The sequence below is a fragment of the Leifsonia sp. YAF41 genome (assembly GCF_052113185.1).
Classification (GTDB): Bacteria; Actinomycetota; Actinomycetes; order Actinomycetales; family Microbacteriaceae; genus Cryobacterium.
The window spans coordinates 115344-210302 of sequence record NZ_JBFRCS010000005.1; the positions used below are offsets into that span (position 1 = coordinate 115344).

The 94959-nt window shown below is 65.9% G+C and carries 89 protein-coding genes, 1 tRNA gene and 1 other RNA gene (1 of these 91 cut by a window edge); 41 read left to right on the plus strand and 50 right to left on the minus strand.

The features are described from left to right. The 5 genes from AB4Y63_RS06460 to AB4Y63_RS06480 form a co-directional block, all read right to left on the minus strand. A protein-coding gene (locus tag AB4Y63_RS06460; RefSeq protein ID WP_441790225.1) for an aspartate-semialdehyde dehydrogenase crosses the window boundary here: on the minus strand, nt 1-260 show its 5' portion. Its footprint begins 886 nt before the window's first position; the window shows 260 of its 1146 coding nt (coding positions 1-260); the start codon lies at nt 258-260; its stop codon lies off the left edge, out of view. 132 nt (nt 261-392) lie between these two features. After that, complete coding sequence (locus AB4Y63_RS06465) at nt 393-1709, minus strand: aspartate kinase (RefSeq protein ID WP_441790226.1); 1317 nt, start codon at nt 1707-1709, stop codon at nt 393-395. A gap of 224 nt (nt 1710-1933) precedes the next feature. Beyond that, entirely contained in the window at nt 1934-2533 is a 600-nt protein-coding gene (recR, locus tag AB4Y63_RS06470; protein ID WP_441790227.1) for a recombination mediator RecR, read from the minus strand. 3 nt (nt 2534-2536) lie between these two features. Continuing rightward, the gene (locus tag AB4Y63_RS06475) at nt 2537-5044 is read right to left on the minus strand and encodes a DNA polymerase III subunit gamma and tau (protein ID WP_441790228.1); all 2508 of its coding nucleotides are present in this window, start codon (nt 5042-5044) and stop codon (nt 2537-2539) included. 200 nt (nt 5045-5244) lie between these two features. Further along, the gene (locus tag AB4Y63_RS06480) at nt 5245-6729 is read right to left on the minus strand and encodes a phytoene desaturase family protein (RefSeq protein ID WP_441790229.1); all 1485 of its coding nucleotides are present in this window, start codon (nt 6727-6729) and stop codon (nt 5245-5247) included. Nucleotides 6730-6991: 262 nt separating this feature from the next. On the opposite strand from AB4Y63_RS06480, the gene AB4Y63_RS06485 reads away from it, so the two are divergent. Further along, on the plus strand, nt 6992-7636 hold the full coding sequence (locus AB4Y63_RS06485; protein ID WP_441790230.1) for a hypothetical protein: 645 nt from the start codon (nt 6992-6994) through the stop codon (nt 7634-7636). A 141-nt stretch (nt 7637-7777) separates the two neighbouring features. Here the strand turns inward: AB4Y63_RS06485 and AB4Y63_RS06490 are convergent, their stop codons facing one another. The 3 genes from AB4Y63_RS06490 to ffs all read right to left on the minus strand — a co-directional run bounded on the left by AB4Y63_RS06490 (nt 7778) and on the right by ffs (nt 11359). Next, a complete protein-coding gene (locus tag AB4Y63_RS06490; RefSeq protein ID WP_441790231.1) occupies nt 7778-8899 on the minus strand; it encodes an acetate/propionate family kinase in 1122 nt (373 codons plus the stop codon). Continuing rightward, entirely contained in the window at nt 8896-11004 is a 2109-nt protein-coding gene (gene pta, locus AB4Y63_RS06495; protein ID WP_441790232.1) for a phosphate acetyltransferase, read from the minus strand. Before pta ends, AB4Y63_RS06490 begins: the two co-directional genes overlap by 4 nt. A gap of 258 nt (nt 11005-11262) precedes the next feature. Then, nucleotides 11263-11359, minus strand: an RNA gene (ffs, locus tag AB4Y63_RS06500) — signal recognition particle sRNA small type. Between the two features lie 201 nt (nt 11360-11560). Here ffs and AB4Y63_RS06505 point away from each other — a divergent pair. After that, nucleotides 11561-11648: transfer RNA gene (locus AB4Y63_RS06505), tRNA-Ser, on the plus strand. 390 nt (nt 11649-12038) lie between these two features. Here the strand turns inward: AB4Y63_RS06505 and AB4Y63_RS06510 are convergent. After that, nucleotides 12039-12302 carry a putative acetyltransferase gene (locus AB4Y63_RS06510; RefSeq protein ID WP_441790233.1) on the minus strand — a complete coding sequence of 88 codons (264 nt, stop codon included), beginning with the start codon at nt 12300-12302 and terminating at the stop codon, nt 12039-12041. A 144-nt stretch (nt 12303-12446) separates the two neighbouring features. Here AB4Y63_RS06510 and AB4Y63_RS06515 point away from each other — a divergent pair, with 144 nt between their 5' ends. Continuing rightward, nucleotides 12447-12980: a hypothetical protein gene (locus tag AB4Y63_RS06515; RefSeq protein ID WP_441790234.1), complete on the plus strand. Its 534-nt coding sequence runs from the start codon at nt 12447-12449 to the stop codon at nt 12978-12980. A gap of 48 nt (nt 12981-13028) precedes the next feature. Here the strand turns inward: AB4Y63_RS06515 and AB4Y63_RS06520 are convergent, their stop codons facing one another. From AB4Y63_RS06520 to AB4Y63_RS06570, 11 genes are all read right to left on the minus strand, one after another. Beyond that, nucleotides 13029-13406: a cupin domain-containing protein gene (locus AB4Y63_RS06520; RefSeq protein WP_441790235.1), complete on the minus strand. Its 378-nt coding sequence runs from the start codon at nt 13404-13406 to the stop codon at nt 13029-13031. 16 nt (nt 13407-13422) lie between these two features. Next, nucleotides 13423-14796 (minus strand): NAD(P)/FAD-dependent oxidoreductase, encoded by a 1374-nt coding sequence (locus tag AB4Y63_RS06525; RefSeq protein ID WP_441790236.1) that lies wholly within the window; start codon nt 14794-14796, stop codon nt 13423-13425. A gap of 58 nt (nt 14797-14854) precedes the next feature. Further along, nucleotides 14855-15886, minus strand: a complete 1032-nt coding sequence (locus AB4Y63_RS06530) for an ABC transporter ATP-binding protein (RefSeq protein ID WP_441790237.1) — start codon at nt 15884-15886, stop codon at nt 14855-14857. Continuing rightward, nucleotides 15876-16673 carry an ABC transporter permease gene (locus AB4Y63_RS06535; RefSeq protein WP_441790312.1) on the minus strand — a complete coding sequence of 266 codons (798 nt, stop codon included), beginning with the start codon at nt 16671-16673 and terminating at the stop codon, nt 15876-15878. The genes AB4Y63_RS06530 and AB4Y63_RS06535 overlap by 11 nt, the downstream gene beginning before the upstream one ends. After that, on the minus strand, nt 16673-17512 hold the full coding sequence (locus tag AB4Y63_RS06540; protein WP_441790238.1) for an ABC transporter permease: 840 nt from the start codon (nt 17510-17512) through the stop codon (nt 16673-16675). Before AB4Y63_RS06540 ends, AB4Y63_RS06535 begins: the two co-directional genes overlap by 1 nt. Before the next feature lie 61 nt (nt 17513-17573). Then, a complete protein-coding gene (locus AB4Y63_RS06545) occupies nt 17574-18698 on the minus strand; it encodes a polyamine ABC transporter substrate-binding protein (protein ID WP_441790239.1) in 1125 nt (374 codons plus the stop codon). Nucleotides 18699-18775: 77 nt separating this feature from the next. Beyond that, nucleotides 18776-19375, minus strand: coding sequence for a helix-turn-helix domain-containing protein (locus tag AB4Y63_RS06550; protein WP_441790240.1), 600 nt, complete (start codon nt 19373-19375; stop codon nt 18776-18778). 178 nt (nt 19376-19553) lie between these two features. Further along, nucleotides 19554-21464 carry a helicase HerA-like domain-containing protein gene (locus AB4Y63_RS06555; protein WP_441790241.1) on the minus strand — a complete coding sequence of 637 codons (1911 nt, stop codon included), beginning with the start codon at nt 21462-21464 and terminating at the stop codon, nt 19554-19556. A 54-nt stretch (nt 21465-21518) separates the two neighbouring features. Beyond that, entirely contained in the window at nt 21519-22793 is a 1275-nt protein-coding gene (locus AB4Y63_RS06560; RefSeq protein WP_441790242.1) for a saccharopine dehydrogenase family protein, read from the minus strand. 105 nt (nt 22794-22898) lie between these two features. Continuing rightward, nucleotides 22899-23642: a phosphatase PAP2 family protein gene (locus tag AB4Y63_RS06565; protein WP_441790243.1), complete on the minus strand. Its 744-nt coding sequence runs from the start codon at nt 23640-23642 to the stop codon at nt 22899-22901. A gap of 28 nt (nt 23643-23670) precedes the next feature. Next, the gene (locus AB4Y63_RS06570; RefSeq protein WP_441790244.1) at nt 23671-24906 is read right to left on the minus strand and encodes a multidrug effflux MFS transporter; all 1236 of its coding nucleotides are present in this window, start codon (nt 24904-24906) and stop codon (nt 23671-23673) included. A 359-nt stretch (nt 24907-25265) separates the two neighbouring features. On the opposite strand from AB4Y63_RS06570, the gene AB4Y63_RS06575 reads away from it, so the two are divergent. Continuing rightward, on the plus strand, nt 25266-26249 hold the full coding sequence (locus AB4Y63_RS06575; RefSeq protein ID WP_441790245.1) for an acetylxylan esterase: 984 nt from the start codon (nt 25266-25268) through the stop codon (nt 26247-26249). Here the strand turns inward: AB4Y63_RS06575 and AB4Y63_RS06580 are convergent, their stop codons facing one another. Next, nucleotides 26250-27431, minus strand: a complete 1182-nt coding sequence (locus AB4Y63_RS06580; protein ID WP_441790246.1) for an ROK family transcriptional regulator — start codon at nt 27429-27431, stop codon at nt 26250-26252. A 128-nt stretch (nt 27432-27559) separates the two neighbouring features. Here AB4Y63_RS06580 and xylA point away from each other — a divergent pair, with 128 nt between their 5' ends. After that, on the plus strand, nt 27560-28753 hold the full coding sequence (xylA, locus tag AB4Y63_RS06585; RefSeq protein WP_441790247.1) for a xylose isomerase: 1194 nt from the start codon (nt 27560-27562) through the stop codon (nt 28751-28753). 142 nt (nt 28754-28895) lie between these two features. Next, nucleotides 28896-30413: a xylulokinase gene (locus AB4Y63_RS06590; RefSeq protein ID WP_441790248.1), complete on the plus strand. Its 1518-nt coding sequence runs from the start codon at nt 28896-28898 to the stop codon at nt 30411-30413. 161 nt (nt 30414-30574) lie between these two features. Here the strand turns inward: AB4Y63_RS06590 and AB4Y63_RS06595 are convergent, their stop codons facing one another. Further along, nucleotides 30575-31669 carry a glycerate kinase gene (locus tag AB4Y63_RS06595; RefSeq protein ID WP_441790249.1) on the minus strand — a complete coding sequence of 365 codons (1095 nt, stop codon included), beginning with the start codon at nt 31667-31669 and terminating at the stop codon, nt 30575-30577. A 235-nt stretch (nt 31670-31904) separates the two neighbouring features. On the opposite strand from AB4Y63_RS06595, the gene AB4Y63_RS06600 reads away from it, so the two are divergent. The 4 genes from AB4Y63_RS06600 to AB4Y63_RS06615 all read left to right on the plus strand — a co-directional run bounded on the left by AB4Y63_RS06600 (nt 31905) and on the right by AB4Y63_RS06615 (nt 36250). Further along, nucleotides 31905-32819, plus strand: a complete 915-nt coding sequence (locus tag AB4Y63_RS06600) for a DsbA family protein (RefSeq protein WP_441790250.1) — start codon at nt 31905-31907, stop codon at nt 32817-32819. 245 nt (nt 32820-33064) lie between these two features. Next, entirely contained in the window at nt 33065-33985 is a 921-nt protein-coding gene (locus AB4Y63_RS06605) for a hypothetical protein (protein WP_441790251.1), read from the plus strand. A gap of 110 nt (nt 33986-34095) precedes the next feature. Beyond that, on the plus strand, nt 34096-34986 hold the full coding sequence (locus AB4Y63_RS06610; RefSeq protein WP_441790313.1) for an ABC transporter ATP-binding protein: 891 nt from the start codon (nt 34096-34098) through the stop codon (nt 34984-34986). A 1-nt stretch (nt 34987) separates the two neighbouring features. Then, complete coding sequence (locus tag AB4Y63_RS06615; protein ID WP_441790252.1) at nt 34988-36250, plus strand: ABC transporter permease; 1263 nt, start codon at nt 34988-34990, stop codon at nt 36248-36250. 6 nt (nt 36251-36256) lie between these two features. Here AB4Y63_RS06615 and AB4Y63_RS06620 read toward each other — a convergent pair whose 3' ends face one another. The 4 genes from AB4Y63_RS06620 to AB4Y63_RS06635 all read right to left on the minus strand — a co-directional run bounded on the left by AB4Y63_RS06620 (nt 36257) and on the right by AB4Y63_RS06635 (nt 40435). After that, the gene (locus AB4Y63_RS06620; RefSeq protein ID WP_441790253.1) at nt 36257-37546 is read right to left on the minus strand and encodes an ABC transporter permease; all 1290 of its coding nucleotides are present in this window, start codon (nt 37544-37546) and stop codon (nt 36257-36259) included. Beyond that, nucleotides 37543-38280 (minus strand): ABC transporter ATP-binding protein, encoded by a 738-nt coding sequence (locus AB4Y63_RS06625; RefSeq protein WP_441790254.1) that lies wholly within the window; start codon nt 38278-38280, stop codon nt 37543-37545. The genes AB4Y63_RS06620 and AB4Y63_RS06625 overlap by 4 nt, the downstream gene beginning before the upstream one ends. A 161-nt stretch (nt 38281-38441) precedes the next feature. After that, nucleotides 38442-39755, minus strand: a complete 1314-nt coding sequence (locus tag AB4Y63_RS06630; RefSeq protein ID WP_441790255.1) for an ion channel protein — start codon at nt 39753-39755, stop codon at nt 38442-38444. Then, nucleotides 39752-40435, minus strand: coding sequence for a potassium channel family protein (locus AB4Y63_RS06635; RefSeq protein ID WP_441790256.1), 684 nt, complete (start codon nt 40433-40435; stop codon nt 39752-39754). Before AB4Y63_RS06635 ends, AB4Y63_RS06630 begins: the two co-directional genes overlap by 4 nt. 162 nt (nt 40436-40597) lie before the next feature. Between AB4Y63_RS06635 and AB4Y63_RS06640 the strand changes: the two genes are divergently transcribed. From AB4Y63_RS06640 to AB4Y63_RS06655, 4 genes are all read left to right on the plus strand, one after another. Next, complete coding sequence (locus AB4Y63_RS06640) at nt 40598-41065, plus strand: Lrp/AsnC family transcriptional regulator (RefSeq protein ID WP_441790257.1); 468 nt, start codon at nt 40598-40600, stop codon at nt 41063-41065. Between the two features lie 109 nt (nt 41066-41174). After that, nucleotides 41175-42296, plus strand: a complete 1122-nt coding sequence (gene pdhA / locus AB4Y63_RS06645; protein WP_441790258.1) for a pyruvate dehydrogenase (acetyl-transferring) E1 component subunit alpha — start codon at nt 41175-41177, stop codon at nt 42294-42296. Then, complete coding sequence (locus AB4Y63_RS06650) at nt 42293-43384, plus strand: alpha-ketoacid dehydrogenase subunit beta (protein ID WP_441790259.1); 1092 nt, start codon at nt 42293-42295, stop codon at nt 43382-43384. Before pdhA ends, AB4Y63_RS06650 begins: the two co-directional genes overlap by 4 nt. Before the next feature lie 5 nt (nt 43385-43389). Continuing rightward, nucleotides 43390-44901, plus strand: coding sequence for a dihydrolipoamide acetyltransferase family protein (locus tag AB4Y63_RS06655; protein WP_441790260.1), 1512 nt, complete (start codon nt 43390-43392; stop codon nt 44899-44901). Between the two features lie 303 nt (nt 44902-45204). On the opposite strand, the gene AB4Y63_RS06660 is transcribed toward AB4Y63_RS06655, so the two are convergent. The 6 genes from AB4Y63_RS06660 to paaA all read right to left on the minus strand — a co-directional run bounded on the left by AB4Y63_RS06660 (nt 45205) and on the right by paaA (nt 50053). Then, nucleotides 45205-45984 carry an enoyl-CoA hydratase/isomerase family protein gene (locus tag AB4Y63_RS06660; RefSeq protein WP_441790261.1) on the minus strand — a complete coding sequence of 260 codons (780 nt, stop codon included), beginning with the start codon at nt 45982-45984 and terminating at the stop codon, nt 45205-45207. Between the two features lie 44 nt (nt 45985-46028). Further along, nucleotides 46029-47183 (minus strand): 1,2-phenylacetyl-CoA epoxidase subunit PaaE, encoded by a 1155-nt coding sequence (paaE, locus tag AB4Y63_RS06665; RefSeq protein WP_441790314.1) that lies wholly within the window; start codon nt 47181-47183, stop codon nt 46029-46031. Nucleotides 47184-47248: 65 nt separating this feature from the next. Further along, a complete protein-coding gene (gene paaD / locus AB4Y63_RS06670) occupies nt 47249-47845 on the minus strand; it encodes a 1,2-phenylacetyl-CoA epoxidase subunit PaaD (RefSeq protein ID WP_441790262.1) in 597 nt (198 codons plus the stop codon). Next, nucleotides 47839-48693: a 1,2-phenylacetyl-CoA epoxidase subunit PaaC gene (gene paaC, locus AB4Y63_RS06675; protein ID WP_441790263.1), complete on the minus strand. Its 855-nt coding sequence runs from the start codon at nt 48691-48693 to the stop codon at nt 47839-47841. The genes paaD and paaC overlap by 7 nt, the downstream gene beginning before the upstream one ends. Then, on the minus strand, nt 48690-48998 hold the full coding sequence (gene paaB / locus AB4Y63_RS06680; RefSeq protein ID WP_441790264.1) for a 1,2-phenylacetyl-CoA epoxidase subunit PaaB: 309 nt from the start codon (nt 48996-48998) through the stop codon (nt 48690-48692). The genes paaC and paaB overlap by 4 nt, the downstream gene beginning before the upstream one ends. After that, nucleotides 48995-50053 carry a 1,2-phenylacetyl-CoA epoxidase subunit PaaA gene (paaA, locus tag AB4Y63_RS06685; protein WP_441790315.1) on the minus strand — a complete coding sequence of 353 codons (1059 nt, stop codon included), beginning with the start codon at nt 50051-50053 and terminating at the stop codon, nt 48995-48997. The genes paaB and paaA overlap by 4 nt, the downstream gene beginning before the upstream one ends. A gap of 84 nt (nt 50054-50137) precedes the next feature. On the opposite strand from paaA, the gene AB4Y63_RS06690 reads away from it, so the two are divergent. Next, nucleotides 50138-50836: a TetR/AcrR family transcriptional regulator gene (locus AB4Y63_RS06690; RefSeq protein WP_441790265.1), complete on the plus strand. Its 699-nt coding sequence runs from the start codon at nt 50138-50140 to the stop codon at nt 50834-50836. Between the two features lie 275 nt (nt 50837-51111). Beyond that, nucleotides 51112-51666, plus strand: coding sequence for an isochorismatase family protein (locus AB4Y63_RS06695; protein WP_441790266.1), 555 nt, complete (start codon nt 51112-51114; stop codon nt 51664-51666). A gap of 35 nt (nt 51667-51701) precedes the next feature. Here AB4Y63_RS06695 and AB4Y63_RS06700 read toward each other — a convergent pair whose 3' ends face one another. Beyond that, nucleotides 51702-52124, minus strand: a complete 423-nt coding sequence (locus AB4Y63_RS06700; RefSeq protein ID WP_441790267.1) for a YkvA family protein — start codon at nt 52122-52124, stop codon at nt 51702-51704. 238 nt (nt 52125-52362) lie between these two features. Between AB4Y63_RS06700 and AB4Y63_RS06705 the strand changes: the two genes are divergently transcribed. From AB4Y63_RS06705 to AB4Y63_RS06715, 3 genes are all read left to right on the plus strand, one after another. After that, nucleotides 52363-53223, plus strand: a complete 861-nt coding sequence (locus tag AB4Y63_RS06705) for a hypothetical protein (RefSeq protein WP_441790268.1) — start codon at nt 52363-52365, stop codon at nt 53221-53223. A gap of 3 nt (nt 53224-53226) precedes the next feature. Beyond that, nucleotides 53227-53589, plus strand: a complete 363-nt coding sequence (locus AB4Y63_RS06710) for a GntR family transcriptional regulator (RefSeq protein ID WP_441790269.1) — start codon at nt 53227-53229, stop codon at nt 53587-53589. Between the two features lie 71 nt (nt 53590-53660). Further along, nucleotides 53661-54179 (plus strand): hypothetical protein, encoded by a 519-nt coding sequence (locus AB4Y63_RS06715; RefSeq protein ID WP_441790270.1) that lies wholly within the window; start codon nt 53661-53663, stop codon nt 54177-54179. Nucleotides 54180-54239: 60 nt separating this feature from the next. Here the strand turns inward: AB4Y63_RS06715 and AB4Y63_RS06720 are convergent, their stop codons facing one another. Continuing rightward, nucleotides 54240-55046, minus strand: coding sequence for a GNAT family N-acetyltransferase (locus AB4Y63_RS06720; RefSeq protein ID WP_441790271.1), 807 nt, complete (start codon nt 55044-55046; stop codon nt 54240-54242). Nucleotides 55047-55137: 91 nt separating this feature from the next. Between AB4Y63_RS06720 and AB4Y63_RS06725 the strand changes: the two genes are divergently transcribed. Continuing rightward, nucleotides 55138-55482: a PadR family transcriptional regulator gene (locus AB4Y63_RS06725; protein WP_441790272.1), complete on the plus strand. Its 345-nt coding sequence runs from the start codon at nt 55138-55140 to the stop codon at nt 55480-55482. Next, the gene (locus AB4Y63_RS06730) at nt 55479-55892 is read left to right on the plus strand and encodes a hypothetical protein (protein ID WP_441790273.1); all 414 of its coding nucleotides are present in this window, start codon (nt 55479-55481) and stop codon (nt 55890-55892) included. The genes AB4Y63_RS06725 and AB4Y63_RS06730 overlap by 4 nt, the downstream gene beginning before the upstream one ends. Nucleotides 55893-56047: 155 nt before the next feature. Here the strand turns inward: AB4Y63_RS06730 and paaZ are convergent, their stop codons facing one another. From paaZ to AB4Y63_RS06750, 4 genes are all read right to left on the minus strand, one after another. After that, nucleotides 56048-58171 carry a phenylacetic acid degradation bifunctional protein PaaZ gene (gene paaZ, locus AB4Y63_RS06735; RefSeq protein WP_441790274.1) on the minus strand — a complete coding sequence of 708 codons (2124 nt, stop codon included), beginning with the start codon at nt 58169-58171 and terminating at the stop codon, nt 56048-56050. Between the two features lie 99 nt (nt 58172-58270). Further along, on the minus strand, nt 58271-59080 hold the full coding sequence (locus AB4Y63_RS06740) for a 3-hydroxyacyl-CoA dehydrogenase family protein (protein WP_441790316.1): 810 nt from the start codon (nt 59078-59080) through the stop codon (nt 58271-58273). Between the two features lie 125 nt (nt 59081-59205). Beyond that, nucleotides 59206-59952, minus strand: a complete 747-nt coding sequence (locus AB4Y63_RS06745) for an enoyl-CoA hydratase/isomerase family protein (protein WP_441790275.1) — start codon at nt 59950-59952, stop codon at nt 59206-59208. Further along, on the minus strand, nt 59952-61136 hold the full coding sequence (locus AB4Y63_RS06750; protein WP_441790276.1) for an acetyl-CoA C-acyltransferase: 1185 nt from the start codon (nt 61134-61136) through the stop codon (nt 59952-59954). Before AB4Y63_RS06750 ends, AB4Y63_RS06745 begins: the two co-directional genes overlap by 1 nt. A gap of 290 nt (nt 61137-61426) precedes the next feature. Here AB4Y63_RS06750 and AB4Y63_RS06755 point away from each other — a divergent pair, with 290 nt between their 5' ends. After that, complete coding sequence (locus AB4Y63_RS06755) at nt 61427-62368, plus strand: ABC transporter ATP-binding protein (RefSeq protein WP_441790277.1); 942 nt, start codon at nt 61427-61429, stop codon at nt 62366-62368. Next, complete coding sequence (locus AB4Y63_RS06760) at nt 62365-64002, plus strand: ABC transporter permease (protein WP_441790278.1); 1638 nt, start codon at nt 62365-62367, stop codon at nt 64000-64002. The genes AB4Y63_RS06755 and AB4Y63_RS06760 overlap by 4 nt, the downstream gene beginning before the upstream one ends. Before the next feature lie 193 nt (nt 64003-64195). Here AB4Y63_RS06760 and AB4Y63_RS06765 read toward each other — a convergent pair whose 3' ends face one another. After that, nucleotides 64196-64900, minus strand: a complete 705-nt coding sequence (locus tag AB4Y63_RS06765; protein WP_441790279.1) for an NUDIX hydrolase — start codon at nt 64898-64900, stop codon at nt 64196-64198. 128 nt (nt 64901-65028) lie between these two features. Between AB4Y63_RS06765 and AB4Y63_RS06770 the strand changes: the two genes are divergently transcribed. Beyond that, on the plus strand, nt 65029-65844 hold the full coding sequence (locus tag AB4Y63_RS06770) for an MBL fold metallo-hydrolase (protein ID WP_441790280.1): 816 nt from the start codon (nt 65029-65031) through the stop codon (nt 65842-65844). Nucleotides 65845-66186: 342 nt separating this feature from the next. Next, the gene (locus AB4Y63_RS06775) at nt 66187-66582 is read left to right on the plus strand and encodes a DUF805 domain-containing protein (RefSeq protein ID WP_441790281.1); all 396 of its coding nucleotides are present in this window, start codon (nt 66187-66189) and stop codon (nt 66580-66582) included. A 9-nt stretch (nt 66583-66591) separates the two neighbouring features. Here AB4Y63_RS06775 and AB4Y63_RS06780 read toward each other — a convergent pair whose 3' ends face one another. Beyond that, complete coding sequence (locus AB4Y63_RS06780; protein WP_441790282.1) at nt 66592-66963, minus strand: DoxX family protein; 372 nt, start codon at nt 66961-66963, stop codon at nt 66592-66594. 144 nt (nt 66964-67107) lie between these two features. Here AB4Y63_RS06780 and AB4Y63_RS06785 point away from each other — a divergent pair, with 144 nt between their 5' ends. The 9 genes from AB4Y63_RS06785 (at nt 67108) to paaK (ending at nt 78645) form a co-directional block, all read left to right on the plus strand. Next, nucleotides 67108-67836, plus strand: coding sequence for a TetR/AcrR family transcriptional regulator (locus AB4Y63_RS06785; RefSeq protein WP_441790283.1), 729 nt, complete (start codon nt 67108-67110; stop codon nt 67834-67836). 194 nt (nt 67837-68030) lie between these two features. Further along, a complete protein-coding gene (locus AB4Y63_RS06790; RefSeq protein ID WP_441790284.1) occupies nt 68031-69362 on the plus strand; it encodes a M20/M25/M40 family metallo-hydrolase in 1332 nt (443 codons plus the stop codon). Nucleotides 69363-69464: 102 nt separating this feature from the next. Beyond that, complete coding sequence (locus AB4Y63_RS06795) at nt 69465-72152, plus strand: ABC transporter substrate-binding protein (RefSeq protein WP_441790285.1); 2688 nt, start codon at nt 69465-69467, stop codon at nt 72150-72152. Nucleotides 72153-72158: 6 nt separating this feature from the next. Beyond that, the gene (locus AB4Y63_RS06800) at nt 72159-73148 is read left to right on the plus strand and encodes an ABC transporter permease (protein ID WP_441790286.1); all 990 of its coding nucleotides are present in this window, start codon (nt 72159-72161) and stop codon (nt 73146-73148) included. Then, complete coding sequence (locus AB4Y63_RS06805; RefSeq protein ID WP_441790287.1) at nt 73145-73999, plus strand: ABC transporter permease; 855 nt, start codon at nt 73145-73147, stop codon at nt 73997-73999. The genes AB4Y63_RS06800 and AB4Y63_RS06805 overlap by 4 nt, the downstream gene beginning before the upstream one ends. Next, entirely contained in the window at nt 73996-75579 is a 1584-nt protein-coding gene (locus tag AB4Y63_RS06810; RefSeq protein WP_441790288.1) for an ATP-binding cassette domain-containing protein, read from the plus strand. Before AB4Y63_RS06805 ends, AB4Y63_RS06810 begins: the two co-directional genes overlap by 4 nt. Before the next feature lie 51 nt (nt 75580-75630). After that, nucleotides 75631-76719, plus strand: coding sequence for a peptidase C39 family protein (locus AB4Y63_RS06815; protein WP_441790289.1), 1089 nt, complete (start codon nt 75631-75633; stop codon nt 76717-76719). A 128-nt stretch (nt 76720-76847) separates the two neighbouring features. After that, entirely contained in the window at nt 76848-77282 is a 435-nt protein-coding gene (gene paaI, locus AB4Y63_RS06820) for a hydroxyphenylacetyl-CoA thioesterase PaaI (RefSeq protein ID WP_441790290.1), read from the plus strand. Between the two features lie 43 nt (nt 77283-77325). Beyond that, nucleotides 77326-78645 carry a phenylacetate--CoA ligase PaaK gene (gene paaK / locus AB4Y63_RS06825; RefSeq protein ID WP_441790291.1) on the plus strand — a complete coding sequence of 440 codons (1320 nt, stop codon included), beginning with the start codon at nt 77326-77328 and terminating at the stop codon, nt 78643-78645. Nucleotides 78646-78738: 93 nt separating this feature from the next. Here paaK and rarD read toward each other — a convergent pair whose 3' ends face one another. From rarD to AB4Y63_RS06860, 7 genes are all read right to left on the minus strand, one after another. After that, nucleotides 78739-79677 (minus strand): EamA family transporter RarD, encoded by a 939-nt coding sequence (gene rarD / locus AB4Y63_RS06830; protein WP_441790292.1) that lies wholly within the window; start codon nt 79675-79677, stop codon nt 78739-78741. Nucleotides 79678-79729: 52 nt separating this feature from the next. After that, the gene (locus AB4Y63_RS06835) at nt 79730-80131 is read right to left on the minus strand and encodes a DUF6855 family protein (protein ID WP_441790293.1); all 402 of its coding nucleotides are present in this window, start codon (nt 80129-80131) and stop codon (nt 79730-79732) included. An 82-nt stretch (nt 80132-80213) separates the two neighbouring features. Then, the gene (locus AB4Y63_RS06840) at nt 80214-80822 is read right to left on the minus strand and encodes a hypothetical protein (protein ID WP_441790294.1); all 609 of its coding nucleotides are present in this window, start codon (nt 80820-80822) and stop codon (nt 80214-80216) included. Nucleotides 80823-80906: 84 nt separating this feature from the next. Then, nucleotides 80907-82394 (minus strand): SDR family oxidoreductase, encoded by a 1488-nt coding sequence (locus AB4Y63_RS06845; protein WP_441790295.1) that lies wholly within the window; start codon nt 82392-82394, stop codon nt 80907-80909. Nucleotides 82395-82485: 91 nt separating this feature from the next. After that, nucleotides 82486-83772: an ATP-binding protein gene (locus tag AB4Y63_RS06850; protein WP_441790296.1), complete on the minus strand. Its 1287-nt coding sequence runs from the start codon at nt 83770-83772 to the stop codon at nt 82486-82488. 304 nt (nt 83773-84076) lie between these two features. Continuing rightward, entirely contained in the window at nt 84077-84352 is a 276-nt protein-coding gene (locus AB4Y63_RS06855) for a hypothetical protein (RefSeq protein WP_441790297.1), read from the minus strand. A gap of 87 nt (nt 84353-84439) precedes the next feature. Continuing rightward, on the minus strand, nt 84440-86401 hold the full coding sequence (locus AB4Y63_RS06860; RefSeq protein WP_441790298.1) for an alkyl/aryl-sulfatase: 1962 nt from the start codon (nt 86399-86401) through the stop codon (nt 84440-84442). Between the two features lie 164 nt (nt 86402-86565). Here AB4Y63_RS06860 and AB4Y63_RS06865 point away from each other — a divergent pair, with 164 nt between their 5' ends. After that, nucleotides 86566-86937 carry a zf-TFIIB domain-containing protein gene (locus AB4Y63_RS06865; RefSeq protein ID WP_441790299.1) on the plus strand — a complete coding sequence of 124 codons (372 nt, stop codon included), beginning with the start codon at nt 86566-86568 and terminating at the stop codon, nt 86935-86937. Between the two features lie 265 nt (nt 86938-87202). Here the strand turns inward: AB4Y63_RS06865 and AB4Y63_RS06870 are convergent, their stop codons facing one another. Beyond that, nucleotides 87203-87502: a DUF1905 domain-containing protein gene (locus tag AB4Y63_RS06870; protein ID WP_441790300.1), complete on the minus strand. Its 300-nt coding sequence runs from the start codon at nt 87500-87502 to the stop codon at nt 87203-87205. A gap of 30 nt (nt 87503-87532) precedes the next feature. Further along, nucleotides 87533-88168: a TetR/AcrR family transcriptional regulator gene (locus AB4Y63_RS06875; RefSeq protein WP_441790301.1), complete on the minus strand. Its 636-nt coding sequence runs from the start codon at nt 88166-88168 to the stop codon at nt 87533-87535. Between the two features lie 94 nt (nt 88169-88262). Between AB4Y63_RS06875 and AB4Y63_RS06880 the strand changes: the two genes are divergently transcribed. Next, on the plus strand, nt 88263-89297 hold the full coding sequence (locus AB4Y63_RS06880; protein ID WP_441790302.1) for an agmatine deiminase family protein: 1035 nt from the start codon (nt 88263-88265) through the stop codon (nt 89295-89297). 2 nt (nt 89298-89299) lie between these two features. Further along, entirely contained in the window at nt 89300-91024 is a 1725-nt protein-coding gene (locus AB4Y63_RS06885) for an amidase (RefSeq protein ID WP_441790303.1), read from the plus strand. Nucleotides 91025-91106: 82 nt separating this feature from the next. Here the strand turns inward: AB4Y63_RS06885 and AB4Y63_RS06890 are convergent, their stop codons facing one another. Continuing rightward, nucleotides 91107-91253, minus strand: coding sequence for a hypothetical protein (locus AB4Y63_RS06890; protein ID WP_441790304.1), 147 nt, complete (start codon nt 91251-91253; stop codon nt 91107-91109). Between the two features lie 110 nt (nt 91254-91363). Here AB4Y63_RS06890 and AB4Y63_RS06895 point away from each other — a divergent pair, with 110 nt between their 5' ends. The 4 genes from AB4Y63_RS06895 to AB4Y63_RS06910 all read left to right on the plus strand — a co-directional run bounded on the left by AB4Y63_RS06895 (nt 91364) and on the right by AB4Y63_RS06910 (nt 94647). Continuing rightward, nucleotides 91364-91990, plus strand: a complete 627-nt coding sequence (locus AB4Y63_RS06895; RefSeq protein ID WP_441790305.1) for a hypothetical protein — start codon at nt 91364-91366, stop codon at nt 91988-91990. Nucleotides 91991-92137: 147 nt separating this feature from the next. Beyond that, nucleotides 92138-92779, plus strand: a complete 642-nt coding sequence (locus tag AB4Y63_RS06900; protein ID WP_441790306.1) for a copper resistance CopC family protein — start codon at nt 92138-92140, stop codon at nt 92777-92779. A 45-nt stretch (nt 92780-92824) separates the two neighbouring features. After that, nucleotides 92825-93421, plus strand: a complete 597-nt coding sequence (locus AB4Y63_RS06905; RefSeq protein ID WP_441790307.1) for a copper chaperone PCu(A)C — start codon at nt 92825-92827, stop codon at nt 93419-93421. Continuing rightward, the gene (locus tag AB4Y63_RS06910; RefSeq protein ID WP_441790308.1) at nt 93421-94647 is read left to right on the plus strand and encodes a Dyp-type peroxidase; all 1227 of its coding nucleotides are present in this window, start codon (nt 93421-93423) and stop codon (nt 94645-94647) included. The genes AB4Y63_RS06905 and AB4Y63_RS06910 overlap by 1 nt, the downstream gene beginning before the upstream one ends. The last annotated feature ends 312 nt before the right edge of the window (nt 94648-94959 follow it).

Sequence of the window (94959 nt, forward strand, 5' to 3'; positions counted from 1 at the left end):
GTCGCCGAGTCTTCGACGACGATCTCCCCGTCTTTCCAGGGCAGAACCTTGCCGGCGGAGCGAGCCGAGGCGAAGTAACGGATGCTGGCAACGGGGAAGTCGCGCTCTTCGAGCAGGCGGCGCACGACGGCTCCGACCTGTCCGGTGGCTCCGACGACGCCGATGTTGATTCCTGCGGTGCTGGTCACTGGTACTTCCTTACTGTCGAAACTGTCGTTCTCGGTAGTTCTCGTCGCTTCCGCGTTGGTAACTCCGGTCATTCTTGCAAAACCACCCGAATTCGGCCTGAGTCAGGCACTTGAGGGAGGCATTACCGGAGTTAGCAACACAACCCGAAGGTGACGGGTGTGAGCTGCTGTGGCGAGGCGGCGCGGGCTGTAGGGCGACGCAGCCTAGCGGCCGGTGCCGCCGTGAACCTGCGCCTCGGACTCGGCGTCGAGGCCGAACGAGGTGTGCACGATGCGGAGCGCGGTGTTGACGCTGTCGGCCCGGACGACGACCGAGATGCGGATCTCACTGGTGGAGATCATCTCAATGTTGATTCCGGCCTCGGAGAGCGCTTCGAAGAGCTTGGCCGAGACACCCGAGTTGGTGCGCATACCGGCGCCGACGAGCGCGAGCTTGCCGATCTGGTCGTCATACTGCAGCGACTCGAAGCCGGCTTCGTCTTTCTCGGCTTCCAGCGCCTGCATGACGCGGTGGCCGTCGTTCATCGGAACGGTGAACGAGATGTCGGTGCGACCGGTCACGGCCGACGACACGTTCTGCACGATCATGTCGACGTTTGCGTTCGTCTTAGCGACGATCTTGAAAATCTGTGCGGCCTTGCCCGGGATGTCGGGCACGCCGACAATCGTGATCTTGGCTTCGCTGAGGTCGGCGGCAACGCCGGCAATCATCGGGTTTTCCACGACAGTCTCTTTTCTCTCTGACACGGCTTCGTCGTTGCTCGTGATCCCCCGGTCGGTGGCGCTGTCCGGGTTGTAAACGATGGTGCCTTCGTTGTTGTTGAACGACGAACGCACGTGCAGCGTCACGTTGTGACGTCTGGCATATTCCACGGCGCGAATATACAGAACCTTGGCTCCGTTGGCCGCGAGTTCGAGCATCTCTTCGCTCGTGATGCGGTCGATCTTGCGGGCCAGGGGAACGACGCGGGGGTCGGAGGTATACACGCCGTCGACATCCGTGTAGATCTCACAGATGTCGGCGTCGAGCGCCGCGGCCAGGGCGACGGCTGTGGTGTCTGAGCCACCGCGACCGAGCGTGGTGATGTCTTTGGTGTCGCGGTTGAAGCCCTGGAACCCGGCGACGATGACGATGGCGCCCTCGTCGAGGGCCTCGCGCAGGCGCACCGGAGTGACATCGACGATGCGGGCTGAGCCGTGCTGGGCGTCGGTGATCATGCCGGCCTGGCTGCCGGTGAAGGAGCGGGCGTCGTGTCCGAGGCTCTTGATCGCCATCGCAAGAAGCGCCATCGAGATGCGCTCTCCGGCGGTCAGGAGCATGTCCAGCTCGCGCGGAGCAGGAATCGGGGTGACCTCGTGCGCGAGGTCAAGCAGCTCATCAGTCGTGTCGCCCATGGCGCTCACGGCGACGACCACATCGTGGCCGGCCTTTCGGGTCTCGACGATCCGCTTCGCGACGCGCCGAATGCCCTCAGCATCGGAGACGGACGACCCGCCGAACTTTTGCACGATCAAACTCACGTGGCACTCCTGGGGTTGGGATGTCCGAGCACGGCTCGGACTTCCATCCTAAGTGCTGGCATATTCCGTCGAAGCCATGTGACGAAGGCCGCGCTGCCGGGCCCGGAACGCGTTGCATGAGCTGCGCGAGTGGGACAAAACGGGCGGACGCCCGACCTCCTCGGTCGGGCATCCGCCTGCACAGTTCGGGACATCGATCACGCCCGCCGCCGCAAGCGTCTCAGCTAGGCGCCGACGACCCGTCGGCCTTCGAACGCTCGACCCAGCGTCACTTCGTCGGCATACTCGAGGTCTCCGCCGACGGGCAGGCCAGAGGCCAGTCGGGTGACCCGAATCTCCAGCGTGTTGAGCAGCCGCGACAAGTAGGTCGCCGTGGCCTCGCCCTCCAGATTGGGGTCCGTCGCGATGATGACCTCTTGAACCGTGCTGTCGGCCAGTCGCTGCATCAGCTGACGGATGCTGAGATCGTCGGGTCCGATCCCGTCGATCGGACTGATCGCCCCGCCGAGCACATGGTAGAGACCACGGAACTCACGGGTGCGCTCGATCGCCACAACATCTTTGGCTTCTTCGACGACGCAGATCAGCGCCGGGTTGCGACGCGGGTCACGGCAGATGCTGCAGGTCTGCTGCTCTGACACGTTGCCGCAGATGTCGCAGAAGCGCACTTTCTCTCGCACTTCGAGCAGCACGTTCGCGAGGCGTGTCACATCAAAAGTCTGCGTCTGCAGGATATGGAACGCGATGCGCTGTGCTGACTTCGGACCGATGCCGGGCAACCGGCCCAGCTCGTCGATCAGTTCTTGAACAATGCCTTCATACATGCGTTAATCGCCTCTCGGTCGGGGTGCCGAGTTGTGCGGCTGCTCTTCAAGGAAGGTGGCGCCGAGAATCTCGCGGACCACCGATTCGCCGTAGCGCTGCTTCTCGCCGAAGGCCGGTGCGTTGCCCTGGGCGGAGGCGGCGGGGCGCTTGATCGGGACCGACGGGGCGACCGAGGCGACCGACGGGCGCTGCGATTCGGCGGCAGCTGCGACGGGGGTGGATGCCGTCGGCGCCGAAACCGACGAGGCGGGATCACCCTGCGGCCGGGCAACCGGCGGGATCGACGTCGGCGGGATCGACGTCGGTACGGACGTCGGCGCGCTCATCTCGTCGGGAGCGACGAAACGGTCGGTCGGTGGCTCGGTCTCCGGCGGGACGTCGTCGTCGAAGGGCGGCGGTTCGTCGTCGAAGGGCGGTTCGTCGGCCGATGGACCGTCCGACGGAGCGCCGGCCGGCCGGGCTGTCGAAGTGGTCGGAGCGGCAGAAGCGGCAGACGCCCCGGCGGCCGAATCCTCGACGGTCGCAGTGGTTGCCGATGCATCGGCGGCACCGGGAATCGCCACTGTTGCCCAGCCGCTGCCCGAGGAAACCGTGCGGCCGGCGGGCGCGGTTGTCGCTGCCGCCGAGTCACCGGTAGGCGGAGTGGGCGAAGCGGCCGTGGCCGTCGTGGCCTTTGCTGCAGCCGGAACAGATGTTGCCGGCACCCGCGGCGCCACGGCATCCGTCGCCCCACTCGTGCGCGTGGGCGGCACGGCGCCTGCGCCGGTGTCGGCGCGCGCGATGAACTTCACCCGGAGTCCGAGCACCTCGATAATCGCAGCGCGCAGGTAGTCGCTCACCCCGGTGTTCGTGGGCTGCTGCTGCTTGAAGCTCGTCACGTCGCTCTCGCTGGGGAACGACAAGACGAGGATGTCGTCACCGCGCAGCTCGAGCACGCTCGCCGTGAGAATGATCAGCCAGGCGCTCAGCTTGGCCGTCTTGACCTCGTCGAGAATCTCGGGCCAGGCATCCTTGATCTGCGCGACGGTGACCGGTCCGGTCGGCAGTACGCGTGCCGGGGCGGGTGCGGGCGGCGCAGGGGGTGCGGACTCGGCCGGAGCAGATTCCACCGACACGGCGGGAGCCGCCGTCGTCGCCGCGACCGGGCTCGACGAAGCTGCGGGTACCGGCACGGTCGTCGCCGGCGCCGCACCGGGTGTCGCCGCCACGGGAGCGGCGGTAACCGGAGCCGAGGCGGCGGGAGTCGAGGCTGCGGGAGCGGCAACGGGCGCGGGTGCTGCCGAAGGAGCAGCGACCGGTCGCGCGGGCACGGTCTGCCCACTGGGCGCCGCACTCTCGCCGCCGTCGACCCCGATGCGTCGTTCGAGCCGCTCAACACGGGCCAGCGCGCCCCGGTTCGAGTCGTCGCTGGCCGGGATGAGCGTGCGCGCAACCATCAGCTCGAGGTGCAGGCGCGGCGAGGTGGCCCCGCTCATCTCGCTGAGCGCAGCGTTCAGGATATCGGCGGTGCGTGACAGCTCGGCCGGGCCGAACTTCGACGCTTGCACGGCCATCCGGTCAAGTTCGTCTTGCGGCACTCCGCGCAGCACAGCCGCGGCGGCGGTCGCCGACGTTGCGGCAACAATGATGAGGTCGCGCATCCGCTCAAGCAGATCTTCGACAAAGCGGCGCGGGTCTTGACCGGTCTGAATCACCCGGTCGACGGCGTCGAACGCCGCAGACGAGTCACGTGCGCCGATCGCGTCGACGGCATCGTCAAGCAGAGAGGCGTGGGTGTAGCCGAGTAGGGCGACGGCGCGCTCGTACTCGACCGAGTTGTCGTCGGAGCCGGCCATCAACTGGTCGAGCAGCGACAGCGTGTCACGCGGCGACCCGCCCCCGGCCCGCACAACGAGGGGAAGAACGCCGGGAGCGACCTTCATTCCCTCGCTCTCGCAGAGCCCTTGCACATACTCCAGCATTGGTGCCGGCGGCACCAGCCGGAACGGATAGTGGTGGGTTCGCGAACGGATGGTGCCGATCACCTTGTCGGGCTCGGTCGTCGCGAAAATGAACTTGACGTGCTCCGGCGGCTCTTCGACGATCTTGAGCAGGGCGTTGAAGCCCTGCGGGGTGACCATGTGCGCCTCGTCGAGGATGAAGATTTTGTAGCGGTCACGGGCCGGAGCGAAAATTGCGCGCTCACGGATGTCGCGGGCGTCGTCGACACCGTTGTGGCTGGCCGCGTCGATCTCGACCACGTCGAGCGATCCGCTGCCGTCGCGGGACAACTCAACGCAGCTCGGGCAGACGCCGCACGGAGTGTCGGTCGGCCCTTCAGCGCAGTTCAGGCAGCGGGCCAAGATGCGGGCGGATGTCGTCTTGCCACACCCCCGCGGGCCGCTGAACAGGTAGGCATGATTGACCCGGTTGGTGCGCAGTGCCGTCATCAGCGGATCGGTCACCTGCGACTGCCCGATCATCTCGGAAAATGTCTCTGGCCGGTAACGGCGATACAGGGCTGTAACCACGATTCAATCGTAGTCGGAGCCGCTGACAGAGCGCCCCGAACGGCACCGGTGACTCACCGCTCCCAAACTCACGGTGCACCACTCGCGCATCCGTCTCCCTCCCCGCGCCACTCCCCACCATTCGATGGAGATTTTTCGGGATGTCGCCGCAGAAGGGCCGCAACGACCGCGCCTCCGGCGCACTCTCCGTCGAATTGTCGCTACGGCGCGAGCGACGGCATCGGAAGCCCGAACACCTCGGCGAGCGCGAGCCGCGCCGCGTGGAATCCGCCCATACCGTGCACGCCCGGACCGGGCGGGGTCGCGGCCGAGCAGAGGTAGAGGCCGGGGGCGGCCCGCCACGGTTTCGTCGACAGCACCGGACGCGCCAATAGCTGCAGGAAGCTTGCGGCGCCGGTGGCGATATCACCGCCGATGAAGTTGGCGTCGTGACGCTCCAGCTCGGTCGCCGGTGTCGCCTGAGAGGCCAGGATGACGTCGCGAAAGCCCGGAGCGAAGCGCTCGATCTGCGCGGTGATCGGCTCGGTCATGTCCCGGTCCGACCCAGCCGGAACGTGGGTGTACGCCCACAGGGTGTGCTTCCCGGCGGGCGCCCGCGTCGCGTCGAACAGGCTCGGCTGCGACACGAGCACGTACGGCGAGCGTGCGTATTTGCCCTTCGCAACGGCAGTTTCGGCGGCCGCGACCTCGGCGCGTAGTCCCCCGACGTGCACGGTTCCCGCCTGGCGCAGGTCCGCGTTCGTCCAGGGCACGGGCGCGTTCAGCGCGAAGTCGACTTTCGACGCGGCGTTGCCGTTCCGGAACCGCCGCAGCGCGCGCCGATACCCCGGTGCGAGCCGCTCCCCTGCGAGGTGCTCCAATTGCCGTGCCGAGGTGTCGAAGAGTATGGCACGCGCCGCGGGCAGTTCGGCGAGCGAGCCGATGCGACGGCCGGTCTCGATGACGCCGCCGTGGGCCGTGAAATCTGATGCCATCGCATCCGTGATCGCCTGTGAACCGCCCACGGGAACCGACCAGCCGACGCTGTGTGCCAGGGTCGCCAAGAGCATGCCGGAGGCGCCTGCCCCGAGCGTCGAAAGTGGGCCGATCGAATGCGCGTACACCCCGGCGAGCATGGCCGGGGCGACCTCTTCCCGAAAGCGCAGCCCGGCGAGGGGCGAACCCTGCTCGAGCGCGCGCAGGCCGTAGGCTGCCGCGGTGAACGGATGCCGCGGTACCGGCAGCATCGGCGAGGTCACGAACTCGGCGACCCGTTGGCCCTTGTCGACCAGTGGCTTCAGCAGGCTCAACCAGGCCGCGCCGTCGCGCCCCAGCCCATCGGCGGTGCGTGCCAGGTCGCGCCAGGCGATGCCGGCCCGGCCGCCGTCGACGGCGTGCCCATATGAGATGTCGGGCATGACGAACGACACCCGCTCGCTCAGGCCGAATTGTTGAAAGAACGGCGACGCGAACGCCATGGCATGCACAGCGGAACCCCAGTCGTGCCGAAATCCCGGCTCGGTCAGTTCAAGTGTGCGCGCGCCGCCACCGATGGTGTCTTCGGCTTCGAAGACGCGCACCGAGAGGCCGGCTCGCGCAAGCACGACGGCGGCGGCCAGCCCGTTGGGGCCACTGCCGACGATCGCGACGTCAAGTTCGGTCGCGCTGTGCCGCGTGCGCTGATTGTGCTGCGTGCGCTGTCTCACGTGCGCCTCCCTCTCGCCAGCATAGGTCGCTGTCCTCGCTCTGAGCCTCTCCTTCACTAAACGGTTCTTTCTCCTCTATCTCCGCATCCTCCCCCGCCGCCCTATGCATCGCCCCTCCGCACGCCTCACTCCGTACAAAAGGGAGGAGATTCTGCGACACCCCGTCTCACGCAGGCAGAAAAGCTCGGCGCGTCGCAGAATCTCCTCCTTTGCGTCATTCGCGGCGGTCACCGCGCACGCCCGAGTCACCTGTCTGACCGCGTTGCGCCGCGCCGGAGTCTGGGCCGGTCTCGATCAATCTCTGCACCTGCAGCTGCCCCCGAACTCACATAGCGCGCTACGACCGGCTCATGATCACGCCGGCCGTTTGATCCGATATCACTGGGCGCCCGCGAAGTTCGGCTCGGCAGGAGAGAAGTCCTGGCTTGTCAATCCAATGGAGGCTGCGTGGCAGGCGATCCACTGCCTCGATGAAGAGCACGCGATCGCATGCCTCGAATCGGCAGTTCATGAGAATTACCTGACCGAACAGCAGGTGCGCCGCATCGGCGCACATGCTCCGCGACACCTGCAACAAGGCATCCGGGAGATGGAATTCACATCGGACTCCGGGCAGGAGACGATTGCGCGCCGTAGATTGCGACGCGTCGGATTTCAGGTCGTAGCCCAGGAGAGGATTCGGGGGCTGCATTACCGCGAAGATCTCGTGGTCGACGACTGCGTCGCGCTCGAGACCGACGGCAAGAAGTGGCACGGACCCGACCGTTTCGAGCCAGATCGGCATCGCGACATCGTCTTCGCCGGGTTCGGTCGGGTGTCACTCAGACTCACTCAGCGATTGATTCTTCGCGAGTGGCCCTCGACGCTCGCCGCAATCGAGCGCACGGTCAGAGACGCACAGCGATGAAACTTCGCGACCTGCACAACGTAAAGAAGGAGAATCTGCACCACGCCGTCTCAACCCGCCAGAGAAGCTCGGCGAGTCGCCGAATCTCCTCCTTTGCGTGCGCAGACCAATCACGTCAGACGGCGGCCGAAGTCAGCAGCCTCAGACGATCGACGCCACCTGCCGCGCGATCTCCAACTCCTCATTCGTCGGAATCACCATCACCGTCACCGGTGCGCCCGCCGGCGAAATCACCCGGGCCGCCCGCGATGCCAGCTCGTTGCGATCGTTGTCGACCAGGATGCCGAGGTGTTCGAGGCCCGCCAACGCGCGGCGTCGCAGCAGCGCATTGTTCTCGCCGATGCCCGCCGTGAACACGAGCGCGTCGAGCCCACCCAGTTGCGCAAAGTAGGCGCCGATGTAGTGACGGATGCGATGGCGCCAGACCTGCAACGCCAGCTCGGCCGTCTCGTTGCCGTTGATCGCCGCATCCTGAACATCGCGCATATCGCCCATGCCGGTCAGCCCGAGCAGCCCGCTTCGCCGGTTGAGCAGTTCGTCGAGCTCGGTCACGCTCATCCCGGCGGCCCGGTTGAGGTGCACGAGCACGGCCGGGTCGATATCGCCCGAACGCGTTCCCATCACCAGGCCCTGCAGCGGGGTCATCCCCATGGAGGTGTCGATCGAGCGCCCGCCGTCGACCGCCGTGACCGAGGCACCGTTGCCGAGATGCAGCACGATCGTGCGGGTGTCGGCGAGCGGCTTGCCGAGCAGCAGCGCGGCCTGCTCCGACACGTACTTGTGTGAGGTGCCGTGAAATCCGTAGCGCCGCACCTTGTACTCGCGGGCGATGTCGGCGTCGATCGCGTAGGTATACGCCGCGGGCGACATGGTCTGATGAAACGCGGTGTCGAAGACCGCAACGTGCGGAACGTCGGGCAGCGCACGACGGGCCGCCCGAATCCCGAGCAGGTTCGCCGGGTTGTGCAGTGGAGCCAGCCGGGCGAGCGCGTCGATCTCGCGCTCGACCTCATCGTCGATGAGGGTCGGGCCGTCGAACTCGCTGCCGCCGTGCACGACTCGGTGGCCGACGGCGATCAGGTCGTCGACGTCACCGAGCTTGGCGAGCACGACCCGCATGCCGTCTGCATGGTTGGTGATGAAGGATCCGGGCTCGCCGATGCGCTCGATGAGGCCGGTGACCACCGCCTTCTCCGTCGCCAGGTCGACGAGCTGGTACTTGATCGACGACGAACCCGAGTTGACGACGAAGACGCTGCTCATGCGCTGATCCCTGCCTGAATCGCCGTGATCGCCACGGTGTTCACGATGTCTTGCACGAGTGCGCCGCGCGACAGATCGTTGATGGGCTTGCGGAGACCCTGCAAGACCGGTCCGATCGCCACCGCTCCGGCCGAACGCTGCACTGCCTTATAGGTGTTGTTACCGGTGTTGAGGTCGGGGAAGATGAACACCGTCGCCCGGCCGGCCACGGAGGATGTCGGCATCTTCGTGGCGGCCACGACGGCATCCGTCGCCGCGTCGTACTGAATCGGGCCCTCGACCATCAGCTCGGGGCGGCGCTCGCGCACGAGCGCCGTCGCCTCGCGCACCTTCTCAACGTCGACCCCGGTGCCGGACTCACCGGTCGAATAGGAGAGCATTGCCACGCGCGGCTCGATCCCGAATTGCACAGCGGTCTCGGTCGAGGAGATGGCGATGTCGGCCAGCTGCGCGGCGTCGGGATCGGGAATGACCGCGCAGTCCCCATAAACGAGCACGCGGTCTTCGAGTGCCATCAAGAACACGCTCGACACCACCATCACGCCCGGCTTGGTCTTGATGATCTCGAACGACGGACGGATGGTGTGGGCTGTGGTGTGCACCGCGCCGGAGACCATGCCGTCGGCCAGGCCGAGGTGCACCATCATCGTTCCGAAATAGGAGACATCCGTCACCTGCTCCCGCGCCTGCTCGAGCGTGACGCCCTTGTGCGCGCGCAGCTTCGCGTATTCCTCGGCGAATCGCATCACGAGCACCGGGTCGTGGGGCGAGAGCACTTCGGCTTTCGAGATGTCCAGACCGAGCTCGATCGCGCGCGAACGCACCTCGAAGGTCTCGCCGAGAATGGTCAGATCGGCGACCTCGCGGGCCAGCAGAGTGTGGGCGGCCCGCAAAATGCGGTCGTCACCGCCCTCCGGCAACACAATGCGCTTACGGTTCGACCGGGCGCGCTCCAGCAGCCCGAACTCGAACATCAGCGGCGTGACCACATCGGTGCGGGCCAGGTGCAGCTGGTCGAGCAGAGCGGATGCGTCGACGTGCTTTTCGAACAAGGCCAGCGCCGCGTCGTACTTGCGTTGGGAGTCCGCGGCGAGCTTGCCGCGCGTGCGGGTGATCGCCACGATCGTGTCGTAGGTGCCGAGTTCGGTGCGGATGATCGGCAGTGTTTGCGGCAGACCGTCGAGCAGTCGCTCGATCGGTTCGGGCAGCTCGAAGCCGCCGTTCAGCACGATTCCGGCGATCGACGGGAAGGTGCCGGAGGTCTGCGCCATCATCGCGGCCAGGAGCACCTCGGTGCGGTCACCGGCCACGACGAGCACCGCGCCCTGAATCAAACGGGGAAGCACGTTGACCATGCTCATGCCGGCGACGACCACGCCGAGCGCCTCCCGTGCCAGAAGTTCGGGGTCGCCCTTGATCAGCACTCCCGCGGTCGCCGTCATGATCGATTCCATGCTCGGTGCGATCAGGTAGGGGTCTTCGGGAATCACCCAGACCGGCACATTCGGCTTGGCAGAGAGGATCGCGGCGCGCACGGTGTCGAGCTCGTCGGCATCCGCCCGGTTGGCGATGATGGCCAGCAGCGTGGCGTGCGCGAGACGCAACTCGACCAAGGCGAGTTCGGCGATGTCATGCATCTCGCCGGGGTTGCGCGGGTCGGCCTGGCCGAGGCGTTCACCGGAGATCTGGCTGGAGCGCCCACCGAGCACGAGAAGCACTGGAGCGCCGAGGTTGGCGGCGATGCGAGCGTTGAAACTCAGCTCGGTGGGGCTGCCGACATCCGTGTAGTCGGAGCCGACGATGACCACGGCGTCGCATTTCGCTTCGACGGCTTTGTAACGTTCGACGATGCGTGAGAGGGCGGCATCCGCGTCTTCGTGCACTTCGTCGTAGGTGACACCAATGCACTCGTCGTACTCGAGGTCGACGCCGTCATGCCCGATGAGCAGGTCGACCACGTAGTCGCGTTCGGCCGTGGAACGGGCGATCGGACGAAAAACACCGACCCGCTTCACCTGGTGAGAGAGCGTGTCGAGAGTGCCGAGCGCAATCGTTGATTTGCCGGTGTGTCCCTCAACGGACGTGATGTAGATGCTTCGTGCCACAGGTCTACGTTAGCCCGCCCTGTCGGCGGGAACCCTGGGGAATCACATGGAGCTCACAGGTTGCGGTGGGCCCCGATGTAGTACCGCCGTGAGCCTGCGCATCAGACGCGTGCGACGTTGACCGTGTCACGTAAAGGAGGAGATTCCGCGCCACGCCGAGTCAACCCGCCAAAACATCACGGCGAGTCTCAGAATCTCCTACGAAACGGATGCGGCGGTGTCGGCGGCTGGGTCTGGTCCGGGCCGGGGCCGGGCAAAAATAAAGACTCCTCGCGCACCTGCCAGAGCCCGGTTACCCTTGCTACGTTTCCGTCCTGGGGGAGTTGGCCTGGATGGCACCACGCGAGGAGCCAGCACTCAGTTTAGGTGAGGATTCGCCTCCTCCAAAATCACAGCGCTCAGATCCTGTTCCGACTCTCAGCGAATTCCGCTGTGGACTGCCTCAATCGGGGCGATCTGACGGCCCGCCGGGCCGCTGTGTGGGGCAGGCGGCCACGAGGTGCTCCGGAAACAGGTAGGATTCTTGAGGTCGTTCTCTTCGGGGTGCGGCTTGACAGGAGAATTCGCCTAGTGGCCTATGGCGCACGCTTGGAAAGCGTGTTGGGTGAAAGCCCTCGGGGGTTCGAATCCCCCATTCTCCGCCAACGAGTAAACGCCCGGCCGAAGGTCGGGCGTTTACTCGTTAATAAAGAATTGTGATTCGAGGAGCGAGGGCGAAGCCCGAGCGACGGGGTCCCCCATTCTCCGCCAACGTTGAAACGCCCGGCCGAAGGTCGGGCGTTTCGCATATCCACGGGTTGGGTGAAAGCACTAAGCCCACAGCCGGGGTTCGAATCCCCCATTCTCCGCCAACGAGTAAACGCCCGGCCGAAGGTCGGGCGTTTACTCGTTAATAAAGAATTGTGATTCGAGGAGGAGCGAGGGCGAAGCCCGAGCGACGGGGTCCCCCATTCTCCGCAGCTGGAGCCGCCTTACTCAGCCAGCCATCCAGCCGTCCGCCAGCCCTCGTCGCAGACCTCGCCGACCGGCCGCCATCATTCCCCGTCCGCCGACATCCGCCGCGGCGCCCGCCGTGGCGGCGGAGGCGGCACTTCCTTGGCCGCAACGATGTCGATGAGGTCAACTGTCACCAGGCCGCGCTTGGTGTCGATGGTGCATTGGGTCTCGGTGCGGGCGTGAAGCACACCGAGCGCATCGGTGAATCCACCGGGAATGCGGCTGCGCACAACGAGACGCGTGCCGATCGGCACGGTCGCAACGACATCCGCCGGCCCACTGGTCGTCGGCCCGTTACTCATAGGGCCAGAGCCTACCGGTGAAGCAGCGCCCCCCACTCGGGGCGGAATAGCGCGTGAACATGCATTCGTATGAAATTTGGTGCATACTCGGTGAGAACTGTCGGGGGGCATGGAGTGACGCGAATTGGGGATAATCCCGAAATCGTGGTTTCACTGCGCCCGCACGGGCATCTCTTCAGGCAGAGCGCTGTCGCCGTTTTCCTGCTTATTACGCCGGTTCTTGCGGTGATCTTTTGGCTCACTATTCCGAATGGCACCTGGCTGGCCGTCGTGGTCGTCGTGCTCGTGCTGATGCTTCTCTTCGGGCTTGCGATGATCGCCTTCTACCGCACAACCATCTGGGTGAGCCGGTCACACATCGCCGAACGCGGCTTCTTCGGCCGGATGACCACCATCCCCGCCGACGCGATCGACGGCATCATGATGCTCGACCTCTACCAATCGGGCACACTCGACACCCACCCGCAGCTGTTCGTCACCGGAGTCGACGGCCGTGTTTTGGTGCGGATGCGCGGCCAGTACTGGTCGCGCGACGACATGGAAACTGTCGCGGACATTCTCGAGGTTCCGATCGTGCACATTCCCGACCCGGTGACCCTGCGGGAACTCAACGCCTCGCGCCCCGAGCTTCTGTACTGGTTCGAACGCCGCTTTCCTCGACGCTTGCTCGACATCTAGCGCGACGAACTGAGTCGGCTTTCTGGGCGAGGATTGCGCCCGGGGAGCCTATGGCGCGTTGACGACCATGTACGTTTTTCGCATCTGCTCGTGCACGTGCCAGACGCCCTTCCACCCGACAGGGGTGACGAAAAGGTCACCTGCCCGCAGCTCATTGCTCTCGCCGGACTCGTTGACGACGGTGGCCCGGCCGGTGAGGATCTGGCAGACCTCGTGGTAGCCGACGCGAGTGGCAGTGAATGTGCCCGGCGTCGCCTCCCAGATGCCCGCCTCGGTGCCGCCCTCGGGCGCGGTCCAGGTGACCAGGGTTGATTCGAGCTGCCCGGGAGTGACAGCCGTTGGCTTCAGCCTTGCCTCGCCTAAACCGACGTTCACCGCGTCGGCGAGCAGGATGTGTGCCACAGTCGCAGGGGTTGTTTCGTTCATATTCTCTTCGCTCATATCAGTGCCCGCGTCCTGACACCGCATCAGCGATTGTGGCCAACGGCGATGTCGTCCGGCGCCGGGTGAGTTCGGCGTGGTCGGCCATTGAATAGGCCGTGTAAAGCGCCTTCACCGCCAGCCAGCGCAGCGGTTCCGGCTCCCAGTTGCGCACGCGGTGGTTCACCCAGGGAAGCTCGGTCAGGTTGCTTGAGTTGCCGAGGATGAGGTCGGTCAGGGTGCGACCGGCGAGGTTGGTGGTGGAGACCCCCGTGCCCACATAGCCGCCGGCCCACGCCAAGCCGGTTTCGGGGTCGAGGCCGACGGTCGCCGACCAGTCTCGCGGCACCCCGAGCACACCCGACCAGACGTGGTCGATGGCCGCGCCGGTCGTCGCCGGAAAGAACCGGTTCATCACACTGCGCAAGAGCTCGACGGTGCTTTCATGGGTGAGGCCGTCTGCGTCGGTCTTCGAGCCGAAACGGTATGGCACCCCGCGCCCACCGATAGCGATGCGGTCGTCGTTCGTGCGCTGCGCATAGACATAGGCATGCGCGAAGTCGCCGAGCACTTCGCGACCTTCCCAGCCGATCGAATCCCAGATGGCGGGGCTCAATGGTTCGGTTACGATGAGCGAGGAGTTCATCGGCAACCAGGCGCGGTGCAGGCCTTTGAGCCCTGCGGTGAACCCTTCCGTCGCGCGCACAACGAAGTCCGCCTCGACCGTGCCGCGGTCAGTCACCGCACGGTGCGGCAGGATCTCGCTCACCCGGGTGTCTTCATAAATCTCGACGCCGAGTGCCTCGACGGCCCGGGCGAGCCCGGATGCGAGCTTGGCCGGCTGGATGCGTGCGCAATGCGGATGGAACAGTGCCCCCGTCGTGCCGACGACGTTGATACGGTTTGCGGCGTCGCGCGCCGAGAGGAGCTCGACGTCCGTCATCGACCAGGTCTGCTCGGCGCGGACGGCGGCTTCCAGTCGGCTCTGCTGGGGTGCGTCGTAGGCGACGATGTACTCGCCGCCCTTGACGATGTCCGCGTCGATGCCTTCGAGGGCGGCCACGCGGATCACCTCGTCGACGGTTTCGTTCATCCGCAACTGGAAGTTCTCAGCCGCCTGACGGCCGTGCGTCTTCACATATTGACCCCGACCTCCAGTCACCGAGTTGGCGAGCCAGCCGCCATTGCGACCCGAGGCGCCGTATCCGGCGAAGCGTTGTTCAAGCACGACCACGCGCAACTGCGGGGCCGCCTTCTTCAGGTAGTACGCCGTCCACAAACCGGTGTAGCCGGCCCCGACGATGCATACGTCGGCGCGCAGGGACCCGGGCAGTGGCGCTCGAGGGGCGTCCCGCCCGATCTGGTTCCACCAAAAGGAAACGTCGCCGTTGATCATCGCCGGGCTGGCTGGTGTTGGAGTGAAGATGAGACCTTCTCCTTGATTGAGGGTGAATTTATGCTGCGTTTGCGTCGGCGAGAACGACGGCGTTCCGGGGGTGCCAACTCAGTAGCGCGGCTTCGCCGGGTCGGGCGGTCGTCGACAGTTCGCCGGCATCCCTGACCACCCCGGTCGTCCCGTCGGGCAGGCCGATCTCGTGCTTCCAGCCCGAACCGAGGTAGACGCTCTGGAGCAGGCGCACCTCGACCCGGGCATGCTCGGTGGGAACGGCCGCGAGGTTCGGATGCAGCTCGAGCTTCTCCGGACGCACGACGGTTGCCGTGCGCTCCCCGCCCACGCCGCGCAGGATCGTCGATTCGCCGATGAACCCGGCCACGAACAGCGACTGCGGCCGCTCGTAGAGCTCTGATGCTGTTCCGACCTGTTCGATCCGGCCGCCGTTGAAGATGGCGATCCGGTCAGAGAGCGTCAGTGCCTCCTCCTGGTCGTGCGTCACGAAGACAAACGTGCGTCCGACTTCGCGGTGGATGCGGCGGAGTTCGAGCTGCAGACGCTCCCGCAACTGCTTGTCGAGCGCGCCGAGCGGCTCGTCAAGCAGGAGCGCCTTCGGGTCGAAGACGAGGGCACGGGCCAGGGCAACCCGCTGCTGCTGTCCGCCGGATAGCTGCGCCGGGTATCGATCCGCATAGGACTCGAGCCCCGCGGTCTGCAGGGAGGCGGCGACGAGGCGACGCTGTTCGGTTTTGTCCACCGCGCGTCGCTTCAACGGATAGGCCACGTTCTCAGCCACCGTCATGTGCGGGAAGAGTGCGTAGTGCTGGAACACGACGCCCAGGCCGCGCTTGTGTGCGGGCACGTCGTCGATGCGCTTGCCGTCGATCTCGACCGACCCGGACGTAATGTCGGTGAATCCGGCGATGAGGTTCAGCGTGGTCGTCTTGCCCGACCCCGACGGACCGAGGAACGTCATGAACTCGCCCGGTTCGATGGTCAGGCTGACGTTGTCGACGGCGACCGACTTCGGGTAGCGCTTGGTGAGGCCGGTGAGCCGGATCTGCGTGCCACGGCCGGTGTTATCACTTGACATTCTTTTTCCTTCCGATCGCGAGGAGGCCGATCAGGACGATGGCTGTTGTGAGTATGAGGATCATCGTGGCCGCGGCCGCGAGAGTGGGATCAGTGTCACGCGTCACGCTCTGGTACATGAGCACCGGCAGCGTCTGCAGGTACGGGCTCTTGATGAAGAGGGACGCCATGACTTCGTCAAACGACGTCACGAACGCAAACAGGGCGCCGGAGATGATTCCGGGCATGATAAGCGGCAGCGTGACCTTGAAGAAGGTGGTCAGCGGACCCGCACCCAGGCTTGACGACGCCAGCTCCAGTCGCGTGTCAAAGCCACGCAGGCTGGCGCTGACCGAGATGATCACGAACGGCAGTGCAATAACGGTGTGTGCAACGACGAATCCGAGCAGTGTTCCAAGCAGCTGCAGCCTGAGGAAGATCGCATAGATCCCGATGGCGGTGATGATTCCCGGCACCACCATCGGTGCGAGCAGTCCGAGCGTAATGACGCCGGCCGCACGGCGTCCGCGCATCTTGCTCAGCCCGATTGCCGCCATCGTGCCGGAGACGGTTGCCACGACGACGACCAGCAGTGCGATGAGGAACGAATTGCCGAGTGCCGCAATCCAGGCCTGGTTGGTGAAGAAGGACTCGTACCAGCGCATCGAGTAGCCGGACGGCGGGAAAACCAGCGACGCTTTATCGGTGAAACTCAGCGGGATGACAATGAGCGTCGGGGCGACCAGCCAGACCGCGATGAGGCCGGCAAAGACCCAGAGAAGCGTCAAGGTGACGGGGTGTGGCTTCATCACAGGCTCAACACATCCTTTCCGGTCGTGCGCTTGCTTGCCCGTGTGATCAGCGCGAGCACACCGAGAAGCAGAAGCGTGAGTAGAAGGAGAACTGCGCCGAGCGCGCCGCCCCTGCCCCAGGCAAGGAGACCGCTCACCTGCGCGAAGATGCTCTGAGAGATCATGCTCTCCGAAGGAGAGCCAAGCAGTGCCGGGGTGATGTAGAAGCCCAGCGACTGAATGAACACCATGAGTGCGCCGGCAAGGACACCGGGCAAGGACAACGGAACGAACACGGTGAAGAACGCCGTGATCGGCCGCGCACCCAGGCTGCGCGCGGCATCCGACAGTCGACTGTCGATGCCGCTCATCACGGCGTAGAGCGGGAGCACCATGAACGGCAGCAGCACCTGCACCATGCCGATCAGCACACCCGTCGGCGTGCGGATGAGTTCGAACGGGCCGAGCCCGAGGACGCCGAGGAACTGGTTCACGAGGCCGTTGTCCTGCAGCAGGATGACCCACGCGAACGACCGGATCATGAGCGAGGTCCAGAACGGGATGAGCGCGATGACAATGAGCGCCGCGCGGCCACGGGGACCCGCGACCACCATGAGGTAGGCGTACGGATAGGCGAGCGCCAGGCAGATGACCGTGGTCAGGAAGGCGATTCCGAAGGTACGGAGGATGATCGTGACGTTGCTTTCGCTGCCGAACACCCATACGTAGTTCGAAAGGTCCAATGACGGATCACTGACACTCAGCCACAGACTCTGAGCGAGAGGGTAAGCGAATACCCCGATCAGGACTGCCAGGGCAGGGAGAAGCAGGGCCAGCGTGCGGATGGGGGTACGCACCGGTTTTTCACCGATGCGACCCCCCACCCCAACTAGCCCGACGGTGCGGGAGGTGGTCATATTAACCGTGCAGCCACTTCGTCCAGATTTCGAGCTGCGATGGGTAGTTCTTCCCCCACCAGGCGGTGTCGGGCAGAATCATGTTCGCGGAGATGTCCGGGTCCGTGACCAGGTATGTCTTGGCCAGGGCGTCCAGCTCGGGCTTCGCGTCCACGTTCACCGGCGAGTACGAGGTCAGTTCGGACAGCTTCGCCTGCTGCTCGGCGCCCAGGTAGTAGTTGAGGTACGCGAAGGCTGCCTCGGGGTTCTTGGCGTTCTTGGGCACCGACAACGCATCCATAACGACAAAAGCCTGGTTGAAGATGGGCTTGTACGGAGCACCGTTGACGGCCGCTCCGTAGCCGCGCCCGGCCCAGACCAGAGCCATGTCGGCCTCGCCGGCCTCGATCATCTGCTGGGACTGTGCGCCAGAGGTCCAGAAGATCAGGTTGTCCCGGATCGAGTCGAGCTTGGCGTAGGCCCGATCGGTGTCGAGCGGGTAGAGGTCATCTGCGGGCACTCCTTCGGCAAGCAGGGCGCCCTCAAGCAGGCCGGGAGCGACATCATCGAAGCCGGCCACGGCTCGGGAACCCGGGAACTTCTTGGTGTCGAAGAAGTCGGTCCAGCCGGTCGGGGCGGTCGCGTACTTCTCGGTGTTGTACATGATGACAAAGCCGTACTGCATGGCCGGCACGTAGCAGTCACCGACGAGACCTTCTGGCACCTTCGAGGTGTCGACGATCGAGGTGTCGAGATCCATCAACAGGCCGTCTTCGCCGCACTGTGTCGCCGCCCAGATGGCGTCCGTGTCAACGATGTCCCAGGTGACGTTGTTGTTGTCGACCTGGGCTTTGATCTTGGCGTACTCGGTCGGGCCGTCACTGAGCATGGTCGCGCCGGATGCCTTCGCGAACGGCTCGGAGGCAGCGGCCACCTGCCCGTCCTGGTAGACGCCGCCGTACGACGAGAGCGTGAGCGTGATGCCCGCGAGAGCACCCTCCTTCACAGTTCCCGCGTTGGCCGGCCCGCTACCCAGGTCGACACTGACCGGGCCAGGGGTGACGGCACTGCATCCGATCAACGACACGGCGACGGCGCCGAACACAGCACCGAGAACGATGCGGCGCAGGGAGTTGTTCTTTTTCATTGCTACCTTTCGGAGAGAGAAAATCGCGCGCCGAAGAGCACTCGATTCAAGGGGAAAACTCGATGGGAAAGAGAAAATCAGACGGTCGGCGGGCTGGTGACCCACATCACCTCGGCGACGCCGTCGCCGACGTTCACAACACGGTGAGGCACGGAGCTCAGGTACTCGATGCTGTCGTCCTTATGCATCAGGAGCACGTCCTCGCCAAGCGAGAGCTCGACGCTTCCCTGAATCACGATGAAGATCTCCTGCGACTTCCCGTGAGCGTAGAGGTCGTCTCCGGTCGATCCGCCCGGTTCGAAGATGCCGTTGTAAATTTCGAGATTGCGCATCGGAGGCTGCGCAATGACGTACTTCGTCGATCCCGAGCCGGAGGGGTACGCGGGACGGTCGGCGGCACGAACGACGCCACGGGCGTGCCCACTCTGGGTGCCGAGCAGGTCAGCGACGGAAACGCCGAGCGCCTCGGCGATCTTGCGGAGAGAGGCGATACTGGCGCTTGCCCGGTTATTCTCAAGCTGACTGAGGAAACTCGGGCTCACACCGGCGCTCGACGCCAGGCCGCGGAGGGTCAATCCGCGCAACTCGCGGTACTCGGCAATTCGCCGGCCCACCCGCGCTTCGTCGTCGCTCAACGTGACTCCTTCGTCCTCCTCGAACGCTGTGTTTGATCTCATCAAACACTTTGTTCACTAACTCTCATGAAGATAGCCGTCGGGCTGCGCCGGCGCAAGACCCAATTTCTGGCGCGCAATGGCCTCGCGCTGTGTGACGTTGGTCCGCCGCCGAGGCCGACGCCAGTGATGATCTTGTGCGGAGCGTCCCTCTGGCCTGCCCACTACTGAGCTGCGACGGCTAACGGCGGCGGCGAGTTCCGAAGATCCCGGCGACGACTCCGGTCAGAATCGTCTTGGTCATCTGCGAACCGAGCACCTCCTCGAGCACAGTCTTTTGCGCCTTCGAACTCGTCCGCGTGCTCGTTCGTGCCGACCCCTGGGTCTCTTTGAGCAGACGGTCGTATTCGGCCTGAGCCTTCTTGTCGGCCTTGGCCTGCTGCTGGGCGGCGGCGGCTTGCTGCTTCTCGAGTTCGGCCGCGGCTTGGGCCGCATCGAGGCTCTGTTGTGCGGCGACCGCTGTCGCATGGGCAGCCTCGAGTTTGCGGGCGAGCATCTCCCGCGCCGAGTCGCGATCGATCGCCGCGCCATACGTCGCGAGCAGCGGGGATGCAGCAACCGTCGCCGCGATCGACGCGGCCGGCGTCGGCGACATCGAACCTTGCGGTGCCCGCAACCGGGTCCAGGCGACCGGGCTCGGCGCGCCCTTCTCGTTCATGACCGTCACGATGGCTTCACCGGTGCCGAGATTCGTCAGCACCTCTTCGAGGTCGTAGCCGGAATTCGGGTAGGTCGACACCGTCGCCCGCAACGCCTTCGCGTCATCCGGGGTGAACGCGCGCAACTGGTGCTGCACTCGGGAGCCGAGTTGGGCGAGCACCTCGCTCGGCACATCCTTCGGCGTCTGGGTGACGAAGAAGATACCGACACCCTTTGAACGGATGAGCCGCACGGTTTGCGTGATCTGCGCCAAGAAATCCTTCGACGCGTCCTTGAAGAGCAGGTGCGCCTCGTCGAAGAAGAAGACCAGTTTGGGCTTGTCCTGGTCGCCGACCTCGGGCAAATCGTTGAACAGGTCGGCAAGCAGCCACATCAGGAACGTGGAGAACAGCGCCGGTTTGTCCTGCACCCCCGGGACCTCGAGCAGACTGACCATTCCGCGCCCGTCGGCCGTGACTTTCAAAAACTCGGCCGTGTCGATCTCCGGCTCACCGAAGAAGACATCGGCGCCCTGGTCGGCAAAGGTGATCAGCTCCCGCAGGATGACGCCGACGGTGGCGCTCGACAGCCCGCCGAGCCCGACGAGCTCCCCCTTGCCCTCGTCGCTGATCAGAAAACTGAGCACCGCCCGCAGATCGGTGAGGTCGAGGAGCGGGAGCCCCGCCGCATCCGCGTAGTGAAAGACGAGCCCCAGACTCGACTCCTGGGTGGGGTTCAGCCCGAGCACTTTCGACAAGAGCAGCGGACCGAAACCGGCGACCGTCGCGCGAATCGGGATGCCGGCGCCGATACCGCCGAGCGAGAAGTATTCGGTCGGGCTCGCGACGCCCGCCCAATTCTGGCCGATGCCCGAGGTGCGGGCGAGAAGTTTGTCGTTCGGCTCGCCGGCCGTGGCGATGCCCGACAGATCGCCCTTGATGTCGGCGGCGAACACCGCGACGCCGTGGGCCGAGAACTGCTCGGCGAGCACCTGCAGGGTCTTGGTCTTGCCGGTTCCGGTCGCCCCAGCGACGAGGCCGTGCCGGTTCGTCATCGCCAGCGGGATGCGGATGGGCACGTCGGGCAGCGCCTCGCCGTTGACAAGGGCGCCCATTTCGAGGGCCGGAGCGTCGAAGGCGTAGCCGGCCCGGATGGCCGTGACGTGTGCGTCGTTGAGGGGAACGGGCGCTGTGTGTGCGGCGGCGGGCGCAGGTTCGGCAGCGGGTGGAACTGCCGGTTTCGCGAGTACGGCGCCCTCCCCCGCGGTGTGCTCGGCAGTGGCGACCGCGGCAGCCTGCTCGCCGGCGGCCATCGATTGGGCCGCCGCTGCGGCATCCCGAGCTCGCTTCACCGCGGCCTCGGCCTCGGCTTGCGCTTTCACCGCGGCGGCGAGCGCTGCTTCGGCTTCGGCTTGGGCGGCAGCCACCGGATCCACAGCGTCATTCGGGGTCATGGGCCAAATCCTAGACCCGCGGATGACTGCACGGGCCGGTCAATTTTCGCCTGGTCACGCAAGGCGATCCTGCAGTCCCCAGTCCTGGCCGTAGCCGCCATCGGCCACCGCGCGCTTCATCAGGTCAAGGAACGGCTTGGCGTCGAACGCCTCCGGGCCGAGCACTCCAATGCCGGTCCAAACTTGGGTTGCCAGCAACTCGAGGGCGATCACCGGGTTGAGGGCGGTCTGCCAGACGACGCACTGGGCGTCGTATTCGGCCATCGTCCACTCGTTGTCGGCCAGGTGATAGAGGTAGACCTCGCGCGGCTTTCCGTCGATTCCAGCGCCCGTCACCCAGACTCCGGCGCAGGTGGTGCCGGTCATTCGCGGGCCGATCGTGGCCGGGTCGGGCAGGGCGGCCGCGACGACATCGCGGGGTGCCACCTCGACCGGCCCGGCGGCGCTCCGCACCCGCACGGGGCTGACGCTATCGAGCCCGAGCAGGTGCAGCGTCTTCAGCACACCGATGAACTCGTTGCCAAGCCCGTATTTGAAGGTGACCCGTTTCGCATCCAGCCAGCGCGGCATCAGCAGCACCTCTTCATGCTCGACGTTGACGCACTCGACCGCCCCGATTCCGCCCGGAAAGTCGAACATCTCCGGCTCGCTGAACGGTTCGGTCGTGAACCAGCCCTTGTCCTTCTCGAAAATCACCGGCGGGTTCAGGCATTCCTCGATGGTCGTCCAGATGCTGAATGACGGGGCGAAGATCTCGTCGCCATTCTCATCGCGCACGACGAGGTTGGCGCCGTCGCGGGTGCCCAGCTCGTCGATCTCGCTGAAGAGGTGGTCGGCGGCGTAGCGCGCGAAGACATCCGAGAGTCCGGGCTCGACGCCCATCCCAACGAGGGCGAGCCGGCCGGCCGTCTCCCAGTCTCCGGCCTGGGCGAATTGGTCGTCGCCGAGTTTGACGCCGGTCAGGCTGTGCGGATGCGTCGGGTGCGGCTCCGAGAGACTCATCGCCATGTCGAGGTAGTCGGCTCCGGCGGCGAGAGCCCCGGCAAAGATCGACGGCACGAACTTGGGTTCCACCGCGTTCATCACGTGGGTGATGCCGTGCTCGCGTGCCAGCGCCGCCACCTTCTCCGAGTCGCCGGCATCGATCTGCACTGCAACGAATCGGTTGGCGATCTCCTCGCCGTGACGAGCACGAATGGAAGCGACGGTGCGTTCGGCCCTGGTCAGGTCATAGTCGCTGACGACGATGAGTTCGTAGAACCACCGACGTGCGCTGATCTTTGCGATGGCGTCGCCGACACCGCCGGCACCCACGAGAAGAATCTTCATGGCCCGACGCTATCGCGGGGCAACCGCCCCGGCCAGCCCCCGGTGAGCGCTCGCGTGGAGGGGCGGTGCCCAGCGGTCAGCGCGAAGTTGTCCGTGCGAAGCGCTCTACCGGGATTCGGGCGTGCCCGGTTGACGTTTGCCTGCGAGAGCCGACTCGGCCTGAACCTTGGGGCCGAGCGCCGCCCAGAGCACCAGCGCGACACCGACTCCGAGCAGCACTCCTCCCACGGTGTCGCTCAGCCAGTGCGCACCGAGATAGTTTCGGCTCAACATCATGAGGGCCGTGTACACGGCACCGGCGACAGCTACCCACACCCGGGGAAAGACGATGAAAAGCACGGCGGCCATGACCGCTGCGTTCGCCGCGTGCCCCGACGGGTAGGAGCCGAAGTCAGAATGCACGAGGATCTCTTCGGGGCGGGCCCGGCCGAAGAGGTGTTTGAGCACTTGTACGAGTCCGGCGCCGAGCACCGTGGCGATCAGGTAGTAACTCGCGGTCCACGGGCGTTTTGCCAGCAGGAACGCCACGGCGATCGAAATCGGCACGATGAACGTGGCGATGAGACCGCCGCCGACCGCGTTGAAGACAAGCGAAACGTTGATCCAGAACGTCGTGCGCAGCGCGAGGAGCGTGTTCATCCAGGCCGCGTCGACGGCCAGCGGCTGACCCTGGTTTCCGGTCGTGATGTATGCGCCGAGGACGACCGCGAGCACCAGCAACACGATCCCGGCGCCGAGTGCCCAGACCCGGGTCATCCGTTTCACTGTGCCTGGCGCCGCCGACCCCGCCGGCCCCGTCGAACCGAGTTCGTCGCGCGCGTACTGTCCGTCGTGCGCATGTTCTTGCATGCCTCCATGCTAGGTGCGCCCCGACGAGTCAGTGCGTGAGCGCCGGCACCGTGACCGGGCGCACGACGGCCCAGAGCACGACAATGCCCACCACCGATGTGGCGATCATCACAACGCCCATCGACGCGGCGCTGCCGACCCCGATCAACCCGACAACCGGCGAGATCAAGCCGGCGATTCCGAAGTTCGCGGCCCCGAGCAGAGACGCCGCGGTTCCGGCCTCGTGACCGTGCGCGTTGAGGGCGAGCACTTGGGTGCACGGAAAGGTGAAGCCGCAGGCGGTGATGAAGAACCAGAGCGGAATCAGCGTTCCCCAGAGGCCGGCCCCGGCCAGGTCCAACACGACGATGGCCGTCGCCGTGATCCCGAGGGTGGCGGTCGCCATCACCAGAATCCACTGCGGTCCGACGTTCAGCCGGTGCATCAGATAGGAGCTGGTCTGCACGCCCACGATGACACCGAGCGAGTTGATCGCGAAGAGGAGTCCGTATTGCTGCGGGGTGAACAGATAGACCTGTTGGAACAAGAACGGGGATGCCGCGAGATAGGAGAACAGACCGGTGAAGGTCATTGCGCCCACGATCGCCACCCCGACAAAGACCTTGTCGGAGAGCACCGCCCGATAGCGCTGCCCGAGTGTGCTGTGCCCGGCCACATGCCGTTCGGCGATGGGAAGGGTCTCGACGATCCACAGGGCGACAGCGAGAATCACGACGGCGCCGTAGGCCGCGAGCACCCAGAAGATGCCGCGCCAGTTCATCACCAGGAGCAGCTGTGAGCCGAGCACCGGCGCGATCACCGGCGCGAGTCCGCTGATCAGCGCCAGTCGCGAGAGCATCTTGACCAGCGGCTTGCCGCCGAACAGGTCACGCACCATCGCCATCGCGACGACTCCGCCGGCCGCGGCACCGAAGCCCTGCAACACGCGGAACAGGCTCAGCCAGAGAATGTCCTGCGACATCGCGGCACCCACACAGGCCAGCACGTGAAACCCCGTTGCGAGCAGCAGCGGCAGCCGGCGGCCGACCTTGTCGCTCCACGGACCGACGACAAGTTGCCCGAAGCCGAAGCCGAGCATGGTTCCGGTCAAGGTCAGCTGGATGGCGGCGGCCGAGACACCGAGATCGGCCTCGAGAGTCGGAAAGGCCGGAAGGTAGAGGTCGACGGTGAACGGGCCGAGCGCGGTGAGCGCCCCCAGAACGATGATGTAGATGATCCGCTGGCCGCGCGACAGAGCGTCGCCCGGGTGGTGAATGATGCTCACGTGGCTGTGTCCTTGAGGTGGTGGGTGAACAGGGGCTCTGCTCCACGCGTCACTCAGGTCATGCAGCGGGAGGCGAATCTGGCCGGCTCCGCGCCGGCCGCCAGATCTGCACTACTTCGTCATCGAATCGATTCGATTGTGGCTGCGCTGAGTCTATCTGAAGGCTGCGAACGCGCAGCCCACCGACTCGGATTGGCCTCGGCGCGTCGGCTGAGCAGCACGGCGAACGCGTGGTGCTAGCCTCACTTCTCACGAGCGCTGCAGTCCAGAGCGGGGACGCGGCCGGCCAGCGCGGACTCCTGGACGGCGCGGCTTCGACACCCACGCCCCGCCCCTTCCCCGCGAAAGTCGGTTCCACCATGCACGTTGATCTCTCCGCTCCACTCCTGCCCGATTACCGCAGCAGCCAGGTTGATCCACCGGATTTCGACCAGTTCTGGTCGGACACCCTCACCGAATCCCGCAGCCGCGCGGGCGACGTGAGCGTGGTTGCCGTCGACAGCCCGCTGACCAGCATTGACGTCTTCGACGTGACCTTCTCCGGGTTCGAGGGGCAGCCAATCCGGGCGTGGTTGCGCGTGCCGGCCGGGGCGAATGCGCCGCTTCCCGCCATCGTCGAATTCATCGGCTACGGCGGAGGTCGCGGCCACGCGCTCGAGGACCTGCTCTGGGCATCCGCCGGCTTCGTCAGTTTTCACATGGACACCCGTGGCCAGGGCTCGGGGTGGAGCATCGGGGACACCCCCGATCCGGCCGGGGCGGGCCCACAGTCTCCCGGCGTGATGACCCGCGGGATCGAAACCAAAGAGACCTATTACTATCGCCGCGTGTTCGCTGATGCGGTGCGAGCGATCGAGACGGTGCGCGGTTTTGAGATCGTTGACGCCTCCCGAGTCGCGGTCTTTGGTCGCAGCCAAGGCGGCGGGATCAGCCTCGCCGTGAGCGGACTCGTCCCCGATCTCGCCGCCGTCGCCCCCTGCGTCCCGTTCCTCTGCGACTTCCCCCGGGCGACCGTTGTGACGGATGCCTACCCCTACAAAGAGATCGGCTCCTATCTGGCGGTGCACCGCGACAAAGTCGAGAGCGCACACGGCGTTCTGGCTTACTTCGACGGCGTCAATTTCGCCAAGCGCGCCAGCGCCCCTGCCCTGTTCTCGGCGAGCATGATGGACGACGTCTGCCCTCCGTCGACCATTTATGGCGCCTACAACGTCTACGGCGGCGACAAGGAGATCTCGCTCTGGCAGTACAACGGGCACGAGGGCGGAGGAATCCTCGATGAAGAACGCGCGCTCGCCTTCTTCACCGCGGCCTTCAATCGGGTGGAGTCAGCGACCGCCTGATCACGTCGTCGGGGTCGCGGTGAGCGGGTCGGCGAGGAGCGCCTGGAAGGCCGCTTCCGCTGCTCCGACCATCAGTCGGTCTTCGCCCAGGGCCGCAACACGAATCTCGATGCCCTCGAAGGCCGCGGGAATAGCCTGTGCCGCGACGGCGGCGTGAAGCGCATCGCTGTCGCTCAGCGCAATCGTCGCGAGAAAACCTCCGAGCACGACGAGTGAAGGATTGAGCACGTTGATCGCGTTGCAGAGCGCCGTGGCGAGGATGCGCCGTTGCCGGGCGAGCTCCTCCGTCACTTCCACCGTGTCGGAGTCCCGGAGCGCTCGTTCGAGCGCCGGCTCGTCGGCAGCGCTCAGCCCGACGACGTCAAGCAGTCGCGACCGGCTGACCTCATCTTCGAGAACCCCCTCGCCGTGCCGGCGGCTGTCCGCCGCGGAGATGCCGGGCCGATTCTGACCGAACTCGCCCGCATATCCGCCGGCTCCACCGACGGGGCGGCCGTTCACGATCAGGCCCCCGCCGATTCCACTCGCGCCACCGTTGAGGTAGACGACATCATCACAGCCACGACCGGCACCGAACAGGTGCTCGGCCAGCACGCCGAGGCTCGCGTCGTTGCCGACGACCGTCGGCAGTCCCGTCGCCGCCCCGACCAACGTGCCGATGGGCGCGTCAGACCAGTGAAGGTGCGGCGCCCAGCGCACAAGTCCGTCAGAGGCCCGAACCAATCCGGGGATCGCCAGCCCGCAAGCGACAAGCCGGGAATCGCGGAGCTCCGCCCGGGTCCACCGAACGATTGTGGCGGCAACGAGGCTCGCCGTCTCGTCAGGGCTGATGATGTGGTCGACGTCAATGCGCTCGCGGATGATCACACGTCCGCCGAGACCGACCGCGGCAATCGTCACCGCATCGACTTCGGGGTTGACGGCGATCACGGCGATGCGCTCATCAGCGGCGACGACCGGCGACGGCCGACCGACGCGATTGGTGGGATCTGGGGCCAACTCTGTGACAAGCCCGAGCTCGACAAGCTCGGCGACGAGCGTGGCGATCGTCGATCGATTCAGACCGGTCGTCTGAGTCAGCTGGGCCCTCGAGAGACGAGCGTGCTGGTGAACCAGCCGGAGCACTTTCGAGAGGTTTCGGCGATGCACGCCATCGAACGCCGCTCCGGTATCTACCACCATCCCACCATAGGACGTCAGGCGAACGATCCGACCGTGTCACGCACCCGAGCCCTAGCGCCAACACCCTCACCCCTGTAATATGTTCTAACGCGCAACAAATCACCAATGAAGCTGAAGGACGCACCCTCATGGCCTTGACACCCACCCCCGCTGACAAGTTCTCCTTTGGTCTGTGGACCATCGGCTACAACGGAACCGACCCGTTCGGCGGCCCGACCCGCCCCAACCTTGACGTGGTCGAGGCCGTCACCCGCCTCGCCGAGCTCGGCGCGTACGGGCTCACCTTCCACGACGACGACCTCTTCGCGTTCGGTTCCGCCGATGCAGCTCGTCAGAAGCAGATCGACCGCCTCAAGCAGGTGCTCGCCGACACCGGCGTCATCGTGCCGATGATCACCACGAACCTCTTCAGCGCTCCCGTCTTCAAAGACGGCGGCTTCACCTCCAACGATCGTGCCGTGCGCCGGTTCGCCCTCCGCAAGGTGCTGCGCAACCTCGACCTGGCCGCTGAGCTCGGCGCGAAGACCTTCGTGATGTGGGGCGGCCGCGAGGGCGCGGAGTACGACGCTGCCAAGGACATCCGTTCGGCCCTCGGCCGCTACCGCGAAGCCGTGAACCTGCTCGGTGACTATGTGACCGACAAGGGCTACGACATCCGCTTCGCAATCGAGCCGAAGCCGAACGAGCCGCGCGGCGACATCCTGTTGCCGACGCTCGGCCACGCCATCGCGTTCATCAACACGCTGGATCGCCCCGAGCTCGTCGGCGTGAACCCCGAGGTCGGGCACGAGCAGATGGCCGGGCTCAACTTCACCGCCGGAATCGCCCAGGCACTGGATGCCGGCAAGTTGTTCCACATCGACCTGAACGGTCAGCGCGGCGTCAAGTACGACCAGGATCTGGTCTTCGGCCACGGCGACCTGCAGAACGCGTTCTCACTCGTCGACCTGCTTGAGAACGGTGGCCCGAACGGTGGGCGGGCCTACGACGGACCGCGCCACTTCGACTACAAGCCGTCCCGCACCGAAGACATCACCGGCGTCTGGGACTCCGCTGCGGCGAACATGCGCACCTACCTGCTGCTCAAGGAGCGCGCTGCGGCCTTCCGAGCCGACCCCGAGGTGCAGGAGGCGCTGGCTGCCTCGCGCGTTCCCGAGCTCGCGCTGCCCACCCTGGCTGCCGGTGAAAGCTACGACGACCTGCTCGCCGACCGTTCGGCCTACGAGGACTTCGACACGCAGGAGTACCTGGGCGGCAAGGGATTCGGTTTCGTGCGCCTGCAGCAGTTGGCGCTGGAGCACTTGATGGGCGCGCGGGGCTAGTTTTCGTGGGGACCCAATTCAGGAACGGAGGTGTGTCGGCCCGGGTTTCACCGCTCTCGGGGGCCGACACGCCTCTCTGTTCCTGAATGAGGTCCCGTTTTCTCCGCTTTCTCTGTTCCCCCTTCACCTCCTAGGAGCCCCCATGCCACGTGTCGCCGGAGTCGATTCCTCGACGCAGAGCTGCAAGATTGTGATTCGCGACGCCGAGACCGGCGCGCTGGTGCGCACGGGGCGCGCGGCGCATCCCGACGGGACCGAGGTCGATCCGGCCGCCTGGTGGGGCGCGCTGCACACCGCAATTGCGGATGCCGGCGGTCTCGACGATGTGTCGGCCATCGCGGTCGCCGCGCAGCAGCACGGCATGGTCGTGCTCGACGAGGACGGCCGTGTCATTCGCCCGGCTTTGCTCTGGAATGACACGCGCAGCGCACCGGCCGCCGCCGATCTGATCGCCGAGGTCGGCGCCGGCGAACTCGCCCGACGCACCGGTTCGGTGCCCGTGGCGTCGTTCACCATCACGAAACTGCGCTGGCTGCGAGATGCCGAACCCGAGAATGCGGCGCGGGTGGCCGCGGTGGCGCTCCCCCACGACTGGCTGACCTGGCGCCTGCGTGGCTTCGGCCCGGCCGGCGAGAGCGAGCTCGGCCCGGTGCTCGAGGAGCTGACGACGGATCGCTCCGACGCGAGCGGCACCGGCTACTGGTCGCCGGTCACCGGCGACTATGACCTCGAGTTGCTCGAAGCTGCGCTTGGACATCGTGCGATTCTGCCGCGCGTGCTCGCCCCCGGGAGGTCGCCGGGGGTCACCGCTCGGCAGCCTGCGGTTCACATCAGCGGAGATCCTTCCCCAACGACCCAGACTTCGGGCCATTCGGTGCCGTCTGACGCAGAATCTCCGCAGTTCGGCACCGGCTCCCGTGGTGCTGACATCCCCGCCGGGATCGTGATCGGTGCCGGTGCCGGTGACAACGCCGGCGCAGCCCTCGGCCTCGGGGCCAGCACCGGCGACGTCATCGTCTCGATCGGCACGAGCGGAACGGTGTTCGCCGTGACCGGGCAGCCGGCAACGGATGCGACGGGCACCGTCGCCGGGTTCGCCGACGCGGGCGGCGCGTACCTCCCCCTGGTGGCCACCTTGAACGCCGCCCGGGTGCTCGATTCCATTGCCGCGCTACTCGCAGCGGACTTTGACGAGTTCGGAACCCTGGCCCTGGCCGCCGAACCCGGAGCCGGGGGGCTTGTGCTTCAGCCCTATTTCGAGGGCGAACGCACGCCCAACCTGCCCGACGCCACGGCATCCGTGTTCGGAATGACCCTCGCCTCAACGACCCGGCCGAACCTTGCGCGGGCCGCCATCGAAGGACTGCTCTGCGGGCTGGCCGACGGACTCGATGCCGTGCGCGCGCAGGGGGTGAGCGCCGACCGGCTCTTGCTCATCGGCGGTGCCGCACAGAATCCAGCGGTGCAGGCGATCGCCGCGCAGGTCTTCGCCGTGCCGGTGCAGGTGCCGACGCCCGGTGAATACGTGGCCGATGGGGCTGCGGTGCAGGCGGCCTGGGCGCTGACGGGCACCCGCCCCACCTGGCCGCTCGCTCTCGTCGCGGCGCCGGCGCCCGATCACCGGCCGGTCATTCGCGAGCAGTACGCCGCGCGGCGCTGACCGCCGCCACCCGCGCCCCGTTTCATCCGTTTCACCCGTTTCATCCGTTTCATCCGTTTCATCCGCGTCACGTGTGGCTAACTCCGGTAATCCCGGAAGCCTCCGGTTCGGGCCCGCGGAATTCCGCGCCAGTTTCGGCACTGCCTCCCGGATTGCAGGAGTTAGCCACCACAAGAGCGAGCGAGGGCGGCACCAGCCTCGTGCAAATAGCGCAGCGGGTCGGCGAGCGCCGCCGAACTGCTTCCGGCGAGGTCGGTCAGCGACACCGCCGCCGCGAACTCCGCCGTCTCGGCCTCGATACCGCCGGCGACCAGCATCGCCGGCACTCCCGCGGCCGCCGCCTGCTCGAGCAGGTATGACGGCACCTTGCCCGCGGCCGATTGTGCGTCGAAACGCCCTTCACCGGTGATGAGAACGGATGCCCCGGCGAGCGCCGCCGGAACACCGAGCGCCTCCCCGACAGCCACGGCCCCCGGGGCGAGTGTGGCGCCCCAGGCCAGCAGGCCGAACGCGGTTCCACCGGCCGCGCCGGCGCCCGCACGTGACGGGTCGACTCGGATCAGCCGCGCCAACCGCGTGAGGTTCGATTCGAGTCCAGCGACCTGCGCGGCGGTCGCACCCTTTTGCGGACCGAACACCGCGGCGGCGCCGTTCACGCCGAGCAACGGATTCGAGACGTCGCAGAGAATCTGCGCTCCGCCGGCGGGAAGCGCGCGCAGTCGCGTCAGGTCGGCTTTGGCGAGGGTTCCCAGACCGCGGTTGCCGAGCCGGATCGGCCGATTCGTCGCGTCCACGAACAGCGCCCCGAGCGCCGCCAGCGCGCCGGCTCCGCCGTCGGTCGAGGCACTGCCGCCGAGCGCGAGCAGCAGCCGCACGACGCCCTCATCGAGCGCCGCGGCAATGGCCTGGCCGAACCCGAGCGTGTGCGCGTCGAGCGGGCGCAACGGGTCGAGCAATGTGAGCCCGCTTGTGTTCGCCAGCTCGACGACTCCGGTGCCGTCCGGCAGGAGCAGCCAACTGCTCGCGACAGAGTGATTGTCTGGCCCCTGCACCTCGACGGGAATCCGTCGTGCGCCCGGCACCGCGGTTTCGAACGCATCGAGTGTGCCCTCGCCGCCGTCGGCCATCGGTAGCAACTGCAGCCGGTCATCCGGCCGCACGGAAGCCCAGCCGTCGGCGATCGCCCGCGCGGCCTCCCCCGCTCGTGCCGTTCCCTTGAACGAGTCGGGCGCAATCACCACGGTCAGCACAGCCATGGCCCCAGCATGCCAGGTACGCGCCGGTGGCGGTCGAGCAGGCGCCACGCAGATGCGCGCGGATGCCGCGACGCCGAACGGATTCTGCGCCCGCGCCCGCGCCTGTACTTCCGCTCGACAAGCACCCAGCATCCGCCCGTCTCACGGCTGGCACACAGCTAACCCTTGAGCGGCTCAAAGAATCGGCGCTTAATGTCGAGGCGGCAACCCTGGCGCGACGAAACGGTGAAATGCGATGAAGAGCTCGATCTACGGCGACCCCGTTCCCCCGAAGAAGGACCGCCGCGAGCAGGCCAGGGAGAAAGCCCGACTGCAACTGGCCGCGGCGCAGAAGCGCGAGCGGCGGGTGAAGTGGGCCTGGCGCGCAGGAATCGGCATCGGCCTGCTCGCCATCGTGACGATCATCGCGCTCGTGATTGCAGGCAGTGCGCGCACCACCGGCACCGGCCCGCTCAACATGGCCAGCGACGGCATCCTGCTCACCGGAGACGGCACCACCGTCACCGCAGTGACAACACCGGCGCTCGCGGCCGATGCCAAGCCCGTCGCCACCGATCTGGCCAACTATCCCAACACCGTCAACATCGTCACCTACGTCGACTATCTCTGCCCGTTCTGCGGAGAATTCGAAACCGCGAACTCGGCCCAGATCACCGGCTGGGTCACGGCCGGCAACGCCACCCTCGAAGTGCACCCCCTGTCGATCCTCGACAGCGCGTCGAAGGGCACCAAGTACTCGACCCGCTCGGCCAACGCCGCGGCCTGTGTCGCCAACTACGATCCGAACAGTTTTCTCGCGGTGAACAGCGCCCTCTTCGCGAATCAGCCGAAAGAGAACACCGAGGGGCTGACCAACGCGCAACTGACATCCCTGGTGACGGATGCCGGGGCCAGCGACCCGAAGATCGCCAGCTGCATCGCCGACGAAGAGTTCTCGCCCTGGGTGGCCGCGGCGACGAATCGCGCGCTGGCCGGCCCGCTGCCGAACGCGAACATCCCGAAGGTGAACGGAACCCCGACCGTGCTCGTCAATGGAAAGGCCTACACGGGCGCATTCGGCGACGCCGCCGCGTTCCAGGCCTTCGTGACGCAGCAGGCCGCCGCCGGAGCCGAGTCAACGGCCACCCCCACCCCGACGCCGACGCCGTAGCCAGAGGCAAAAGCCGCAGCCGCCAGTCAGAATCCGCCCACCGAATTCCGGACCACAAAGATGTCAGCACACACCGCCCAGAATGCACACCCGTCACCAAGAACCGCACACATCGTGCGGCATGCGCTGACCGTTGCGGCTTGCGCTGACGCCGACGGCTGGGGTGACGGATGCCGCCGGACCCGCGACACCCCGCAAAGCCCGACTCAGCCCTCTCGTCAATGGTGCCGATAGGGTCGACCCTGATGAGACGCGCCAATTCGTTCCCCCGTCGCCTGTGGGCTGCTGCCCTGATCCTCGCGATCGGGGTGGGTGGCGGAGCGTTGAGCCTGGGCGCCGTGGCCGAACCGGCCCACGCCGCATTGCCAGCGGCGGCCACAATGCCCCCGCCGCCCGACCCGGCCGACTTCGACCCCGGTCTCATCATCAGCGACTACGACTTCTTCAACCCCGACTCGATGACCGAGGCCGGCATTCAAGCCTTTCTCGAGGCGCAGAACTGCCGCCCGAAAGACGACTCCCCCTGCCTTGCCGACTACCGCCAGACCACGGTCTCCCAGCCCAGCGAAGGCCCGGGTCACTGCACCAACTACGTCGGGGCCCGCAATGAGAAGGCCAGCCGCATCATCGCGAAGGTGGCCTCGGCCTGCACGATCAGTCCGCGGGTGCTGCTCGTGCTGCTGCAGAAGGAGCAGTCGCTGCTCACCCGGCCGAGCGAATCCGGCTACCTGCGTGCCGCCGGCTACGGCTGCCCCGACACGGCCGACTGCGACACCAAGTATTTCGGCTTCTTCAACCAGGTCTACAACGCCGCCTGGCAGTTTCGGCAGTACAGCCAGGAGCCAGAGCGCACCTACAAGATCGGCACCGTCGACGTCGGATTCAACCCGAACGCCGAGTGCGGGTCGAAGCCGGTCACGATTGCAAACCAGGCCACGGCCAACCTCTACAACTACACGCCATACCAGCCGAACCGGTCGGCGTTGAAGAGCGCGAAGAGTGAGGGCGACGGATGCTCCGCCTGGGGCAATCTCAATTTCTGGACGTTCTACACAACCTGGTTCGGCCCCTCGACCGACGGCCCGTACCCGGCCTTCCTCGGCAACTGCCTGAGCCTGCCAGGCGGCCAGCCGTGCGTCCCGCCCAGCCTGTTGCCGCGCATCTGAGTTCCCTCTCAGCCTGACGTCCCATCGTTCACGATCGCTGCATTCCGGCGTAGCGTGACAGCGTGAGCACGCTGGACCCGGGGCCGCTGGTAACGGTCGCGAACTTTCGAATGGACTTCGGCAAGACCACGGTCATCCGCGATCTGTCGTTCACGATTGAGCGCGGTGAGACGTTCGGTTTCTTGGGCAGCAACGGCTCGGGCAAGACCACGACGATTCGGGCGTTGCTGGGCATCTACCAGCCGACCGCGGGCATCCTGCACATCGACGGCCGGCCGTTCACGCCCGAAACCAGCGGGCGGCTGGGCTATCTGCCCGAAGAGCGCGGACTCTATAAGAAGGAGTCGGTGATCGATGTGATGGTCTACTTCGGTCTGCTCAAAGGTCTCGGCCGCGAGCAAGCACGCCGGTGGTCGATCGACTATCTCGACCGGGTCGGTTTGGCCGACAAGGAGCGCACCCGCCTCGACAAACTCTCGAGCGGCCAGCAGCAGAAAGTGCAGCTCGGCGTCACGGTGATGAATGAACCGGAGCTGCTCATTCTTGACGAACCGACGAAAGGGTTCGACCCGGTCAACCGGCGGCTGCTGATGGACATCATCGAAGACCAGAAACGGGCCGGCTCCACGGTGATGATGGTCACCCACCAGATGGAAGAGGTCGAACGCCTCTGCGACCGGGTGATCCTGCTCAAAGACGGGGTGTCTCGCGCCTATGGCACCGTCGCCGACGTGCAAGACGAGTTCGGGGGTACCGTCATCCAGATCGATCACGACGGGGTGATCCCCGAGGATGCCGCCTACCGCTGCATCCAAGACGCGCACGGGCACGCCGAGCTTGAGCTCAGCCCCGATGCGGATGCCGCGGCGGTGCTCGCGAGACTCGTCGCCTCAGGCATCGGCATCAGCCGGTTCACTCCGACTCGTCGTTCTCTCGAGGACATCTTCATCGAGGTCTACGGCCCAGACGCCGATCGCGAATCTGACCGAGCGGAGGCGTGACATGGCCAGGCACAATCTCGGCACCGTCGTGCGATTCGAGTTCGTCCGCACGGTCACGAAGCGCAGGTTCTGGGTGGCGACACTGTTCGTCCCGGTTGTTCTCATCGTCGTGTTCTCCCTGGTCTTCGTCTCGAACAACTCCCGCACTCAGTCGGAAGCCGCGCAGAAGAACGCGCACTTCTCGTTCGAATACACCGATGCGTCGGGCGTGGTGCTCCCCTCCGTTGTCGACGCGGCCGGCGGAACTCTCGCGCCGAGCACCGAGGCCGGCGTGGCGGCGGTGAAAGCGGGAACAATCGACGCCTTCTTCGCCTATCCGGCCGAGCCGGCCACCCAGAAGATCCAAGTGTTCGGCGCCGACATCGGGGTGTTCAACAACGGCGAGTATGCCTCGGTGGCCCAATCGATCCTGCAGACCAGTGCGGCCGAACGCCTGGGCTCGCCTGAGCTGACGAGCATCGCGGCCGGCAACCTCACGACGAACACCATCACGTATTCGAACGGGACCGTGTCCGGAGGCTTCAACGGGGTATTTCCTCCGCTGATCTTCCTGGCCATCTTCTACGCGGTCATTCTGCTGCTCGGCAACCAGATGCTGAGCGCGACGCTGGAGGAGAAGGAGAACCGGGTCACCGAGATGATTCTGACCACGATCAACCCAACGAGTCTGATCCTCGGCAAAATCGTGTCGCTGCTGTTCATCGGAATTGTTCAGATGCTGGTCTTCGCCCTGCCCTTTGTGCTCGGCTACGTCTTCTTTCGCACTCAGCTCAACATCCCGAATCTCGACCTCGCCGCACTCACCTTCGACCCGCAACAGATGATCGTCGGCACGCTCATTCTGCTCGGCGGTTTCGCCCTGTTCACCGGCACCCTGGTGGCACTCGGCGCCGCCATGCCGACGGTGAAGGATGCCGGCCCGATCTACGGCGCACTGATGGTGCTGATCTTCGTGCCGTTCTACACGATCTCGCTGATCATCAGCGACCCGACCGCGCTCATCGTGCAGATCTTCTCCTTCTTTCCGTACTCAGCGCCGGTGACGGCGCTGCTGCGGAATGCCTTCGGCACGCTTCCGCTCTGGCAGGCGATCATCATCATCGCCGAGCTCTGGATTCTGGCCGCCCTGGTGCTGCGCCTAGCGGTTCGGCTGTTTCGCTACGGATCGATCGAGTACTCCCGCAAGATCTCGATTCGGGAGGTGATGCAGTCCGCGAGGCGTCCGGTGAAGCAACGCGAACTGCCGCCGGTCGCTCACGGCTGAGCGTGCCTATTCGTAGCGGAGCGCATCGATCGGATTCTGCCGGGCCGCCCGGCGGGCCGGCAGCGTGCCGGCGAGAAAGGCGATCAGCATCACGACGAGGATGATGATCGCGATCGACCCGGGTGCGAACTGCATCAGGTGCAAGCCGGGCAGGCCGGACAACACGGTGTTGGCGAGCGCGTCGCTGACGACGGAGCCGAGAATGATTGCGACAAGCGCGCCGATCGCGCTGCCGAGAAAACCGATGAACACCGCTTCCATGCTGAACAGGGCGTACACCTTGCCGCCGCTCATACCCATGGCCTTCATCAGCCCGATCTCCCGGGTTCTCTCCTGCACACTCATCAGCAGAGTGTTGATGATGCCGAATCCAGCGGCGATCAGCGCGATCACCGCGAAGGCGTTGAGCACACCGATGATGCCGTTGATGACGGTTTCGAACGACCCGATCTGATCGGCGACGGTGAGCGCGGTGAACCCTTGATCGGCGAGATCATTCTTGATCGTGTCGACCTCGGCGGTCGTCGAACCCGAAGCAATGCGCGCGGTCGCGACCTGATAGCCGAGTGGGAGTCCGGCGGGCCGGCCGGTCGCCTGGATCCGGCTCAGTTCAGTGGTCAGCTGCTGGTTCAGGCCGACGCCGCTGCCGAGCAGCGTCTCGTTCTGCACCCCGACCACCGTCGCCGGCACTTCGTGTGCCGTGCCTTGATAGTCGTTCACGCCGATCGTGACCGCCTCGCCGATCGCCGCTTCGGCACTCGCGAAGCCGAGATTCTCCAGATAGGAGGTGGGCAGCATCACCTCGTTCTCGGTCGAGTTCTCGCTCAGTTGCCCGCCGGCGGCGAGGTCGGCTTTCGTCAGTGTCGCCCCCGGATTGACGGTGATCACGTACTTGCCGTTGTCGGCGAATTCGATGAAGGTCGGCGTCACCCTTGTGATCGGGTTCACGTCGCTGAGGCCGGGTGTCGCTTCGATCACGGTGAGGTCTTCGGCGCTGATCGGGGTGATGGTCACACCGGGCGGGCCGCCGTTGACGGTGGCCTGGTTCGGGTCGTATTTCGCGGGTCCGTCGCTTGCGGACGTCGACGCATCCGTGGTCTTCGTGATCGTCAGCACGTCGGCGGCGCCGATCGCTTCGACCTGCGCGTTGATGTAGTTCGAGATGCCTGTGCCGATCGCGCTGGTGATCGTCAGCGTGAATGCGCCGATGAAGATGGCCACCACGGTGAGCCCGGTGCGTAATTTGCTGCGAAAGCTGTTGCCGATCGCGGTGCGCACCAGGTCGAGCGGATTCATGATTCGGAACCCGGCTGGTCGCTCGACGTGTCGCGCGGGTGCAACAGGCGTTCCTGCGTCGGGTCTTCCACGCCGTCGCGCAGAAACAGTTGCCGGTCGCAGCGCTCCGCCAGCTCGACATCGTGGGTGACGATGACGAGGGTGATCCCGTTCTCCCTGTTGAGGTCGAACAGGATGTCCTCGACCAGTTTTCCCGTGGCCGTGTCGAGGTTGCCGGTCGGCTCATCGGCGAAGATCACCTTCGGGTTGTTCACGAGGGCCCGCGCGATCACCACCCGCTGCTTCTGACCGCCCGAGAGGTTGATCGCCTTGTTCTTGGCCTTGTCGGCGAGTTCCAGCTGTTCCAGCGCCGCCATTCCGCGAGCCTTCCGCTCCGTCGGGCCGACCCCGGCGATCTTGAGCGGCAGGATCACGTTGTCGAGCACCGTCGCATTCGGGGTGAGGAAGAACTGCTGAAACACGAACCCGAAGTCTTCATTGCGCAGCCGGTTCACCGCCGCAGTCTTGAGTTGTCGCGCATCCGTGCCTTCGACCAGCAGCACCCCACTGTCGGGGTTGTCGAGCAACGCGAGCAGATGCATCAGCGTGGACTTGCCCGACCCGCTCTTGCCGACGATCGCGATCGACTCCCCGGCGCCGATCTCGAGGGACACCCCTTTCAACGCGTCGAAGCGGCTGGCGCCGTGCCCATATGACTTGTGGATGTCTGTGGCCACCAAAACGGGTTCGCTCACGACCGCACCGCCCTTCTGTGCAGTGCACGATAGCGCGCTGCGCAGAGCAGAGTAGCGCGGCTACTCGGAATCAGGCTGAAAGTTCGGGAGGACGGAGGGGCCGGGGCGCGTCGGTCGACCGTGTCAGGCCGGGTCAAGCCTCGACAGGCCACCGTGCGCCGTCAACCGACCGCTGGGGCCGGCGGTGGCATGGGCGCCACCGGTGTCGGCGGGTGCGCGATCATCTCAGGCGCACGCGAGACGAGCAGCCAGGCCGGCAGAATTGAAATGCACAGCACGCTGAGCACCGAGATGTCGCCCACGATGACCACGGCCAGAAACAGTGCGAGCCACCCGTCACGGGCGATCACCAGAATCAGCCCGAGCGTCGCGCTGGCGATGGCGAGACCGAGCGGCACGTCGGGCAGTAGAACGTGCGCGATCAACCCGAGATCCACGCCGATGAACACCGACGGAAAAATGCGGCCGCCCCGAAAACCGGCGGCGGCAGCGATCATCAGGGCGAGGATTTTCACCACGACGATGAGCACCAGTGCGCCCAGGGAGTAGCTCGACGCGTTGCTCAACAGCTCCTCCGATTGCTCGGCGCCCTTGAACAGGGTGATCGGGCCGCCGATCGCACCGAGAATGCCGAGAATTACGCCGCCGAGGGTGGTGAAGAGGATGGGGCTCCCGAGCCCGTGGAAGAACCGGTGAAGCGCGGGAAAGACGTAGACGACGGCCAGCCCGACGAGGGTCGCCCCGATTGCAATGACGATGCTGCCGCCGATGTCGAAACCGTTGGGGACTCCGAGGGGTGGGAGCTTCAGGATCGCCAGCGGTGGCCCGAGCACTGACATGGTCATCGCACCGGCGCCGGCCGAAACCAGAGGCAGAAAAAGCCGGTCGAAAAGTGACCCTCCGGTTTTCAACGCGGCGACGATACCGGTGAAGACCAGTGCGGCCGCGACCGGGGTGCCGAACAGCGCGCCGATGGTTCCCGAGGCGACGAGCATGACGACCATGGTGATGGGAATCTTCGGCGCGATCCACCGCACCAGGACGACGAGCAGCGCCGAATTGATCGCGATGATCGGGTTTTCGGGGCCGAGACTGACGCCGCCGGCAAGTCCCAGCACGGCCACCACAGCAAGCGAGGGAAGGGCGATCAGCGGAAGCGGTGGTGCGATGAGCTCTGTCGTCGCACTGTCGCGACCACCATGACCGGGTACGAACGCCACGATCAGGCCGACCGCCAGCCCGGTGAGGCTCAGCGTGCCGAAGATCCACCGGCCGGAGGTGGGGTCGGCTCCGACCCAGCCGGGCACGGTTTGCCAGAGAAAGTCTTGAAGAAAATGGGCGAGCTCGTCGAGGGCGAACAACACGACGGCAGAGACCACCCCGATGGCGATCGCCGGAAGCGACAGAACGATCAGTGTGCGAGGAGTGAGGTCGATCGGCGTGGGGGGCGGCCCGCCGTCGGCGTTGCCGCTCACTTGCGTCTCGGCATCCAGGCGGTGACGACCCGGGCGATGGCCAACCCGATGAACAGTTGACCGGCGAGTATCTCGGCGATGGCGAGGGTCTGGCCAGTGGCCGTGACCGGAACGAAGTTGCCGTATCCCGTGGTGCTGAGCGAGGTGAACGAGAAGAACAAGACCTCTGACAGGGAGCCGACCCCCTCGCCCTTGAAGATGTTGCCAGGGATGCTCGCCAGGACATACGCGAAGGTGAAAAACATCCCGATCAAAATGTAGGCCGCGACAACGGCGAAGATGGTCTGCGCGTCGATGACGTCGCGATGGATTTGATGACCGATGACCGCCGCGGGGGCGACTCCGTAGAAGACGACAGCGGCGGCCGTCATGGCCACCTTGACCCAGGTTCCCTCGGCACCGGAGATCCAGACGAGCGCGATGCCCACGGCGGCGACGATGAGAACGACGGTTGCGACGTCTCGGATGACCTTCTTCACTTCGGCGACCCGAAAGATCACCCCGACAGTCAGGAGTTGCACGAGAAGGGCCAGGGCGCTCGGTTGAAGACCGATCTGCGCAGCGCACAACGCATAGGCAACACCGATGAGGAGCATGACGGTGCCGTAGCCGGGTGTCCAGGCGACGATGCGCTCCCAGAAGTGAGCCGGAGGAACGGGAGGCGGCGCGGTGTCAGTCATGCGCGACCTCCTCGACTCAGGCGGAAACGGTCATCGGCGAGTCTGCGCCTCGTCGAAGCGTGCGGCCCGCTGACACAGCGGGAAACTTCACGCTACTCCTGCGGGGTGCGGTTGGCCATGATCTGCGGTCGAGCGTGTCGAGAGCCCTAGTACGCTGAGCGGATGAATGTCGACCGCGTTGACCGCGCCCTCATCGCGGAGCTGAGCAAGGATGCCCGGCTCTCGATCCGCACCCTGGCCGAACGCGTGCACATCTCCCGCACCGCTGCCCACAAGCGGGTGCAGAACCTCATCGCCAACGGCGTCATCACCGGCTTCTCCGCTCATGTGGACCGCAAGTCGATCGGCCTCAACGTGACCGCGCTCGTCATCGTGACGATCGGCGACGCGTCCTTTCCCGGGATGGCCGCGGCGCTCGCCGAACTCCCCTTCGTCGAGTCCGTGCTCGCGGTCAGCGGCGACATCGACTTCGTGGTGACGGTCAGCGCGCCCGACCACGAGAAATTGAGCGCCGTCATCCTCCAGCAGATCCACGAGATGCCCGGCGTCATTGCCACCCGATCGCACCTCGTGCTCGACGAGCGCGCGGGAAATGCACCCGGTGCGCTCCCGGACACTTGGCAACTCTGACGCCATCTCCACGCTACAAATGGCACGCACTCTCGGCACTCCCCAGCCATCTGTCATCCACCGCTGAGAGGCCCTAGCGGTTCGCTCCCAGGTGGTCGACGATTGCTGCATGAGCACTGTCGCTACCCCTTCCGTTGACCCGGTTTTACCCACCCGGCTGCCCATCCGGCTGATCGACGAGAACGGCGTCGCCGTGGAGGGCGAGCAAACGGCCGGCTTCACGATTCCGGATGTCGCAACACTGTTGGATCTGTATCGCAAGATGGTTCTCGCTCGCCGTTTCGACGCCCAGGTCACCGCGCTGACCCGGCAGGGGCGGCTGGCCACCTACCCGTCGGCGCTCGGCCAGGAGGCCTGCGAGATCGCATCCGTCGCCGCGCTCGGACCGACCGACTGGCTGTTTCCGACCTACCGCGACACCATCGCGCTGCTCACCCGCGGGGTGAGCCCGGTCGAAATCTTGTCATTCTTCCGCGGTGATTGGCATGGCGGGTTCGACCCGCACGAGCACCGCATCTCCCCGCAGTCGACCCCGCTGGCCACGCAGGCGCTGCACGCCGTCGGCCTGGCCACCGCCGCGAAACTCAAGCACGACGACACCGTCGCGCTCACCTTTCTCGGCGACGGGTCAACCAGCGAGGGCGACGCCCACGAGGCCTTCAACTTCGCCTCCGTCTGGCAGGCGCCGGCAGTTTTTGTGATTCAGAACAATCAGTATGCGATCAGCGTTCCGTTCAGCAAGCAGTCGCACGCTCGCACCCTGGCCGATCGGGCGATCGGCTACGGCATGCCCGGCTACTTCGTCGACGGCAACGATGTCGCCGCCATGTTCGCGGTGATCACGGCGAGCATCGATCGCGCCCGCACCGGCGGCGGCCCGACGATGATCGAGGGCCTCACCTACCGGATGGAGTCGCACACCAACTCCGACGACCCCACCCGCTATCGCGACGCATCCGAGGTCGAGCACTGGCGCCGACTCGACCCGGTCGAACGTCTCGAAAAGTACCTGACCGACATCGGAGCCCTCACCGACGAGGTGCGCCTGTCGATCACGAGCGACGCTGAAGACCTCGCCACCCTCACCCGCGACGCGATGAACGAAACACCCGTGATCGACCCGCTCTCACTCTTCGACCACATCTACGCACAGCCCCGCCCCGCGCTGCTCGAACAGCGCGAGTTTCTCGCCCGCGAGTTGGCCTCGATCGAACCGGGAACCCCCTCATGACCATCATCGACAACCCGACCCCCGCCGCGAAGCCCCGCAAGCCGGACACCGTGAACGCGGGACAGCACGCGACACCGGATGCCTCGGACGCCTCGGCATCCACCACCCCGCCGGCTCCCACCTCGCTGAGCATTGCCGGCGCATTGAATGCCGCGCTCCGCGACGCCCTCGCCGAGGACCCGAACGTTGTTGTCTTCGGAGAGGATGTCGGCCCGCTCGGCGGAGTGTTCCGGGTGACCGATGCCCTGCAGAAGCAATTCGGTGAGGAGCGGGTCTGGGACTCGCCGCTGGCCGAATCCGGCATCGTCGGCACCGCGATCGGCATGGCCATGTACGGCCTGCGCCCGGTGGTCGAAATGCAGTTCGACGCGTTCAGCTACCCCGCGTTCGAGCAGATCACCTCGCACCTGGCGAAGATGCGCAACCGCACGAAGGGCCGGGTGACGCTGCCGATCGTCATCCGCATTCCCTACGCCGGAGGAATCGGCGGCGTCGAGCACCACTCCGATTCGTCGGAGGCGTACTGGACCCACACTCCGGGCCTGACCGTCGTCACCCCGTCGAATCCGGCCGACGCCTATTCGATGCTGCGTGAGGCGATCGCGAGCGACGACCCGGTCATTTTTCTGGAGCCGAAGAGTCGCTACTGGGTGAAGGATGACGTGGCTCTGCCCACGCAGACTCTCCCGATGACCGAGGCGCAGGTGCTGCGGGTCGGCAGCGACGTCACGCTGCTCGCCTACGGGCCCACCGTGAAGACCGCGCTTCACGCCGCCGAGCTCGGCGAGCAGGAGGGACTCTCGGTCGAGGTCATCGACCTCCGCAGCCTCTCCCCGTTCGACGATGCGACGGTGAGCGCGTCGGTGCGCAAGACCGGCCGGGCTGCGGTCATCCACGAGGCCGCCCAGTTCGGCGGCTACGGCGCCGAAGTTGCCGCGCGGGTGACTGAGCGCAACTTCTTCTACCTGGCTGCGCCCATTCTGCGGATCGCGGGCTTCGACATCCCGTACCCCGCTCCGAAGCTCGAAGAGCACTATCTGCCGACTGCCGAACGCGTGCTTGCCGCGCTTGACACCTGGGAATGGTGAGCTTGATGCCGCGCGAAATTCTGACACCTGAGGCTCTGACGCCCCACGATTTTCTGCTGCCCGACCTGGGCGAGGGGCTGACCGAGGCGGAGATCGTGTCGTGGCTGGTCAAGCCCGGCGATGTGATTGCCATCGACCAGGTGGTGGTCGAGGTGGAGTCCGCGAAGTCCGTGGTCGAACTGCCGTCGCCGTTCGGCGGCCGGGTCGTGACGCTGCATGCCGCGGCGGGCGAAGTGGTGCACAAGGGGTCGCCGTTGATCACGGTGGTGCCGGTGGGCGCTGAGCTGTCGGCGGATGCTGGGGTTTCGGTGGATGCTGAGGCTTTGGTGGATGCTGAGGCTCCCGTCTCGGCTCGTCCGCTTGATTCCGGAATGGCGGCGGGCTCCGGCGCGGTTCTTGTCGGGTACGGAACGAGCGAGTCGACGGTGCGGCTGAAGCGACCGGCCGGTGGACGGTTCGGGGCCCGCACGCTCACGCCGGCCTCGGCTCCCGCGACGGCCATTCTCGACCCGAGCCGGCGCTCCCCTGTCGTCTCCCCGCTCGTGCGCAAGCGGGCGAAATCGCACGGCTTTGATGCAAGCCAATTGGTCGGCAGCGGTCCGGATTCCCTCGTGCTGCGCGACGACGTCGAGGCGGCGATTGCCGCACTCGCGTCGCAGAACTCGGCCACGCTGAGGGAGCCCGGCACGACCGAGACCGACCGTGCCGCATCCGTCGGGTCGGCTGCGTCGACGCCCGCAACCGTGTCATCCGTCATGCCGTCAGCCGCTTCCGGCCCGTCGGCGACGACCCTCGTCGCGCCGGACGCGGTGCCGCACCTCGGCACCGACGATCTGCGCATCCCGATCACCGGTCTGCGCAAGGTCGTGGCTGAGCGCCTCAGCCGGTCGCGCCGGGAGATTCCCGAGGCGACGATCTGGCTTGACGTCGACGCGACCGAACTGTTCACGGCCAAGGAGCGGCTGCAGAAGTCCACGGGCGAGCGGTTCAGCCTGACCGCCTTGATCGCACGTTTCGTCGTGGCCGGGCTGCGGCAGTATCCAATCCTCAACTCGTCGCTGAGCGCCGACGGTCAGGCGATCATCCAGCACGGGCGGATCAACCTCGGGCTGGCTGCGCAGACGCCGCGCGGGCTGATGGTTCCGGTCGTGCACAACGCGCAGGACATGACGACCAGTCAGCTGCGGGATGCGATCGTGGCTCTCGTCACGGCCAGCGAGAAGGGCGAATTCGGGCCCGGAACCCTGTCGGGCGGCACCTTCACCCTCAACAACTACGGCGGATTCGGCGTCGACGGCTCCACCCCAATCATCAACTTCCCTGAGGTAGCGATGCTCGGAATCGGGCGAGTGCTTGAGCGCCCGTGGGTCGTTGATGGGGAGTTGGCGGTGCGTCGGGTGATGCAACTCTCGTTCGTGTTCGACCACCGTGTCTGTGACGGCGATGTCGCATCCGGTTTCCTCACCTATGTGGCGCGCTGCATCGAGGAGCCGCTGCTGCTGCTCGGCAATGTGTAGTTCTACTGCGTTGCGCGGGTTGAACGCCTCCGCGCGGGTTGAGTTCACCCCGCGCGGCGGCGTTCAACCGGCGCGGTGGCCGACTAGCGCCGTTCCCCGCAGCGGAGATTTCGCGTGATTCGGGGAATTCCGCCCCGAATTCCACACGTTTCTGAAGAATCTCCGCAGTTGCAAACCTCACAGGTTCCCGTCCGTCGGCTGCTCCTCGATCAACGATGTGTCGATAATGTTCAGCTGTGGAAGCCTCCAGCCTCCTGGGAGCGCTGCGGGTGCTCAAGGCTGAACATGAGCGACTGCTGGATGCTAGACGCGAGTCCCCGTGAACACCGGACGCCGCTTCTGCTGGAACGCCGCGAAGCCCTCCCGGTAGTCGTCGGTCGCGCAGAGCGCACCCTGGGCCGCATTCTCGTCGGCGAGTGAGGTCCAGAGTCCGATCCGCTCGTCCCGCAACCGCGCGACGAGGGCTTTGCTCGCCAGGAACGCGCCGGTCGCACCGGTCGCCACCTTCGCGACTCGCTCCCGGGTGAACTCCAGCAGGGAATCCTCCGGTACGGCCCGGCTGAACAGGCCGGCCGCCACGGCTTCCGCCCCACTCATCAGCTCTGCCGTGTAGATCAGGTCGAGCGTGCGGTGCGCGCCGAGCCGTTCGACGAAGAGCGCATGTCCCCCCGAATCGAGCGTCGCCCCGAGGTTCGCGAACGGGGATCCGATCTTCGCGGTTTCCGCCACGTAGACCACATCCGTCGCGATCAACAGTCCGAGACCGACGCCGAGGCAGGCGCCTTGCGCCGCGGCGAAGGTCGGTGCGGGAAAGCTCGCGAGCTGACGCAGCAGCGGAGTGACCACGTCATCCAGGTAGCCGCGCGCGTCATCCGTCGCCGGATCGACCCCCGAAATGTCCCGCCCGGCACAGAACGCACGCCCTTCGCCGCGCAGCAGAAGCGCACGCACACCCGCCTCATGCGCCTCCGTCAGCGCACTCGAGAGACCGGCGATCGCACTCTCGTCGAGCGCGTTGAGCTTGGCCGGGTCATTCAGAACGATCTCGGCGACGCCGTCGGCGATGGTCACTTCAACGGGCATGACACTCCTTCAATTTGCAGCGGATGCGACGTCAACGCTCACGGTCACGCGTCGTAGTTGACGCAGACCTTCTCGCTCGTGGGAACAGCCTGGCAGGTGAGCACATACCCACGCGCCAATTCCTCGGGCTCGAGCGCGTAGTTTTCGACCATGTCGACGGTGCCCTCGGTGAGCACCGCGCGGCAGGTGCCGCAGACGCCGCCCGCACAGGCGAACGGCACGTCACCGCGCACGCGCAACGCCGCGTTCAGGATGCTCTCGTTGCTGTGCACCGGGCTCGTCACCGTGGCCGTCGTGCCATCGAGCACGAACGAAATGCTGTGCACCTGATCGTCATCGCGCGGAAGAACAGGCCGCCCGGCTTGCCCGGTGAGGTTGTCGGGGCGGTCGGTCGTAAAGAGTTCGTAGCGGATGGCTGACACGTCGACGCCCAGCTCGGCGAGGGTGTCGCGGCAGAGCTGAACGAGATCGAACGGTCCGCAGATGAACCATTCGTCGACATTCGCCGGGCTGATCAGCGCGTCGAGGATGTTGCGCACCTTCTCGGCGTCGAGGCGGCCGGAGAGCAGCTCTGAACTCCGGCGCTCGCGAGTGAGCACGTGATAGAGCGCGAGCCTGGCGGGGTAGCGGTCTTTCAGGTCGGCGAGTTCGTCGACGAACATCGTGTCCATCGCGGTGCGGTTGGAGTAGACGAGCGAGAACGTGTTGCCGGGCGACGCCTTGAGGGTTCCCTCGATCAGGGCCATCACCGGGGTGATTCCCGAGCCGGCGGCAATCGCCACGTAGTGCGCGTTGGCGCGCACGGGCACCTGCGAGGTGAACCGGCCCTCCGGGCTCATCACGTCGATCTGCATGCCGGGCTGGAGGTTCTCGATGGCCCAGGTCGAGAACAGTCCGCCGAGGTCGCGCTTGATCGCGACCTTCAGCTCACCGGCGACCGGCGCCTGGCAGATCGAATAGCTGCGACGCACGTCTTCGCCGCCGAGCGAGGTGCGGATCGCGATGTACTGCCCCGGCGCATAGTCGTATTTGCCGGCCAGCTCGTCGGGAACGGCGAAGGTGATCTCCACCGAATCCGCCGTGAGTGGGCGCACCGCCGAAACGGTCAGCGAGTGAAAGCGCGCGCGACGCCGGGTCGGGATGATGCGGGAGTCGGACGCCGCGGCATCCGTCGGATCGACTGGCGTCGCATCCGTCATATCTGTGGCGCCGGTCGTTGTCGAGTCTGCAGTTGTCGAATCGGCAGTCGTCATGGCTGTCATTCTCAGTGTTCCTTGAAGTAGTCGAACGGCTCCTGGCAGCGCTGGCACACGTAGAGTGCCTTGCACGAGGTGGAGCCGAAGCGGGAGAGTTCGCGCGTGTGCAGCGAGCCGCAGTGCGGGCAGCGGATGCCGAGGCCCAGGCTCACTTTGCCGCCGGGTTGGCGAGCAGCCGGGGCTGCGATCCCGTACTCCTCCAGCTTCGCCCGGCCGGCGTCGCTCAGCCAGTCGGTGGTCCAGGCGGGGGCCAGCACAACGTTGACCGTGACGCTCGTGTAGCCGTGCTGAGTGAGCGCGGTCACGATGTCGTCGCGCATCGCGTCGACGGCTGGGCAGCCGGAGTAGGTGGGCGTGATGTCGACCGAAACCGCACCGTCGGCGACGTTGACGCGGCGCAGCACGCCGAGGTCTTCGATCGTCAGCACCGGAACTTCGGGGTCACAGACCGTGGCCGCGATGGCCCAGGCGGCGCGGTCGGCGTCGCTCGCGGGCAGCGGGCGAGCTTCGGCTTCGAGGGCCGACGCAGCGTCAACTTCCGCGGCGGCGAGTGCCGCGGCAGTCGTTGCCTGATCGACTCGAGAATCCAAAACGGTGGCTACCATGACGCTCCCGGGTGCGCGCGAGCGAGCACCTGCATCTCGGCGAGCAGCGTGCCGAGGGCCTCGGAATGCACGCCGTCACGCCCACCGCCGCGCACCGGCTGCATTGTCGGAACCGTGAGACCGGCGTCCTCAATCAGCTTCGGAACTGTGGCGTCGAACCCCGCGCGCATCCGCGCCGAGTCGGCGGCGATGCCCGGCAGCGCGGCCGCAGCGGGCTCGTCCCGAAAGAGTTCATCGGCAAACGGCCACATCGCGTCGAGCCCGCGCTGCATCCGACGGTGCGACTCGTCGGTGCCGAGGCCCAGGCGCAGCAGCCACTGAATGCTGTGATCGAGGTGGTAGTCAACCTCTTTGACCGCCTTGGCCGCGATCGCGGCGAGCATCGGGTCGGCCGAGTTCGACAGCTCGCGGTAGAGCAGGTCGAAATAGACGGATGCGATCAGCTGCTTCGCAATGGTCTGCGCGAAGTCGCCGTTCGGCTGCTCGAACAGCTGGCGGCAGCGGAACTCGGACTCGGAGCGGAAGTAGGCGAGGTCGTCTTCGCTCTTGCCCCAGGCCGAACCGGCGTAGGTGAGCAGGCTGCGGGCGTGGCCGAGCACGTCGAGTCCGATGTTGCCGAGGGCGATGTCCTCTTCGATTTCAGGGGCGTTCGCGATCCACTCCCCCAGGCGTTGCGCGAGAATCAGCGCGTCGTCGCCGAGTCCGAGGGCGTACTGCGCCACGGCATCGGATGCGACGAGGTCGGTGCGTTCGATCGACTCAGCGATCGACTCGGGCGTAACGACCGAGGCGTTGCCGATCCGTGGGATCTGCGAGGCCGAGGCGTGCGTGCCGGCTGCGGTACTCATAGGTGGGGCACCGTTTCGGAGGCCGTGTAGTACGTGGCGTGACGGTAGTCCTTGCCCTGCGGGGACTCGAAAAATGCACCCTTCGCATCCGGATCTGACGCGGTGATCGCCGACGCGGGAACGACCCACACCGACACTCCCTCGCCGCGGCGTGTGTAGAGGTCGCGGGCGTTACGCACGGCCATGATCTCGTCAGGGGCGTGCAGCGAACCGGCGTGCACGTGGGACAGACCGCGGGAAGAGCGGATGAAGACTTCCCACAGCGGCCACGTCTCGCGCTTGCCTGAATCTCCGGGGCTGGTCATGATGCGATCCTCTGGGTCTCGTTCTGGGCGTTGTCGGCCTGCTTGTCGGCTTGTTCGTCGGCCTGCTTCTTGTCGGCATAGGCGCGGGCTGCTTCGCGCACCCATTCGCCGCCCTCGTGGGCGTCGCGCCGGCGGTTCACCCGCACGGTGTTGGCCTGGCCGCGGCCAGCCAGCACCTCGTGGAACTCGGTCCAATCGAGTTCGCCGAAGTCGTAGTGGCCGCGCTCTTCGTTCCAGGCAATGTCGGGGTCTGGCAGGGTGACGCCAAGAATCTCGGCCTGGGGAACGAGCATGTCGACGAAGCGCTGGCGCAGCTCGTCGTTGCCGAAGCGCTTGATGTTCCAGGCCATGCTCTGCTGCGAGTTCGGCGAGTCGCCATCCGGCGGGCCGAACATCATCAGGGCCGGCGCGTACCAACGATTGACCGACTCTTGGGCCATGGCCTTCTGCTCGTCGGATCCGTTCATCAACGACAGCAGAATCTCGAAGCCTTGACGCTGGTGGAACGATTCCTCTTTGCAGATGCGCACCATCGCGCGGGCGTAGGGGCCATAGGATGCCCGGCACAGCGGCACCTGGTTGCAGATTGCGGCGCCGTCGACGAGCCAGCCGATCGAACCCATGTCGGCCCAGGTCGGGCTCAGGTAGTTGAAGATCGACGAGTACTTGGCCTTGCCGGTGATCAGCTGGTCGAACATGGTCTCGCGGTCGACGCCAAGCGTCTGGGCGGCGGAGTAGAGGTAGAGCCCGTGGCCGGCTTCGTCTTGCACCTTGGCCATCAGGATCGCCTTGCGCTTGAGACTGGGCGCGCGGGTGATCCAGTTGCCCTCCGGCTGCATGCCGATGATCTCGGAATGCGCGTGCTGCGAAATCTGGCGCACGAGGGTCTTGCGGTAGCCCTCCGGCATCCAGTCGGTCGGCTCGACCCGGCTGTCGGCGGCGATAATTTCGTCGAACCGTGCCTGGCCGACTTCGTCGGCGGTGCCACTGGGGGTATCCACGAGGAGCCTCCTTGCTCTGAGGCTACGAAAGCCGCTGGTTCCGGTGAGCTTCATTGCTACCACTTACCGATCGTTCAGTAAAACTATCACGGCGGGCCACCCCGATCAAGATCGGTCTTCGGATAGAGTCGTGTTCTCATGAATCCCTCAGCAGAGACCGGCTCCCCGGCCACCGGTGGCGGAACGAACGGCGGCGCTGGCAGCAGCGCCGGCGGCGTCTCGGGTAGCGCCGGCGGCGGCGGAAACGGTCGCAGCGGACGCGCGCCCTATGACCTCCCGGCCGTGCTCGACATCGCCGTCGCCGCGTTCAATGACTATGGCTATGACGCCACCTCGATGGGGCTGCTGGCCGAACGTCTCGGCACGAGCAAGTCAGCGGTTTACTACCACGTGAGCAGCAAAGAGGATCTGCTGCGCATGGCTCTCGAGCGCGCGCTGGGCGAGCTCGAAGGCATCCTGACCCAGCCCGGCGCGACCGAGGGGGCCGCCGATGAGCGCCTGCGCTACGTGCTGCGTGGTGCGGTCAAGGTGCTCGTCGAGGAGCTTCCGTACGTCACGCTGCTGCTGCGCCTGCGCGGCAACACCGAGCTGGAGCGCGATGCGCTCGCCCGCCGCCGCGAGTTCGACAACGCGGTGTCGGCCCTGGTCGAGGAGGCCCGCGATGCGGGAACTCTGCGCGCGGATGTCGACGCCCGCACGACGACGCGGCTACTGTTCGGCATGATCAACTCGATCGTTGAGTGGTACAAGCCGGGCGGATCCCTGACCCAGGACCAGCTGGCGGATGACGTGATCACGGTCGCCTTCGACGGCCTGCGGGTGCACGACGGCCGCTGAGCAATCTCGCTCAGCTCTCTCGTCGCCCCGCCTGCGTCGCCGGCCTTCTCGTTGGTCGAGCTTGTCGAGACCGCGCGAGACAATCTCTGAACCTAGGTCGCGTCTGAGGATCGGCCCACGAGGTCTCGACAAGCTCGACCACCGGCATCCGCCCTCTCCGGCTTCTGTCGCCCTTGCTCTCCTCACCGCAATAGCCGTTCGCGCGCAATAGCCGTTGGCGGTGGATCGGCATACTTTTGTTGGAGGATTACGTCCGACCGGCAAGGGAGAGAGTCATGACCACGCTGCCCGATCGACCGAACACCGCGCTCATCGTGATCGACGCTCAGAAAGGTGTCGTGGACGGGGCCTATCAGCGGGATGCCGTCATCTCGAACATCAACACGCTGGTTGACAAGGCGCGCGCCGAGGGCGTGACCATCGTCTGGGTGCAGCACTCTTCCGAGGAAATGGCCCGGGGAAGCGCGACGTGGKGGTTCGTGAGCGAGCTGTCCCGGCGGGAGTCTGAGCCTCTCATCCACAAGTTGTATGGCGACTCTTTTGAGGGCACCGACCTGGCGGATGTGCTGGCCGACGCCGGCGTCGGACGCCTGATCGTGACTGGTGCTGAAACGGATGCCTGTATCCGCTCTACGATCCACGGCGCCTTCACTCGTGGCTTCGATGTCACCCTCGTTGGCGACGCGCACACGACAAACGACCTCTCCGCGTGGGGCGCTCCGCCACCCGAGGTGACCATCGCCCACATCAACCTCTATTGGCAATATCAGGATGCGCCAGGTCGGGTCGCCGGCGTTTCAGCGACGAAAGATGTGAGCTTCAGCCGTTGATCCGCGCAGTCTGACCATCCGCATAGCGACCGGAACTACGCGGAAGAATTCAACCCAGCCAGCCGGAGCACGGCTGACAATCCTTCGGGTGTCCCCGGCCAATTTCGCTCCACCGCGTCGCTGCCCGCCCGACGAGTCGCGAATCGCAGAGCGATCGCGACGATGATGGCGTCGTCGGCATAGCCGAGAACGGGGATGAAATCCGGAATCAAATCGATCGGCGACAGCAGGTAGAGCAGAAGAACCGCGAGCCAGATTCGAACACCACCCGACACGGTTCGATCGGAGGCAAGGCGCTTGAGCAGCCGCGCTACGTCGGGCGCGAGTCGAACGAGGTCGCGAAGCGAAGCACCGCCCGGATGCCGACGCTGCTCGATCCAGAGAACCAGAACGAGAGCCAGCCACAGGATCAGCAACCCGCCGAGCACGCTCAGACCGACCTCCCACCAGGTCGTCATGAGCCGCTCCCGCGCGGACGGAAGCGCATCGCCGCACGATCGGTTGACATCATCTCCCCATTCTCGCTCGATCGCCGGCATCCGCTGCTGATCGAGCGCAACGTAAAGGAGGAGATCCGGCGACACACCGTGCAAACCTGGCGCTCCCAGGCGGCGAGTCGCAGAATCTCCTCCTGACCGTAGCCATCCACGCAGTAAGCTGCTTGATACAAGCTTGCTACAAAGGGGATGTCGCGCAATGGCTTTTACATGGGGAATTCTTGCGGTCGCCGCGGTCGGCCTGATTCTCGGCCTGATCTATCGTTCGGCTCGGAGTCGGCGCGAGTACCTCGTGTTGGCCTTCACCGACCGGATTGGCCTCCCTGTCACGCCCGAAATTGTTGATCGCGTCGATCGTCGCATCCGCGATGGCTACATCGGTTTCTCGCTAGGCGCCCTCGTCGCGCTCGTGACGTTCGGCATGGTGGTCCTCGTCGCGCCTCAACTTGTTCCCACCGGTCTCGCCGGATTCGCCGTGAGCGGGGTCCTCATGGCAGCACCGGCCACCGGCGGCGCGTTGTCGACCCTCCGCCAGTTTCCACTTCGAGGCGGCTCTGGCACCTCACGAGTCGCGCGCCTCGAAGCGCCCACCCTGACCGACTATGTGAATCCGGGATGGGTCTGGGCCGCCACAGGAGGAACGGCCTTCGGGGCGTCCCTCACGATTGGGCTGGTCACCGGCGCCCTCCCGACGAATCCGGGAAATGCCGGCCTTCCTCTCGGTGGAGTGGTGGCGTTGTCGGTGCTCTCGATCGTTGGCCTGATCGGCGTGGTTGTGCTGAGCCGACAGCTTCTGACCATCTCGCAGCCGGCGGCGACCGAACTCGAGCTGCAGTGGGACGACGCCTTGCGCGCCTCCGCCCTGCGCGACATCTGGATCGCATCCATCGGCCTCGCGACAGCGACGATTGTCTCGGCCTGTTCCTGGGTGTTGGACATGAGCTCCCCGTCGTACTACGCGATCATGCTGCTCGGAACCGCACCGATGATCTTGCTCTCACTCCCCGTGAGCAACCGGTCGAGCCGCCGTCTCTGGCAGCATTCCCTCGCGACGAGCTGACAGATGCTGATCATCATCGACCCGACCTCATCCACGCCACCGTACGAGCAGATCAGGATGCAGATCGCCGCCCTCGTGCGCTCGGGCGAGCTTGCGGCGGGCGCCCGCCTCCCGACCGTGCGTCGGCTGGCCGGAGACCTCGAACTGGCTCCGAATACGGTCGCCCGCACGTACCGTGAGCTCGAGAATGATGGGATCATCGAAACTCGCGGGCGCGCAGGATCGTTCGTTTCCCACCCCGGCGACGCGAACGAGCGCCTGGGCCAGGCTGCGGCGGATGCCTACGTCGAGCGGATTCGACAGCTCGGGATCGGTGCGGACGACGCGATCAGCTACGTGCAGAGGTCGATTGACAACGCGGGCTGAGAGTCAGCACGCGAGACTCCCTGCCGATATTGAGCCGCCGTGCGACGAAGCCGGTCAGGTAGGGTCGCGATATGGAACGCGCTGGCGAGCAACGGACATCCGTGGTTCGCATGTTTCCCGATTATGCGAACACCGTGCTGTGGTTTGTCGTTGGTCCGGTCAGATACAGCGAGAGTGCGCTCAGCCCCACGCTCGTGCGGGAGCTCGAGGAGTGGGAACAGTCCTACTATGACGGCCTCACACCCGACTATGAATGGCGCTCCCCGGAACGAGGGGAACAGGTGAGCGCCGAAGGCGAGCGGCTCGCGCAGCTCGTTGCCGACGAACTCGGCTCGGAGTTCGAGATAGATTTTGCCGATCGGCGCTTTCGTTCAACGAGCGCCGCAGATAATCCGAATGCCGCTACGGCATTTCGCGATTTGGCTGCGCACTTTCGCGCCGAACGCGAACGCATCGACAGGCAATCGAAGGATGCCGCCTCGGGTAGCGGCGTCGCCGGGTGGTACGCGAAGATTCGGGGCGGCGGACGAGTGTTCCTCCCTGTTCACGGCGATGCATCGCAACAAGAACCTGAAAAACCCGCTCAGTGAGGCAGCGCAAGCGCCGTATCCGTGGAGCCTGTCCGCTTGCCCCGTCCGCAGATCAACGATCTAGTGAGTCTCAGAGAAGTCGAGGCCGAGCACGCGTCGCACGATTTCCCTGCCATGGTCCTCCTCGATGAAACTCATGCCGATCTTCTTGGCAATGCGAACTGAGGCGGCATTGTCGGGGTGGATGATCGCGACAAGGTGGGCCGTTCCCAGAACGTCGCGCGCAAAATCGCGGCACGCGGCCGCCGCCTCCGTCGCATAGCCGCGCCCCTGAAGGGCGGCGCGCACGTGGTAGCCGACCTCCAGCTCGCGCCGACCGTTGACCTGCTGCCAGGTCAGGCCGCAGTCCCCCACAAACTCGCCGTCGCGCGTCTCGATGATCCAGAGTCCGAACCCGTGCTCGGCGTAGTTCCGCTGATTCCACTCGATCCAAGCCCGCGCTTCGTCCCGGGTCTTCGGGGCCGGGTAGTAGGTCATCACGTCGGGATCCCCGAGCAGAGCCGCCATGTTCTCGAGGTCGCCGAGGGTCATCGGCCGAAAGTGCAGGCGCTCGGTGTCGCCGGGTGCACTCCCCGCAGCGGATGCGACATGGTTCCCATGAATCGACAGCTCGAGATCGATGAACGCCGCGATCATCGCCCGATAGGTGCGCTCCACCACCTCCGGCGATGCAGCCGCTTCGTTGGCAAGTGCCCGCACCTTGTCGACGACCTTCTCCACGCGATCCGGCGCCCTGACGGCATCCTGATCGGGCTTCAACGCACCAGCCTCGACCACCCAGCGCTGGCGCTCGGCGATCAGCTGGACGATCTGCCGATCCAACGCGTCAATTTCCGCGCGAACACCCTCGATATCTAGCCCTGTCATCTGACCGATCCTATTGAGAAATCAGTGCGACCGGCAGCCGACTGAGTCCAACTAAGTTGCGCCGCTGACTAGTCTGCGTCACAATCTAGTCATGGACAGAGAGAACTGGCCCTCCGGGTGGCTGCGCGGCGTGATCGAGCTCGCGGTGCTGGCCATCGCCTCCGAAGGAGAAACGTACGGCTACGTTCTCGGTGTTCGACTGGCCGAGGCCGGCCTCGGCACAGTCAAAGGCGGCACGCTCTATCCAATTCTCAACCGTCTTGAAGAGGGCGGCGCCCTCGCTGCGGAGTGGCGCCCCGGAGACGGCGGCCCCGGCCGAAAGTACTACGTCATCACCGAGGCGGGGCAGCAACGCCTTACCTCCGAGCGCCAACACTGGCTCACGTTTAGTGGCCGAGCCACGTCAATCATCACGGGGGAAGCGAAATCCAAATGACGCGCGAAACGATAGAAAAGTACACATCAGAGCTCGTCATGGAGCTGCGAGAGCATGAGGTCGGCGGCAAAATCATCGGTGACGCGGTCGCTCAGGTTGAAAGCCATAGTGCCGAAAGCGGAGCAGAGCCGTCGGCCGAGTTCGGCACTCCACAAGAGTTTGCTGGTGAACTCGCACGAGGACGCACGAAGAAAATCGGATGGCCGCTCTACGTCACCAGCGCGATCCTCACGCTCGGCGGAGGCGTGCTGTTGCTACGCGGAATCTTCGGAGTGATCCAGGACCGAGAAATCCTTTGGGGAATTCCGCCGCTGGTTGGGATCATCGTCGGCACCCTCGCCATTCTCGCTTGGATCCTCGTGATGATCGTTGCAGCCGATCCGATCCGGGATCCCCGACGCCGCTCCTAGCCCAGCCCACCGGTCTCGACAGGCTCGACCGCCGGAAAAGAGATGGCCCTTTCCGCTCATGAACTTCAGGCTCATATGACTCTGAAGTTCATTGGCGAAAAACGAGTGCCCTGCTCTCGGCGACACGGACGAGAGATTCGCGATCGCGAGGCGCGCTACTCCTTCGCGACCAGCGTCAGCACGTCATAGGTCGCCACGACCTCGTCGTTCTGGTTCAGCAGCACCGCGTCCCAGCGCACCTCGCCGTACTCGTCGGTCTCCCGCGGCGTGATCTGCTTCGCCGTCAGCGTGACGCGCACGGTGTCGCCCGGCGACACCGGCGTGACGAAGCGCAGGTTCTCGAGTCCGTAGTTGGCGAGCACCGGCCCCGGCGCCGGATCGACGAACAGACCTGCTGCGAAGGAGAGCAGCAGGTATCCGTGGGCCACCCGCCCCGGGAAGAACGGGTTCGCCGCGGCCGCCTCCTCGTCGGTGTGCGCATAGAACGTGTCGCCGGTGAACTCAGCGAAGTGACCGATGTCGTCGAGCGTGATCTCACGGGGCTCGGAGGCGACGGCGTCGCCGATGTGCAGACGCGCGAGCGACTTGCGGAACGGGTGCTCGTCACCGACCGCGCTCGGGGCGCCCGCGCGCCACTGGCCGGTCAGCGCGGTGAGTACGGCCGGCGATCCCTGCACAGCCGTGCGCTGCATGTAGTGAAGCACCGAGCGGATGCCGCCCAGCTCCTCGCCACCACCGGCCCGACCCGGCCCGCCGTGCACTAGGTGCGGAACCGGGGAGCCGTGCCCCGTGCTGGTGCGCGCGACGCTTCCGTCGAGCACGAGAACCCGCCCGTGGAACGGGGCGATTCCGCCGAACAGCGGCGCGACAGCGGCCGGGTCGGCGCTGGCAATCGTGGCGACGAGCGAGCCGCCGCCGCGGTTGGCGAGCCGCACGGCATCCGCCACGTCGTCGTAGCCGATCATCGAGGCGACCGGTCCGAACGCCTCGATCTCGTGCACGGCGACGGCATCGGAGTCGTCGAAACGCAGCAAGACCGGCGAGACGAAGGCACCCGACGGAGCCGCGCCGACCGTGCCGTCGACATGGGTCACGAGCGGCGCATCCAGGGTGCCCCAGGCCACCTGCCCGCCACCGGCCAGCAGGGCGTTGATGCTCTTCTGCACCTCGTCGCGCTGGTCGAGGCTCGCGAGCGGCCCCATCGTGACGCCCTCGGCGCGCGGGTCGCCGAGCACCACGCGCTTCTCCAGACGCGCGCCGACCGCCTCGGCGACGGCGTCCATCCGCTCGCGCGGCACGATCAGGCGGCGGATGCTCGTGCACTTCTGGCCGGCCTTCGCCGTCATCTCGGTGACGACGGATGCGACATACGCGTCGAACTCCGGCGTGCCCGGCTCGGCATCCGGGCCGAGGATTGCGGCGTTGAGCGAGTCGGTCTCACAGGTGAGGTCGACGCCGACTTCGAGCACATTGGGGTGCGCCGAGAACGAGCGCGCAGTGGACGCGGAGCCGGTGAACCCGACCTTGTCGCGCACATCCAGAAAATCCAGGAAACCGCGCACCGACCCGCTGACCAGCTGCAGCGAGCCCTCGGGCAGCAACCCGGAATCGAGCATCGCGCGCACGCAAGCCTCGGTCACGAAGGCGGTCGGGGTGGCCGGCTTGACGATGCTCGGCACGCCGGCGAGGAAGGCCGGCGCGAACTTCTCAAGCATCCCCCAGACCGGAAAGTTGAAGGCGTTCACCTGGAATGCGACACCCGGGACCCGCGTGTAGACGTGCTGGCCGCCGAACGAGCCGTCGCGGGCCAGATTCTCGGGGACGCCGTCGACATACACCGTGCTGTTCGGCAGTTCGCGGCGCCCTTTCGAGCCGTAGGTGAAGAGCACGCCGATGCCGCCGTCGATGTCGATCATCGAGTCACGCCGGGTCGCGCCGGTCTTGTCGCTCAACTCGTAGAGGCCGTCTTTGACCGAGTTGAGGTAGCCGGCAAGGGCCTTGAGCACGAGGGCGCGCTGGTGGAAGGTGAGCTCACCGAGGCTCTTCTGGCCGACCGAGCGGGCGTAGTCGATGGCCGCGCCGAGGTCGAGCCCGTCGGAACTGACGAGCGCCACGACCTCACCGGTCGACGCGTCGCGCACCGGCACGGGGGTTCCGGCTCCCGGCGCGGGCGCCCACCAGGCGCCCTGCACGAAGCTCGGCACCACGCGCGCCTCGGCGGTGGCGTCGGGCAGTGATTCAGCGGAGGTGCCGGTGGTGGTCTCGGTCTGCGTGGTCATTGTGAATCCTTTTCGAGAGACGAGCTAAAAACGAGGAGCTACGAGGAGCGAGGAGGAGCTAGGAGGAGCGAGGAGGGGATGTGAAGCAGGCTGGCCCGCTCACTCCGACCAGGTGAAGAAGCCCTGACCGGTCTTGCGTCCGAGGTGGCCGGCGGCGACCTTCTCCCGCAACAGGGCGGGCGGCGCGAAGCGCTCGCCGAGCGTGCAGTGCAAGTAGTCGGCGATGCCGAGCCGCACATCGAGGCCGACCAGGTCGGTGAGGTGCAGCGGGCCGACCGGAAACTTGTAGCCGAGCACCATCGCGGTATCGATGTCCTCGGCCGACGCGACGCCGTCTTCGAGCATCCTGATCGCTTCGAGCGCGATTACAACGCCGAGCCGCGAACTGGCGAAGCCCGGGGAGTCTTTCACCACGATCGGGGTCTTGCCGATGGCCTGCACCCAGCCGCGTGCGGCATCCGTCAGCCCAGCGGATGTCGCCGAACCGGTCACAATTTCGACGAGCGTTGAGCTCGGCACCGGGTTGAAAAAGTGCAGTCCGCAGAAGCGTTCGGGACGCTTCAGGGTGGCGGCCAGCAAATCGATCGAGAGCGACGAGGTGTTCGAGGCCAGCCAGGCGTCATCGGCAAGCACTGCTTCGATCCTCGTGAGCATGGCTACCTTGAGCTCGAGGTCTTCGGGCACGGCTTCGATCACCAGGCCGGATGCACCGAGCGCGCCGGCGTCGGTCGTCACGTCGATGCGGTCCAGCAAGGCGCTCTCGTCTTCGGCGGTCGTTCCACGCTCGACGCTGCGGCGGGCTGCCGTCACCAGCGCGGCCTGCGCGCGCTCGGCGGCCTCGGCATCACGCTCGAGGATGAGAACCTGGGCGCCGGTGAGCAAGAATGCATGGGCGATTCCGACGCCCATCCGACCGCCGCCGACGACGCCGACCCGCTCCGGGACGGCCGGGACGCCGGACACGGGCGCACCACGGTCCTGCGCGCCGAGGTCCAGCGCGCCAGGGTTCAACGAATCCGGCGCAACAGCCTCGCTCATCGTTTCTTCCTCTCCAGAAAGGCGGTCATCCGGGCAAACTTCTGTTCGGATTCGAACAGCACGGCCTGCGCCTCATTGTCGGCAACGGGGTGCGCCTCGCGCGGTGCGTGGATCAACTGTTTCGTGTACTGCAGAGCCGTCGGGTCCTGCGCTGTGACTCGGTCGGCGAGCGCATGAGCCGCGGCGGTCAAGCCGTCAGCGGAGTGCACCTCGGTCACCAGGCGCACCGCGAGTGCCTCCTCGGCGTTCAGAACGCGTCCGGCCAACAGGATCTCCTTGGCCAACGGCTCCCCGACCAACTCGACGAGGCGCCAGGTCGCGCCGGCCGCCGCGACGATGCCGAGGCCCGCTTCAGGGTTGCCGATCTTGGCGGTCGTGCTGGCAATGCGAAAGTCAGCAGCGTAGGCGAGTTCGGCTCCTCCGCCGAGCGCCCAGCCGTCGATCGCGGCGATCACGGGCAGCGGCAGCCCGGCGATGCGCACGAAGAGGGCGGAGTTGATTCCGGCGAGCGCGTCGTCCCGTCGGCGGTCGCGCAGTTCGGCGATGTCGGCGCCCGACGCGAAGACGCCGTTCGAGCCCGACAGAATCAGCACCCGGGGAACGTGCTCAAGCGAGGCACAGACCGCGTGCAGCTCATCGACCATTTGCTGGTTGATCGAGTTGCGCGACTCCGTCCGGTTTAGCCGGATGTGCAGCCGGTCGGGGGCATCCGTCTCGACGAGCAGGGTTGTGTAATTCGCCATCAGACTCCCTCGATGGCGAGGGCCGCGCCCTGGCCGACACCGACGCACATGCTCGAGAGGCCGTGACTGGCGCCTTCGCGCTGCATGCGGCCGAGCAGGGTGACGAGAATACGGGTTCCCGAGGCGCCGAGCGGATGCCCGAGGGCGATCGCTCCGCCGTCGGCGTTGACGATTTCATCGCGCAGGTTGAGCCGGCGCATCACGCCGAGCGCCTGGGTGGCGAAGGCCTCGTTGAGTTCGATGGCGTCGAACTGGTCGAGGCTGAAGCCGGTGCGCGTCATGAGTTTCTGGATGGCGGGAACCGGCCCGAGCCCCATCACCTCGGGCGAGATGCCGGCGGATGCCCCGCCGATCACGCGCGCCCGCGGGGTCAGGCCGAAGCGCGCAATCGCTTCTTCACTGGCGACGAGGATGGCGGCGGCGCCGTCGTTCAGCGACGACGCGTTGCCGGCGGTCACGAGCGTTCCGCCCTTCACAACCGGACGCAGCCCGGCCAGAATCTCCAAGGTCGTGGTGGCGCGCGGGCCTTCGTCGGCGCTGAAAACGCCCGTCGGGGTCTCGACGGCGACGATTTCCTCGTCGAAATGACCCGCAGCCGCGGCGGCGATCGCCCTCTGGTGGGAGCGCAACGCGAACGCGTCGGCATCCGCTCGACTGATGTTTTCTTGCACGCCGACTTCTTCAGCGGTTTCGGACATGCTGAACGTGTATTTGTCGTGCGCCGCGAGTTTCGGGTTGACGAAGCGCCAGCCGATCGAGGTGTCGACGATCTCGCCCGGCTTGCCGAACGCCTTCTCGGGTTTGGCCAGCACCCAGGGTGCGCGGGTCATCGATTCGACGCCGCCGGCGATGACCAGGTCGGCCTCTCCCGACTTGACCATGCTCGCGGCCAAGTGCACCGCGGAGAGACCGGACGCGCAGAGACGGTTGACGGTGATTCCGGGAATCGTCACCGGGAGTCCCGCCAGTAAGCCGGCCATGCGGGCCACGTTGCGGTTGTCTTCGCCGGCCTGATTGGCGTCACCGAAAATGACATCGTCGATGGCCGACGGGTCAACCCCGGTGCGCGCCACAAGTTCACGGATGACCAGCGCGGCCAGGTCATCAGGGCGCACGCGTGCGAGCGCTCCCCCGTATCGACCGATCGGGGTTCGGACGCCGCCCACTACAAATGCTTCCGCCATGGCTCCATTACCTTGTTGGGAACTGTCGTGTTGGGATTCTCGCACCCGCTCACTTACTGACCGTTCGTTCTGTAAAGAGTGTCACGCGTGCGCCGCCCCGTCAACCGGGCGCCTGTTGTCGGTGATTGAGCCTGTCGAAATCACGCGCGCCTGACCATAAACGCAACCACGTTCCCGACATCGGCTCGCCTGGTCTCGACAAGCTCGACCAACGGAATTTCGGCACAAGCTGCAACGAAACAGCACAAGAATTCTCTTCCCACTACCCCAAAAAGGCGTAGCGTCACGTCATGGACACAATCGTTGAAACCCGCGGATTGACGAAGCGATTCGGCCGGGTGGTTGCACTCGACGGCCTGGATCTCACTGTCTCGGCGGGTGACGTGCATGGTTTTCTCGGCCCGAACGGGGCCGGAAAGTCGACAACCATCCGAGTGCTCCTCGGTCTGGCCCGCGCGACGAGCGGCGAGGCCACCGTCTTCGGACGGAACCCGTGGGATGACGCCGTCGAGTTGCACCGGCGCATCGCCTACGTGCCCGGCGACGTCAACCTCTGGCCGAACCTCACCGGCGGCGAGGCCATCGACCTGATCAGCCGGCTGCGCGGCGGCACCGTTGACAAGGCGGCCTACGCCAAGCGTCGGGCCCAACTCGTCGAGGTTTTCCAGTTCGACCCGTCGAAGAAGGGCCGCACCTACTCGAAGGGCAACCGGCAGAAGGTCGCCCTGATCGCCGCCCTCGCCACCCCCGCTGAGCTGTACATCCTCGACGAGCCGACGAGCGGCCTCGATCCGATCATGGAGACCGTGTTCAACCAGGAAATCCGCACCGTGTCGGCGGCGGGGGCGACGGTGCTGCTGTCGAGCCACATCCTCTCCGAGGTCGAGCAGCTCTGCAATCGGGTCAGCATCATCCGGGCCGGTCAGTGTGTCGAATCGGGAACGCTCACCGAGCTGCGACGCCTGACCCGCACCGAGGTCTCCTTCTTCAGCGAAGGAATGAACCTGGCGCAGGTGACCGCCCTGCCGGGTGTCGCCGACGTGCAGACCGTGGGCGGGCGCATCCATCTCACCGTTGAGGGCGAGAAGCTGGCGAGCTTGCTGCCGGCGCTGTCCGCACTCAACGTTCAGGGGCTGACGATCGCTCCGCCGTCACTCGAAGAGCTGTTCCTGCGTCACTACGGCGACGAGCTCGCCGCTGCCGAAGCCGCGGAAGGGGCGACGGCCCGATGAAAACGGGCACGTTTCACACGCTGAGAGTGCTGCTTCTGCAACGGATCCGCCGCGATCGCATCCAGCTGATCATTTGGATTCTCGGCATCGGTCTGCTCGGTCTCTTCTCGGCCAACTCGGTCGAACAGACCTATGGAGACGAAACCGGACGCCTCGGAATCATCCGTCTCGCGGTCGCCAACCCGGCCATTCTGATGCTGCGCGGGCTCCCCCAGGGCACCAGCCTCGACGCGTTCGTGTTCTTCGAGATCTTCACTTTTCTGGCGCTGCTCGCCGGCTTCATGAGCACCTTCCTCGCCGTGCGCCACACGCGCGCCGAAGAGGAGACAGGCCGGGCCGAGCTGATCGCGTCGACACCGGCCGCGCGCACCCTGCCGACCGTGGCGACACTCATCCACGGCGTGCTGGCGAACCTCGTTCTCGGTCTCGTGATCGCCCTCGGCTTCATCGCCGGCGGTTTGGATGCCACCGGCTCGCTGGTCACGGGGGCCGCCGTCGCCGCCGCCGGAATCTCGTTTCTCGGAGTCGGCCTGCTCGCCGCGCAGTTCATGATCACCTCTCGCGGAGCCAACGCGGTCGCGGCCGGGCTTGTCGGCGCGGCTTACATCGTGCGGGGACTCGGCGACGCGCTGGGCACCGCGTCGGCCGACGGCCTCACTGTCACGGCGGCCTGGCCGAGTTGGATCTCCCCGATCGGCTGGGGCGAGCACACCGGTGCGTACACGCAGAACGATCTGACCCCGTTGCTGCTGAATCTGGGCTTGGCCGCCATCTGCGTCGCAGCGGTCTTCCTCCTGCAGGCGAGTCGCGATAGTGGGGCGAGCCTGCTTCCGGGGCGGGCCGGACGGATCACGGCTCGGCCCGCGCTCTCGACGTCACTCGGGCTGGCCTGGCGGCTGCAGTGGCCGACGCTCGTCGGCTGGTGCGTGGGCGGTGCGATCTTTGGACTGCTCGCCGGTATCCTGACCAAACTCATCGAGCAGGCGGCGGCGAACGACACGACACTGCAGCAGATCCTGCAGAAGCTCGTGCCCGGGGGGCAGGAGTCGTCGGCCCAGATTCTGATCACGACCATGTTCAGTCTGGCCGGAATCCTCGCGGCCGCTTGCGCCACCCAGGTGGTGATTCGGATGCGCCAAGAAGAGGCCCTGGGCACCGCCGAGCTGGTGCTGTCGTCACCGGTGTCTCGGGTGCGTTGGCTGGTCGACTACCTCGTGCTCGGCACTGTCTCGATCGTGTTGGTGCTTCTCGTGAGCGCCATCGTCGGGGCGCTGGGAATCGCTGCGAGTGACAACAGTGGGGCCAGCGCCGGCGACATGTTCGCGGCCGCCGCGGCTCAGTTGCCTGCCGCCCTGATCTATCTCGGCGTGCTCGCCCTGGTCTTCGTGTTGCTTCCCGGCCTCACGATCGCGCTCGGCTGGACGCTCGTCGGCATCGGCGTCATGTTCGGTGTCTTCGGCGGCCTGATCGGCCTGCCCGACTGGATGCGTAACATCTCGCCGTTCACCCACACGCCGGTTCCGACTCAGGGCGCCATCGATTGGAGCGGCGGCATCACGATGTTGGTCATCTCGATCGCCGCCGCACTGGTCGCGGTGTTCTTGATGCGGCGGCGGGAGTTGCAGACGAACTAGGTCCTCGGTGGTCGAGCTTGTCGAGACCCCCGCCGCCCGATCCTGGAACGCAACCACGCCCCGAGATTGGCCTGCTAGATCTCGACAGGCTCGATCACCGGGTCGCTCGATCACCGGGCCGCTCGATCACCGGGCCGCTCGATCACCGGGCCGCTCGATCACCGGATCGCTCGATCACCGGGATTCCGAGAGATCAGTCCGAACGGGTGTACACCCAGGGCAACGCCCCGACCTCCAGCCGGTGACGCCCGCCCACGCTCTCGAGCGAGCCATCCTCGGCATGCGCGACATCGCCCTGCCAATACAGCACCATGCCCTGTTCATTGCTGCCGATCCGCGTTTTGAAAATCTGCGTCTCCACCGCACGCACCGCGGCGAGCGCGGCCTCGACTGAGGCGTGCTGCGCGAGGTCGTAGAGAGTGACCCAGGTCGGCGGAACCAGCATGAAGTCCCCCGCCCCATGGCGCTCCAACGCCCGGCTCGGGCGAATCCAGACGTGGTCGACGACCTCCTCCGGCGAGATCACGACGTCGCCGGCCGGGGCCACCGCCCAGTAGAACCAGGTGCGAAACCGACGGGGAGCCTCGGCGGGTGGGGTCCAGCAGGCGGCGGTCACCAACGCATCGGTCGCCAATTCAAGCCCGGTTTCCTCGCGCACCTCACGCACCGCGCTGCGGCGGGCCAACGATTCCTCGGCGACATCCGCCGGGTCATCTTCGCGCCGGTCCTCATCGTCGACTCCGCCGCCCGGAAACACCCACGCGCCCGCGAACGAGCCGCGATGGTGCGGCCGTTCCAGCATCAAAACCTCGACGCCGTCAACGCCGTCACGCATCAAGACCACTGTCGCAGCGACCGGATGCTCAGCGTCGGCGGGCAGACGCGTTGCAGCTGTCACAGGGGTTGCTTCAGATTCTCGCGCCATCGTTGTGCCTCAGTCCTCGTTGTCTGTGCCCTACGCCTACGTGCTGTGCCGCTTTCCCCCACCATAACGCGGGCAGCGGCGACGGCGTTAGGCTGCTCGACATGCAGAATGACGCGGCCGAAACCCCCCTGACCCCGGGCGGCAGCACCGGAGCAATTGAACAGTCGAGCCCACTGACCCGCCGCCTGCTTGCACCGAATCCCGGCCCGATGTCGCTCGATGGCACGAACAGCTATCTCATCGCCGCACCCGGAGCGAGCTCGGTCGTCGTGGTCGACCCCGGCCCGATCGACGCGTCACATCTGAAGAAACTTGCCGCTGCCGGGCCCGTCGAGCTCGTGTTGATCACCCACCAGCATCCCGACCACACCGCGGCGAGCGTCGAGTTCGCCCAGTTGACCGGTGCACCGGTGCGTGCGTTCGACCGGGCATTCTGCGTCAACGGCGAGCCGCTCACCGATGGGGAGCTGATCGAGGCGGCGGGCACGCGCATCCGCGTGCTTGCGACGCCCGGTCACACCGCCGACTCCGTGTGCTTCCAACTGCCCGACGACGGGCCGCGTGGCTCGGTGCTCACCGGCGACACCGTGCTCGGTCGCGGCACCACCATCATCGGGCACCCCGACGGCACGCTTGCCGAGTACCTGGCGTCGCTCGAAACGCTGCGCGCGCTCGGCCCGGCCACCGTATTGCCGGCCCACGGCCCGACGCTGCCCGACCTCGCCGCGATCTGCGACGCCTACCTCGCGCATCGGCGGGAGCGGCTCGACCAGGTGCGGCAGGCTCTGACCGAGCTGGGTCCCGACGCCACGGTCGCGCAGGTCACCGACCTGGTCTACTCCGACACGGATGCCTCGGTGCGGTTCGCCGCCGAGGCATCTGTGCGCACGCAGCTGGCGTACCTGCGCGACCGCTAGCGCGCGTTCCCGCACATCCCGCAGATCCCGCCGAGCCCGCAGATCCCGCCGAGCCGTGCCAAATCACCATTTCGCGCGCCAAGAAATGGTCATTCGCCACGGTTCGCCGCCCCCGCCGATCGCGACAATCGACTCGCGAGAGTGGCATTCATGTGCCCCACCCATGCCCGGCGCGGTGTATCCCCGCTGGCGCGCTCTACCCCGCGCCCACCGGTATACACCGCGCCGAGACTGCGGGCCTAAGCCAGTGGCGCACGGGCACCACGAGCCCACGGGTCGACGAACCTCCACTCAACTCGCCGCCGACTCCCCGAGACACTGACCCGTCGGTAGAATTCCCCCATGACGCAGCCCCCAGCACCTCCCGCGATGTCGTTCGGCACCGCGATCAGCACGGTGTTTCGCAAGTATGCGGAGTTCGAGGGCCGCGCCGGCCGGCCCGAGTTCTGGTGGTTCATCCTTTTCACGTCGCTCGTCAGCAGTGCGTTGGGCGCGTTCAACTTCGCGACGCCGAACGGCGTGATCTCGATCGGCTCGAGCCTGGCGTCGGTCTGGGCGATCGCAGTCCTCCTGCCGACCCTCGCCGTCTCGGTGCGTCGACTGCGCGATATCGGCCGCCGGTGGACCGAGCTGTTCTGGATCCTCGTGCCGATCGCCGGCCTGATCGTACTGATCATCCGTTTCTGTGAGCCGTCGAAGCCCGAGTCCGCCGCGAGCGAGCGACCAGCCTCGAACTGACCTTTCGGCTTAGGCGGAAACTGCAGCAAAGCGCCCGACCGCGACAACGAGCATCACGATCAGCAGCACAACGTTGAAGGCGATACCCGAGTACTCCTTGCGGCGCAGGTGGAACACGCTGGCCAGAATCATGATGATCGCGAGGCCGACGGCTGCGACCGGAGTGAGGATGGGCAGGATGCCTGTCGCGGCGGGCAGGATCAGGCCGATAGCCCCCAGCAGTTCCGCGATGCCGATGAATCGCACGGTGGCCGGCGAGTACGAGGTCACCCACGGCAGTTTCGGCGCGAGCTTGTCGATGGGCTGGGTCGCCTTCATCGTGCCGGCCATCAGAAACATGGCGGCGAGAAGGGCTTGCAGGATCCACAGGAAAATGGTCATCAGTGACTTTCGATCGGGAGGACCCAGTGGTCCGCAGGGGCTGAGCAGAGAGTCGGCGTAAGTGGAAGCTATGTTCCGATTACGTCCGCTTGAGGCTAACAGGCAAAACGGAGCGCCTATTCCGGTTCTGAGTAGAATTGTTTTATGACTCCCCCGGGGCGTGATTCAGCGGATGTCGCCGAGCACGCCCTGCGCGTGGATGCCGAGCGCAATCGCAAGAAAGTGCTCGAAGCCGCCCATGCGGTCTTCGCCGAGCAGGGCCTCGACGCCCCGATGGCCGAAGTCGCCCGGCGCGCGGGAGTCGGCATCGCGACGCTCTACCGCCGATTCCCGACCAGGGAAGACTTGATCGCCGACACCTTCGTCAGCCGGATGACCGCCTACGCCGACGCGGTCGACGTTGCCCTGACCGACCCCGACCCGTGGGCCGGATTCTGCTCCTACGTCGAGAAGGTCTGCGAGATGCAGGCCGCCGACCACGGGTTCACCACCGTGCTCACCACGACGTTTCCGACGGCGACGGCACTGGAGGCCGAACGCACACGCGCGTTCCGTGGATTCACCACGCTCATCAGCCGCGCCAAGGCATCCGGACGCCTGCGCTCCGACTTCTCCGACACCGACTTGATCGTGCTGTTGATGGCCAACGCCGGCGTGATCGGCGCCACGGGAGACGCCGCGCCCGACACCTGGCGCCGTCTCGTGGCCTACATGCTGCAGGCGTTCAGCGCCGAGAATGCGGCCCCATTGCCCACTCCCCCGCGCGGCTCGGACCTCTTCGCGGCGATGTCCTGCGTGCCACTGGCCTGCCCCGCAGGCCAAGTCACCACCCCCACACCTGCCACCGCCCCTTCCCATTCGACGGAGATCTAGAGCGCGACCCCCGCAGTCCCGCGCAATTCCGGGCCACGCGGCGCGACGCCATCCATTTGGCACAAGAACCTCCGTCGAATGAGGTTGGATGACGGCTGCTACACCTCTCGTCGCGAGGATGTACGTTCGTCCCTGTACCTGTCACGGGGCGTCACTCCCCGCTATCTCACCATCTCACCCCGGAGTCCGTTCCCATGTCACAGCAGCCCCCCAGCGACCGCACACTCCCGAACATGCAGTTGGACCTCACGGCGCAGATCGCGCGCGATCTCATCCGCTTCGACACCAGCAATTTTGGCGAAGGACGATCGAACGGCGAGTCGGATGCCGCCGAGTACGTGGCAGACAAACTGCGTCAGCTCAACCTCTCACCCGTGCTCGTCGATTCAGCACCGGGCCGCACGAGTGTCGTCGCGCGGGTTGCCGGCCGCGATCGGTCCCGTAGCGCACTTGTCGTTCACGGACACTTGGACGTTGTGCCTGCAGATCCCGAGAGTTGGAGCGTCGATCCGTTCGAGGGAGTGATCAAAGACGGGCTGCTCTGGGGTCGCGGCGCCGTCGACATGAAGAACATGGATGCCATGATCATCGCCGCTGTCCACGACATCATTTCTGCCGGAGAGGCGCCCGAACGCGATCTTATCCTGGCCTTCTTCGCCGATGAGGAAGCGGGCGGCGTCTTCGGTTCTCACTATCTCGTCGAGAACCACCCCCAGCTCTTCGCCGGGGCGACGGAAGCGATCAGCGAGGTCGGCGGATACTCGATCATGGTCGGAGACAAACGCGCCTACCTTCTTCAGACCGGAGAGAAGGCGCTGATCTGGGTGAAGCTCATCGCCCGCGGCGACGCGGCCCACGGTTCACGATTGATCTCGAACAACGCAGTGACAAAACTCGCGCGTGCGGTCGCGGCCCTCGGCTCCTACGAGTGGCCGATTCGATTGACTGAAACCACTCGGCAGCTACTCGAGGAATTGGCCGGCATCCTCGAGGTCAACCCTCAGCTCGTCGCCCCCGACGAGCTCGCACTGGCGACCGGCACCGCATCGGGCTTCATCCTCGCGAGCCTCCGTACCACCACAAATCCCACCGTGTTGCAGGCCGGAAACAAGCACAACGTCATCCCTGACCGCGCGGAAGCGCTTGTCGACATTCGAGCGATCCCTGGCGATGAAGAAGAAACCCTCGCTCTGATCGCCGAGATCGTCGGCCCCGACATCGAGGTCGTGATCGTTCACCAAGACGTCGCGATCGAATCAAACTTCAACGGACCGCTCGCGACGGCGGCGACCGCCGCGCTGGGCCGGCACGACCCCGGGGTTCCCGTGCTGCCCTATCTGCTGCCCGCCGGTACCGATAACTCTGCACTTGTGCGACTGGGCATCGAAGGCTTCGGGTTCGCACCGTTGCGCCTTCCTCCGGAGCTCGACTTCCCCGGAATGTTCCACGGCGTCGACGAACGCGTTCCGCTCGACGCGTTGACCTTCGGCCACGCGGTGCTCACGGATCTGTTGCACAGCTACTGACCATCTGCTCGCCGTGACGGGCACTGCGCCTGCTCGACCACGCCCATCCGTCGATATCATCTTGTTACATTAAGTCGTAACGGGTTCATATAGCATTCCGTTATGAACAATGTTGTCGATGGTCTCGAGCCACTCATGCGAGCACTCGATCTGCATTCGCTGCGCATCATCCAAGCCATCAACAACACCGGCTCCATCACCGGTGCGGCGCTTGAGCTCGGCTACAGCCAGCCCGCGATCACCCAGCACCTGCAACGCCTCGAAACCCGCATCGGCATGAACGTGCTCGCCCGGTCGGGGCGCACAATCCGCCTGACCGACGTCGGCGTGCTCCTCGCCCGGCATGCGGCGGGCATCAACGCCAGCCTCGTCGCAGTGGCGAGTGAGATCTCCGAGCTCGCCGGACTCCACGCCGGAACCATCCGGATTGCCGCGTTTCCCGATGCCTCGAGCACGCTTGTCGCCGAGCTTCTCGGAAACATCGAACGCCAGTTTCCGGGCATCACCGCACGGTTCATCGAGGCAGAACCCGCCGAGGCGCTGCGCCTGGTGCGCGACGGCGCTGCCGACATCGCTCTGACCTACGAGTACATTCTGACCGACAGCGCCGTTGTGCAGAGCCGGCCCGAAGACGGCGTGCGCTCACGGTTCTTGTTCTCGGACGAGCTCGTTGCCGCCATCCCGGCCTCTCACCCGGCCGCGGTGCTCGACAGCCTTGATTTCGCCGACCTGGGCGATATCCGCTGGGTCGCCAATTCTTCCATGGCAGAGAACCTGCTGCCCTCGCTCGGTCGTAAACACGGTTTCACCCCCCAGATTCACTACTCAACGGAAAGCACGTCGACGGCGCTGGCATTCGTCAGCAACGATCTCGCCTGCACCCTGGTTCCCCAGCTCGCGCTCAGCGGTCTACAGGTGCCCGCCGACGTTGAACTTCGCCCTTTCTCCCCCAACCTGCGCCGCCGAGTGAGCGCAACGACGCTGATCGATGCAGAGGGCATCCCCAGCGTCTCCGTCGCCCTTCAGCTCCTGGCCAGGATGAGCGGCGCGAAATGGATGTCCGGCTCTGCAGCGCAGACCTGTGCACCGTTGAAGCGCCGCAACGGCAACTCGCTTCACTCTCGATTCTCGGCACCGCCCTTTTCCCAACCGATCTCATTCACAGCAAGGACTGCAATTTTGGCAAAGTCGCCTCGCACCATAGCTCTGGGAACCACCCTCCGAACAGTCGCGGCTGCCTCCACGCTCGCCTTGTTGGCGGGTTGTGCGGCGCCGGCCGACGGCGGAGGAGCCGCTCCGAGTTCCGACGCCAGCATCGAGATGGTCACCGTCGCGCTCCCCGGTTCGCTGAGCAATCTCTCGGTCGGCCAAGAAGACGGAATCCTCAACTACTACATCGCATCCATCACCCAGGAAGGGCTTGTCGCCCTCGATGCCGACGGCAATCTGCAGCCGAGCCTGGCCGAGTCCTGGAGCCAACCCGACCCACTCACCTATGTCTATGAGTTGCGTCAGGATGCCCAGTTCCAGGACGGCACGCCTGTCACCGCCGACGATGTGGTCTTCAGTCTCGAAAAGACCATGGACGACACGGTATCGCCCGCCAACGCCTATCACTTCGCCGGGGTTAAATCGGTGGTGAAGTCGGCCGAGCACGAGGTGACGATCACCCTGGCAGCGGCAGACCCCACCTTCGCCAAGAACATGAGTCCCGGTGGCGGCGCATTCATCACGTCGCAGGCCTTCTGGGAGGCCGCCGACGGAAAGATCGGCACGAGCAGCACGCTGCTTCTGGGTTCCGGCCCCTACAAGATCACCGAGTTCGTGCCCGATTCTCATGTGAGCCTCGAGCGCGTTGACACTTGGTGGGGTACCGAACCGAAGGTGAAGAGCATCAACGTCGAGTTCATTCCCGACGAAAGCACACGCCTCCTTGCCGCGCAATCCGGTGAGATCGACATGGCGTTCAACGTGCCCCTCGCTCAGGCCAACCAATGGGAAAGCATCGAGCAGATGGACGTCAAGTACGCCAGTGACCTGTCGTACGTGGGAATGTATTTCAACACTGCGCTCGCTCCCTTTGACGATGTGAAGGTGCGCGAGGCATTCGCTCACAGCATTGACCGCACCGCCGTCGTCGATACGCTCCTGCATGGGCGCGGAGAGGTGGCCACGGCGATCGCAACCCCGGAGTCGCTTCGCGAGGTGTACACCCCGAAGGAAGCCCGGAAGCTTCTGGGCACGATTCCCCAGTACGACTTCGATCTGAAAGCTGCGAAGAAGGCACTGGCCGCCTCGGCGTATCCCGATGGTTTCGAGACCGAGATCCTCTACCCGTCAACGGGCCCGCAGCTCGGTACCGCCGCACAGTCGCTGGCCGAGAACCTCAAAAAAATCGGCGTCAAGCTCAACGTCCGTGAGGTTCCGATCGAGGAGTGGCTCGCCAGTCTCGATGCCGGCAGTGAGTATGGCGTCGGACTGATGTGGTTCTTCTCCACCCTCGGTGACCCGGCACAGGTCTCCGGCTACATGCTCGGCGACGAGAACATCTCGAACTACAACAACGCCGCGGTGACGTCGCTCATGTCGCAGGCCAACGCCGAGGTCGATCCGGCAGCGCGCATCGACCTCCTGGTGCAGGCCGAAACGCTGCAGGCCCGCGACGTCATCAACGTTCCCCTGTGGTGGGGCCAGTCGGCAACAGCGTTTTCGAAGACGCTCGGCATGAAAGACTACAGTTCCTTCGCGTTCCTCTCCTCCTGGCCGGCTTCGTTCTATCGGGTCGGCTAAGCCAGAATGACGAACGCTCTTTCGCCCCGTGGTCAGCTTGCGCGCACTCTCGCGCGGCTGATCGCGGGACGTCTCCTCGGCACGATCGCAATCCTCTTCGTTTTGTCGGTGTTGGTCTTCTCGATGATGCACTTAGCGCCGGGCGACATCGTCAAGAACCTGCTGGGAAACCAACCGGCCACACCCGAAGCCGTGGCCGGGATTCGCGCCCGGTATCACCTCGACGATCCTCCCTTGCTGCAATACACGAGTTGGCTTTCCTCGGCGCTCACCGGAAATCTCGGCGAATCGATCCGGTTGCAGGTTCCGGTCGCTGAGGCAATCGGCAGTCGGCTCGGAATCACGGCAGCACTCTGCGGCCTCGCCTTTCTCCTGGCGCTGCTCGTTGCGCTCCCGCTCGGTGTGCGGAGCGCGGTGAATTCCGGAGGGTGGATCGATCGCACGGCATCCGCTTTGGGGATTGTAGGAATGAGCGCGCCCACCTTTGCGATCGGAATGATGCTGTTGTATCTCTTCGCGTACTACGTCCCGATTTTTCCGGTTTACGGTGGCGGCGACGGATTGCTTGACACCGCACGCCACCTCGTACTCCCGGCCATCACCTTGGCACTGGGTCTCGGTGCCGTCATTCTGAAACTCAGCCGCGCGGCGATGGTGCGTGAGCTTGAGTCCGACTATGTGGCGTTCGCCAAGGCTCGGGGCATTCCCGATCGGGGAGTGCAGTCCCTCGCGCTTCGCAATGCTGCAATCCCGATCGTGACCGGAGCAGGCCTCGTGCTGACATTCCTCGTCGGTGGCACCGTCCTCGCCGAAACGACCTTTGCGTTGCCGGGTCTCGGCACCCTGCTTCGCGATTCTGTTCTCTTCAAGGACATTGCCGTCGTGCAGGCGCTGACGTTGCTCGTGGCGCTTGTGATCGCCCTCATTGCGGTGGTCGCGGATGTCGCCTACCTCCTTCTTGATCCGCGCGTGCGTGCACGAGGAGCGAAACAATGAGCGCCACCGCAACAGCGCCACTGGTCCTCTCATTGGGCAATCGCCGGACGCCGGTTGCCGTGATTCTGTCAGTTGCGCTCCTCGCACTCGCGTTCTGCGCAATCCTTCTCGGAGGCGTTCTCGCCCCGGATGCGACGAAACAGGACATCCTGAGCGGCGTTCTTCCTCCGGGCAGCCCTGGACACCTGCTCGGAACCGACGAACTCGGACGCGACGTTCTCGCCATGACGATCGCGGGTGCGGCATCCGCCTTGATCGGGCCGGTCTGCGTCGCGGCGGGTTCGATGGCGGCGGGGATCTTCTTTGGAACCATCGCCGGCTACCGACGAGGCGCGCTGGATTTCTTCATCGGGCGCTGGACGGATCTTCTGCTCTCGTTGCCGATCCTGTTGGCCGCGATCGTCGTCGCTGGGGTGTTCGGCGCGGGCTATTGGATGACCGTTCTGCTTTTGATCGTGCTGTTCTCTCCGTCAGACATCAGAATCGTGAGGGCCGGCGCGCTCGAGCAAGCCAACCGTCCCTACATCGAGGCGGCACGGATGCTCTCGATTTCTCCCTGGCGCATCATGTTCCGGCACATCCTGCCGAACGTTTCTCCGCTGATCATCACGAACGGCATGCTCAACGTGGCTTTTGCACTGGTCACCTTTTCGTCGCTCTCGTTCTTGGGCGTCGGCGTTCCGCCTGGCTCGGCGGATTGGGGCCGCCAGCTCGCCGATTCGCGGGCATTCATGATGGAAAATCCGGCAGCCGCGATCGTTCCGGCCGTGCTCATCATCGCCGTGGCGTGCGCGGCAAACCTCCTTGGCGACTGGTTCGGCCAGCGCCTGACACAGACGGGCCGAAAGTGACCACACAATTCGCGACCATCCCCACCCGGACCGATGTCGTTGGCGTGAGCGTGACCGGGCTGACCGTCTCAAGCGTGCGCGGTCAGATCGTCGAAGCGTTCGACTTCGCCATCCCACCGTCGAGCACCCTCGCGATCATCGGCGAGTCAGGGTCAGGAAAGACTCTCTCCGCCAAGGCGATTGCGGGCTTGCTTCCTCGCGGCGTCACGGCGACCGGGCAAGTGAATCTCGGCGGGGTGACGATTGAGCTTCCGGGAACGGATGCCGGCTGGCGCGCCGTGCGCGGGCGCCGAGTTTCGCTCCTCCTGCAGGACCCCTTCACGAGCCTGAGTCCGGTTCACCGCTGCGGAGCCCAGATCGCGATGACCCTCCAATCGGCGAGCGAGCGCAGAATCTCGCCCCAAGAGCTCGCCTCACGGGTGGGGGAACGACTCGCTGAAGTGAATCTGCCGCTTCAGGTGACGACCTCGTACCCCCATGAGCTGTCGGGCGGAATGAGGCAGCGCGTGGCCATCGCCGCCGCGCTTGCCGCTGACCCCACCCTGCTGATCGCCGACGAACCGACGACGGCACTCGATGCGGCGAACCAGGGCGAGATTCTTGATCTCCTCCGACGTTTGCAGGACCGTCGCGGGATGTCGGTTCTCTTGATCTCCCACGACCTGGGTCTCGTGCGTGGGCGCAGTGACGAGGTGCTGGTCATGCGAGCGGGCGAGGTCGTCGAACGCGGTGGGACCTCGCGCATTCTGCGCGCACCGGAGCATGAGTACACCCGGGCGCTCCTCGACGCCGATCCCGCTCTCTCGCCGCTCCCCCTCGCTTCGCCATCACGAACTGACGCCAGCGCCGATGAGCTGGTTGCCGCTCATACTCTCACGAAGAGTCTCGGCGGCCGGCTGGTGCTGCGCGGTGTCGACATCCGTGTCGAACGCGGCGAATCCGTCGGAATCGTCGGCGAGAGCGGCTCTGGCAAGACAACGCTCGCGCGTTGCATCGCGGGCCTCGAGCAGGAGGACAGCGGCCGAATCGTCTTTGCCGGAGCCGAGTTGAAACCGGGCCGACGCAGCCGGACGCCCGAACAGATGCAGATCGTCTTTCAGGACCCGTACTCCTCACTCAACCCGATGATGACCATCGGACAGATTCTTCGCGAAGCGCTGGCCGTTGCAAAACGCCCCGCGAGCGACATCGCAGCGATGCTCTCCCTCGTCGGACTCCCTCCGGAGTTTTCGACCAAACGCCCCTCCGAGCTTTCCGGAGGCCAACGCCAGCGAATCGCGATTGCGCGCGCACTGGCGCCATCACCTCGGCTACTCATCTGCGACGAGTCAGTCTCAGCACTCGACGTCTCCGTGCAGGCCCAGGTGCTCGACCTCCTCTCGTCGGTGCGTGCCGAACTCGGAATCTCCATCTTGTTCATTTCGCACGATCTTGCCGTTGTCGGTCAGGTGACAGACCGTGTCTATGTGCTGAAAGACGGAGTGATCGTCGAAGAGGGTGAGACGTCGACCGTACTCGGAGACCCTCAGCATGCCTACACCCAGTCACTGGTCGCAGCGTCAGGTCGCGAACGCAACTAGCTGCCGCGACGCTCTCAATCCATCGCCCGTTCCATTCCCGAAAGACCAAAGATGACCTCTCTCACCCACTCAACGGTTCGAACCGTCACGGCTGCAGAACTCACGTCAGTGATCGGCGCCGAGCGCGCCGCGGCGTGGCACCGCGAACATCCCTACTACGAACGAACCGTTCTCCTCCTGGAGCGGGACGACTCCCCGCTGGCCGCGGCCGTCGTGACGTCGCGGCCGCACAGCGCCTACACAAAGATTGTCGACGTGTGGTTCGAGGCTGCGGCCGACGGTGAAGAGTTACTTCACAGCATCATCGAGCGGTCGAGACTCCGTGGCGATGCGGCGGTGAAGTGGGAGTTTGCCCACGCGAACGAGGCACCGGCATTCGCCAGCGACCTCGGTTTCGACGTGCTGCCGACACCCTACCTCTCGGGCGCCGGCACCGAAGGCGTGCGCGGATTGGCCTTGTGGGTGAATGGGTGGTCTCCCCTGCACAACCCCTACTACGCGCAAACCACCGACTTCACCTGTGGCGCCGTGGCCGCCTTGACCGCGATCGAAATGGTGGGCGTTGCATCGTTTGTTCCCTCTGACCTCGAGCGCAACCGTCTCACCGAACTCGGTTTCTGGCGCGTAGCAACGAACTTTCCGGCGTGTGAACCAGTCGGTCTGGCGGTGGCGCTAGACGCCCATCTGAAGAATGAGGCAAGCGGACGGATTGAGGTCTACCTCGACCACGAGGGCGCGGTTCTCCTCGAAGATTTCGACACCGACGCGGAGCGTCTCTACCGAGAATTGCTACAGTCCGAGTCACTTCAATTGGCCGACGAGCAAGGGGTCGCGGTGTCTCGCGAGCGAATCTCGATCGCAGAGATCGCGGAACGTGTCACGCGCGGCTGGCTCGCCCTGCTTCTCATCGACGAGAAGCCCATGCACGGTTCCTCCGTACCTCACTGGGTGCTTGCTCACTCGGTGCATGATGGTGTCCTCGTGTTCCAGGACCCCTGGATCGATTCCGAGCACGGCGAAACCTGGGTCGACTCTCACGACCTGCCTATTTCGTTCGCCGATGTGGAGTTGATGAACGCGTTCGGGGAAGCCGCCTACCGCGGCATCATCTTCCTTGAGCGCACAGAGCGAGTTTCGTAGGGCGAAAAAACACACGCCAACACGTACTTACCGATCGTTCAGTTTGGGCTATAGTCGTCTTCACACGGTTGGCGCGCGCTGCGCAGCTCGCCGTGAACTCACGACCATGCACTCATTGAGGAGTCACCATGACGGATGCCCCGGCAGCAGCCACGACCGCGCCCTTGCGTTCGATGATGCAGAGCGACAAGGCATCATTCGCCTTGGGCATGGTCGTCGAGCGCGACGAACCCGGCGTCGCCGTCGTCTCAATGCTCGTGCGTGAAGACATGACCAACGGGTTTCAGATCACTCACGGCGGGCTGGTCTTCACCCTCGCCGACACCGCGTTCGCCATCGCCTGCAACGAAGACGAGTCGGTCACCGTTGCGGCTGGGGCCGACATCACCTTTCTCAAGTCGACCCGCGCCGGCCAGACCCTCACCGCGACCGCCGTGCGCCGCACGCGCAGCGGCCGCACCGGTCTCTACGACGTGAGTGTCACCGACGAGACCGGCGACACCGTGGCCGAGTTCCGCGGTCGCAGCCTGACAACCAACCGCCCCACCTCCCCGTCAGCCTGATCTCCCCCACCCTTTCCGCGTAATTCTTCGCCAGGAGGCACCTGTGTCAACGACGACCACCGCTTTGCACGCCCCGACCATCGATGAGCTCGACGCGGAGGAACGCCTGAGCCGTGCCGAGGTCGAGGCCCTGCAACTCGAGCGCCTGCAGTGGACCGTCGCGCACGCCTACGCGAATGTGCCGCTCTACACCGCAAAGTTCGATGCGGCGGGGGTGCACCCGCGGGACATCCGAACACTGGCGGATGTCGCGAAGCTGCCGTTCACGACGAAGGCCGACCTGCGCGAGACGTACCCGTTCGGCATGTTCGCGGTGCCGATGGACCAGGTGGCCCGCATCCACGCTTCGTCGGGAACCACCGGGCGGCCGACCGTCGTCGGCTACACGAAACGCGATCTGGAGAACTGGGGAAACCTGGTGGCGAGGTCGCTGCGCGCCTCGGGCGTGCGGGCGGGCATGAAAGTGCACAACGCCTACGGCTACGGTCTGTTCACCGGCGGCCTCGGCGCGCATGCGGGCATCGAGGCGCTCGGCGCCACGGTCATCCCGATGTCGGGCGGGCAGACCGCACGTCAAGTGCAGCTCATCCGCGACTTCGAACCCGACGTCATCATGTGTACCCCGAGTTACCTGCTCACGATCGCGGATGCGATGGAAGCCGCCGGCATCGACCCCCGCTCGACGAGCCTGAAGGTGGCGGTGCTCGGCGCCGAACCGTGGACCAACGAGATGCGCCACGAACTCGAACGCCGCCTCAACATCGACGCTCTCGACATCTACGGACTCAGTGAGGTGATGGGCCCGGGCGTCGGCAACGAGTGCCTCGAGACGAAGGACGGCCCGCACATCTGGGAAGACCATTTTCTGCCGGAGATCATCGATGGCGAATCCGGTGAGCGGCTGGCCGATGGGGAGATGGGCGAGCTCGTTTTCACCTCGCTGACCAAGGAGGCCTTTCCGGTCATCCGCTACCGCACCCGCGATCTCACCCGATTGCTGCCGGGCACCGCGCGACCCGGCATGCGCCGGATCGAGAAGATCACCGGGCGCAACGACGACATGATCATCCTGCGCGGGGTGAACTTGTTCCCCACTCAGATCGAGGAACTCGTGCTCGGCATCGAGACTCTGACGCCGCACTTCATCCTCGAGCTCACGCGGTCTGGCCGGATGGATGCGCTGACCGTGCGCATCGAACGGCACCCCGACCTCGACATCGAGATCTGCCAAGCGGCGACCGTCGTGCTCACGCAGCGGATCAAGACACACATCGGCTCAAGCGTCGAGGTACAGCTCGAGGAGCCGGGCACGCTGCCGCGCAGTGAGGGCAAGCTGCAGCGGGTCTACGACCTGCGCGGCTGATCGAGCCGACCGGTGATCGAGCCTGTCGAGATCCGGTGAGCCGGTCTCGAGACTCGGTCACGTGATTTCGACAGGCTCAATCACCGCGTCTGGTCACCTGATTTCGACAGGCTCAATCACCGCGTCTGAACGGGTTCGCGGCCGATGCACAATCCCCTCGACACACAGCAACAGGATCGCCACCACGATCGCGCCATAGGTGACCATCTGAGTCGGTGAAACCGTCTCGCCGAGCACCAGCACCGCGACCACGACCAGCAGCACCGGCTCGAGGTAGGTGAGCAGCCCGAACAGACTGAACGACAGCAACCGGCTCGCGGCGAGATACGCGACGAGAGCGAAACTGCTGACCAGGCCGAGCAGGAGCAACGGCACGACGAGTTCGGCGTGGGCGGCGACAACCGCCAGCGAGTCGGGCTGCAGCGCGACCACCACACTCGGCACCATCAGAATGGCCATTTCGAACCAGAGCGCGCCTGGACTGTCGAGCGCCGCGCGGCGACGAATCACAAAATAGAGCGGGTAGCCGAGCGCGACCACCACGGTTGACCACGAGATGCCGCCACCGCCGAGCAGAGCGGCTGCGACACCGATCGCGGCGGCCCCGACTGCGGCCAGACGCCATCCGGTGAGCCGTTCGCGGTGCAGCAGCACGCCGACCAGCACCATCACCAGCGGCATCAGAAAGTAGCCGAGTGCGACGTCGAGGCCGTGCCCGGTCGTCGGCGCCCACCCGAAAATCCACACCTGCACCCCGAGCAGCCCGGCGTTGACCAGCAGCACCCCGGCCAGCATCGGCGTGCGGCGCACCCTCCGCGCAATCTCGCGCACGGCGCCCCACTCGCGGATCGCGATCAGCAGCACGGTGAGCAGCGGAACGGTCACGATCACCCGCCAGGCGAAGATCTCGGTCGGGCTGAGCGCCGTCAGGTATTCGGGCAGCACGTAGAGCGTGGCGAACAGGGCTGACGCCCCGATCGAGGCGATCACTCCGCGCGAGGTCGGCGCCGATCGGTGTAGTGCAGTCTGCATTGCTGTTGCGTGCTCGGTTCTGTGAGAAAGGATGAAGATGATGCGGCGCTGATTACAGCGCGCGCATGCGGTTGTTGCGGGCGTCGTGGGTGACCTCGGCCAGTCCGAGCGTTTCGAGCAGCGGCGGCAGGTACATGCCCACGCGCCCCCGGTAGCCCTTGCGCGTGCCGTACCAACCGCCCACCGGGTTGCTCTCGGAGCGACCCCACGCTTCGACGGTTCCCTCGGCGGCTGCTTTCTGCTCGTCGGCTGAGCCGAGCGCCACCCAGTCGCCCTGCTCGCGCAACCAGGCGGCGAGGTCTTCGATGACGCGCAGCTGGTAGGTGAGCTTGGTCGATCCGACCTGGCAGACCAGCAGGGGCGGGTCGGCTTCCTTGTCGGCAAACATGACGTACTCGGATGTCCCGGGCGGGGTGGTCAGCACCCACGGGTCTTCGCGTGTTCCAGTTGCCATTTCGAACTCCTTCGCCCAGTGGTCGCGATACTCTCGCTGTCCCCAGCGTAGGCGTCGTGGGTCACGCGCGCGCAGGTCCGCTTCAGTCGATGCTGTATGCACTCCGCGAGAGAGTGAAGCCCCGGCCCGAGTCGGCCGTGCACGTGACGGCATCCGCGCCCGAGACGCAGGTGACGCCGGCCAGGCTGACCGAGGTTCCCGCTTCCAACACCGGTACGTCGGGGTTGGCCTGCCCGCTGAACGGGGCGTCATTGCGGCAGCTCAATTTCGGGAGATCCTGGTTGTGGGATTCGATTCCACCGGTGAGGTGCACCTGCTCCGGACAGGTGTCGTCTGCTCCCCCGCGCTGTGGAAGTGCGTAGTCGAATACCTGCGGCGCGCATCCCCAGAACACATCGGCGGGGTTGTCGGTGACGTAGATCCCGCACGACTCGTTCGATGACGGGGTGCGAAAGTCCACGGATGCGGAAACGTACGGAGTGAATCCGGCATACGGCGCAGGATCGACGGCCACAATGGCATCCGCCGGATCCTCGGTGGCGACGGGGGCGGTCGCCGACGGCTCAGCCCCGGGTTTCTCCGACGCAGTTGACCCCGCACCTTGTGGTGACGACGGCGCCTCAGCCGGCTGCGCCGCGCATCCGGCCAGCATCACCGTGGACAGCATCATCACAACCAAAATCTTGCGCATGGTTCGAACCACCCCTTCGTTGCGTGAAGCCTAGCGACTGCTGTTTCTCGCCAGCCGTCGCTTCAACTCGACGGAAACGGCGTGTCACGCGCGGACGGCGTGCTCCGCCTCGGCGGCGGCGACGATGCGGTTGGCCATGCCGTTGAAGATCACTCCGTGAAACGGCACGATTGCCCACCAATAGAGGCGCCCACCCAATCCTGACGGGAAGAAGATCGCTCGCTGGGTATAGACCGACCCGCCGTCGGCCGGCGTGCTGGTCATCTCCAGCCAGGCCCGACCCGGCACAAGCATTTCGGCCCGGAGTCGAAGCAACCTGCCCCGCTGAAGATCTTCGACCCGCCAGAAATCGAGCGCGTCACCGGTATTGAGCCGGGCCGGGTTGCGGCGGCCGCGCCGCAGGCCGACACCGCCGACGAGCTTGTCAATCCAGCCGCGGATGGCCCAGGCCAGCGGAAACGAGTACCACCCGTTCGCGCCTCCGATGCCCTCGATGATGGTCCAGAGCTGGTCGGGGGTGGCCGAGGTCGCACGTCGTTTCAGATCGGTGTAAACGAGGTAGCCCGCCCAGTCAGGGTCGCTGGGTAGCGGGTCGCTCGGGCTGTCAAGAACCGAGCCGTCGACCCAACTCGTCTGCACCTCCCCCGCTCGCATGCGGGCGAGGGCCAACCGCACAGCCTTCCGATAGCTGGTCAAGCCATCGGGCGGGGGCGGGATGTACCTGTCGATATCGTGCTCTTTGACGACGCAATCGTTCTGCAACGACTCAATAATCGGCACGGCGAGACGGCGAGGAATCGGCGTGACAAGATTCACCCATTGCGAGGCAAGCCACGGCGTGAGCACCGGCAACGCCGCGATCGGCCGTTGCCGCAGACCTGCTTCTCGGGCATAGCCATTCATCATCTGCCCGTAGCGCAGCACGTCGGGGCCGCCGATATCGAAGGCGCGGTTCACTCCGGGCGGCAGCTTCGCCGCCTCGACGAGGTAGTAGAGGACATCGCGCACCGCGATGGGCTGGATGCGGTTGCGCACCCAGCGAGGCGCCGGCATGTAGGGCAGCACATCGGTGAGACTGCGAATCATCTCGAACGACGCCGACCCGGAGCCGATCACTACTCCGGCTTGCAGAACAGCTGTGTCGACGCCTGAGTTCAGAAGAATCTCGCCGACCTCGGCACGGGACCGCAGGTGTCGGCTGAGCGGTGCATCCTCGGGGTGCAGCCCGCCGAGATAGATGAGGCGGGCGACGTCAGCCGAGCGAGCCGCAACCGACAGGTTTCTCGCGCTCTGCGCCTCCCGGCGCTCGAACTCGTCACCGCCCGAGCCGCCCTGCCCCATCGCGTGCACCAGATAGTAGGCCGCGGTCACTCCGTCGAGGGCGGCGTCGAGGCTGGCGGAGTCGAGCAAGTCGCCGCGTGCGACCTCGACCCGCGACGCCCACGGGACATCCAGGAGCTTCTCGGGCGAACGCACGAAAACGCGTACCTCGTAGCCTGCCTCAAGAAGCAGGGGCACAAGCCTCCCGCCGACGTAGCCGGTCGCCCCCGTGACCAAGATCCGTGTGGACATGCCTCACGGTAGTTCGAGAGGGCGGCCGCTCACAAGCCCCGCGGCGGGCGCGGGGTCGGGCCCGCCCTCCGAATGAGTTACGGCATACCCGTTACAGCCGCGCAAGGGTGTCGATGTCCTCGAGGAACTCGGCGGCGACTTCCGACGAGACCGTGGTGCGGGTCGATGAGATTGCGTCGAAGTAGTCGACGGTGCTCGGACCTGACTGGATCGACCGCCCGCCCGGGGCATAGACGGCATTCTCAAGCGCGTTCTGCGACGCCTTGCGGGCGGCATATTCGATGTCGGCCGGTGAGAATCCGTCGCTCGATTCGACCAATTGGTCGAGGTCGACATCGCTCCGGGTGGAGGCCGGGATGTAGCGTTCCCAGATCGACCGGCGGGCTGCGGCATCCGGCAACCCGATCGGGATGACATAGTCGAACCGGCCGTGGCGGAGAAACGCCGAGTCGAGGGCGCGGATGAAGTTCGTCGCGCAGATGAGAAGCCGGTCGGGTTGGTCCCGGAATGCGGGAATGATCTTGAGCAGCTCGTTGGTGACGCCCTGCATCGGCGACGGCGGCTCGCCGGAACGATGCGCCGCGATCTCCTCGACCTCGTCGATGAACACGACGGCGTGCTCGAGTTCGGAGATCTTGAGGAAGGTCTCGCGCAGCGCACCGGCAAGCCCGCGCGGATCGGCGGCCAGGCGCGACGGAAACACCTCGACGAACGACCATTCCAGGCGCGACGCGATCGCCTTGGCGAAGGTGGTTTTGCCGGTTCCGGGCGGGCCGAACAGCACGACGGCGCGCGGCGGGGCGACACCGAATTGTTCGGCCAGCTGCGACTTCGCCAGCGGCATGACGAGGCGGCGTTCGAGCAGCTCCTTCTCGGCGGCCATGCCACCGACGTTGTCCCAGAGGTCCCGCGGCAGCACCCGGCCGCCGAGTTCACCGAGGAGCCGCAGCTCTTCGCGCTGCACCGGGATGTGACGTTCGAAGTAGCGCAGGTTCTGCTTGACCTCGAAGCCGCGGCTGAGAAACGCGTCGACGCGCGACTCGGTGTCGGGCATCAGCGCCGACAGTTTCGACAATCCGTGCGGCGCCATCTTCGCTTCGAGCGCCATCAACAGGGCCGAGCCGATTCCCTGGCTCTGCCACTCCCCCAGCGTGGCAAGAAAAACGATCCAGCCCTGCGCGTGAGCCGCCCGGCCGACCACGGCCCCGACGACTTTTTCACCGACCACCGCGACGACCGCGTCATCTTTTTCGCACGAGGCGAGCACCTCGGAGAGGCCGTAGACCGGTTCGGTTCCGCTCGCCTTGATCTCCTCCCAGAGCGCGAGGATGCCGTCGAGATCATCGGGGTGAAAGTCGCGTAGCCGCCAACCAGTCATCGGGTCTCCTCCATTGGTGCCGTCAAGGGATCGTAACCGGGCAGCACCGCCGAACGCGGCGCATCCACCCCATCTCCGGACGCACCGACCGACGAGGGCTCAACGACGGGACACCTTGACGAGCATCACCATCTCGTTGGTCGAGGGCGAGCGAGCGCAGCGAGCCCGTGTCTCGGGCGATGTACTGAGCCTCTCGAAGTGACCTCGCGAGCCAGTCCTCAGACGCAACCCACGATCAGAGATCGGCTCGCGAGATCTCGAGACGCGGCCGACTCCGTCGGCGGCTCCTCGATCAACGAGAGGGTTAGAGGTGCGCCCGGTCGGCGTCGACCTGGTTGATCACCCCGCGCGCGATCGCATCCCAGTCGGAGCCCCAGAGGTCGACCTCCTCGTCGTGCGGAAGCTTGCCGCCGTAGACCGCCTCATGGTCAGGGCCTTCCTTGGTGATCATCACGATCGTGCCGTAGTCGCCTCCGGCCGCGTCGGTGATCTGCCAGAGTTTCGGCTCCAACAACTGCAGAACGAACTGGCGGTTCTTGTGGGCGATCTCGGCTCGGTCGGGCAATACGTAGTCAAACATCGGGATTCCTCTCTCGAACACTGGAAATTGCGGTTGGTCGGCTGGGGGGTCGTGTCTTCTCACGGCATGACGTTCTCACGGCGCCCCTCAGGGCGTCACAATGTTGAACGACGGGTCGCCCCGGTCCAGCACGCCGAGCAGCTGTGTCATCACCGTCGCGTCGCCGGTCAGCTCGATGCCGTCCGATGTCGAGTCACCGCCGAGGAGGGCGATCAAGCGCTCCTTTGTCAGCGTGAGCGTCGCCGCCGCATCCGTTTCTGCGGCGTCCGTTTCCGCAGCATCCGTTTCTGCGGCGTCCGTTTTCGCAGCGTCCGTTTCCGCAGCATCCGTTTCCGCAGCATCCGTTACCGCGGCGCGACGGATGCTGATGAGCACCCCGTTGCGCAACGTCAGCCGATAGGTGGTCTCGAGGTCGGTGAACGTGACATTCAATGACAGGTCGAGGTCCCACGCCTTCGGGCCGTTGACCGAGATAGCGAGTGAGTCAAACAGCTGCTCGGGGGTGAGTTGGGCGACGATGGCCGGAGGGGCCGGCGCGGTCGGCGTGCCGAAGTTGCCCTCGCGCAACTCGGTGGCGCCCGACAGAAAGAAGTTGCGCCAGGTTCCGTTTTCCGAGCCGTAGCCGAGCTGCTCAAGCGTGTCTGCGTAGAGGCTGCGCGCCGCCGTGTGCGTGTCGTCGGCGAATACCGCGTGGTCGAGCAGGGTCGCCGCCCACCGAAAATCACCGTCGTCGAACGCGGTCTGCGCGAGTGCCACCACGCGATCGAGACCGCCGAGGGCGTCCACATAGCGACGCGCCTGCTCGGCCGGCGGATGCGGCCACAACCGGGCCGGGTTCCCGTCGAACCAGCCCAGGTAGCGCTGGTAGATGGCTTTGACGTTGTGACTCACCGAGCCGTAGTACCCCTTGGTGCTCCACTCCCGCTCCAACACCGGCGGCAGCTCGAGCATCTCGGCGATCTCGCTGCCGATGTAGCCCTGATTGAGGTAGCGCAGGGTCTGATCGTGCAGGTAGGCGTAGAGATCTCGCTGGATCGACAAGTATCTGATCACGTGCTCGGTACCCCAGGTCGGCCAATGATGAGACGCAAACGCGACATCCGTTCGAGCACCGAACGTCTCGATCGCTTCGGTGAGATAGGTCGACCACACGTGCGGGTCGCGCACGAGCGCCCCGCGCAGGGTGAGCAGATTGTGCTGCGTGTGAGTGGCATTCTCGGCCATGCAGAGCGCCCGAAGCTTCGGAAAGTAGAAGTGCATCTCGGCGGGCGCCTCGGTGCCGGGCGCCATCTGAAACTCGATCTCGACCCCGTCGATCACGTGCGTCTCGCCCGTCGAGGTGATCTCCCGTGTCGGAACGATCAGTCCGACCTCCCCGGCGGATGTCGTTTGGCCAAGCCCCGCGCCGACCTGTCCCCGCGGGCCGCGGGCGAGGGCGGCACCGTACATGTAGCCGGCGCGGCGCCCCATCGCGGTTCCGGCGTAGACGTTCTCGGCGACAGCGTGCCCGACGAATCCGGCCGGGGCGATGATCTCGATGCGTCCGGCGTCGACATCCGCTGGAGAGGCGACGCCGAAGACACCGCCGAAATGGTCGATATGGCTGTGGGTGTAGATGACGGCGACGACGGGGAAGTCTCCGCGATGCTGACGAAAGAGCGCCAACGCGGCAGCGGCCGTCTCGGTGGAGATCAGCGGGTCGATCACGATGACCCCGGTGTCTCCCTCGACGAAGGTGATGTTCGACAGGTCGAAGCCGCGCACCTGATAGATGCCGGGCACCACCTCGTAGAGGCCCTGTTTCGCCACCAGTTGCGATTGCCGCCACAGGCTGGGGTGCACCGTGGTCGGTGCTTCCCCCTCCAGAAAGGCGTAACTGTCGTTGTCCCAGACGACTCGACCGTCGGCCGCGGTGRTCACCGCGGGCGTGAGGGCTGCAATGAAGCCGCGATCGGCATCCTCGAAAGTCGCCCTGTCCGCCAGAGGAAGCTCAATTGACACGTGCCGGTGGGCTGCTTCGATCGCCGCGCTCGCTGGCTTGGGTTGCATGATGTGCCCTTCGCGAAGAGTCAACTCTGACTCTTCGACTCTGCACCGATGCGCAGATGCGCGCAATCAATTTGTTGCGGCGCTTTCGATGGCCGATCGCTCCCAGGTACCTCACACAAGACACTCAATACGCTGAGAGCGTCACCGCAGCCCTGGAGGATTTCATGAAGTGTCCCACCGATTCAGCAACCCTCGTCATGAGTGAACGGAGCGGCGTCGAGATCGACTACTGCCCCGAATGCCGTGGCGTCTGGCTTGACCGAGGCGAGCTCGACAAGATCATCGACCGGGCAGAGGCAGAATTTGCGTCGCGGATGCCGGCTGCCGCGCCGGTCGCACCTGTCGCGCAGGCCGCGCCCGCGGCTCCGGTCGCGCCGCAGGCCCAGCAGGCCCCGCCTGCCCAGCAGTACGACCCGCGTTTCGGCGCCCAGCAGCAGGGTTACGACAACCGCGGCTACGACAACCGTGGTTACGACAACCGCTCGGGCTACCGCCCCAAGAAGAAGGAAAGCTGGCTGAGCGAGCTCTTCGACTAGGCCGTTCTGGCGGGCCGATCTCAGGACGCACCCACCCCGGTGGTCGAGCCTGTCGAGACCTCGTGAGCCAATCTCAGGACGCACCCCGCGTTCAAGGATTGGCTCGCGTGGTTTCGAGACACGTCCGACTTCGTCGGGCGCTCCTCAACCAACGAGGCCTTAACCTTGTGGTGCCAAATTTCGCTTATGAACTTCAGGCTCAAATGACTCTGAAGTTCATTTCGGAAAACGCAAGCCTGCCGCTCTCAAACCAACGATGCGACGCCTACTGCAGCACCTCGAGGTGCACGCCGATCTGATCCCCCGGCGCAATCGACTCGGCGACCCGAATCTGCTTCTTCACCGGCAAGAGATAGCAGCCGCGCGTGGCGTCCGGAAAGAGCGACGTCGCCCAGGTCGAGCGTCCGATTGTGACCCGCACACGAATTGAGCCAAATCCTGGGGCCGGCGGTCGCGGGCGATCCTTGATCTCCTGCGAGATGGGAACGGGCACCGTGACGAAAACCCACGAGTTGTTTTCTGCAGCAGGCTCCCACAGCACCGCCTCGATGTCGAAACTCTCCATCTTCTCCGCCTCTCCGCGTGATCGAAGCACTCAGCCGAATGCGGTCGGCGGCAGTCCGACAAAGGTCGCAATCGCCCGCGCAACAACCGCGCGGCTTCCCCCTGCGGCGCCGGCACCACCGGCACCGCCCCAGCGCACCAGCGATTGCGCCGTGAACCCGTCGATCAGGCCGAGCAGCAGCCAGGCCGTCGCCGGGGCATCGTCGACGGTGAACCCACCCGTCGCGACACCCGACTCGAGAATTTCCTGCAGAACCGCCTGCCAGGCATCCATCTGCTCGCGAACGCTCGCCGCAAGCGGTTCATTTCGGCGTCCAAGCGTCCACGCTTCGACCCAGATCACCGTGACGTCGGCGCGCGAGCCGTCGAGCAGGGTGTCGAGCACCACGCGCAGCTCCTCCCGCGGCGCCAGCCCGGTCGTCAGTTCACCGATCTCACCGATCTCCGCCGCCACAATCGTCGCGAAGGTGCGGGCGACGAGGGCATCCATGCTCGGTTCGTAGTGAGCGATGAGCGCCGGGGTCACAGCGGCGCGGGCGGCGACCGCGCGCAGCGTCACGGCGGCCAGACCGTGCTCGAGAGCGAGCGAGCGCGCGGCCTCGAGAATCTCGGCGCTGCGCTCGGCGGGCGGCTTGCGAGTGCCGCGAGGGGCTGGGGGTCTTGACATGATCCCCACAGTCTAAGTAACCTCGCTAACATTATTGATCATTTGATCAACAAGTTGTCCAACCGCCTCTCGGGGCACAGCACAAAGGAATCCCATGAGCTGGCGTATGCCCCCCGAGACCGCACCGCACGAACGCACCTGGATGGCATTCCCCCGTGCCGGACTGACGCTCGGCGAGGACGCCGCCTCGGCCGAAGAGGCCTACGCGGCCTGGACCGCCGTGGCCCACGCCGTTGCCGAGTTCGAACCCGTCACGATGCTCGTTGACCCGTCGGAGCATGAACGCGCCGAGCGCATGCTCGGCAGCCAGATCACGCGCATCGAGGTGCCGCTCGACGATTTCTGGGTGCGGGATTTCGGCCCCACCTTCGTTGTCGACGACGAACGCCCCGGTGTTCTCGGCGCGGTCGACTGGATCTTCAACRGCTGGGGCGCTCCGGCCTGGTCGACCTGGGAGCACGACCGCGAGATCGCCCGCTTCGTCTCGGCCCAGGTGGGGTCGGAGCTGGTCAGCTCCGTTCTCGTCAACGAAGGCGGAGCCATCCACGTCGACGGCGAGGGCACCGTTCTCGCCACCGACACCGTGCAGCTCGACCCGGGACGCAACCCTTACGCCGACAAGGCCCGCATCGAAACCGAGTTCGCGCGCACCCTCGGCACCACCCACGTGGTGTGGCTGCCGCGCGGTCTCACTCGCGACTATGAGGACTTCGGCACCCGCGGCCACGTCGACATGGTCGCCACCATCCCCTCTCCCGGACGCCTCCTGCTGCACATGCAGCTGAACCCCGCGCACCCCGATTTCGAGGTGACCCGTGACCTCAAGGCCTTCCTCGAGACGCAGACGGATGCCGCCGGCCGGCCCTTCGAGATCATCGAGCTGCCCGCGCCCGACACCCTCCGCGACGACGAGGGTTTCGTCGACTGGAGCTATGTGAATCACCTCGTCGTCAACGGCGGTGTCATCGCCTGCGGCTACGGCGAGCCGGAAGCCGATGCCCGGGCTGCCGCGATTCTGGCGGAGGCCTACCCGGGCCGAAAAGTCGTCACGATCGACGCGCGGCCGATCCTTGCTCGCGGGGGCGGCATCCACTGCATCACGCAGCAGCAACCGGCGCTGGGCGCCTAACCATGAGCGCGCCCCAATTCGATGTCGTCGAGGCGTCAATCGCCGAGCTCCGTGCCGCCCTCGAATCGGGCCGGCTGACGAGCGAGCAATTGCTCACCGCCTACCTCGACCGCATCGAGGCCTACGATCGGGGCGGCATCCGCTTGAACGCGCTCGTCGTGATGAATCCCGATGCGGCGGCCGACGCCCGGGCATCCGACGCGCGCCGGGCCCGCGGCGAAACGCTCGGCCCGCTCGACGGCATCCCCTACACCGCGAAGGACAGCTACCTGGCGACGGGACTCACCGCCGCCGCCGGGTCGCCCGCCTTCGCCCACCTCGTCGCGCAACGCGACGCGTTCACGATCGAACGGCTGCGCGCAGCCGGCGCCGTGCTGATCGGCCTGACGAACATGCCCCCGATGGCCAACGGCGGCATGCAGCGTGGGGTCTACGGCCGGGCGGAGAGCCCGTACAACGCCGAGTTCTTGACCAGTGCGTTCGGTTCGGGATCGTCAAACGGTTCCGGCACCGCGACCGCCGCGAGCTTCGGGGCGTTCGGCCTCGGCGAGGAGACTTGGTCAAGCGGCCGGGCCCCCGCGTCGAACAACGCACTCTGCGCCTACACGCCGTCACGCGGGGTGATCTCGGTGCGAGGCAATTGGTCGCTGGTTCCCACGATGGATGTCGTCGTGCCGCACACCCGCACGATGAATGACCTCTTCGAGGTGCTCGACGTGATCGTCGCCGATGATCCGGAAACGCGTGGCGACTTCTGGCGAGCGCAGCCGTGGGTGGAGATCCCGGCCGCCTCCAAGGTTCGGCCGAATTCGTATGTCTCGCTCGCGGCATCCGCCGCCGGTGCCGCGTCGCCGTTCGCCGGCAAGCGTTTCGGCCTCCCCCGCATGTACGTGAACTCCGACCCCGACGCCGGAACGGGCGAGAACCCGGGCATCGGCGGGTCGACCGGCCAAAGCATCGAAACCCGCGCGTCGGTCATCGAGCTGTGGGATGCCGCACGGCGCGATCTCGAGGCGGCCGGCGCCGAGGTGGTGCTCGTCGACTTTCCCGTCGTCTCGAATTACGAGGGCGACCGGCCGGGCGCACCGACGATCTTCACTCGCGGACTCGTGAGCCCCGCGTTCCTGCGGCGTGAGATCGTCGACCTGTCGGCGTGGGCCTGGGAGGACTTTCTGCAGGCCAACGGCGACCCCGCGCTGCACACGCTCGTCGACGTTGACGGTTTGACGATCTTTCCGCACCCGGCGGTGTCCCTGCCCGACCGCTACGACGGATTCGACGACGATATCGCCGAGTATCCGGCTCAGGTGCGCGAGCACCCGGTCGCGCATTTCACCGAGATTCCCGAGCTCGAGGGCGGTCTCCGCGGCTTGGAGGAGACCCGCCGGATCGATCTCGAACGGTGGATGGACGACCTGGGACTCGACGCCGTCGTGTTCCCGGCTGTAGCGGATGTCGGCCCCGCCGACATGGACGTGAACGAGGCATCCGCCGATCTCGGCTGGCGGAACGGCGTGTGGGTGGCGAACGGCAACCTGGTGCCGCGCCACCTCGGCATCCCGACGGTCACGGTTCCGATGGGCAGAATGGCCGACATCGGGATGCCGGTCGGCCTGACGTTTGCCGGCCGGGCGTATGACGACACCGCGTTGCTCACCCTCGCCGCAGCGTTCGAGGCGACCGGCTCGCGGCGCACGACGCCGCCGCGCACCCCGCCGCTCGCATAGCCCGTTGGTCGAATCCGTTGGTCGAGCTTGTCGAGACCCCCGCCGGTCGATCCTCACACGTGCACTGCGTTCGGAAATCGGCTCACGAGATCTCGACAGGCTCGATCACCGAGAACCCGTTGGTCGAGCCTGTCGAGACCCCCGCCGGAAGCACTGAACCGAAATCAGGAAGGGAGTGCGTGTCGCGAAACGCGAGCCCACTGGTCTGCGGGCCAGGCTCGACCGACACGCCTCCACTCCTGATTTCGGCACCCACCGCGGTCACGACCATCCGCCATGCTTGCCGACACGATATGGTTAGTGCACGAAGCATCTGAATCGAAGCGTGGGGAGCGGGTTGTGGCCACCAGATGGGCACGGGTACTCCGTGGCTGGTTGACCGCAGGTCTCTCTGTTTTTATCGCAGCGCTCTCACATGTCGCCGGCGGAGGCGCTCCTCCCGGGCTCCTGGGTGTCGTGCTCGCGCTGGTGTTCGGTGGCCTGGCCTCGGTAGCCCTGACCGGCGCCACCTTGTCGCGTATCCGTCTCGGCCTCTCGGTCGCCCTGAGTCAGTTCGCTTTTCATTTTCTGTTCAGCCTGGGTTCGGGCCTCCCCACGACGTCGCTGGTCAGCCCCATGACCGCGCACCAGCACGGCGCGGTCGTTCTCGAAGTCGCCGCCGTCTCGTCGGCCCCGCCGCACCTGCACACCGATCAGACGATGTGGGCGGCGCATCTGCTCGCTGCCGTGATCACGGTGGTCGCCCTGCGTCGCGGTGAGACCGCGTTCTGGTCCCTTGTTGAGTTGGCCCGCACCATCTGGGTCGCCGTTTCGATTCCCCGCACCTGTGTTCTGCCCTCAGCGCCAGTCAACCCGGTGCGGATGCGTGTGGCGATCGCCCACAGGCTCGGCCTCCGTGACCTCGGCGTGATTCTGTCTGGCCGCCCGCACCGCGGACCGCCGCTCCTCGCGCTCCTGCCTCTCTGACCCGCATCAATTCTGGCGATCGCGGCCTTCTGTCGCGCGCCTGATCGCGGGACCCCCGGTGGCGGCGACGTCATGCCTGCCCCGTGGGACCTACGTATAGACCGACGGCCTTCGTCGTCGACCCCGGAACATCCTGGAGTGTCATCCGTGACCAGATCGTTTATCCGCCGTCTCTTGATTGCGTGCTCAGTGGGGGTGGTCGTCGCCTCCGCACTGATCGTGGCGACGCCGCCCACCGCGGCGCACGCGCATGACCAGGTTCTCTCGACGACCCCGTCGTCGAAAGAGCACCTGACTGGCGCACCGCCGGAGGTGAGCATGGTGTTCACCGACAACATCCTCGAGATCGGCGCGACGATCCTCGTCGTCGACGATGCCGGGGACAACTGGGTGTCAGGGGACATGCGGGTAGAGGGTCCACAGGCGAGCCAGAGTCTCGACGCCGACATGCCCGATGGGCGCTATCAGGTGCGGTGGCGGGTCGTTTCGGCTGACGGCCATCCGATTTCTGGCACCTTCGACTTCGCCGTCGGCGAGGTGACCGCAGCTACGGCGGCGCCTGCCGCGAAGGATGCGAAGGGGTCCGCTACGAAGGGGGCAGCGGGAACAACACAGCGTGCGGAACCCGCCCTGGATGCCTCCGCCGATTCCGCCGTCGATCGCAACGCCCCTGCAGCGCCGCCGTTTCTGCTCATCGGGATCGGCGGTGCCCTCCTGGGCATCGTCGTCTTCGTGCTTTTCACCGTGCTCCGGCCGCGGCGCCGGGCGGCCGACAACACGCGCGACTGATCCACACGCGCATCAATTTTCACTACTTCTGAGGAGAACCAACACATGAAGAAAACATTCACCACTCTGCCCACACTGATCATCCTCGCCGCGGCGACAGTGCTCGTTGCCACCGGTTGCGCGGCGGCCGAGCCTGCCGCGCGAGTGGCGACATCCAGTGCGGCCGAGTCGCTCAGCATTCAGGATGCCTGGGTCAAGGCCGCCGACGAAGGGATGTCTGCCGTCTTCGGCACTCTTGAAAACGACAGCGACGCCGACATCACCGTTGTCTCCGCCGCGACGGCGGCATCGGCCACCGCGGAGCTTCACGAGACTGTGGAGAACGACGCCGGGGAGATGATGATGCAGCCCAAGGAGGGCGGCTTTGTCATTCCCGCCGGAGGTTCCTACGAACTCGCGCCGGGCGGAAGCCACCTCATGCTGATGGGGCTGACCGCTCCCTTGAAGGCCGGCGACGAACCCACCTTCACGCTGACCCTGTCGGATGGCTCGACGTATGAGTTCAGTGCACCGGTGAAGGACTACGCCGGTGCCAACGAATCGTATGAAGGCGGCATGGACATGAAGGACATGGACATGAAGGAATCCGACATGGATCACTCCGACATGACTGACTCCGATATGCAAGACATGAAGCACTAATGACCGCCGATCAGCACGACGCTGATCGCCGGCTCAGCCGGCGGCACCTCCTCCTCGGGGGTGCCGCCGCGGGCATCGGCGCTGCAGCATCCGTCGGCATCGCCGCCGCCGTCACCGCGAAAGCTGAGCAACCGGCGACGACCGAACCAGCCCTCACCGGCTCCGAGAGCATCGACTTTCACGGCCCCCATCAGGCCGGGATCGAGACGCCGCCCCAGGCCCAGGTGACTTTCGTCGCTCTCGATCTTCTCGACTCGGTCGACGCTGCGGGATTGCGGCGAATGATGCAGATCCTCACGGGCGATGCCGCCCGCCTCACCCAGGGGCGCAGCGCACTGGCCGACTCCGAACCGGAACTCGCCATGGTTCCCGCCCGGCTCACGGTCACCTTCGGGTTCGGGCCGGGCCTCGTGGCCCGCACGACCGGCACGGCTCCGAGCTGGCTGCGCCCCCTGCCGGCATTCACCATCGACCGGCTCGAGGAGGCCTGGAACGGAGGCGACCTGCTGCTTCAGATCGCGGCGGATGATCCGGTGACCGTCGCGCACGCCACACGCATGCTGCTGAAGGACACGCGATCGTTCGCATCCGTGCGGTGGACCCAGTCCGGGTTCCGCCGCCCTCCGGGTTCGGAGAAGCCGGGAACCACCATGCGCAATCTGTTCGGCCAGGTCGACGGCACGGTGAATCTGGTGCCCGGTACCGACGATTTCGAGAATCTGGTCTGGGGGAAAGCGGCCAACCCCGGGTGGTTGCTCGGGGGGACCGGGCTCGTTCTGCGCCGGATCGAGATGAACCTCGACACCTGGGACGAACTCGACCGGGGAGGACGAGAGTCCTCACTCGGCCGCACGCTGGCCGTCGGCGCGCCGCTGACCGGTGTGAACGAGACTGACGAACCGGATTTCGATGCCACCACGACGCTTGGCTTTCCGGTCATCCCGGAGTACTCCCATATTCGCCGCGCCCGCTCCGACGACCCGAACCAACGCATCTTCCGTCGGGGATATAACTACGATGGGGCGCCTGCCGGAACGGCGATCTCGAATTCCGGCTTGTTGTTCGCGTGCTTCCAAACGGATGTCGACGCCCAGTTCGTGCCGATCCAGAAGCGTCTCGACGAGCTGGACCTGCTCAACCAGTGGACCACTCCCATCGGTTCGGCCGTGTTCGCCATCCCGCCTGGCTGCGGCCCCGACGGCTACATCGGCGACACGCTGTTTTAGCCGCGCAACCCAACCGGTGGTCGAGCTTGTCGAGACCCAGCCCGACCCCCCCTCGAACGCACCCGCGCTGGGAGCTCGGCTCACGGGATCTCGACAGGCTCGATCACCGCATGCTCGCGACACGCTGTTTTAGCCGCGCAACCCAACCGGTGGTCGAGCTTGTCGAGACCCAGCCCGACCCCCTCGAACGCACCCGCGCTGGGAGCTCGGCTCACGGGATCTCGACAGGCTCGATCACCGCATGCTCGCGACACGCTGTTTTAGCCGCGCAACCCAACCGGTGGTCGAGCTTGTCGAGACCCAGCCCGACCC

Excerpts from the sequence above, each read along its gene's own strand:
- recR (WP_441790227.1), bottom strand. The coding sequence starts at position 2,533 with ATGTATGAAGGCATTGTTCAAGAACTGATCGACGAGCTGGGCCGGTTG.
- AB4Y63_RS06490 (WP_441790231.1), bottom strand. The coding sequence starts at position 8,899 with ATGAGCAGCGTCTTCGTCGTCAACTCGGGTTCGTCGTCGATCAAGTAC.
- AB4Y63_RS06510 (WP_441790233.1), bottom strand. The coding sequence starts at position 12,302 with ATGAGTAACGGGCCGACGACCAGTGGGCCGGCGGATGTCGTTGCGACC.
- AB4Y63_RS06520 (WP_441790235.1), bottom strand. The coding sequence starts at position 13,406 with ATGAACGAAACAACCCCTGCGACTGTGGCACACATCCTGCTCGCCGAC.
- AB4Y63_RS06525 (WP_441790236.1), bottom strand. The coding sequence starts at position 14,796 with ATGATCAACGGCGACGTTTCCTTTTGGTGGAACCAGATCGGGCGGGAC.
- AB4Y63_RS06530 (WP_441790237.1), bottom strand. The coding sequence starts at position 15,886 with ATGTCAAGTGATAACACCGGCCGTGGCACGCAGATCCGGCTCACCGGC.
- AB4Y63_RS06535 (WP_441790312.1), bottom strand. The coding sequence starts at position 16,673 with ATGAAGCCACACCCCGTCACCTTGACGCTTCTCTGGGTCTTTGCCGGC.
- AB4Y63_RS06545 (WP_441790239.1), bottom strand. The coding sequence starts at position 18,698 with ATGAAAAAGAACAACTCCCTGCGCCGCATCGTTCTCGGTGCTGTGTTC.
- AB4Y63_RS06550 (WP_441790240.1), bottom strand. The coding sequence starts at position 19,375 with ATGAGATCAAACACAGCGTTCGAGGAGGACGAAGGAGTCACGTTGAGC.
- AB4Y63_RS06555 (WP_441790241.1), bottom strand. The coding sequence starts at position 21,464 with ATGACCCCGAATGACGCTGTGGATCCGGTGGCTGCCGCCCAAGCCGAA.
- AB4Y63_RS06560 (WP_441790242.1), bottom strand. The coding sequence starts at position 22,793 with ATGAAGATTCTTCTCGTGGGTGCCGGCGGTGTCGGCGACGCCATCGCA.
- AB4Y63_RS06565 (WP_441790243.1), bottom strand. The coding sequence starts at position 23,642 with ATGCAAGAACATGCGCACGACGGACAGTACGCGCGCGACGAACTCGGT.
- AB4Y63_RS06575 (WP_441790245.1), top strand. The coding sequence starts at position 25,266 with ATGCACGTTGATCTCTCCGCTCCACTCCTGCCCGATTACCGCAGCAGC.
- AB4Y63_RS06580 (WP_441790246.1), bottom strand. The coding sequence starts at position 27,431 with ATGGTGGTAGATACCGGAGCGGCGTTCGATGGCGTGCATCGCCGAAAC.
- xylA (WP_441790247.1), top strand. The coding sequence starts at position 27,560 with ATGGCCTTGACACCCACCCCCGCTGACAAGTTCTCCTTTGGTCTGTGG.
- AB4Y63_RS06590 (WP_441790248.1), top strand. The coding sequence starts at position 28,896 with ATGCCACGTGTCGCCGGAGTCGATTCCTCGACGCAGAGCTGCAAGATT.
- AB4Y63_RS06595 (WP_441790249.1), bottom strand. The coding sequence starts at position 31,669 with ATGGCTGTGCTGACCGTGGTGATTGCGCCCGACTCGTTCAAGGGAACG.
- AB4Y63_RS06600 (WP_441790250.1), top strand. The coding sequence starts at position 31,905 with ATGAAGAGCTCGATCTACGGCGACCCCGTTCCCCCGAAGAAGGACCGC.
- AB4Y63_RS06605 (WP_441790251.1), top strand. The coding sequence starts at position 33,065 with ATGAGACGCGCCAATTCGTTCCCCCGTCGCCTGTGGGCTGCTGCCCTG.
- AB4Y63_RS06610 (WP_441790313.1), top strand. The coding sequence starts at position 34,096 with ATGGACTTCGGCAAGACCACGGTCATCCGCGATCTGTCGTTCACGATT.
- AB4Y63_RS06615 (WP_441790252.1), top strand. The coding sequence starts at position 34,988 with ATGGCCAGGCACAATCTCGGCACCGTCGTGCGATTCGAGTTCGTCCGC.
- AB4Y63_RS06620 (WP_441790253.1), bottom strand. The coding sequence starts at position 37,546 with ATGAATCCGCTCGACCTGGTGCGCACCGCGATCGGCAACAGCTTTCGC.
- AB4Y63_RS06635 (WP_441790256.1), bottom strand. The coding sequence starts at position 40,435 with ATGACTGACACCGCGCCGCCTCCCGTTCCTCCGGCTCACTTCTGGGAG.
- AB4Y63_RS06640 (WP_441790257.1), top strand. The coding sequence starts at position 40,598 with ATGAATGTCGACCGCGTTGACCGCGCCCTCATCGCGGAGCTGAGCAAG.
- pdhA (WP_441790258.1), top strand. The coding sequence starts at position 41,175 with ATGAGCACTGTCGCTACCCCTTCCGTTGACCCGGTTTTACCCACCCGG.
- AB4Y63_RS06650 (WP_441790259.1), top strand. The coding sequence starts at position 42,293 with ATGACCATCATCGACAACCCGACCCCCGCCGCGAAGCCCCGCAAGCCG.
- AB4Y63_RS06655 (WP_441790260.1), top strand. The coding sequence starts at position 43,390 with ATGCCGCGCGAAATTCTGACACCTGAGGCTCTGACGCCCCACGATTTT.
- AB4Y63_RS06660 (WP_441790261.1), bottom strand. The coding sequence starts at position 45,984 with ATGCCCGTTGAAGTGACCATCGCCGACGGCGTCGCCGAGATCGTTCTG.
- paaE (WP_441790314.1), bottom strand. The coding sequence starts at position 47,183 with ATGACGGATGCGACGCCAGTCGATCCGACGGATGCCGCGGCGTCCGAC.
- paaD (WP_441790262.1), bottom strand. The coding sequence starts at position 47,845 with ATGGTAGCCACCGTTTTGGATTCTCGAGTCGATCAGGCAACGACTGCC.
- paaC (WP_441790263.1), bottom strand. The coding sequence starts at position 48,693 with ATGAGTACCGCAGCCGGCACGCACGCCTCGGCCTCGCAGATCCCACGG.
- paaB (WP_441790264.1), bottom strand. The coding sequence starts at position 48,998 with ATGACCAGCCCCGGAGATTCAGGCAAGCGCGAGACGTGGCCGCTGTGG.
- paaA (WP_441790315.1), bottom strand. The coding sequence starts at position 50,053 with ATGAAGCTCACCGGAACCAGCGGCTTTCGTAGCCTCAGAGCAAGGAGG.
- AB4Y63_RS06690 (WP_441790265.1), top strand. The coding sequence starts at position 50,138 with ATGAATCCCTCAGCAGAGACCGGCTCCCCGGCCACCGGTGGCGGAACG.
- AB4Y63_RS06700 (WP_441790267.1), bottom strand. The coding sequence starts at position 52,124 with ATGACGACCTGGTGGGAGGTCGGTCTGAGCGTGCTCGGCGGGTTGCTG.
- AB4Y63_RS06705 (WP_441790268.1), top strand. The coding sequence starts at position 52,363 with ATGGCTTTTACATGGGGAATTCTTGCGGTCGCCGCGGTCGGCCTGATT.
- AB4Y63_RS06710 (WP_441790269.1), top strand. The coding sequence starts at position 53,227 with ATGCTGATCATCATCGACCCGACCTCATCCACGCCACCGTACGAGCAG.
- AB4Y63_RS06715 (WP_441790270.1), top strand. The coding sequence starts at position 53,661 with ATGGAACGCGCTGGCGAGCAACGGACATCCGTGGTTCGCATGTTTCCC.
- AB4Y63_RS06720 (WP_441790271.1), bottom strand. The coding sequence starts at position 55,046 with ATGACAGGGCTAGATATCGAGGGTGTTCGCGCGGAAATTGACGCGTTG.
- AB4Y63_RS06725 (WP_441790272.1), top strand. The coding sequence starts at position 55,138 with ATGGACAGAGAGAACTGGCCCTCCGGGTGGCTGCGCGGCGTGATCGAG.
- AB4Y63_RS06730 (WP_441790273.1), top strand. The coding sequence starts at position 55,479 with ATGACGCGCGAAACGATAGAAAAGTACACATCAGAGCTCGTCATGGAG.
- paaZ (WP_441790274.1), bottom strand. The coding sequence starts at position 58,171 with ATGACCACGCAGACCGAGACCACCACCGGCACCTCCGCTGAATCACTG.
- AB4Y63_RS06740 (WP_441790316.1), bottom strand. The coding sequence starts at position 59,080 with ATGGGCGTCGGAATCGCCCATGCATTCTTGCTCACCGGCGCCCAGGTT.
- AB4Y63_RS06745 (WP_441790275.1), bottom strand. The coding sequence starts at position 59,952 with ATGGCGAATTACACAACCCTGCTCGTCGAGACGGATGCCCCCGACCGG.
- AB4Y63_RS06750 (WP_441790276.1), bottom strand. The coding sequence starts at position 61,136 with ATGGCGGAAGCATTTGTAGTGGGCGGCGTCCGAACCCCGATCGGTCGA.
- AB4Y63_RS06755 (WP_441790277.1), top strand. The coding sequence starts at position 61,427 with ATGGACACAATCGTTGAAACCCGCGGATTGACGAAGCGATTCGGCCGG.
- AB4Y63_RS06760 (WP_441790278.1), top strand. The coding sequence starts at position 62,365 with ATGAAAACGGGCACGTTTCACACGCTGAGAGTGCTGCTTCTGCAACGG.
- AB4Y63_RS06770 (WP_441790280.1), top strand. The coding sequence starts at position 65,029 with ATGCAGAATGACGCGGCCGAAACCCCCCTGACCCCGGGCGGCAGCACC.
- AB4Y63_RS06775 (WP_441790281.1), top strand. The coding sequence starts at position 66,187 with ATGACGCAGCCCCCAGCACCTCCCGCGATGTCGTTCGGCACCGCGATC.
- AB4Y63_RS06780 (WP_441790282.1), bottom strand. The coding sequence starts at position 66,963 with ATGACCATTTTCCTGTGGATCCTGCAAGCCCTTCTCGCCGCCATGTTT.
- AB4Y63_RS06785 (WP_441790283.1), top strand. The coding sequence starts at position 67,108 with ATGACTCCCCCGGGGCGTGATTCAGCGGATGTCGCCGAGCACGCCCTG.
- AB4Y63_RS06790 (WP_441790284.1), top strand. The coding sequence starts at position 68,031 with ATGTCACAGCAGCCCCCCAGCGACCGCACACTCCCGAACATGCAGTTG.
- AB4Y63_RS06795 (WP_441790285.1), top strand. The coding sequence starts at position 69,465 with ATGAACAATGTTGTCGATGGTCTCGAGCCACTCATGCGAGCACTCGAT.
- AB4Y63_RS06800 (WP_441790286.1), top strand. The coding sequence starts at position 72,159 with ATGACGAACGCTCTTTCGCCCCGTGGTCAGCTTGCGCGCACTCTCGCG.
- AB4Y63_RS06805 (WP_441790287.1), top strand. The coding sequence starts at position 73,145 with ATGAGCGCCACCGCAACAGCGCCACTGGTCCTCTCATTGGGCAATCGC.
- AB4Y63_RS06815 (WP_441790289.1), top strand. The coding sequence starts at position 75,631 with ATGACCTCTCTCACCCACTCAACGGTTCGAACCGTCACGGCTGCAGAA.
- paaI (WP_441790290.1), top strand. The coding sequence starts at position 76,848 with ATGACGGATGCCCCGGCAGCAGCCACGACCGCGCCCTTGCGTTCGATG.
- rarD (WP_441790292.1), bottom strand. The coding sequence starts at position 79,677 with ATGCAGACTGCACTACACCGATCGGCGCCGACCTCGCGCGGAGTGATC.
- AB4Y63_RS06835 (WP_441790293.1), bottom strand. The coding sequence starts at position 80,131 with ATGGCAACTGGAACACGCGAAGACCCGTGGGTGCTGACCACCCCGCCC.
- AB4Y63_RS06840 (WP_441790294.1), bottom strand. The coding sequence starts at position 80,822 with ATGCGCAAGATTTTGGTTGTGATGATGCTGTCCACGGTGATGCTGGCC.
- AB4Y63_RS06845 (WP_441790295.1), bottom strand. The coding sequence starts at position 82,394 with ATGTCCACACGGATCTTGGTCACGGGGGCGACCGGCTACGTCGGCGGG.
- AB4Y63_RS06850 (WP_441790296.1), bottom strand. The coding sequence starts at position 83,772 with ATGACTGGTTGGCGGCTACGCGACTTTCACCCCGATGATCTCGACGGC.
- AB4Y63_RS06855 (WP_441790297.1), bottom strand. The coding sequence starts at position 84,352 with ATGTTTGACTACGTATTGCCCGACCGAGCCGAGATCGCCCACAAGAAC.
- AB4Y63_RS06865 (WP_441790299.1), top strand. The coding sequence starts at position 86,566 with ATGAAGTGTCCCACCGATTCAGCAACCCTCGTCATGAGTGAACGGAGC.
- AB4Y63_RS06870 (WP_441790300.1), bottom strand. The coding sequence starts at position 87,502 with ATGGAGAGTTTCGACATCGAGGCGGTGCTGTGGGAGCCTGCTGCAGAA.
- AB4Y63_RS06875 (WP_441790301.1), bottom strand. The coding sequence starts at position 88,168 with ATGTCAAGACCCCCAGCCCCTCGCGGCACTCGCAAGCCGCCCGCCGAG.
- AB4Y63_RS06885 (WP_441790303.1), top strand. The coding sequence starts at position 89,300 with ATGAGCGCGCCCCAATTCGATGTCGTCGAGGCGTCAATCGCCGAGCTC.
- AB4Y63_RS06905 (WP_441790307.1), top strand. The coding sequence starts at position 92,825 with ATGAAGAAAACATTCACCACTCTGCCCACACTGATCATCCTCGCCGCG.
- AB4Y63_RS06910 (WP_441790308.1), top strand. The coding sequence starts at position 93,421 with ATGACCGCCGATCAGCACGACGCTGATCGCCGGCTCAGCCGGCGGCAC.